Origin of the sequence: Pseudomonas putida, assembly GCF_003228315.1 — a bacterium.
Lineage (GTDB): Bacteria > Pseudomonadota > Gammaproteobacteria > Pseudomonadales > Pseudomonadaceae > Aquipseudomonas > Aquipseudomonas putida_S.
Window position 1 is genome coordinate 2,652,070 of sequence record NZ_CP029693.1, and the last position, 113,134, is coordinate 2,765,203.

At 60.6% G+C, this 113,134-nt stretch carries 113 protein-coding genes and 1 pseudogene (1 of these 114 cut by a window edge); 23 read left to right on the plus strand and 91 right to left on the minus strand.

Translation table 11 applies throughout. The annotated features are described in order from the left end of the window. Positions 1-163: 163 nt before the first annotated feature. The 3 genes from DKY63_RS12160 to DKY63_RS12175 form a co-directional block, all read right to left on the minus strand. Positions 164-1,822: a cation acetate symporter gene (locus DKY63_RS12160; protein WP_110964315.1), complete on the minus strand. Its 1,659-nt coding sequence runs from the start codon at positions 1,820-1,822 to the stop codon at positions 164-166. Next, positions 1,819-2,130, minus strand: a complete 312-nt coding sequence (locus tag DKY63_RS12165) for a DUF485 domain-containing protein (RefSeq protein WP_110964316.1) — start codon at positions 2,128-2,130, stop codon at positions 1,819-1,821. The genes DKY63_RS12160 and DKY63_RS12165 overlap by 4 nt, the downstream gene beginning before the upstream one ends. A 241-nt stretch (positions 2,131-2,371) precedes the next feature. After that, the gene (locus DKY63_RS12175) at positions 2,372-3,217 is read right to left on the minus strand and encodes a glycine betaine ABC transporter substrate-binding protein (protein ID WP_110964317.1); all 846 of its coding nucleotides are present in this window, start codon (positions 3,215-3,217) and stop codon (positions 2,372-2,374) included. A 301-nt stretch (positions 3,218-3,518) separates the two neighbouring features. Here DKY63_RS12175 and DKY63_RS12185 point away from each other — a divergent pair. After that, a pseudogene (locus DKY63_RS12185) lies at positions 3,519-5,114 on the plus strand (beta (1-6) glucans synthase). Positions 5,115-5,218: 104 nt separating this feature from the next. Here the strand turns inward: DKY63_RS12185 and DKY63_RS12190 are convergent. Further along, the gene (locus DKY63_RS12190; protein ID WP_110964318.1) at positions 5,219-5,587 is read right to left on the minus strand and encodes a hypothetical protein; all 369 of its coding nucleotides are present in this window, start codon (positions 5,585-5,587) and stop codon (positions 5,219-5,221) included. 222 nt (positions 5,588-5,809) lie between these two features. On the opposite strand from DKY63_RS12190, the gene DKY63_RS12195 reads away from it, so the two are divergent. Together DKY63_RS12195 and DKY63_RS12200 are read left to right on the plus strand one after the other, a co-directional pair. Next, complete coding sequence (locus tag DKY63_RS12195) at positions 5,810-7,108, plus strand: serine/threonine protein kinase (protein ID WP_110964319.1); 1,299 nt, start codon at positions 5,810-5,812, stop codon at positions 7,106-7,108. Then, the gene (locus tag DKY63_RS12200; protein ID WP_110964320.1) at positions 7,101-7,889 is read left to right on the plus strand and encodes an MlaA family lipoprotein; all 789 of its coding nucleotides are present in this window, start codon (positions 7,101-7,103) and stop codon (positions 7,887-7,889) included. The genes DKY63_RS12195 and DKY63_RS12200 overlap by 8 nt, the downstream gene beginning before the upstream one ends. A gap of 128 nt (positions 7,890-8,017) precedes the next feature. Here the strand turns inward: DKY63_RS12200 and DKY63_RS12205 are convergent, their stop codons facing one another. Next, positions 8,018-8,932 (minus strand): DUF808 domain-containing protein, encoded by a 915-nt coding sequence (locus DKY63_RS12205; protein ID WP_110964321.1) that lies wholly within the window; start codon positions 8,930-8,932, stop codon positions 8,018-8,020. Between the two features lie 134 nt (positions 8,933-9,066). Here DKY63_RS12205 and DKY63_RS12210 point away from each other — a divergent pair, with 134 nt between their 5' ends. Further along, positions 9,067-9,672, plus strand: a complete 606-nt coding sequence (locus DKY63_RS12210) for a TetR/AcrR family transcriptional regulator (RefSeq protein ID WP_110964322.1) — start codon at positions 9,067-9,069, stop codon at positions 9,670-9,672. Between the two features lie 101 nt (positions 9,673-9,773). Here DKY63_RS12210 and DKY63_RS12215 read toward each other — a convergent pair whose 3' ends face one another. Together DKY63_RS12215 and DKY63_RS12220 are read right to left on the minus strand one after the other, a co-directional pair. Then, entirely contained in the window at positions 9,774-10,232 is a 459-nt protein-coding gene (locus DKY63_RS12215) for an REP-associated tyrosine transposase (protein WP_110964323.1), read from the minus strand. Between the two features lie 208 nt (positions 10,233-10,440). Further along, positions 10,441-10,881 (minus strand): GlcG/HbpS family heme-binding protein, encoded by a 441-nt coding sequence (locus tag DKY63_RS12220; RefSeq protein WP_110964324.1) that lies wholly within the window; start codon positions 10,879-10,881, stop codon positions 10,441-10,443. Positions 10,882-11,149: 268 nt separating this feature from the next. Here DKY63_RS12220 and gcl point away from each other — a divergent pair, with 268 nt between their 5' ends. The 8 genes from gcl to DKY63_RS12260 all read left to right on the plus strand — a co-directional run bounded on the left by gcl (position 11,150) and on the right by DKY63_RS12260 (position 20,846). Then, the gene (gene gcl / locus DKY63_RS12225; RefSeq protein ID WP_110964325.1) at positions 11,150-12,925 is read left to right on the plus strand and encodes a glyoxylate carboligase; all 1,776 of its coding nucleotides are present in this window, start codon (positions 11,150-11,152) and stop codon (positions 12,923-12,925) included. 131 nt (positions 12,926-13,056) lie between these two features. After that, positions 13,057-13,839 (plus strand): hydroxypyruvate isomerase, encoded by a 783-nt coding sequence (gene hyi, locus DKY63_RS12230; protein WP_110964326.1) that lies wholly within the window; start codon positions 13,057-13,059, stop codon positions 13,837-13,839. 155 nt (positions 13,840-13,994) lie between these two features. Continuing rightward, positions 13,995-14,888 (plus strand): 2-hydroxy-3-oxopropionate reductase, encoded by an 894-nt coding sequence (locus DKY63_RS12235; protein WP_085648499.1) that lies wholly within the window; start codon positions 13,995-13,997, stop codon positions 14,886-14,888. A 161-nt stretch (positions 14,889-15,049) separates the two neighbouring features. Continuing rightward, positions 15,050-16,330, plus strand: a complete 1,281-nt coding sequence (locus tag DKY63_RS12240; RefSeq protein ID WP_110964327.1) for a glycerate kinase type-2 family protein — start codon at positions 15,050-15,052, stop codon at positions 16,328-16,330. Beyond that, the gene (pyk, locus tag DKY63_RS12245) at positions 16,320-17,735 is read left to right on the plus strand and encodes a pyruvate kinase (RefSeq protein WP_110964328.1); all 1,416 of its coding nucleotides are present in this window, start codon (positions 16,320-16,322) and stop codon (positions 17,733-17,735) included. Before DKY63_RS12240 ends, pyk begins: the two co-directional genes overlap by 11 nt. A gap of 146 nt (positions 17,736-17,881) precedes the next feature. Then, positions 17,882-18,796, plus strand: a complete 915-nt coding sequence (locus DKY63_RS12250; RefSeq protein WP_110964329.1) for an urea transporter — start codon at positions 17,882-17,884, stop codon at positions 18,794-18,796. 21 nt (positions 18,797-18,817) lie between these two features. After that, complete coding sequence (locus DKY63_RS12255; protein WP_110964330.1) at positions 18,818-19,642, plus strand: ion transporter; 825 nt, start codon at positions 18,818-18,820, stop codon at positions 19,640-19,642. A gap of 208 nt (positions 19,643-19,850) precedes the next feature. Beyond that, positions 19,851-20,846, plus strand: coding sequence for a sulfate ABC transporter substrate-binding protein (locus DKY63_RS12260; RefSeq protein WP_110964331.1), 996 nt, complete (start codon positions 19,851-19,853; stop codon positions 20,844-20,846). Between the two features lie 179 nt (positions 20,847-21,025). Here the strand turns inward: DKY63_RS12260 and DKY63_RS12270 are convergent, their stop codons facing one another. Together DKY63_RS12270 and DKY63_RS12275 are read right to left on the minus strand one after the other, a co-directional pair. After that, positions 21,026-21,469, minus strand: a complete 444-nt coding sequence (locus DKY63_RS12270) for a hypothetical protein (protein ID WP_110964332.1) — start codon at positions 21,467-21,469, stop codon at positions 21,026-21,028. Positions 21,470-21,677: 208 nt separating this feature from the next. After that, entirely contained in the window at positions 21,678-22,307 is a 630-nt protein-coding gene (locus DKY63_RS12275) for a hypothetical protein (RefSeq protein ID WP_204354326.1), read from the minus strand. 235 nt (positions 22,308-22,542) lie between these two features. On the opposite strand from DKY63_RS12275, the gene DKY63_RS12280 reads away from it, so the two are divergent. Continuing rightward, positions 22,543-23,748 carry an MFS transporter gene (locus DKY63_RS12280; protein WP_110964333.1) on the plus strand — a complete coding sequence of 402 codons (1,206 nt, stop codon included), beginning with the start codon at positions 22,543-22,545 and terminating at the stop codon, positions 23,746-23,748. A 181-nt stretch (positions 23,749-23,929) separates the two neighbouring features. Beyond that, on the plus strand, positions 23,930-24,877 hold the full coding sequence (locus DKY63_RS12285) for a LysR family transcriptional regulator (protein ID WP_110964334.1): 948 nt from the start codon (positions 23,930-23,932) through the stop codon (positions 24,875-24,877). Between the two features lie 12 nt (positions 24,878-24,889). On the opposite strand, the gene phnP is transcribed toward DKY63_RS12285, so the two are convergent. The 14 genes from phnP to DKY63_RS12360 all read right to left on the minus strand — a co-directional run bounded on the left by phnP (position 24,890) and on the right by DKY63_RS12360 (position 36,563). Beyond that, the gene (gene phnP / locus DKY63_RS12290) at positions 24,890-25,639 is read right to left on the minus strand and encodes a phosphonate metabolism protein PhnP (RefSeq protein WP_110964335.1); all 750 of its coding nucleotides are present in this window, start codon (positions 25,637-25,639) and stop codon (positions 24,890-24,892) included. After that, a complete protein-coding gene (gene phnN, locus DKY63_RS12295) occupies positions 25,630-26,196 on the minus strand; it encodes a phosphonate metabolism protein/1,5-bisphosphokinase (PRPP-forming) PhnN (RefSeq protein ID WP_110964336.1) in 567 nt (188 codons plus the stop codon). Before phnN ends, phnP begins: the two co-directional genes overlap by 10 nt. Next, complete coding sequence (locus DKY63_RS12300) at positions 26,196-27,341, minus strand: alpha-D-ribose 1-methylphosphonate 5-triphosphate diphosphatase (RefSeq protein ID WP_110964337.1); 1,146 nt, start codon at positions 27,339-27,341, stop codon at positions 26,196-26,198. The genes phnN and DKY63_RS12300 overlap by 1 nt, the downstream gene beginning before the upstream one ends. Beyond that, entirely contained in the window at positions 27,331-28,050 is a 720-nt protein-coding gene (gene phnL, locus DKY63_RS12305; protein WP_110967916.1) for a phosphonate C-P lyase system protein PhnL, read from the minus strand. The genes DKY63_RS12300 and phnL overlap by 11 nt, the downstream gene beginning before the upstream one ends. Beyond that, on the minus strand, positions 28,050-28,856 hold the full coding sequence (gene phnK / locus DKY63_RS12310; protein ID WP_110964338.1) for a phosphonate C-P lyase system protein PhnK: 807 nt from the start codon (positions 28,854-28,856) through the stop codon (positions 28,050-28,052). Before phnK ends, phnL begins: the two co-directional genes overlap by 1 nt. Beyond that, positions 28,853-29,725 (minus strand): alpha-D-ribose 1-methylphosphonate 5-phosphate C-P-lyase PhnJ, encoded by an 873-nt coding sequence (locus DKY63_RS12315; RefSeq protein WP_110964339.1) that lies wholly within the window; start codon positions 29,723-29,725, stop codon positions 28,853-28,855. The genes phnK and DKY63_RS12315 overlap by 4 nt, the downstream gene beginning before the upstream one ends. Further along, positions 29,718-30,794, minus strand: a complete 1,077-nt coding sequence (locus tag DKY63_RS12320) for a carbon-phosphorus lyase complex subunit PhnI (RefSeq protein WP_110964340.1) — start codon at positions 30,792-30,794, stop codon at positions 29,718-29,720. Before DKY63_RS12320 ends, DKY63_RS12315 begins: the two co-directional genes overlap by 8 nt. After that, positions 30,794-31,384 carry a phosphonate C-P lyase system protein PhnH gene (gene phnH, locus DKY63_RS12325; RefSeq protein ID WP_110964341.1) on the minus strand — a complete coding sequence of 197 codons (591 nt, stop codon included), beginning with the start codon at positions 31,382-31,384 and terminating at the stop codon, positions 30,794-30,796. The genes DKY63_RS12320 and phnH overlap by 1 nt, the downstream gene beginning before the upstream one ends. Continuing rightward, the gene (gene phnG, locus DKY63_RS12330; RefSeq protein ID WP_110964342.1) at positions 31,384-31,833 is read right to left on the minus strand and encodes a phosphonate C-P lyase system protein PhnG; all 450 of its coding nucleotides are present in this window, start codon (positions 31,831-31,833) and stop codon (positions 31,384-31,386) included. The genes phnH and phnG overlap by 1 nt, the downstream gene beginning before the upstream one ends. An 11-nt stretch (positions 31,834-31,844) precedes the next feature. Then, entirely contained in the window at positions 31,845-32,549 is a 705-nt protein-coding gene (gene phnF / locus DKY63_RS12335; RefSeq protein ID WP_110964343.1) for a phosphonate metabolism transcriptional regulator PhnF, read from the minus strand. Positions 32,550-32,587: 38 nt separating this feature from the next. Then, on the minus strand, positions 32,588-33,370 hold the full coding sequence (phnE, locus tag DKY63_RS12340) for a phosphonate ABC transporter, permease protein PhnE (RefSeq protein WP_110964344.1): 783 nt from the start codon (positions 33,368-33,370) through the stop codon (positions 32,588-32,590). Positions 33,371-33,506: 136 nt separating this feature from the next. Further along, positions 33,507-34,520, minus strand: a complete 1,014-nt coding sequence (gene phnD / locus DKY63_RS12345; RefSeq protein WP_110964345.1) for a phosphonate ABC transporter substrate-binding protein — start codon at positions 34,518-34,520, stop codon at positions 33,507-33,509. 43 nt (positions 34,521-34,563) lie between these two features. Next, positions 34,564-35,397: a phosphonate ABC transporter ATP-binding protein gene (phnC, locus tag DKY63_RS12350; protein WP_110964346.1), complete on the minus strand. Its 834-nt coding sequence runs from the start codon at positions 35,395-35,397 to the stop codon at positions 34,564-34,566. 269 nt (positions 35,398-35,666) lie between these two features. Continuing rightward, entirely contained in the window at positions 35,667-36,563 is an 897-nt protein-coding gene (locus tag DKY63_RS12360; protein ID WP_110964348.1) for a LysR family transcriptional regulator, read from the minus strand. A 142-nt stretch (positions 36,564-36,705) separates the two neighbouring features. On the opposite strand from DKY63_RS12360, the gene DKY63_RS12365 reads away from it, so the two are divergent. Next, positions 36,706-37,911, plus strand: a complete 1,206-nt coding sequence (locus DKY63_RS12365; RefSeq protein ID WP_204354328.1) for an MFS transporter — start codon at positions 36,706-36,708, stop codon at positions 37,909-37,911. Positions 37,912-38,080: 169 nt separating this feature from the next. Here the strand turns inward: DKY63_RS12365 and DKY63_RS12370 are convergent, their stop codons facing one another. The 10 genes from DKY63_RS12370 to ccmA form a co-directional block, all read right to left on the minus strand. Continuing rightward, positions 38,081-38,485: a hypothetical protein gene (locus tag DKY63_RS12370; protein WP_110964350.1), complete on the minus strand. Its 405-nt coding sequence runs from the start codon at positions 38,483-38,485 to the stop codon at positions 38,081-38,083. A gap of 30 nt (positions 38,486-38,515) precedes the next feature. Continuing rightward, positions 38,516-39,742, minus strand: a complete 1,227-nt coding sequence (gene ccmI / locus DKY63_RS12375; protein WP_110964351.1) for a c-type cytochrome biogenesis protein CcmI — start codon at positions 39,740-39,742, stop codon at positions 38,516-38,518. After that, entirely contained in the window at positions 39,739-40,209 is a 471-nt protein-coding gene (locus tag DKY63_RS12380) for a cytochrome c-type biogenesis protein (protein ID WP_110964352.1), read from the minus strand. Before DKY63_RS12380 ends, ccmI begins: the two co-directional genes overlap by 4 nt. Next, positions 40,206-40,742, minus strand: coding sequence for a DsbE family thiol:disulfide interchange protein (locus DKY63_RS12385; protein WP_110964353.1), 537 nt, complete (start codon positions 40,740-40,742; stop codon positions 40,206-40,208). Before DKY63_RS12385 ends, DKY63_RS12380 begins: the two co-directional genes overlap by 4 nt. Next, positions 40,739-42,727 carry a heme lyase CcmF/NrfE family subunit gene (locus DKY63_RS12390; RefSeq protein ID WP_110964354.1) on the minus strand — a complete coding sequence of 663 codons (1,989 nt, stop codon included), beginning with the start codon at positions 42,725-42,727 and terminating at the stop codon, positions 40,739-40,741. Before DKY63_RS12390 ends, DKY63_RS12385 begins: the two co-directional genes overlap by 4 nt. A 3-nt stretch (positions 42,728-42,730) precedes the next feature. After that, positions 42,731-43,186 carry a cytochrome c maturation protein CcmE gene (gene ccmE, locus DKY63_RS12395; RefSeq protein WP_110964355.1) on the minus strand — a complete coding sequence of 152 codons (456 nt, stop codon included), beginning with the start codon at positions 43,184-43,186 and terminating at the stop codon, positions 42,731-42,733. Then, positions 43,183-43,359 carry a heme exporter protein CcmD gene (gene ccmD, locus DKY63_RS12400; RefSeq protein ID WP_110964356.1) on the minus strand — a complete coding sequence of 59 codons (177 nt, stop codon included), beginning with the start codon at positions 43,357-43,359 and terminating at the stop codon, positions 43,183-43,185. Before ccmD ends, ccmE begins: the two co-directional genes overlap by 4 nt. Further along, complete coding sequence (locus tag DKY63_RS12405) at positions 43,356-44,111, minus strand: heme ABC transporter permease (RefSeq protein WP_110964357.1); 756 nt, start codon at positions 44,109-44,111, stop codon at positions 43,356-43,358. Before DKY63_RS12405 ends, ccmD begins: the two co-directional genes overlap by 4 nt. 73 nt (positions 44,112-44,184) lie before the next feature. Then, on the minus strand, positions 44,185-44,853 hold the full coding sequence (gene ccmB, locus DKY63_RS12410) for a heme exporter protein CcmB (RefSeq protein ID WP_007983326.1): 669 nt from the start codon (positions 44,851-44,853) through the stop codon (positions 44,185-44,187). Further along, positions 44,850-45,485 carry a cytochrome c biogenesis heme-transporting ATPase CcmA gene (gene ccmA, locus DKY63_RS12415; RefSeq protein WP_110964358.1) on the minus strand — a complete coding sequence of 212 codons (636 nt, stop codon included), beginning with the start codon at positions 45,483-45,485 and terminating at the stop codon, positions 44,850-44,852. Before ccmA ends, ccmB begins: the two co-directional genes overlap by 4 nt. Before the next feature lie 198 nt (positions 45,486-45,683). Between ccmA and DKY63_RS12420 the strand changes: the two genes are divergently transcribed. Continuing rightward, positions 45,684-47,258 carry a flagellar hook-length control protein FliK gene (locus DKY63_RS12420; protein ID WP_110964359.1) on the plus strand — a complete coding sequence of 525 codons (1,575 nt, stop codon included), beginning with the start codon at positions 45,684-45,686 and terminating at the stop codon, positions 47,256-47,258. Then, positions 47,255-47,584 (plus strand): EscU/YscU/HrcU family type III secretion system export apparatus switch protein, encoded by a 330-nt coding sequence (locus tag DKY63_RS12425; RefSeq protein ID WP_110964360.1) that lies wholly within the window; start codon positions 47,255-47,257, stop codon positions 47,582-47,584. Before DKY63_RS12420 ends, DKY63_RS12425 begins: the two co-directional genes overlap by 4 nt. Positions 47,585-47,844: 260 nt before the next feature. On the opposite strand, the gene DKY63_RS12435 is transcribed toward DKY63_RS12425, so the two are convergent. The 58 genes from DKY63_RS12435 to DKY63_RS12720 all read right to left on the minus strand — a co-directional run bounded on the left by DKY63_RS12435 (position 47,845) and on the right by DKY63_RS12720 (position 109,554). Continuing rightward, positions 47,845-48,237, minus strand: coding sequence for a DUF2802 domain-containing protein (locus tag DKY63_RS12435; RefSeq protein ID WP_110964362.1), 393 nt, complete (start codon positions 48,235-48,237; stop codon positions 47,845-47,847). Beyond that, positions 48,238-48,723, minus strand: a complete 486-nt coding sequence (locus DKY63_RS12440) for a chemotaxis protein CheW (protein WP_007980742.1) — start codon at positions 48,721-48,723, stop codon at positions 48,238-48,240. It lies immediately after the preceding gene. An 85-nt stretch (positions 48,724-48,808) separates the two neighbouring features. Beyond that, positions 48,809-49,750: a CheW domain-containing protein gene (locus tag DKY63_RS12445; protein ID WP_110964363.1), complete on the minus strand. Its 942-nt coding sequence runs from the start codon at positions 49,748-49,750 to the stop codon at positions 48,809-48,811. A gap of 132 nt (positions 49,751-49,882) precedes the next feature. Next, on the minus strand, positions 49,883-50,671 hold the full coding sequence (locus DKY63_RS12450; protein WP_110964364.1) for a ParA family protein: 789 nt from the start codon (positions 50,669-50,671) through the stop codon (positions 49,883-49,885). 39 nt (positions 50,672-50,710) lie between these two features. After that, positions 50,711-51,601 carry a flagellar motor protein MotD gene (motD, locus tag DKY63_RS12455; RefSeq protein ID WP_110964365.1) on the minus strand — a complete coding sequence of 297 codons (891 nt, stop codon included), beginning with the start codon at positions 51,599-51,601 and terminating at the stop codon, positions 50,711-50,713. A gap of 12 nt (positions 51,602-51,613) precedes the next feature. Continuing rightward, positions 51,614-52,354, minus strand: coding sequence for a flagellar motor protein (locus tag DKY63_RS12460; RefSeq protein WP_110964366.1), 741 nt, complete (start codon positions 52,352-52,354; stop codon positions 51,614-51,616). Beyond that, positions 52,354-53,490 carry a protein-glutamate methylesterase/protein-glutamine glutaminase gene (locus DKY63_RS12465; RefSeq protein ID WP_110964367.1) on the minus strand — a complete coding sequence of 379 codons (1,137 nt, stop codon included), beginning with the start codon at positions 53,488-53,490 and terminating at the stop codon, positions 52,354-52,356. The genes DKY63_RS12460 and DKY63_RS12465 overlap by 1 nt, the downstream gene beginning before the upstream one ends. A gap of 50 nt (positions 53,491-53,540) precedes the next feature. Beyond that, entirely contained in the window at positions 53,541-55,835 is a 2,295-nt protein-coding gene (locus DKY63_RS12470) for a chemotaxis protein CheA (protein WP_110964368.1), read from the minus strand. A gap of 66 nt (positions 55,836-55,901) precedes the next feature. Next, complete coding sequence (locus DKY63_RS12475) at positions 55,902-56,690, minus strand: protein phosphatase CheZ (protein ID WP_110964369.1); 789 nt, start codon at positions 56,688-56,690, stop codon at positions 55,902-55,904. Between the two features lie 19 nt (positions 56,691-56,709). Then, positions 56,710-57,081, minus strand: a complete 372-nt coding sequence (locus DKY63_RS12480) for a chemotaxis response regulator CheY (protein ID WP_003183998.1) — start codon at positions 57,079-57,081, stop codon at positions 56,710-56,712. Between the two features lie 165 nt (positions 57,082-57,246). Next, positions 57,247-57,987 (minus strand): RNA polymerase sigma factor FliA, encoded by a 741-nt coding sequence (gene fliA, locus DKY63_RS12485; protein WP_077045792.1) that lies wholly within the window; start codon positions 57,985-57,987, stop codon positions 57,247-57,249. Then, complete coding sequence (fleN, locus tag DKY63_RS12490) at positions 57,984-58,814, minus strand: flagellar synthesis regulator FleN (RefSeq protein WP_110964370.1); 831 nt, start codon at positions 58,812-58,814, stop codon at positions 57,984-57,986. The genes fliA and fleN overlap by 4 nt, the downstream gene beginning before the upstream one ends. A gap of 116 nt (positions 58,815-58,930) precedes the next feature. Further along, positions 58,931-60,256 carry a flagellar biosynthesis protein FlhF gene (flhF, locus tag DKY63_RS12495; protein ID WP_110964371.1) on the minus strand — a complete coding sequence of 442 codons (1,326 nt, stop codon included), beginning with the start codon at positions 60,254-60,256 and terminating at the stop codon, positions 58,931-58,933. A gap of 11 nt (positions 60,257-60,267) precedes the next feature. Further along, a complete protein-coding gene (gene flhA, locus DKY63_RS12500) occupies positions 60,268-62,358 on the minus strand; it encodes a flagellar biosynthesis protein FlhA (protein ID WP_430523146.1) in 2,091 nt (696 codons plus the stop codon). Between the two features lie 386 nt (positions 62,359-62,744). Continuing rightward, positions 62,745-66,266: a glycosyltransferase gene (locus DKY63_RS12505; RefSeq protein WP_110964373.1), complete on the minus strand. Its 3,522-nt coding sequence runs from the start codon at positions 66,264-66,266 to the stop codon at positions 62,745-62,747. 65 nt (positions 66,267-66,331) lie between these two features. Then, entirely contained in the window at positions 66,332-67,567 is a 1,236-nt protein-coding gene (locus tag DKY63_RS12510) for an FkbM family methyltransferase (RefSeq protein WP_110964374.1), read from the minus strand. 54 nt (positions 67,568-67,621) lie between these two features. After that, positions 67,622-68,242 carry an acetyltransferase gene (locus tag DKY63_RS12515; protein ID WP_110964375.1) on the minus strand — a complete coding sequence of 207 codons (621 nt, stop codon included), beginning with the start codon at positions 68,240-68,242 and terminating at the stop codon, positions 67,622-67,624. After that, positions 68,239-69,372 carry an aromatic ring-hydroxylating oxygenase subunit alpha gene (locus tag DKY63_RS12520; protein WP_110964376.1) on the minus strand — a complete coding sequence of 378 codons (1,134 nt, stop codon included), beginning with the start codon at positions 69,370-69,372 and terminating at the stop codon, positions 68,239-68,241. The genes DKY63_RS12515 and DKY63_RS12520 overlap by 4 nt, the downstream gene beginning before the upstream one ends. Before the next feature lie 52 nt (positions 69,373-69,424). Further along, the gene (locus tag DKY63_RS12525; protein ID WP_110964377.1) at positions 69,425-70,060 is read right to left on the minus strand and encodes an acetyltransferase; all 636 of its coding nucleotides are present in this window, start codon (positions 70,058-70,060) and stop codon (positions 69,425-69,427) included. Between the two features lie 19 nt (positions 70,061-70,079). Then, positions 70,080-70,844: an SDR family NAD(P)-dependent oxidoreductase gene (locus DKY63_RS12530; RefSeq protein ID WP_110967917.1), complete on the minus strand. Its 765-nt coding sequence runs from the start codon at positions 70,842-70,844 to the stop codon at positions 70,080-70,082. Positions 70,845-70,889: 45 nt separating this feature from the next. Continuing rightward, on the minus strand, positions 70,890-71,930 hold the full coding sequence (locus DKY63_RS12535; RefSeq protein ID WP_110964378.1) for a ketoacyl-ACP synthase III: 1,041 nt from the start codon (positions 71,928-71,930) through the stop codon (positions 70,890-70,892). Positions 71,931-71,935: 5 nt separating this feature from the next. After that, entirely contained in the window at positions 71,936-72,157 is a 222-nt protein-coding gene (locus DKY63_RS12540) for an acyl carrier protein (RefSeq protein WP_110964379.1), read from the minus strand. Positions 72,158-72,256: 99 nt separating this feature from the next. Further along, positions 72,257-73,369, minus strand: a complete 1,113-nt coding sequence (locus DKY63_RS12545; RefSeq protein WP_110964380.1) for a DegT/DnrJ/EryC1/StrS family aminotransferase — start codon at positions 73,367-73,369, stop codon at positions 72,257-72,259. A gap of 188 nt (positions 73,370-73,557) precedes the next feature. Then, a complete protein-coding gene (flhB, locus tag DKY63_RS12550; protein WP_110964381.1) occupies positions 73,558-74,694 on the minus strand; it encodes a flagellar biosynthesis protein FlhB in 1,137 nt (378 codons plus the stop codon). 3 nt (positions 74,695-74,697) lie between these two features. Beyond that, complete coding sequence (gene fliR / locus DKY63_RS12555) at positions 74,698-75,483, minus strand: flagellar biosynthetic protein FliR (protein WP_110964382.1); 786 nt, start codon at positions 75,481-75,483, stop codon at positions 74,698-74,700. A gap of 3 nt (positions 75,484-75,486) precedes the next feature. After that, positions 75,487-75,756: a flagellar biosynthesis protein FliQ gene (gene fliQ / locus DKY63_RS12560; RefSeq protein ID WP_110964383.1), complete on the minus strand. Its 270-nt coding sequence runs from the start codon at positions 75,754-75,756 to the stop codon at positions 75,487-75,489. Then, positions 75,753-76,511 carry a flagellar type III secretion system pore protein FliP gene (gene fliP / locus DKY63_RS12565; RefSeq protein WP_110964384.1) on the minus strand — a complete coding sequence of 253 codons (759 nt, stop codon included), beginning with the start codon at positions 76,509-76,511 and terminating at the stop codon, positions 75,753-75,755. The genes fliQ and fliP overlap by 4 nt, the downstream gene beginning before the upstream one ends. Beyond that, positions 76,511-76,978, minus strand: coding sequence for a flagellar biosynthetic protein FliO (fliO, locus tag DKY63_RS12570; RefSeq protein WP_110964385.1), 468 nt, complete (start codon positions 76,976-76,978; stop codon positions 76,511-76,513). The genes fliP and fliO overlap by 1 nt, the downstream gene beginning before the upstream one ends. Beyond that, positions 76,979-77,431 carry a flagellar motor switch protein FliN gene (gene fliN, locus DKY63_RS12575; protein ID WP_110964386.1) on the minus strand — a complete coding sequence of 151 codons (453 nt, stop codon included), beginning with the start codon at positions 77,429-77,431 and terminating at the stop codon, positions 76,979-76,981. 69 nt (positions 77,432-77,500) lie between these two features. Further along, complete coding sequence (gene fliM, locus DKY63_RS12580; RefSeq protein ID WP_110964387.1) at positions 77,501-78,469, minus strand: flagellar motor switch protein FliM; 969 nt, start codon at positions 78,467-78,469, stop codon at positions 77,501-77,503. 9 nt (positions 78,470-78,478) lie between these two features. Then, positions 78,479-78,979, minus strand: a complete 501-nt coding sequence (fliL, locus tag DKY63_RS12585; protein ID WP_110964388.1) for a flagellar basal body-associated protein FliL — start codon at positions 78,977-78,979, stop codon at positions 78,479-78,481. 212 nt (positions 78,980-79,191) lie between these two features. Then, entirely contained in the window at positions 79,192-80,547 is a 1,356-nt protein-coding gene (locus DKY63_RS12590; RefSeq protein ID WP_110964389.1) for a flagellar hook-length control protein FliK, read from the minus strand. An 83-nt stretch (positions 80,548-80,630) separates the two neighbouring features. Continuing rightward, positions 80,631-80,999: an Hpt domain-containing protein gene (locus tag DKY63_RS12595; protein WP_110964390.1), complete on the minus strand. Its 369-nt coding sequence runs from the start codon at positions 80,997-80,999 to the stop codon at positions 80,631-80,633. Positions 81,000-81,029: 30 nt separating this feature from the next. Continuing rightward, the gene (locus DKY63_RS12600; RefSeq protein WP_110967918.1) at positions 81,030-82,736 is read right to left on the minus strand and encodes an ATP-binding SpoIIE family protein phosphatase; all 1,707 of its coding nucleotides are present in this window, start codon (positions 82,734-82,736) and stop codon (positions 81,030-81,032) included. Positions 82,737-82,741: 5 nt separating this feature from the next. Further along, positions 82,742-83,041: an STAS domain-containing protein gene (locus tag DKY63_RS12605; RefSeq protein ID WP_110964391.1), complete on the minus strand. Its 300-nt coding sequence runs from the start codon at positions 83,039-83,041 to the stop codon at positions 82,742-82,744. A 182-nt stretch (positions 83,042-83,223) separates the two neighbouring features. Beyond that, positions 83,224-83,673 (minus strand): flagellar export protein FliJ, encoded by a 450-nt coding sequence (gene fliJ / locus DKY63_RS12610; RefSeq protein WP_110964392.1) that lies wholly within the window; start codon positions 83,671-83,673, stop codon positions 83,224-83,226. A 6-nt stretch (positions 83,674-83,679) separates the two neighbouring features. Then, complete coding sequence (gene fliI / locus DKY63_RS12615) at positions 83,680-85,038, minus strand: flagellar protein export ATPase FliI (RefSeq protein ID WP_110964393.1); 1,359 nt, start codon at positions 85,036-85,038, stop codon at positions 83,680-83,682. Then, positions 85,028-85,810, minus strand: a complete 783-nt coding sequence (gene fliH, locus DKY63_RS12620; protein ID WP_110964394.1) for a flagellar assembly protein FliH — start codon at positions 85,808-85,810, stop codon at positions 85,028-85,030. Before fliH ends, fliI begins: the two co-directional genes overlap by 11 nt. Before the next feature lie 4 nt (positions 85,811-85,814). Beyond that, complete coding sequence (fliG, locus tag DKY63_RS12625) at positions 85,815-86,834, minus strand: flagellar motor switch protein FliG (RefSeq protein WP_095195723.1); 1,020 nt, start codon at positions 86,832-86,834, stop codon at positions 85,815-85,817. Next, positions 86,827-88,614 carry a flagellar basal-body MS-ring/collar protein FliF gene (fliF, locus tag DKY63_RS12630; protein ID WP_110964395.1) on the minus strand — a complete coding sequence of 596 codons (1,788 nt, stop codon included), beginning with the start codon at positions 88,612-88,614 and terminating at the stop codon, positions 86,827-86,829. The genes fliG and fliF overlap by 8 nt, the downstream gene beginning before the upstream one ends. Before the next feature lie 15 nt (positions 88,615-88,629). Beyond that, entirely contained in the window at positions 88,630-88,959 is a 330-nt protein-coding gene (gene fliE / locus DKY63_RS12635) for a flagellar hook-basal body complex protein FliE (protein WP_110964396.1), read from the minus strand. A gap of 244 nt (positions 88,960-89,203) precedes the next feature. Further along, complete coding sequence (gene fleR, locus DKY63_RS12640) at positions 89,204-90,592, minus strand: sigma-54-dependent response regulator transcription factor FleR (protein ID WP_110964397.1); 1,389 nt, start codon at positions 90,590-90,592, stop codon at positions 89,204-89,206. Between the two features lie 5 nt (positions 90,593-90,597). After that, positions 90,598-91,821, minus strand: coding sequence for a sensor histidine kinase (locus tag DKY63_RS12645; RefSeq protein WP_110964398.1), 1,224 nt, complete (start codon positions 91,819-91,821; stop codon positions 90,598-90,600). Between the two features lie 110 nt (positions 91,822-91,931). Next, on the minus strand, positions 91,932-93,407 hold the full coding sequence (locus tag DKY63_RS12650; RefSeq protein ID WP_110964399.1) for a sigma-54 dependent transcriptional regulator: 1,476 nt from the start codon (positions 93,405-93,407) through the stop codon (positions 91,932-91,934). 171 nt (positions 93,408-93,578) lie between these two features. After that, positions 93,579-93,875 (minus strand): flagellar protein FliT, encoded by a 297-nt coding sequence (gene fliT / locus DKY63_RS12655; protein WP_110964400.1) that lies wholly within the window; start codon positions 93,873-93,875, stop codon positions 93,579-93,581. 17 nt (positions 93,876-93,892) lie between these two features. After that, the gene (fliS, locus tag DKY63_RS12660) at positions 93,893-94,294 is read right to left on the minus strand and encodes a flagellar export chaperone FliS (RefSeq protein ID WP_110964401.1); all 402 of its coding nucleotides are present in this window, start codon (positions 94,292-94,294) and stop codon (positions 93,893-93,895) included. Between the two features lie 155 nt (positions 94,295-94,449). Then, entirely contained in the window at positions 94,450-95,838 is a 1,389-nt protein-coding gene (fliD, locus tag DKY63_RS12665; protein ID WP_110964402.1) for a flagellar filament capping protein FliD, read from the minus strand. Positions 95,839-95,919: 81 nt separating this feature from the next. Beyond that, positions 95,920-96,270 (minus strand): flagellar protein FlaG, encoded by a 351-nt coding sequence (locus DKY63_RS12670; RefSeq protein WP_110964403.1) that lies wholly within the window; start codon positions 96,268-96,270, stop codon positions 95,920-95,922. Positions 96,271-96,345: 75 nt separating this feature from the next. After that, complete coding sequence (locus DKY63_RS12675) at positions 96,346-97,794, minus strand: flagellin (protein WP_110964404.1); 1,449 nt, start codon at positions 97,792-97,794, stop codon at positions 96,346-96,348. 249 nt (positions 97,795-98,043) lie between these two features. Next, complete coding sequence (locus DKY63_RS12680; RefSeq protein WP_110964405.1) at positions 98,044-98,973, minus strand: ketoacyl-ACP synthase III; 930 nt, start codon at positions 98,971-98,973, stop codon at positions 98,044-98,046. A gap of 314 nt (positions 98,974-99,287) precedes the next feature. Next, entirely contained in the window at positions 99,288-100,880 is a 1,593-nt protein-coding gene (locus DKY63_RS12685) for a flagellar hook-associated protein 3 (RefSeq protein ID WP_110964406.1), read from the minus strand. 13 nt (positions 100,881-100,893) lie between these two features. Continuing rightward, the gene (gene flgK / locus DKY63_RS12690) at positions 100,894-102,906 is read right to left on the minus strand and encodes a flagellar hook-associated protein FlgK (RefSeq protein WP_110964407.1); all 2,013 of its coding nucleotides are present in this window, start codon (positions 102,904-102,906) and stop codon (positions 100,894-100,896) included. Between the two features lie 23 nt (positions 102,907-102,929). Further along, positions 102,930-104,222, minus strand: a complete 1,293-nt coding sequence (flgJ, locus tag DKY63_RS12695; RefSeq protein WP_110964408.1) for a flagellar assembly peptidoglycan hydrolase FlgJ — start codon at positions 104,220-104,222, stop codon at positions 102,930-102,932. A gap of 11 nt (positions 104,223-104,233) precedes the next feature. Further along, the gene (locus DKY63_RS12700; RefSeq protein WP_110964409.1) at positions 104,234-105,343 is read right to left on the minus strand and encodes a flagellar basal body P-ring protein FlgI; all 1,110 of its coding nucleotides are present in this window, start codon (positions 105,341-105,343) and stop codon (positions 104,234-104,236) included. 18 nt (positions 105,344-105,361) lie between these two features. After that, positions 105,362-106,057, minus strand: a complete 696-nt coding sequence (gene flgH, locus DKY63_RS12705; protein WP_110964410.1) for a flagellar basal body L-ring protein FlgH — start codon at positions 106,055-106,057, stop codon at positions 105,362-105,364. A 55-nt stretch (positions 106,058-106,112) separates the two neighbouring features. Continuing rightward, positions 106,113-106,898: a flagellar basal-body rod protein FlgG gene (gene flgG, locus DKY63_RS12710; protein WP_110964411.1), complete on the minus strand. Its 786-nt coding sequence runs from the start codon at positions 106,896-106,898 to the stop codon at positions 106,113-106,115. A 45-nt stretch (positions 106,899-106,943) separates the two neighbouring features. Beyond that, the gene (locus DKY63_RS12715) at positions 106,944-107,684 is read right to left on the minus strand and encodes a flagellar basal body rod protein FlgF (protein WP_110964412.1); all 741 of its coding nucleotides are present in this window, start codon (positions 107,682-107,684) and stop codon (positions 106,944-106,946) included. A gap of 310 nt (positions 107,685-107,994) precedes the next feature. Then, the gene (locus tag DKY63_RS12720; protein ID WP_110964413.1) at positions 107,995-109,554 is read right to left on the minus strand and encodes a sigma-54-dependent transcriptional regulator; all 1,560 of its coding nucleotides are present in this window, start codon (positions 109,552-109,554) and stop codon (positions 107,995-107,997) included. Between the two features lie 371 nt (positions 109,555-109,925). Between DKY63_RS12720 and phhA the strand changes: the two genes are divergently transcribed. From phhA to DKY63_RS12750, 6 genes are all read left to right on the plus strand, one after another. Further along, on the plus strand, positions 109,926-110,717 hold the full coding sequence (phhA, locus tag DKY63_RS12725) for a phenylalanine 4-monooxygenase (RefSeq protein WP_110964414.1): 792 nt from the start codon (positions 109,926-109,928) through the stop codon (positions 110,715-110,717). Between the two features lie 104 nt (positions 110,718-110,821). Next, positions 110,822-111,178 carry a 4a-hydroxytetrahydrobiopterin dehydratase gene (locus DKY63_RS12730; RefSeq protein ID WP_110964415.1) on the plus strand — a complete coding sequence of 119 codons (357 nt, stop codon included), beginning with the start codon at positions 110,822-110,824 and terminating at the stop codon, positions 111,176-111,178. Beyond that, positions 111,178-112,371: an amino acid aminotransferase gene (locus tag DKY63_RS12735; protein WP_110964416.1), complete on the plus strand. Its 1,194-nt coding sequence runs from the start codon at positions 111,178-111,180 to the stop codon at positions 112,369-112,371. The genes DKY63_RS12730 and DKY63_RS12735 overlap by 1 nt, the downstream gene beginning before the upstream one ends. Positions 112,372-112,639: 268 nt before the next feature. Continuing rightward, positions 112,640-112,771, plus strand: coding sequence for a hypothetical protein (locus DKY63_RS32895; protein WP_275428116.1), 132 nt, complete (start codon positions 112,640-112,642; stop codon positions 112,769-112,771). Positions 112,772-112,842: 71 nt separating this feature from the next. Continuing rightward, the gene (locus tag DKY63_RS12745; RefSeq protein ID WP_110964418.1) at positions 112,843-113,025 is read left to right on the plus strand and encodes a hypothetical protein; all 183 of its coding nucleotides are present in this window, start codon (positions 112,843-112,845) and stop codon (positions 113,023-113,025) included. 103 nt (positions 113,026-113,128) lie between these two features. Then, positions 113,129-113,134 carry the start of an MFS transporter gene (locus tag DKY63_RS12750; RefSeq protein WP_110964419.1) on the plus strand. 1,194 nt of this gene lie beyond the right edge of the window, so 6 of the gene's 1,200 nt are visible here — the first part of the coding sequence; its start codon is at positions 113,129-113,131; its stop codon lies beyond the right edge, outside the window.

Sequence of the window (113,134 nt, forward strand, 5' to 3'; positions counted from 1 at the left end):
AACGATGACGCGTGTCGCCTGAACGTCCGTGTTGTCTGGATGTTTCTCGCGAGCAACGCTCGCCCCTACAGTTTCCGTCCGATAACCGCCCAATAAAAAATGCCCCGATCTCTCGACCGGGGCATCTTTTTGAACGCTGCTATTTATATAAAAGCATCAAGCCTTAGTGCGAAACCGCCCCACTCGCCCCCAGACCGGTCTGCGAACGAACGAATTGCGGGAAGAACAGCGCCCGCTCATTGTCAGCCGCAGTCGACTTGTCGGTGATCGAGAAGAACCAGATACCGATGAAGGCAATGATCATCGAGAACAGCGCCGGGTACTCATACGGGAAGATAGCCTTCTCGTGATGCAGGATCTGCACCCAGATGGTCGGGCCGAGGATCATCAACCCTACCGCACTGACCAGGCCCATCCAGCCACCAATCATCGCACCACGGGTGGTCAGCTTCTTCCAGTACATGGAAAGCAGCAGGACCGGGAAGTTGCAGCTTGCCGCGATGGAGAATGCCAGGCCCACCATGAACGCGATGTTCTGGCTTTCAAACAGAATGCCCAGGGCAATTGCCAGCACCGCCAATGCGATGGTGGTGATTTTCGAGACGCGGATCTCATCCTTCTCGTTGGCCTTGCCCTTCTTAACGACGCTGGCGTACAGGTCGTGGGACACCGCCGAGGCACCGGCCAAGGTCAGACCGGCAACCACTGCCAGAATGGTCGCGAACGCTACCGCGGAAATGAAGCCCAGGAAGATGCTGCCACCCACCGCGTTGGCCAGGTGCACCGCCGCCATGTTGTTACCACCGACCAATGCGCCAGCGGCATCCTTGAACGCCGGGTTGGTGCTGACCAGCAGAATCGCGCCGAAACCGATGATGAAGGTCAGGATATAGAAGTAGCCGATGAAGCCGGTTGCATACAGCACGCTCTTGCGGGCTTCCTTTGCGTCATTCACGGTGAAGAAGCGCATCAGAATGTGCGGAAGGCCAGCAGTACCGAACATCAGTGCCAGACCAAGGGAGAACGCGGAGATCGGGTCTTTCACCAGACCGCCAGGGCTCATGATCGCCTCACCTTTAGGGTGAACCTTGATCGCCTCGGAGAACAGCATATTGAAGTCGAAGTTGACGTGCTTCATCACCATCAGCGCCATGAAGGAAGCACCGGACAGCAACAGGACAGCCTTGATGATCTGCACCCAGGTGGTTGCCAGCATGCCGCCGAACAACACGTAAAGGCACATCAGGATCCCGACCAGGATCACCGCAACGTGATAGTCCAGACCGAACAGCAACTGGATCAGCTTGCCGGCACCGACCATTTGCGCGATCAGGTAGAACGCCACCACCACCAGCGAGCCGCAGGCGGACAGCGAACGGATCTGGGTTTGCCCCAGGCGATAGGACGCCACGTCAGCAAAGGTGTATTTGCCCAGGTTACGCAGGCGCTCGGCGATCAGGAACAGAATGATCGGCCAGCCCACCAGGAAGCCGATCGAATAGATCAGGCCGTCGTAGCCGGAGGTGAACACCAGCGCGGAAATCCCCAGGAAGGACGCCGCGGACATGTAGTCACCGGCGATTGCCAGACCGTTCTGGAAACCGGTGATCTTGCCGCCCGCCGCATAGTAGTCCGCTGCCGACTTGTTGCGCTTGGACGCCCAGTAGGTGATGCACAGGGTCGCGCCGACGAAGGCGACGAACATCAGGATCGCCGCGACGTTCAGAGGTTGTTTCTGCACCGCGCCGGTCAGGGCATCAGCGGCCCAGGCGCCAGGTGCAAAGGCTGCGATGCTCAAAAGAGCCATTAGACGCCGGATCATTGCTGAGCCTCCTTGAGAATCGCAGTGTTCAGGTCGTCGAATTCGCCGTTGGCGCGTCGCACGTAGATGCCGGTGAGGATGAAGGCCGAGACAATCAGCCCGACACCGATCGGGATGCCCCAGGTGATCGAGGATTCAGGGCCGATTTTCGCCCCCAAGACCTGCGGCCCGTAAGCAATCAGAAGGATGAATCCGGAGTAAAGCCCTAGCATGATCGCCGAAAGAATCCAGGCGAATCGCTCCCTCTTGCTGACCAGCTCCTTGAATCGCGGGCTGTTTTGAATCGAGAGGTAAATGCTGTCGTTCATTGTTTTTATCCTCGCAGCACAGATTATTGTTGGAACGGTATCCACTCTATGCGGCTGCGAGCCGGGTTCCAGACGACCTTAGTCTTAGAACGCCATGACGTATTTGCCAATTCCGAGCACACCACAAACAACTGTAGGAGCGAGCCTGCTCGCGATGGCGTCATGTCAGGCAACTTCTCAGTCAACTGACAGACTGCTATCGCGAGCAGGCTCGCTCCTACAGGGTCCAGCGAGGTGTCTGTTACTTGGTCCAGTCAGCCACGCGCTCAGGGTGCTTGGCTACCCAGTCTTTCGCGGCGGCTTCAGGCTTGGCGCCTTCCTGGATCGCCAGCATGACTTCACCGATCTCATCCTTCGACGCCCACTGGAAGTTCTTCAGGAACTTGGCCACTTCCGGCGCCTTGGTCGCCAACTCCTTGCTGCCGATGCTGTTCACGGTTTCAGCCGCGCCGTACACGCCTTTCGGGTCTTCGAGGAAGCGCAGTTTCCACTTGGCGAACATCCAGTGCGGCACCCAACCGGTCACGGCAATGGATTCGTTTTTCTTCTCGGCACGGGTCAGCTCGGCAATCATGCCGGCGCCGGAACTGGCCTTGTTCTGATAGCCGGTCAGGTCATAGTCCTTGATCGCCTGATCGGTCTTGATCATCACACCGGAACCGGCGTCGATGCCGACAATGCGCTTCTTGAAGCTGTCGTCGGTTTTCAGATCTTCGATGGACTTGGCCTTGACGTATTCCGGCACGATCAGGCCGATCTTCGCGTCCTTGAAGTTCGGGCCGTAGTCGACGACCTGGTCCTTGTTCTTGGCCCAGTAATCACCGTGGGTCACCGGCAGCCAGGCGGACAGCATGGCGTCGAGTTTGCCAGTGGCCACGCCCTGCCACATGATCCCGGTCGCAACGGCTTGCAGCTTCACGTCGTAATTGAGTTTCTGCTTGATCACTTCGGCGGCCACATGGGTGGTCGCGACACTGTCGGACCAGCCATCAACGTAACCGATGGTCACTTCCTTGGCCTGGGCGAATGTGGAGCCGATCGCAAGCGCCAGAGCGGCACCTGCGCCTAAAAGTCGTCGCATCTTCATCGTTACTTCCCCGAAAGTGCTGCGCCCGACGGGTGCCGAGCCGCGTCAACGTATTGTTATGGTGCACAGCGCCCCCATCACGCCCACCGCCAACTCTTTCGATCATCAGCGCGATTTATCAACGGGGGCACTGACGCCTTCGATCATCAACCCGACCGTCATTGCGACCTGATCTGCCAGCGACCTCAAGGCATCGAGAAACGACATCAGAACGCCATTAACCCAGCGTCATATAAATGCACCGGGCAATACGCCCGAACTTTGCATGTCAAAATCATGCGAGGGCCCAAGCACGCGGTAAATGCAGGTAACATGCGCCGCTTTGTTCCCCAGACGGCCTGATCATGCCCGTGACTTCCCGCTTTCCTTTTCTCCCCTATCTGTTTGCTTGCCTGCTGGGGCTTTTTGCCCTTTGCGGCTTCTGGTATGGCCTTGGCAAACCGGTGATTCTGCCGGATGCCGCCACCCCGACGCACAAGCTGCAATGCGCCTCCTACACGCCTTTCGACAAGGACCAGTCGCCGTTCGATGTACCGTTCAACTTGCGTCCGGAGCGCATGGACGCCGACCTCGCGCTGCTCGCTAAAAGCTTCCAGTGCATCCGTACCTATTCCATGACCGGCCTCGACGCCCTGCCCGATCTGGCGCGCAAACATGGGTTGAAATTGATGATCGGTGCCTGGGTCAACAGCAACCCGGTGGACACGGAAAAGGAGGTCGACCTGCTGATCGCTTCGGCCAATGCCAATCCGGACGTAGTAACTGCGGTCATCGTCGGCAACGAAACCCTGCTGCGCAAGGAAGTGACCGGGGCGCAATTGGCCAGGCTGATCAACAAGGTCAAAAGCCAGGTCAAGCAGCCTGTCACCTATGCCGATGTCTGGGAGTTCTGGCTCAAGCATCCGGAAATCGCCCCCGCCGTGGATTTCCTGACCATCCACCTGTTGCCGTACTGGGAAGATGATCCATCGAACATCGATGCCGCCCTGCAACATGTGGCGCAGGTACGCCAGGTGTTCGGCAACAAATTCGCCCCCAAGGACGTGATGATCGGCGAAACCGGCTGGCCGAGCGAAGGCCGCCAGCGTGAAACCGCCTTGCCGAGCCGGGTCAACGAAGCCAAATTCATTCGCGGTTTTGTCGCCATGGCCGAGCAGGAAGGTTGGCGCTACAACCTCATCGAGGCCTTCGACCAACCGTGGAAACGCGCCAGTGAAGGTGCGGTAGGCGGTTACTGGGGGCTGTTCGACGCAGACCGACAGGACAAAGGCGTGCTGGCCGGTCCGGTCACCAACGTGCCGTACTGGTCCCAGTGGCTGATGGTCGGTGGCTTGATTTTCCTCGGCACGCTGCTGCTTGGCGGTCGTGTGCGAGACACCCGCGCGGCCTTGGTATTGCCGCTGCTGGGTGCCCTGGCAGCCTGCTCGCTGGGGCATGGGGCGATCTGGCGCGAGTCACCACCAGGTTTACCAGTGAGTGGCTGTGGGTCGCGCTGCTGACGGCGTTGAATCTGCTGGTACTGGCCCACGCGGCGTTGACGTTGAGTCCCCGCACCGGTTGGCGCGGAAGGGCATTCAATGCGCTTGAGCGTCGCTCAGGCTTGCTGGTGGCTGTGGTTGGGTTTGCGGCGGCGATCATGATGCTGGAACTGGTGTTCGACCCACGCTATCGCAGCTTTCCGAGTGTCGCGTTCATCGTGCCGGCGCTGGTCTACCTGTGCCGCCCGGTGAACGTGCCGCGCCGGGAAATCGCCCTGCTGACCTTCATCATCGGTGCCGGCATTGCGCCGCAGCTGTTTCGTGAAGGATTGGAGAACCAGCAAGCCTGGGGTTGGGCACTGGTGAGTGTGTTGATGGTGGCGGCGTTGTGGCGCTGCTTGCGGGTTCGCAAGACTTAAGCCTTCATTGAGCCAAGGATAATCGCGAGCAGGCTCGCTCCTACAGTTGATCTCAGTGTTTACGAAATCCCTGTAGGAGCGAGCCTGCTCGCGATAGCCATCTATCAGGCGCTACGGGAGGCCCGGACCAACCGCAACCCCGCAATCACCACCGCAAACACCGCCAGCGTCGTGTTGTACAACGCCAACGCCGGAAACCCGAGCACCAGCGCAAGCAACGCCAGCCACCACCCTGCCCTCCCCGGCACCACGAAGCCGATCACCGCAGCGGCCAACGCGGCCCACCCCAGTACCGCGAAGTGAATCATCAACCCCAGGTTCGAACGCACCTGGCATTCCCAACGGCTCGCCTCATCGACGCAGATGCCCACCCACTGCGCATCTTCCATGAAGCCATAACGCGCGCCATAACTGGCGGCCAGCCATAACGGCAGCAAAACGAGCAGAAGAACAACGGGCAGGCGGCGGGACATGTAACGCTCCAATCGGAAAAATCGGCGGCCAGCTTAATCGCCGGCCAGCCGTAAGCAAGCACTAACAACAGTTAACTGGTCATTCATTCTCTGCAAAGTGTATCGTCCAGCTACTATTACTCCGAATTAAGCCTGTTTGGTGCCGATGCATGGCACTTTGGCGCAAATCCAGTGGTCATAGCCTGCGAACTTCATTCGGCACCTTTTCTAAGGGATTTAGTCATGCTCCGTTCCTTGCGCTTCGCCGCCCTGCTGGGTGGCCTTTTCCTGAGTGCGTCCGCACTGGCGGCTGATGTCGACGCCGCCGGTTATGGCTACCCCCTGACCAACCCGTTTGAAGCGACCATCGCCACGACGCCACCGGATTTGCGTCCGGACCTGCCGCTGGACGACGACATCGATCAATCCGATCACACCCTCACGTTACGCCCGGAGCGTCAGTTCGAGCTGCCGGACAACTTCTGGGCCGTGAAAAAGCTCACCTATCGCATCGCTACCCAGGACAAGCCCGCCCCACTGATCTTCCTGATCGCCGGCACCGGTGCGCGCTATGACAGCAGCCTGAACGAATACCTGAAAAAGCTTTACTACAAGGCTGGCTACCATGTGGTGCAACTGTCCTCGCCCACCAGCTTCGACTTCATGAGCGCTGCATCGCGCTTTGCCACGCCGGGTATCACCAAGGATGACGCCGAAGACATGTATCGGGTCATGCAGGCCGTGCGGGCGCAAAACCCGAAACTGCCGGTCACCGAGTACTACCTGACGGGTTATAGCCTCGGCGCCCTGGATGCGGCATTCGTCGCGCACCTGGACGAAACCCGCCGCAGTTTCAACTTCAAGAAAGTCCTGCTGCTCAACCCCCCGGTCAACCTCTACACCTCGATCACCAATCTCGACAAGCTGGTGCAGACCGAGGTCAAGGGCATCACCAACAGCACCACCTTCTATGAACTGGTGCTGAACAAGCTGACCCGCTACTTCCAGCAGAAGGGCTACATCGATCTCAACGATGCGCTGCTCTACGACTTCCAGCAGTCCAAGCAACACCTGACCAACGAGCAGATGGCCATGTTGATCGGCACCTCGTTCCGCTTCTCGGCGGCCGACATCGCCTTTACTTCGGACCTGATCAACCGTCGCGGACTGATCACACCACCGAAAACCCCGATCACCGAAGGCACCAGCCTCACGCCGTACCTCAAGCGCGCGCTGCAGTGTGACTTCGACTGCTACATCACCGAGCAGGTCATCCCCATGTGGCGCGCCCGTACCGACGGCGGCAGCCTGCTGCAACTGATCGATCAGGTGAGCCTGTATGCCCTTGAGGATTACCTGCACAAAAGCCCGAAAATCGCGGTCATGCACAACGCCGACGACGTGATCCTCGGCCCCGGTGACCTGGGTTTCCTGCGCAAGACCTTTGGCGATCGCCTGACCGTCTACCCGTTGGGCGGTCACTGCGGCAACCTCAACTACCGCGTCAACAGCGACGCCATGCTGGAGTTCTTCCGTGGCTAAATACCTCCTGCTTATCGCCGCCTTACTCTGCGCAACCGCTGCCAATGCCGACAACAGCAAGGCCAACGCCCCCGTGGTCGTCGACAGCGATGGTTTCAAGGAGCCCTTGAGCAAGCTGAAATTCAACCCCGGGCTGGATCAGCGCGAATTCGAGCGCTCGACCCTCAGTGCGCTGAACGTCTACGACCCGCTGGAGCAGTGGAACCGCCGCGTTTACCACTTCAACTACCGTTTCGACCAATGGGTGTTCCTGCCGGTGGTCAACGGCTATCGCTACGTCACACCAAGCTTCCTGCGCACCGGCGTCAGTAACTTCTTCAACAACCTGGGTGATGTGCCTAACCTGCTGAACAGCCTGTTGCAGTTCAAGGGCCAGCGTTCGATGGAAATCACCGGACGCCTGCTGCTCAACACCACCATCGGCATCGCCGGTTTGTGGGACCCGGCCACCGCCATGGGTCTGCCGCGCCAGAACGAAGACTTTGGCCAGACCCTGGGTTTCTATGGCGTACCGGGCGGCGCCTACTTCGTGTTGCCGATCCTCGGCCCGTCGAACCTGCGTGATACCGGCGGCCTTGTGGTGGATTTCAGCGCCGAGAACGCGATCAACTTCCTGAACGTCGCCGAAGTCAGCTCCAACCATCCGGAAGTGTGGGTGCTGCGCGGCATCGACAAGCGCTATCAGACCAGCTTCCGCTACGGCCAGCTGAACTCGCCGTTCGAGTACGAGAAGGTGCGGTACGTGTACACCGAGTCGCGCAAGTTGCAGATCGCCGAATAGTTACAGCAATCACAAAACACTGTAGGAGCGAGCCTGCTCGCGATAGGGCCGTGCCAGTCACCTTCAAGGTCGACTGATACGCCGCCATCGCGAGCAGGCTCGTTCCTACAGTTTGTATGTGTGGGCAGTTAGCCCTTCAGCGCCTTCCAGATCCTGCCAACAACCATCACCCCCGCCAATACCACCGCCCCCGCCACAATCCCCGCCACTGCATTGAGCAACGTCGGCACGATAAACCCTGCCCCGCCCGCCCCTGCGCTGACACTCTCGATCCAGTGATGCACCACTGGCACACCGTGGGTGAGGATCCCGCCACCCACCAGGAACATCGCCGCCGTGCCAATCACCGACAAGCTTTTCATCATGTACGGCGCCGCACGCAGTATCCCGCTGCCGATGCTCTTGGCCATCTGCCCCGGCTTTTGCGTCAGCCACAAACCCAGGTCGTCCAGTTTGACGATGCCCGCCACCAGGCCATAGACACCAATGGTCATGACAATGGCGATGCCCGACAGCACGACGACTTGCTGGGCCAGCGCCGATTCAGCCACGACACCCAGCGTGATCGCGATGATTTCCGCCGAGAGAATGAAATCGGTACGGATCGCGCCCTTGATCTTGTCCTTCTCGAACGCCACCAGATCCACTGCCGAGTCAGCCACAGCCTCGACCAATTCGGTATGCCCGGCCTGATCTTCAGCCTCGCTGTGCAGGAATTTGTGGGCCAGCTTCTCGACCCCTTCGAAACACAAGTAGGCGCCACCGAGCATCAGCAAGGGCGTGACCAGCCAGGGAACGAACGCGCTGATGGCCAAGGCCGACGGCACCAGGATCAGTTTGTTGATGAACGAACCCTTGGCCACCGCCCAGACCACGGGGATTTCCCGCTCGGCCCGCACGCCGCTGACCTGCTGGGCATTGAGCGCCAGATCATCACCCAATACGCCGGCGGTCTTCTTGGCGGCCATCTTGGTCATCAACGCGACGTCGTCCAGCACCGCCGCGATGTCGTCGATCAGCACCAGCAAACTGCTTCCTGCCATGAATCGGGTTTCCTTCTTTAATGAATGCCGTGCAGCATAGCGCGGCCGCGCACGGCACGGAGCATTCTTGAGCGCCGCCAAAGGCCGGTGCTACCATGCGCCACCGCCAGAACAGGCAAGGAACCACCTGGTTTATGAGCACAATCCGCGAGCGCAACAAACAACTGATCCTGCGTGCCGCCAGTGAAGAATTTGCCGACAAGGGCTTCGCTGCGACCAAAACCAGCGACATCGCAGCCAAGGCGGGATTGCCCAAGCCCAACGTCTACTACTACTTCAAATCCAAGGAAAACCTCTACCGCGAGGTCCTGGAGAGCATCATCGAGCCGATTCTGCAGGCCTCGACGCCGTTCAATCCGGACGGTGTGCCCAGTGAAGTGCTGAGCGGCTACATCCGCTCGAAAATCCGCATCTCCCGCGACCTGCCGTTTGCTTCCAAGGTATTCGCCAGCGAAATCATGCACGGCGCACCGCACCTGAGCACCGACCTGGTCGAACAGCTCAACAGCCAGGCCAAGCACAACATCGACTGCATCCAGACCTGGATCGACCGCGGCCAGATCGCCCCCATCGACCCCAACCACCTGATGTTCAGCATCTGGGCCGCGACCCAGACCTACGCCGACTTCGACTGGCAGATCACGGCCATCACCGGCAAAGAGAAGCTGGATGAGGCGGATTATGAAGCGGCGGCGCAGACCATTACTCGGTTGGTGCTCAAGGGGTGTGAGCCGGACTGATCGTCCGCGGCGTCCCCTTCGCGAGCAGGCTCGCTCCTACATATGATCGCTTTCCATTGTAGGAGCGAGCCTGCTCGCGATCGGGGCAACACGGTTCCGGCTCAAACCCAAATGGCATCCCACAGCGGATAGTCACCAAGCTTCTCCACCAATCCAGCCCTCAGTGGGTTGGCTACAACATATCGAGCCAGCTTTACCAGATCCTCCTCCCGCCGCAGTGCCCGGTCATGAAAGCCTCGTTGCCAGAGACTGGTATTTCGACCAGTGGATTGCCTCACTGCTTTGGTACTCATCGACTTGGTCCTTTGCATCAGGTCACTCAAAGATCCCTGCTGCAGCTCTATCAACCAATGAAAATGATCCGGCATGACCACCCAGGCCAATGAGGTCGCCAAGCCAGAGTTCTGCGCATTTCGAAATTCATTGACGACCAGTCTCCCCAAGGCGAAATCCTTGAAAAACGGTGTCCTGTGATGGGTATTGCTGGTTAACAGATAAATTCGATTGGCTTCGGTATGGCGCCCGATTCGCAATCGGTGTGCAGCAGGTAAATCCAGCATTCCTTTGCCTCTCAGATCAAGTCATGAGAAGGCTAGTTCTGTGGAATCAAGGGGACGGGACAAACTTCTGGCCGGATGTGTCTGGTAGATGGCTATCGCGAGCAGGCTCACTCCTACAGGGGTTTGGAGTGATCAGACATTTTGTGTCAGACCACGGATCCTGTAGGAGTGAGCCTGCTCGCGACAGCGGTGGATCAGGCAGCGAGAATCAAGCCACAACCCCAGCATCCGCCCTCAACCCCAACGCCTCGATCGCATTGATCGCACACTGCTCATCCACATCCGACAGATCCCCGCTGATCCCCACCGCCCCCAGCACAATCCCCGCCTGATCACGAATCAGCACACCGCCCGGTGCCGGCACGACGCTGCCCTGCCCCATGCTATTCAAGGCAGCGATGAACGCTGGTCGTTGCTGGGCGTCCAGCGCCAACAGGCGCGAACCCTTGCCCAAGGCGATGGCGCCCCACGCCTTACCGATGGCCACTTGCGGGCGCAGCAGGCTGGCGCCGTCTTCGCGTTGCAGGGTGACCAGATGCCCGCCGGCATCCAGTACCGCGATGGTCAGGGGTGCGGCCGAAATGGCCCGCCCTGCGTTGATGGCCTCATCGACCAGTTTGACTGCGACTTTCAAGGTTAAAGCGCTCATGGTGCCGTCCTCATTTTGTTTTTCGGAAAGCCGTCGGGCTGCTTCTTTGTGTCGCAGCCACATGCAACAAATAGAACACAATGAATTATTTTTTTGTATACAATAATTCTCGAAAAGCGCCACATGCGACGAAAAGCCACAGTGAATAGGGCTTCCGACGAATGAAACGGTCGCTTGAGAAAATGGATTGACCTGCGCCGTCCACCGTGAATACACTCAGCGCAAAGCCACTTGTATACAATTACAAAACGTAAAGAGGCACAAAACCATGAGCAAAATGAGAGCAATCGAAGCCGCCGTTCTGGTGATGCGCCGTGAAGGGGTCGATACCGCTTTTGGCATCCCCGGTGCCGCCATCAACCCGCTGTACTCTGCCTTGCAAAAAGTCGGCGGCATCGATCACGTCCTCGCTCGCCACGTTGAAGGCGCGTCGCACATGGCCGAGGGCTACACCCGCACCAAGGCCGGCAACATCGGCGTGTGCATCGGCACTTCCGGCCCTGCCGGCACCGACATGGTCACCGGGCTCTACAGCGCCTCGGCCGACTCGATTCCAATCCTCTGCATTACCGGCCAGGCACCCCGCGCCCGTATGCACAAGGAAGACTTCCAGGCTGTCGACATCACCAGCATCGTCAAGCCAGTGACTAAGTGGGCGACCACTGTTCTGGAACCGGGCCAGGTGCCTTACGCGTTCCAGAAAGCCTTCTATGAAATGCGCTCCGGCCGTCCGGGCCCGGTGCTGATCGACCTGCCGTTCGACGTGCAAATGGCGGAAATCGAATTCGATATCGACGCTTACCAGCCGCTGCCACTGGCCAAGCCGAGCGCGACCCGCGTTCAGGTGGAAAAGGCCCTGGCAATGCTCGATCAGGCCGAACGTCCATTGCTGGTGGCCGGTGGCGGCATCATCAATGCCGACGCCAGCGAGCTGCTGGTGGAGTTCGCCGAGCTGACCGGTTTCCCGGTCATCCCGACCCTGATGGGCTGGGGCACCATTCCTGACGATCACCCGCAGATGGTCGGCATGGTTGGCTTGCAGACGTCGCACCGCTACGGCAACGCCACCATGCTCAAATCCGACGTGGTCCTGGGCATCGGTAACCGTTGGGCCAACCGTCACACCGGTTCGGTCGACGTCTACACCGAAGGCCGCAAGTTCATTCACGTGGACATCGAGCCGACCCAGATCGGCCGCGTGTTCACCCCGGACCTGGGCATCGTTTCCGACGCCGCCTCCGCGCTGACCGTGTTCCTGGAAGTCGCTCGTGAATGGCAAGCCGCCGGCAAGCTGAAAAACCGCAGTGCCTGGCTACAAGACTGCCAGCAGCGCAAATCCAGCCTGCAGCGCAAGACTCACTTCGACAACGTGCCGGTCAAGCCGCAGCGCGTTTACGAAGAGATGAACCAGGTGTTCGGCAAGGACACCTGCTACGTCAGCACCATCGGTCTGTCGCAGATTGCCGGCGCGCAGTTCCTGCACGTCTACAAGCCACGCCACTGGATCAACTGCGGTCAGGCGGGCCCACTGGGCTGGACCATTCCGGCAGCGCTGGGCGTGGTCAAGGCTGATCCGAGCCGCAAGGTTGTCGCGCTGTCGGGCGACTACGACTTCCAGTTCATGATCGAAGAACTGGCAGTGGGCGCGCAGTTCAAACTGCCGTACATCCATGTCGTGGTGAACAACTCCTACCTGGGCCTGATCCGTCAGGCGCAGCGCGGTTTCGAGATGGACTACTGCGTGCAGCTGTCCTTCGACAACTTGAACGCGCCGGAACTCAACGGTTATGGCGTCGATCACGTCGCGGTGGCCGAGGGCCTGGGCTGCAAGGCGCTGCGTGTGTTCGAACCGTCTGAAATCGCCCCTGCCCTGCGCAAGGCCGAACAGATGATCGAAGAGTTCAAGGTTCCGGTGATCGTCGAGGTTATTCTGGAGCGCGTGACCAACATTTCCATGGGCACCGAGATCAACGCCGTCAACGAATTCGAAGACCTGGCGCTGGTCGGCAACGACGCACCGACTGCGATTTCGTTGCTCGATTAATCGCTGTCCCTGTAGGAGCGAGCCTGCTCGCGATGAGGCCGGCACATTCAACATCATTGTTGACTGACATGACGCCATCGCGAGCAGGCTCACTCCTACAGGAGACCTACACAAATTTTCAGGAGACCACCATGCCGCGTTTCGCCGCCAACCTGTCCATGCTGTTCACCGAACAGGACTTCCTCGCCCGTTTCGAAGCGGCCGCCAAGGCCGGCTTCAGTGGTGTCGAATACCTGTTCCCATACGACTTCAGCTCTGCCGAGATCAAGGCCAAGCTCGATGCCAACGGTCTGACCCAAGTGCTGTTCAACCTGCCGGCCGGTGACTGGGCAAAGGGCGAGCGCGGTATCGCTTGCCTGCCGGACCGCGTTGAAGAGTTCCGCGCCGGTGTCGATCTGGCCATCGCCTACGCACAAGTGCTGGGCAACACCCAGGTCAACTGCCTGGCCGGCATTCGTCCTCAGAACGTCGACGATGCCACCGTGGAAAAAACCTTCGTCGCCAACCTCAAGTACGCGGCCGACAAGCTGCAGGCGGCGGGCATCAAACTGGTGATGGAAGCGATCAACACCCGCGACATCCCAGGCTTCTACCTGAACAACACGGCGCAAGCCCTGTCGATTCGCGAGCAGGTCGGCAGCGCCAATCTGTTCCTGCAATACGACATCTATCACATGCAAATCATGGAGGGCGACCTGGCCCGCACCATGCAATCGCACCTGGGCGAGATCAACCACATCCAGTTGGCCGACAACCCGGGGCGCAACGAACCAGGCACCGGTGAAATCAACTACCGCTTCCTGTTCGAACACCTGGACCGCATCGGTTATCAGGGTTGGGTCGGCTGCGAATACAAGCCGCTGACCACCACCGAAGCAGGCCTGGGCTGGCTCAAGACCCATAACGCGATCTGAAGCAATTTCCCTTGTGGGAGCGAGCCTGCTCGCGAATGCGGTGGTTCAGTCAACACGGATATTGAATGTTCTACCGCATTCGCGAGCAGGCTCGCTCTCACAAAGAAACACCCCCTATTTGCTTGAAGCAGCAATAAAAACAAGAGGATTTTCTCATGGCTAAAATCGGATTCATCGGCACCGGCATCATGGGCCACCCAATGGCGGCGAACCTGCAGAAAGCCGGTCACAGCCTGTTCCTGTCCGCACACCACGACGCTGCCCCTGCCGATCTGGTCGCCGCTGGCGCCGTCGCCCTGGCCAACCCGAAGGAAGTGGCCCAGGAAGCTGAATTCATCATCGTCATGGTGCCGGATACCCCACAGGTCGATGACGTACTGTTCCGCGCCGACGGCGTTGCAGCCGGCATCGGCAAGGGCAAAGTCGTGATCGACATGAGCTCGATCTCGCCGACTGCCACCAAGGCCTTCGCCGCCAAGATCAACGAAAAAGGCGCGCAATACCTCGACGCGCCGGTGTCCGGCGGTGAAGTCGGCGCCAAGGCCGCGACCCTGAGCATCATGGTCGGTGGTGATGCCGATGCCTTCGAACGCGCCCTGCCGCTGTTCCAGGCCATGGGCAAGAACATCACCCTGGTCGGCGGCAACGGTGACGGTCAGACCGCGAAAGTGGCAAACCAGATCATCGTCGCGCTGAACATCCAGGCCGTGGCCGAAGCCCTGCTGTTCGCCTCGAAAAACGGTGCCGATCCGGCCAAGGTGCGTGAAGCGCTAATGGGCGGCTTCGCGTCCTCGAAGATCCTCGAAGTGCACGGCGAGCGCATGATCAAGGGCACCTTCGATCCGGGCTTCCGCATCAGCCTGCACCAGAAGGACCTGAACCTGGCCCTGCAAGGTGCCAAGGAACTGAACATCAACCTGCCCAACACCGCCAACGCCCAGCAAGTGTTCAGCACCTGTGCGGCCATCGGTGGCAGCAACTGGGACCACTCGGCACTGATCAAGGGTCTGGAGCACATGGCGAACTTCTCGATTCGCGACAAGAAGTAAGCCCTGCGCAACACCGCATCAAACCTGTAGGAGCGAGCCTGCTCGCGATGAGTCCCTGACTATCAACATCCATGTTGACTGACACACCGCTATCGCGAGCAGGCTCGCTCCTACAGGAACCCGAGTTGCCCTTCCAAAAACAAGAATTCCGGGAGCCCGCCATGTCGGTCGATCCGCAACAATTCCTGCGCGAGCTGTTCGCCACAGCCATCGACGCGGCCCATCCGCAGCAAGTCCTCGAAGCCCATCTGCCAGCCGATCGCACCGGCCGGGTCATCGTCATCGGCGCCGGCAAGGCCGCGGCCGCCATGGCCCAGGTGGTCGAGCGCTGCTGGCAGGGTGAAGTGTCCGGTCTGGTGGTGACGCGTTACGGTCACGGCGCGCCCTGCGAAAAAATCGAAGTGGTCGAAGCCGCGCATCCGGTACCGGACGCCGCCGGCCAGGCCGTCGCCAAGCGCGTATTCGAGCTGGTCAGCAACCTGACGGAAAGCGACCGCGTGATATTCCTGCTATCCGGTGGCGGCTCGGCGCTGCTGGCCCTTCCCGCAGCCGGCATCACCCTGGCCGACAAACAGTCGATCAACAAGGCCCTGCTCAAATCCGGCGCCACCATCGGCGAGATGAACTGCGTGCGCAAGCACCTCTCGGCGATCAAGGGCGGACGCCTGGGCAAAGCCTGCTGGCCTGCCACTGTTTATACCTATGCGATTTCCGATGTACCGGGCGACCTCGCCACGGTCATCGCCTCCGGCCCCACCGTGGCCGACCCGAGCACCTCGGCCGAAGCGCTGGCGATCCTCAAGCGCTACAACATCGACGTGCCGGCCTCCGTACGCACCTGGCTGCAAAGCCCGGAATCGGAAACCGTCAAACCCGGCGATCCGAGCCTGGCCCGCAGCCACTTCCAGCTGATCGCCCGTCCGCAGCAGTCACTGGAAGCGGCAGCGGTGAAATGCCGTCAGGCCGGTTTCAGCCCGCTGATCCTCGGCGATCTGGAAGGCGAATCCCGCGAAGTGGCGAAAGTCCACGCCGGTATCGCCCGTCAGGTGGTGCAGCACGGCCAGCCGTTGGCGGCGCCCTGCGTGATTCTTTCCGGCGGCGAAACCACCGTCACCGTGCGCGGCAATGGTCGTGGCGGACGCAACGCCGAATTCCTGCTGAGCCTGACCGACAGCCTCAAGGGTCTGCCCGGCGTCTATGCGCTGGCCGGTGACACCGATGGCATCGACGGCTCCGAAGACAACGCCGGCGCCATCATGACTCCGGACAGCTACGCCCGCGCCGCTGCCTTGGGCCTGAGCGCCAGCGACGAGCTGGATAACAACAACGGCTACGGCTACTTCCAGGCGCTGGACGCCTTGATCGTCACCGAGCCGACCCGCACCAACGTCAACGACTTCCGCGCCATCCTGATCCTCGAGAGCACTCACCATGACGCCTGATAAAAAAGTCAAAATCCTCGCCACCCTCGGCCCGGCCATTGACGGGATCGACGACATTCGTGAGCTGGTACAGGCCGGGGTCAACATCTTTCGCCTGAACTTCAGCCACGGCGATCACGCCGACCACGCCCAGCGCTACCAGTGGATTCGTGAAGTCGAGCGCCAGCTCAATTATCCGCTGGGCATCCTGATGGACCTGCAAGGCCCGAAACTGCGGGTCGGCAAGTTCGCCGAGGGCAAGGTGCAACTGGTGCGCGGCCAGGCTTTGCGCCTGGACCTCGATACCACGCCGGGCGATGAGCGCCGGGTCAACCTGCCGCACCCGGAAATCATCGCCGCGCTCGAGCCGGGCATGGACCTGCTGCTGGACGACGGCAAACTGCGCCTGCGCGTGGTCACCAAATACGCCGATGCCATCGACACCACGGTGCTCAACGGCGGCGAGCTGTCGGACCGCAAAGGCGTGAACGTGCCGCAAGCGGTGCTCGACCTCAGCCCGCTGACCGCCAAGGATCGCCGCGATCTGAGTTTCGGTCTGGAACTGGGTGTGGACTGGGTGGCGTTGTCGTTCGTGCAGCGTCCGGACGACATCCGCGAAGCCCGCGCGCTGATCGGTGACCGGGCCTTCCTGATGGCCAAGATCGAGAAGCCATCGGCGGTGACACAACTGCGGGAAATCGCCGAGTTGAGCGACGCGATCATGGTCGCCCGTGGCGATCTGGGCGTGGAAGTGCCGGCCGAAAGCGTGCCGCAGATTCAGAAAAACATCATCAGCACTTGCCGTCAGCTCGGCAAACCGGTGGTGGTGGCCACGCAGATGCTCGAATCGATGCGCTTCTCCCCGGCACCGACCCGCGCCGAGGTCACGGACGTGGCCAACGCCGTGGCCGAAGGCGCCGATGCGGTGATGCTGTCGGCGGAAACCGCCTCCGGTGAATACCCGCTGGAAGCCGTGCAGATGATGAGCAAGATCATCCGTCAGGTGGAAAACGGCCCGGACTATCAGGCCCAGCTCGACGTCAGCCGACCGAAAGCCGAAGCCACGGTGTCCGACGCGATCAGCTGCGCGATCCGCCGCATCAGCAACGTGCTGCCGGTGGCGGTGCTGGTGAACTACAGCGAATCAGGCGCCTCGAGTTTGCGCGCCGCGCGGGAACGGCCGACGGTGCCGATCCTCAACCTGACGCCGAACCTGCAGACCGCTCGCCGCCTGACCGTGGCCTGGGGCGTGCATTCGGTGGTCAATGATCGCCTGCGTCAGGTGGATGAGGTGTGTTCCACCGCGCTGGAAATCGCCCAGGCCCAGGGCATGGCCGAGCGTGGCGATACGTTATTGATCACCGCGGGTGTGCCCTTTGGGCAGCCGGGATCGACTAACTCTCTGCGTATCGAGACGTTGATCTAGAGCGCCCATACCGGCCTCTTCACGAGCAGGCTCGCTCCCACATTAGATTGTGTCGATCACACATCTAATATTGAACAAAGATTCATTGTGGGAGCGAGCCTGCTCGCGAAGGCGGCGACACGGTTTAACTGACTTTTAGAACTGCCATGCCTGCCAACCACTTCAACACCCACTGCCCCGACTGGGCCGAGGCCTTCCTCAACGGTTTCAGTCAAATATTCCTCCAGCGCCATCCGCTCTGCGGCCTGCTGTGCCTGTCCGCCATTTTGTTCACTGCGCCTGCACTGCTCGGCGGTGCCTTGCTCGGTGGCGTCGCCGGACTGCTCACCGCGCAACGGCGCAACTATGCCAAGGCCGATCGCCAGGCCGGATTGTTCAGCTACAACGGCGTGTTGCTGGGCCTGCTGCTGAGTCTGTATTTCCCCTGGTCGGCGATGATGCCGCCACTGATTCTGGCGGCCGGCGGCCTGAGTGCGATCATCACCCAGCAATGGCTCAAGCGCGCCCGCGTCAATCAGACCGTGCCCGCCTATACCGCGCCGTTCGTGGGCCTGAGCTGGTTGCTGCTGTGCTTTGCCGAACCCTCCACGGCCGCCCCGCTGATTGAATTGAACACCACGAACCTTTTGGCCGCGTTGCTCAAGGGCATCGGCCAGGTGATGTTCCTCGACCATCCGCTGGCCGGGGCGATGATTGCCACCGGTTTGCTGATCGCCGATCGCCGGGCCTTTTGCTGGGTGCTGCTGGCATCCGCCATCGGCCTGGCCTCCAGCCTGCTGCACCACGAGACCGGCTCCGCCCTGCAGGGCCTTGGCGGCTACAACGCGGTGCTGGCTGCCCTCGCCTTCAGCACGCAGCGCCAGCATCCCTGGCTGCCACTGCTCGGCATTGTCCTGGCACTGCTGCTGACGCCGCTGTTCGCCGCCGCCGGCCTGGCCACGTTGACCGCACCGTTCATTCTTGCCTGCTGGCTGATCCGCGCCGGCATCCAGATGCTCGGCACCACCACTGTCGATAACGCGCCTTGCGCTCACGGGGACAATCAACCTAGGCTGCGCTGATCTTCGAGTCAGGCGTTATCCATGGACAGCAGCAAAAACTGGCGTGAACAGCTCTACGTCATGATTTTCCAGACCGACACCAAGGCTGGCAGGCGATTCGACGGCATTTTGCTGTTGATCATCCTCGCCAGCCTGGTGATCGTGATGCTCGACAGCATCGACACCATCCACAAGAACTACGCCGACGTGCTGGCGTACATCGAGTGGGGCTTCACGGTGATCTTCCTTGGCGAATACATCCTGCGCCTGTATTGCTCGCCCAAGCCCTTGCGTTATGCCTTCAGTTTCTACGGGCTGGTGGATGTGCTGGCGATCGTGCCCGGCATCCTCGCGCTCTATTACGCCGATGCCCAGTACCTACTGATCATCCGGATCATCCGGATGCTGCGGATTTTCCGCGTGCTCAAGCTCAGCCCTTACCTCAAGCAAGCCCATTACCTGCTCGACGCCCTGCGCGGCAGCAAGCAGAAAATCCTCGTGTTCCTGCTCAGCGTCTGCACCCTGGTCACGGTGTTCGGCACGCTGATGTACGTGGTCGAAGGCCCGGAGCACGGGTTCACCAGCATTCCCAAGGGTATCTACTGGGCCATTGTGACGCTGACCACCGTCGGCTACGGCGACATCGTGCCCAGAACGGTGCTGGGCCAGGTGATCTCGTCGATGGTCATGATCACCGGTTATTCGATCATTGCCGTACCGACCGGGATCTTCACCGCCGAACTGGCCAACACCATGCGTGGCGAGCAGCTGCAACACGACTGCCCGGTGTGCAAGAAAAACAGCCACGAACATGGCGCCGCGTTCTGCTCCCGTTGCGGCAATGCATTGTTTAAAAAACTGGAATAAGCAAAGAGCTTTTTAGTCTTTAAACGGACTATGGGTGCCCAGTTATAGTCGCTGGCAAATTGGTATCGCCTCACACATAACCCAACTGTAGGAGCGAGCCTGCTCGCGATGGACGTCAACGATGACGCGGGCTGTCTGAACGCCCGCGTTGTATTGACGTTTTTCGCGAGCAGGCTCGCTCCTACAAAAACAGAACAAGGAATTCGCAGTGAAAAAACTCTTTGGCGCCTCACTCCTGGCCGCTGGCCTGGCCCTGACCAGCATGGCCCAGGCTGCACCGACCCTGCTCAACGTTTCCTACGACGTGATGCGCGATTTCTACAAGGACTACAACACTGCGTTCCAGAAACACTGGCAAGCCGAGCACAACGAAAACATCACCCTGCAGATGTCCTTCGGCGGCTCCAGCAAACAGGCGCGTTCGGTCATCGATGGCCTGCCGGCTGACGTGATCACCATGAACATGGCCACCGACATCAATGCCCTGGCGGACAACGGCAAGCTGGTCCCGGACAACTGGGTCACCCGCCTGCCGAACAACAGCGCGCCATTCACCTCGGCCACCGTGTTCATCGTGCGCAAGGGCAACCCCAAGGCCCTCAAGGACTGGCCGGACCTGCTCAAGGACGGCGTGCAAGTGGTCGTGCCCAACCCGAAAACCTCGGGTAACGGTCGCTACACCTACCTGTCCGCCTGGGGCTACGTGCTGAAAAACGGCGGCGACGAGAACAAGGCCAAGGAGTTCGTCGGCAAGCTGTTCAAGCAAGCGCCGGTGCTCGACACCGGTGGCCGCGCCGCCACCACCACCTTCATGACCAACCAGATCGGCGACGTGCTGGTGACCTTCGAGAACGAAGCGGAAATGATTGCCCGCGAGTTCGGTCGCGACCAGTTCGAAGTGATCTACCCAAGCGTCTCCGCCGAAGCCGAGCCGCCGGTGTCGGTGGTCGACAAATCGGTCGACAAGAAAGGCACCCGCGCCGCCGCCGAGGAGTACCTGAAGTACCTGTGGTCACCGGAAGGCCAGGAAATCGCCGCCGCCAACTACCTGCGTCCGCGTGATCCGGCGGTGCTGGCCAAGTACACCGACCGCTTCCCGAAAGTCGACTTCCTGTCGGTGGAGAAGACCTTCGGCGATTGGCGCACCGTGCAGAAAACCCACTTCAATGATGGCGGGGTTTTCGATCAGATCTACACCCAGTAAGCACTGGATGTGAAAAAGGCGACCTGAAGAGGTCGCCTTTTTTGTTGATAAAACGCCGAACTACTGTAGGAGCGAGCCTGCTCGCGATGGTCGTTAACGATAACGTGTGTTTTCTGAAAAAACGCGGCGTCCTCAAGTCCATCGCGAGCAGGCTCGCTCCTACAGCGTTGGTGTGTATTTCAGCTCAGGTTGCCGCAGAAGATTGCCTGGTGCCCATCGGCCGGACTTTCCCGCACCACCAACGCATAGCCGCCCGCTCGAAGCGTCTCGAAGGAGGCCGGTGCGCTCTTCCAGAAGTACTGGTACGACGCCCCGGAATAGAACCGCGCATTCGGGCCGTCGTTCATGTCATAAGCCGGTTTGGCTCCCAGGTTTGCGCAGCTTCCGGGGTAGATGTAGGCCTGCAGACGGCCTGGCAGTGCGCTGCCCATGGATTCGCCACTGACAGCGAACCAGAACACAGTCGCATGACCATCGGCCATCATGATGGGCCGGGCGATTTTCCCGGCATTGATGGGTGTAGCGTCAAGGGGAACGTTGGTGACCTGGCGATCAGGCACTGTAGAGCACCCGAGGATCGTCCCAACCGCTACCACCAACGCCAGCGAAGATACGATTTTCATCGTGATACTCCCGCTTTGTAAGGACGCGTTGAAGTGATCCCCCAGTAGATTTTAGTCGCCAGCAAAATGCTGGCATTTCTTCGGATGGCCGGTAGGTACCCTGTAGGAGCGAGCCTGCTCGCGATTGCGGTATATCAGTGAACATTAATTCCGACTGACACGCCGCAATCGCGAGCAGGCTCGCTCCTACAGGAATCTCGACACGCCATTACATCGGGGGCGTTACCCCGTCCTTGCCGGCGGAAATCGATTGAGCCGTGAGAGTACCGTCAGCACTGCGGGTCACGAACGTGACGATCTTCACCCCCACTTTCAGCAAGCTGCGATCCCCCGACACCAGATTGACGATCGGTACGTCTTCCGGCACCAGGATTTTCTGCTGGCCGCCCTTGTAGTTCACCGTCAGCACCCGGCCATTGCTGACCACCAGATCGCCGACACTGCCATTGGTCATGCTGCTGCCCTTGACCAGATCGAAGGGCCGATGGCCGTCGCCGCTGCCCGCCAGCTCCGGAGGGAACACATGCACCTCAAGCGCCTTGAGGGTGCCATCCTCCTGAGGAATGGCCGCCGAACCGATGTAGCTGCCGGGCTTGATGTCTTCGATATTGGCCAGGGTGACGGCGCGAACCTTGGTGTTCTGGGTCAGGTTGACCACCAGGTTCTCGCCGCTGTTGGCGTGGACTTTCAGCACATCGGGGCTCACCCCGGTAATTTCGCCGCGCACGCCCATACGCGTGCCCGGTGCATCTTCAGCCTGGGCCAGCCCGGCGCTGCACAAACCAACCAGCGTGACCAGCGAAACACCGCGAACAAGGAGACGAAACATCGCATTCATGGAAAATGCCTGCCTGTGATGAAACGGGAAAGAGAACATAAGCACGCTATCGAACAAGATGTAAGTGAATGTATCATCGACCGATGATTTTTCGACGCAACGCTCACCGGCAAACGGCACGCGCGTTCGTCACTCATTCCGCAATGGAATGACTGCTATCACCTCAATCCCTCTTCTGCCGCACCGGTCGGGCCTTTAGCCTGCACGCATTCTCTTCAGCTCAGCGAGACACGTTATGAATCCAGCGACCCAAGTGCCCCACGGCACCGCGACAATGACCCGAAGCATGGTGCTGCTGTTCGCCTTCTGCTGTGGCGCAATCGTGGGCAACCTCTATTACGCGCAGCCGATCATCGGCCTGATCGCGCCGGACGTGGGCCTGAGCAACAGCCTGGCCAGTTTCATCGTCTCCCTGACCCAGATCGGTTATGCCCTGGGCCTGTTCTTCCTGGTGCCGCTGGGCGACCTGCTGGAAAACCGTCGCTTGATGATCATCACCAACCTGGTGGCGATTGCCAGCCTGATGGGCGCGGCCTTCACGGATCAGCCGAATGTGTTTTTGCTGGTTTCGCTGCTGGTGGGTTTCAGCTCGGTGTCGGTGCAGATCCTGATTCCGTTGGCCGCACACCTGGCACCGGAAGAGTCTCGTGGCCGGGTGGTAGGTGGAATCATGGGCGGGCTGCTGTTGGGCATTCTGTTGGCGCGACCGGTGTCCAGCGTGATCGCCGATCACTTTGGCTGGCGGGCGATGTTCATCTTCGCGGCGCTGTTGATGGTGGCGATCAGCATTGTGGTAGCGGTGACCATTCCCAAGCACAAGCCTGATCACAGCGCGACCTATGGGCAGCTGCTCGGCTCGCTGTGGACGCTGCTGCGCAAGCAACCGGTGTTGCGTCAGCGCGCGTTTTACCAGGGTTGCATGTTCGCCACCTTCAGCCTGTTCTGGACCGCAGTGCCGCTGGAACTGGCGCGCAACCATGGCTTGTCGCAATCGCAGATCGCGATTTTCGCGCTGGTCGGGGCGATCGGGGCCATCGCCGCGCCCATCGCCGGTCGCCTGGCCGATGCCGGCCACACTCGCATCGCGTCCCTGCTGGCATTGCTGTTCGCCAGCCTGAGCTTCCTGCCGGCCTTCATTCATCCGGCCTACAGCGTCATCGGCCTGGCCGTGACCGGCGTGGTCCTGGATTTCTGCGTGCAGATGAACATGGTCCTGGGCCAGCGCGCGGTCTACGCCCTCGACGCCAAGAGCCGCAGCCGCCTGAATGCGCTGTACATGACCAGTATCTTCATCGGTGGCGCGTTCGGCTCTTCCGTGGCCAGTGCGGTATACGAGCAGGGCGGCTGGTTGTGGATCGTGGTGGTGGGCAGTGCGTTTCCGCTGGTGGCGCTGGTGCGGTTCTTGAGTGTTTCAGAGAAGCGTTCGCTGGCGACCGCGTAGTCCCCAAAAAGCATCGCGGGCAAGCCTTGCTCCCACAGGTTGTGCGCTAATCCTGTAGGAGCGAGCCTGCTCGCGATAGCGGCGTGTCAGGCACCATAGATGCTGGATGTGCCGGCCACATCGCGAGCAGGCTCGCTCCTACAATGGTTGGTGAAACTTTCAGACTTTAAAAGGCCCTTCGATGGATCGTCTCGCAGCAATGGAAACCTTTGTCTACGTGGTGGAAACCGGCTCGTTTTCCGCTGCTGCCAGACGCCTGAATATCGGCCAGCCCGCCGTGTCGAAAACCATTGCTCAATTGGAGGCGCGCCTGGCGGTTCGGCTGCTGTTGCGCTCGACCCGAGGCCTGACACCCACCGAAGCGGGTCTGGCGTTTTTCGAGCGGGCCAAGCGCGCCATCGAAGAGGCCGATGAGGCCGACAGCGCTGCTCGCGGCTCGGCCAGCGGCCTGAGCGGCAACCTGCGTGTCTGCGCCGCCGTGACATTTGGCCGGCAGCATATCGTCCCGCGCCTGGGACCGTTTCTGGAGCAGCATCCGCAACTCAACATCGACCTGATGCTCGATGATCGCCACGTCAATCTGGTGGAAGAAGGCATCGACGTTGCACTGCGCATGGGCACCTTGAGCGACTCCAGCCTCACCGCCCGCAAGATTGCCGAATGCCGGCGCGTGGTGCTGGGCACACCCACCTATTTCGACAAGCACGGCGAACCCGACTGCCCCAACGATTTGAGTCAACACCAGGCAATCGTTTACGCACTGGGTGGCGGGGCCACCTGGTCATTCAAGAAGACCGGCGAAGAACAATCGGTGAACGTCAGCGGCAGGATCCGCGTCAACGCCGCCGAAGGTTTGCGCGCGGCTGTGCTGGCGCATCAGGGGCTGACCATGGCGTCCGAATGGATGTTTGCGCCGGAACTGGCCAACGGTTCGGTCAGGGAAGTGATGGCCGATTGGACGCTGCCCAATCAAGACCTGTGGGCGGTGTTTCCCACGGGCCGGATGGTCAGCGCCAAGGCCCGGGCGTTTGTCGAGTATGTGCAGGCTTTGATGGCGGCCAATGCCAGCGAATACGCGATGACACTTCTCGCCGAACAGGCAATGGCGTTGAAGATGGGTTATGAATAAAACGCTCTGCGTTCAGATCGCCTGTCCATCAAACCCCACGCTGACATTCCCCGGCAGCTCCCCGCGATGCTCCATCAACCATGCATCCAACGTATGCCCCACATGGGTCAGCACCGCCGACCCGGGCTGCAATTGATCAATACACTGCAACGCCAGATTCAAATCATTGTGATTACGCGGCGCCTGCGGCTGCGGCGGCATTGAACAGTCGAGCACCAGCACATCCAGCGGCTGTCGTTGCAGAAACGCCGTGGTGTCCGCAGGCAGGCCGACAGTGTCAGTCAGGTAAGCGATGCGCCGTCCCTCACCCTCCAACAGATAGCCGAGGGTCGGCTTGGAGTGCAGCAGCGGTAACGCCGTAACGCTCAAACTGCCGAAAAGACGGGTCTCGAAAGCCTCGAACGGCCGGCTGAAATCCAGAATCCCCGGATGCTTGTAGAGGTCTGCCAAACCTTCCGGGTCCACCGGCCCGTGCACCGGAATCACCAGACCCTGGCCCCAGCGCAGATGCAGCAAACCCTGAGCATGGTCAGCGTGGTAGTGGGTCTGGAAGACGCCGTTGAAGCTGCGCGGCGGGAAACGTTCGGTGAGGTCCGGCAGGCCGCTGTCGATCAGCCAGCGCTGCTCGCCGCATTCGATCAGCGCACAGCAAGGCCGGCGCCGCCAGCGTTCGTCGATATGGGCGCGAACACAGGCCTGGCATTCGCACCCATAGACGGGAACCTGCCGGGCATCGCCGGTACCCAGCAGCGTCAGGCGCATAGGGGCGGCTCGTCGATGCAGCCCAGCAGGCGTTCTACGGTTCGCTCCAGCGAGCCTGAGTTATCGAGCAAATGCACGTTCGGGTCCTCCGCCAGCAAACGCTCGCCAAAGCGCTGATTGCGCGCCAGCCGCTGATCGATTTCCGCCACCGACTCACGCCCGCGCGCCAGCAGGCGCTGACGCAACACCGCCTCGTCCACGGTCAGCAGCACCACCAATACGTTCGGATAGCGCTCGCGGGTCTGCGGCAGATGTCCGCGCGAGCCATTGATCAGCACGTCGTCCCCCGCCGCCAGCCAATCGTCGATTTCCTTCGGGATGCCATATGCCAGTCCATTGGCCCGCCAGCTCAGGGCAAAGGCGCCCCGGGCCTGCATCTCGTCGAACTCTTGCATGCTGACACCCAGCGCCGCCTCGCCCACCGCTTCCGCCGAGCGGGTGATGACCCGCCGCACGATGCGGCAGCCACGTTCGGCCAACCGCGCGCGCGCGGCATCCAGCAGGCTGTCCTTGCCCGAACCTGAAGGCCCGATGAGATAGATCAACCTGCCTGACATCAAAACACCCTCTTCGCTTGTCGCCATACTTGCTGGACCACCGGCAAACCGTCCTGACTGCGCGCCTGAATCAAGTCGGCGCGCAAACCCCTGGCGATTTCGCCACGATCGGTCAGGCCTGCGGCCCGGGCCGGGGCCAGGCTGACCATGCGCATCGCTTCGGCCAGATCGATTCGATCACTCTGCGCCGCCAGTGCGAACGCCGCTTGCAGCAGGCTCGCCGGGTAGTAGTCACTGGACAGAATATCCAGCAATCCTTCTGCCGCCAGTTCGGCGGCCGCCACGTTACCCGAGTGCGAACCGCCACGCACGATGTTCGGTGCGCCCATCAACACTTTCATGTTGTGCTCCTTGCAACCGCGCGCCGCCTCGACGGTGGTCGGGAACTCGGCGATGGTCATGCCGTAGCGCGCCGACTCCTCGACGTGGGCCAGGGTCGCGTCATCATGGCTGGCCACCGACAGGCCCCGCGCCAGGCAATGCTCGACGATCGCCGCGCGATAGCGGTCGCTGTACTGGCGGGAGTTGGCCATCTGCAAGGTGATGAATTCATCCATTTGCGTGGTCGTCAGGTGGTACTTGCCCATGTAGTACTCACGGTACTTGGACTCCAGCACGAATTGGCGCTGACCCGGCGAATGGTCCATCACCGACACCAACTGCACCAGCGGGTTCTCCACCAGATCGCGGAACACACTGAGAGTATCCGGGTGGCACAGCTCGCAGCGCAGGTGCAGGCGGTGTTCGGCGCGGGTAAGGCCGGCGTCGGAGGCGCTTGAAATCGCTTCGAGCATCGCCGGCAGTTTCTGCATGCGATTGCCCTTGGGGTTCACGTCGCCGATGGACACCGCGTCGAACACCGTGGTGATGCCCGCCGCGACGATCTGCGCATCGTGGCTGAGCACCGCCGAACGCGACGGCCAGTCCACGCCGGGGCGCGGGGTCATGTGTTTTTCCAGGTTGTCGGTGTGCAGCTCAACCAGACCCGGCAGCAGGAAATCGCCGTTGAGGTCCTGGGCCTGGGGCAAACGGCTGTGGCCTTCGGCAATGTCGGCAATCACGCCGTCGCGCAGCAGCACGGTGCCTTGGAACACGCGGTCGGCGGTGACCAGTTGGGCATTGCTGAGGATCTGTTCAACGGGCATCGGCGTATTCCTTGTCGTTCACGGCGGAGGGAGTCATGTCGAGATGGCGATCGGCGACCGCCTCGCGGGCAACGCGGTCGTGGAAGATGCCGATCAGCGCGGCACCGGCTTGCTTGGCTTCGTTCATCAGTTCCAGCACCACCTGACGGTTGCTGTCGTCCAGCGAAGCCGTCGGTTCGTCGAGCAACATCACCGGCCAGGCCACCATGAACCCACGGGCGATGTTGACCCGCTGCTGCTCGCCACCGGAGAAGGTGTTGGGCGACAGTTGCCACAGGCGTTGCGGGATGTTCAGGCGGCTAAGCAGCAGTTCGGCGCGCGATTGCGCCAGTTGCCTGGACCAGCCACGGGCCAGCGCCGGCTCCATCACCACGTCCAGGCAGGCGACTCGCGGGATCACCCGCAGGAACTGGCTGACATAACCCAGGGTGCGCTGGCGTACTTGCAGAATGTCCCGGGGCTCGGCGCCCACCAGTTCCAGCCACTGGCCATCGTGCTGCACGCGGATGCTGCCGCCCGCCGGCAGGTAGTTGCCGTACAGGGTGCGCAGCAAGGTGCTCTTGCCGGCACCGGACTGGCCGTGCAACACCAGGCATTCGCCGCCCGCCACACTGAAATCCACCCCGCGCAACACATTGAGGACCACGCCGTTCTGCTGGTGCAGGGTGAAGGTTTTCGAGAGGTCACGGACCTCGATCAAAGGATTCATCATGGCTGCAGCACCGAAGACACCAACAGTTGAGAGTAAGGGTGCTGCGGATCGTCGAGGATCTGATCGGTCAGCCCGGTTTCCACCACCCGCGAGCGGCGCATCACCATCAGGCGATCCGCCAGCAGCCGCGCCACTGCCAGGTCGTGGGTGACGATCACCACCGCCAGATCCAGCTCCCGCACCAGCCCACGCAGCAAGTCGAGCAAGCGTGCCTGCACCGACACATCGAGGCCGCCGGTCGGTTCATCCATGAACACCAGGCGCGGACTCGACACCAGGTTGCGGGCGATTTGCAGGCGTTGCTGCATGCCGCCGGAAAAGGTCCGGGGCAAGTCATCGATGCGTTGCGGGTCGATTTCCACCTGGCTCAGCCAGTCCAGACCGGCGCCACGCAGCTGCTGGTAATTACGTACACCCTGAGCCATCAAGCGCTCGCCGATGTTGGCGCCAGCCGACACGCCCATGCGCAAACCGTCCCGGGGGTTCTGCTCGACGAAGCCCCATTCGGTGCGCAGCAAGGTGCGGCGCTCGGCTTCGCTGGCGCTGTACAAGTCCAGCCACTGGCCCTGTTTGTCGCGGTAGCCGATGGAGCCGCTCTGCGGCGGCAAACGTCCGCTGAGCAGCGACAGCAGGGTCGACTTGCCGGAACCGGACTCGCCGACAATCCCCAGCACTTCGCCGGGGTACAGGTCGAAGCTGACGTCCTGGCAGCCCTTTTCCGGGCCGTACAACAGCGACAGGCCCTGCACTTGCAGCAACGGCTCGGTGGACACGGACAGATCGTTTTTCAGCGCCTGATTCATTGGCCCTGCTCCTGCTGGCTGACGCGCTGGGCGCAGTAATAGGTGTCGGAACAGACGAAGCTCTGCGTACCGGCGTCGTCGAGAATCAGCTCATCGAGGAACGAATCGTGGCTGCCACAGATGGCGCAGTTCTGTTCCCATTGCTGCACTTCGAACGGGTGATCCTCGAAGTCCAGGCTGGTGACGCGGGTGTACGGCGGTACCGCGTACAGGCGCTTCTCGCGGCCGGCACCGAACAGCATCAGCGCCGGACTCATGTCGAGTTTCGGGTTATCGAATTTGGGGATGGGTGACGGGTCCATCACGTAGCGCTCGTCGACCATCACCGGGTAGGCGTAAGCCGTGGCAATGTGGCCGAAGGTGGCGATGTCCTCGTACAGCTTGACGTGCATCACCCCGTAATCGTTGAGCGCGTGCATGGTCCGGGTCTCGGTTTCCGACGGTTCGATAAAGCGCAGCGGCTCCGGGATCGGCACCTGATAGACCATGATCTGATCGGCATGCAGCGGGGTTTCCGGGATGCGGTGACGGGTCTGGATCACCGTCGCTTCCGGCGTTACCTCAGTGGTGGCGACGCCTGCGGTGCGGGCGAAGAACCGACGGATCGACACGGCGTTGGTGGTGTCGTCGGCACCCTGATCGATGACCTTGAGCACGTCATCGTCACCGAGAATCGCGGCGGTCAATTGCATGCCACCGGTGCCCCAGCCATACGGCAACGGCATCTCGCGACCACCGAACGGCACTTGATAGCCGGGGATCGCCACGGCCTTGAGCAAGGCGCGACGGATCATGCGCTTGGTCTGTTCATCGAGGTAGGCGAAGTTGTACGCCGCGTCGCGTACCGGCGTTTGAGTCTGGTCATTCATGGTTGCTGCCCTCGGCAGGCTTGCGCAGTTTGCGGATCAGCTCCAGTTCGGCCTGGAAGTCGACGTAGTGAGGCAACTTGAGGTGCGAGACGAAGCCGGACGCCTCGACGTTGTCGCAGTGCATCAGCACGAACTCTTCCTGCTGCGCCGGGGACTGGATTTCTTCGTTGTATTCCTTGGCGCGCAGCGCGCGGTCGACCAGCGCCATACCCATGGCCTTGCGCTCGGCATGCCCGAAGGCCAGGCCGTAACCACGGGTGAACTGCGCCAGCTCCGTGGCCGAACCGACGAACTGGTTGACCATCTCGCACTCGGTCACTTCGATGCTGCCCAGGCAGATCGGGAAACCCAGTTCTTCAGGGTCGATCCAGACCTCGACGTCGCCGATGCGGATTTCCCCGGCGAACGGGTGGTTGCGGCCATAACCGCGTTGGGTCGAATAACCCAGCGCCAGCAGAAAACCTTCATCGCCACGGGCCAGGGCTTGCAGGCGCTCGGCGCGGCTGGCGGGCAACTCCAGCGGGTCGCGGGTGATGTCGGCGACGCTTTCGTTGTTGTCCGATTCGTTCTTGATCAGGCCTTCCTGAGCCAGCAAGCCGAGTACGCGCGGGCAGTCTTCAACGGTGGCGTTGTCGGTGGCTTGCGGGCCCGGATACTCGCCCTCGGCCAGCAGCGCAAAGTCCAGCAGGCGATGGGTGTAATCGAAGGTTGGCCCCAGCAGTTGCCCGCCGGGCAGGTCCTTGAAGGTCGCCGAGATGCGTCGGCTGAGCTGCATTTTCGCGGTGTCGATCGGCAGGCTCGGGCTGAAACGCGGCAACGTGGTGCGGTAGGCACGCAGCAGGAAAATCGCTTCCACCAGATCCCCCGCCGCTTGCTTGATCGCCAGCGCCGCGAGTTCTTCGTCGAACAGCGAGCCTTCGCTCATCACCCGCGCCACCGCCAGCGGCAGCTGCTGACGGATCTGCTCGACGCTCAGTTCAGTGACCGCGGTATCGCCCCGGCGTTTTTTCGCCAGCAGGCGGTGGGCATTGTCGATGGCCTGTTCGCCACCCTTGACGGCTACGTACATCAGGCACGCTCCTGTGTGATGCGAGTGCTGCGCGGCAGGCCGATCAGGTCGTGGCCGGCGGTGAAAAACAGGTCCAGTCCACGGGGGAATTCGTTGCGCCGTTCACGTTCGCCCCAGAAGCCATCGGCCACCGGCAATGCGACGTCGTGTTGGGTTTCGATTCCCGGCCCGCGCCATGCCAGTCCTGCCCCGCCATCGAGGCTCGGCAGTTGAACCAGCAAGGTGCAGGACTGATCGGGGTAGCGGTCGTTGCCAAGGTCGAAGCCGCCGAGGTCGAGCAGATCGTCGGCGGCGAGCAAGGCAAAGCGTGCGTCTTCACGCTTGGCGGTCAGCGGGCAGCCACAGTGGAACGTCAGGTTGGCGCGGATCAGCGGCGTGTCGAACGACGGCGCCAGCCACAGCGGCGTTTCCACATCCAGTAGCGCCAGGCACAGGGCGTAAGTCGCGGGTGCCAGGCCTTCGAGGCTCGGGGTGGCGTACAAAGTCTGGATCACACCCGGACCGGCCAATGCCTTGAGGGCTGCGCGAAAGCCGCGCTGGGCATCCAGCACCGGGTCGGCGAACGCCGGTTGCAACAGCTGTGCGCTCATCAGTTTTCTCCTCGCACGAGGGTGAAGAATTCGACTTTGGTGGCGGCGGTGTCCGCCTCTTTTTGTGCCCGGCGTTCGGCCTGGGCCTCGGCCAGCGGCGTGATGATTTGCTCGAGCCAATGGCGCTGCTGGGTGCCTTGCAGATGGGCGTCGGCCAGCGCGGCCAGTTCGGCGTGGACCTTGTCGCGACCGGCCAGGTAGCTGTAGCCGGTGCGGCCATCGGCCAGGCGCACCACGCAGCGGGTCACGCTCATTTCGCCGACGTTGAACGGCGCACCGTTGCCACCCATGCGGCCACGGACCAGGGTCATGCCGATTTCCGGGGCGCGGATCAGTTGGTATTCGACGTCGCGCAACGCGTCTTCATGGGGCTGCAATTCGCTGCGACGGGCGCGGGCCAGCACGCCGATCCAGTGCTGCCTTTCAGCGTTGGGAACAAGGTTGGACATGGAGTTCTCCATCAGGTGACGACCTGGTACTGGAAGCGATCGGAACGGCTGGTGGACTGCGCAAGCTCCACCGCGCGGCCGTCGCGATCACGGGAAAGGGTGAATACACTCAGCGCCGGCAAATGCCGGGGCATCATCAACAGCGCGGCTTCTTCGCGGTTGGGCAAACGGGCGCCGATCAGGCTTTGAGTGCGGGTCAGCGGCAGGTCGCGCTCACTCAGGTACTGGCGCAGGGAGCCGCCGGTATAGTCCGCCAGCAACGGCGCATGGCTGGCGCAGTAGCGATGGCGGATCAGGCTGACCGGCTGCCCGTCGAGCTTGCGCAGGGTCTGCAGTTCGATCATCGGCGCCATTTCGGCAAGGCCCAGGTGCTCGGCCTCTTCACGGCTGGCGAAGCAGTAGCGACGCTTGAGCAGCACCGCCTCGACGCCCAGGCCCTGGGCCGACAACGACTGGCTGTAGGCGCTATCCGCTGCCATCGGGTAGATCAGCGGGCGTTCCAGCACTTGCGTGCCTTTGCCCTGACGGCGCAGCAGGCTGCCTTCGAACACCAACTCATCGATGGCGCGGCGCAGGGTGTGGCGGTTGACGCCGAAGCGTTCGGCCAGTTGCACCTCGGCCGGCAGGAAATCCCCGGCGCTGTAGTCCGAAAGCTCCCGACGCAGGATGTCGGCGAGTTCGCGGTACACCGGCTCATCTTGTCTAGACAACTGCATGCTTTAAAAAAAGCGCCCGCAGGCACCCCTCCGAATAATCAGATGTACTGCTTGCGCAGGCGTTGCGAAAAGATGTCGATCAGGCTGACGACGACGATGATCACCAGCAGCACGGCGCAGGTCTGGACGAACTGGAAGGCGCGGATGTTTTCCCAGAGGATCACGCCGATACCGCCAGCGCCGACCATCCCCACCACCGTCGCCGAGCGCACGTTCGCCTCGAAGCGGTACAGCGCGTAGGACACCCACAGCGGCATCACTTGCGGGATGACGCCCCAGATCACTTCCTGCAAGGCACTGGCGCCGGTGGCACGAACCCCTTCGACGGGGCCCGGATCAATCGCTTCCACGGCTTCGGCGAACAGCTTGGCCAGCACACCGGTGGTGCTGATCCATAGCGCCAGCACACCGGCGAATGGCCCCAGGCCGACCGCCACCACGAACAACATGGCGAAGACCATTTCGTTGATCGAACGGAAGGCATCCATCACCCGGCGCAGCGGCTGGTGAATCCACCAGGGGGTGATGTTTTCCGAGCAGAGGATGCCCAGCGGCACCGAGCAGACAATCGCCAGCACCGTGCCCCACAGGGCGATTTGCACGGTGACGATCATTTCCTTGAGGTACATGCGCCATTCATGGAAATCCGGCGGGAAAAAGTCGGCGGCGAAGGTCGCCATGTTTCCCGAGTCGCGGTACAGCGCCATCGGATTCATTTCGGCGCCGTGCCAGGCCCAGGCCAGCAGGACCAGGAACAGGCCCCAACCGGCGTACTGCGGCCAGGTGCGCTTGCCGACAGCTTCAGCGTGAAGAGTGGTCATGAGGTTTTCTCTGAATTGCGTCAATCAGAAACTGTAGGAGCGAGCCTGCTCGCGATGGTCGTCAACGATGACGCGGGAAACCGGGAGAAACGTGGTGTCCTTGCGTTCATCGCGAGCAGGCTCGCTCCTACAGGGGTTAGCCGTTGGCTGCGGATTTTTTGTCGGCGGTCTTCTCAAGCAAGCTGATGCGCTCTTGCAGCTTGGCCAGTTCGGCATCGATGTCAGCCAACTTCTTGGCCTTGTCTGCCGCTTCCAGCTTGGTGTCGGCATTGATGGTGGTGCGCTGCTTGAACAGCTCGAGCTGGCGGATCGGCAGCAGCTGGTCGTCGCTGGATTTCAGGAACTTGCCCAACTGCATGCCCGCCAGCACGGCTTTCTCGGAATCGGTGTCGCCGTAGCTGAAGATGAAATCGCGGATCTTCTGCTTCTCGCTGTCGCTCAAGGCCTTGCTCCATACCAGCGGGTCGGCCGGAATCAGCGGCGATTTCCAGATCACCTTGAGCATGGCGGCCTTGTCCGGCTGGGTGACTTCCAGGCGATCCCAGCTCTCAGTGTTGAAGGTCGCCACATCCAGTTGGCCCTTGGCCACGCTCAACGCGTTGACTTCATGGCTGGAGTTGAGGGTGCGCTTGAACGCGGTGGCCGGGTCGACGTTGTTCTTGGCGAACACGTAGTAGCCCGGTACCAGGTAGCCGGAGGTGGAGTTCGGATCACCGTTGCCGAAGGTCAGGGTCTTGGCGTTTTTCAGCATGTCGTCGACGGAGTTGATCGGGCTGTCCTTGCGCGCGATCAACACGCTCCAGTAGCCGGCAGCGCCACTGGCGGCGGCGGTCTGGGCGAAGATTTCACCGTTGGAGCGGTCCACCGCCTCGATGGCGGCCTTGTTGCCCAGCCAGGCGACGTCGACCTTGTTGAAGCGCATGCCCTGGATCAGGCCGGCATAGTCGGAGGCGAAGGTGGCGTTGACCTTCAGCCCGGTTTTCTTCTGCATGTCATCGAGAAACGGCTGCCAGATGCTCTTGAGGTTCTGCGACGACTCGGTGGACATGATGCCGAAGTTGATGGCTTTTTCTTCAGCCTGGGCGGTGCCCAGCACACAGCTGGCAGCGAGGGCTGCAACAGCAAAAACACGACCGATACGGTTCAACATGGAAGGGTTTCCTGAGGGTGAACGGTTGGGAATCGAAGGTTGTTCAGGCGCGTGCCATGACCAGCCGGGGTACGGCTTCGACGGGGCGAAGCTGGTCGGCGCACATCAGGCTGGTGTCGATGTCGGCACCGTACAAATCGTTGAGGAACTGGCTGCTCAGCTCGGCGGCGTGGCCGTCGAAATGAATGCGCCCGCCCTTGAGCGCCACGGCGCGCGGGCAGTAACGGGTGGCGTAGTCGACTTGATGCAGCGTCACTACGACGGTCTTGCCGTCGCGGCGATTGATGTCGGCAAGGATCTCCATGACCTTGCGCGCCGATTCCGGGTCGAGGGAGGCAATCGGTTCATCCGCCAGGATCACTTCGGCCCGCTGAGTCAAAGCACGGGCAATCGCCACGCGCTGCTGCTGGCCGCCGGACAGGGTCGAAGCGCGCTGCGCCGCCAGATCCGCCAGGCCGACGCGGTCAAGCGACTCCAGGGCGAACTGTTTTTCCTCGGCATTGAACAGGCTCAGGTTGCCGCGCCAGCGCGGCATGCGCCCCAGGCAACCGAGCAGCACGTTGTCGAGCACGCTCAGGCGATTGACCAGGTTGAACTGCTGGAAGATGTAGCCGATGTCGGCGCGCAGGCGTCGCACCTTGCCATTGAGCCGTCCGCTGGCCTGCACTTCGCGGCCCAGCACCTTGACGCTGCCGCCATTGTTGCGGTCGCAACAGGCCAGGCCCGCGAGGTGGCGCAACAGGGTGGATTTGCCGGAACCGGACGCGCCGATCAGCGCGACCATCTCACCGGCCGCGATGGTCAGTTCGAGGTCGACCAGTGCGGTCTTGCGCGCAAAGGTCTTGTTCAGATGATCGACATGGATAGCTGCGTTCATGGGCTTCTCTGTCTGGTTGAACGACCGTCCATGGCCGCATTTGATTTCAACCGACTTTAGGCACGGGCTGTGTCAGCCCTATGACTTGCACATGTCGCTGGGTGAACCATTTGATGAAGGTTTTGTGAAAGGTTGAGGCGGTCGCAGCCTACCGACCGGAAAATGCGTTCCCCCTGTAGGAGCGAGCATGCTCGCGATGGAGGTCCAGTCAACGTTGGCATTCAGACAGCCCGCGTTATCGTTAACGACCATCGCGAGCATGCTCGCTCCTACAGGGGAAGGCGGGCCCGTAATCGCGGTGCTACGAAGTCAAGAAAGGCGCGCAGCTTCAGCGGCAGCGGCGCCTGCCCCTTGTGCACGAGGCTGACCGGCAATGGCGACGACTCGAAAGGTTCAAGCACCACCTTCAGGGCGTTTTGACTCAGGGCGTGAGCGACCTGATAGGACAGCACCCGGATCACCCCGACCCCAAGTATCGCCGCGTCGATGGCCGCTTCCGCCGTGTTGACGGCAAAGCGTGAGTGAACCGGCACAGATACCCCGGACTTGCCCGTCTCGAATACCCATGCGCCGGTGGATTCAAGGGCTTCGAAGGTAATGCAGGCATGCCCGCTGAGGTCCTGCGGCGTGGCGGGTTCACCATGGGTCGCCAGATAATCGGGACTGGCACACACGACCCGGCGCACGGCTCCCACCTGCATGGCCTTGAGCGAGCTGTCGGGCAAATCGCCAATGCGCAGAGCGACGTCGATGTGCTCTTCCATCAGGTGCACCACGCGGTCGGTGAGCATCAGGCTGATCTCGATGTCGGGATAGTGCGCGAGAAACTCAGCCACCACCGGCACCAGGTGCAGGCGCCCGAACACCACTGGCGCCGTGACCACAAGCTGCCCCTTGGGCGATGCGTATTCGCCGGTCGCCGCACGCTCGGCCTCGCCAATCTCTTCAAGAATTTTCCTGCACGCCGCCACGTAAGAAGCCCCGGCTTCGGTCAGCGACAGTTGCCGGGTGGTGCGATGCAACAGGCGAGTCTTGAGGTGCGATTCCAGCTCCGCCACTTTGCGGCTGACGGTGGCCAGCGGCATCCCCAGGTAACGTGCGGCGGCGGACAGACTGCCGGCATCGACCACCGCGATCAGCACCGACATGGATTCAAGACGGTTCATGGCGCCCTATCAAATTTTGGAAGGATGATTCCCGATCCTAGGTGATTATCCAGATTCACGCGAGTGCGTAAGGTTGGACCCTCATCTCCCGCGCGCGATATCCCATCGCAACTGCCGGAAGCCAACCTTCAAGGAGAGTGCCGTGAGCGCCCTGCCCCTAACCTCAGAGACTGCGTCCACGCCAGCGGTAGCGTCACGCGGCAAGATCATCATGATGGCGGTCATTGCCGGCGCGGTGATCACCAACATCTACTGCACCCAGCCGATCCTGCCGTTGATTGCGACGGACCTGGGTCTCGACCTGACCACCGTGGATCTGGTGGCCGGTGCGGCGCTGCTGGGTTTCGCCACCGGGCTGGCGCTGCTGTTGCCCATGGGCGACCGTTTCGACCGGCGCAAACTGGTGCTCGGTCAGATCGCCCTGGCCTTCTGCTTCGCCATTGCCGCCGCCGTCTCGCCCAGCGTCGGTACCTTGATCGCCGCGTCCTTCGGCCTCGGCATCGTCAGTTGCGTGCCGCAGCAACTGGTGCCGTTCGCGGCAGTGATGTCCAGGCCCAGCGAACGGGGGCGCAATGTCGGCACGGTGGTCAGCGGGATCATGGTCGGCATCCTGCTGGGCCGTACCATCGCCGGGGTGGTAGGTGACACATGGGGCTGGCGTGCGGTGTATGGCGTGGAAGCGGCGTTCATGATTCCGGTGTGGATCGCGGCGGCTGCACTGCTGCCGCAAGGCGTGCCGAGCACTCAACTGTCCTACCCGCGCCTGCTCGCTTCGCTGTGGCCGCTGATGCGCGACAACGCGCCGATTCGCCAGTCAATGATGGTCCAGGCGCTGTTGTGGGCCTGCTTCAATGCCTTCTGGGTGAACCTGGCGGCGCTGCTGGCCCAGGGTCCTTTCCAGTTGGGCAGCGCCTGGGCTGGCGGCTTTGGCATCATCGGCGCGGCGGGTGCGCTGGCGGCGTCCCTCGGTGGTCGGGCCACTGACCGCCTGGGCTCACGCAGTGTGATTGGCGCCAGCATCGGCATCGTTACGCTGGCCTATCTGCTGCTGGCGGGTGCACAAAACTCATTGGCGCTGTTGGTGCTAGGGGTGATCGTGCTGGATATCGGCGTGCAATCGGGGTTGGTGTCCAACCAGACACGGGCGTTTGCGGTCGACCCCAAGGCGCAGGGGCGGATCAACAGCCTTTACATGACGGCGACGTTTTTTGGTGGGGCGGTGGGGGCGGTGGTCAGTGGGTGGTTGATGACGCGTTATGGCTGGTCCGGGATTGTGGTGTTTGGTGTGGTCCTGGGGCTCATTGCACTGGCCATCCACTGGATCGGCGCGCCACGCAAGACCACCTGACCCATACCCCTGTAGGAGCGAGCCTGCTCGCGATGGACGTCAACGATGACGCGCCCAGCCTGAATGACCGCGTTGCCTGAACGTTTTTCGCGAGCAGGCTCGCTCCTACAGGGATTCCATCGTTTTTACGCGATCACAAAAAAGGCGACCTCGATGGTCGCCTTTTGCCTTACTCCCCGAACTGCCGCCCCAGACCGCCCGGCACGCCGTGGATATCGGTGTCTTCCCACGGCCCTTTCGGACTGATCGAACGGCTCCAGCCGTTGTTCCAGCGGTAGTAGGTGCGCTGGCGGTAGAAGGTGTTGGGCTGGTCCTCAAGCACATAGACACCCAGCTTCGGGTCCCAATGGCTGTTGCCGCCCGGCGGTGGCGCGAAGCTCGCCGAGGTGCGCGGCAGCGGCTTGGCGGGCTTGGCCGGAGTGCTCGGCTTGCTCGGGCTCGGCGAGGTCGACGGCGTGGGCTTGGGCTGGGTCGGCGGGATCGGCGGCAGGTGCGTCGTTTCCGGTTGCTGGACCGCACAGGCGCTCAGCCCTAAAACGACACTGAGCAAGGCGATACGAGCGATGGCGGTCATGGTGCTGCTTCCTGTTAATTGTCCGGGCTGTCATTTGTCCGGACTGTCGATGGTGAGTGTCTGCGGCGCGGTGGTGCTGCTGGCCAGGGGCTGGCTGCGTCCGATCCACTCGCCTGCCGTCGGTTGGCCGGCGCGGGAGATGCGCGCAACCAGTTGGACTTCAGGAAAGTTCGACAGTTTCAACTGCGGCATCATTGCGTCGGCATCGCCCAGCTCGACGGTCGCCGGCAGGTCGGCCACGGTCAGGCGCTTGGCCGCCAGCGGCGCGGGGGGACCTGAGGTGGCGCGAGCGAAAATGAACACACTGTCACCTGGCTGGACCTTGGCCTTCAGATCCGCCGCCAGATTCACCTGAACCTTGAGCAACGCACCGGCCTTGGCCACCGCTGCCGGAGCCGCAGCCGGGGTTGCAGCAGGAACCACCTTGCCGCCACTGGCCTCCAGCTTCTCGGTGGCGCGGGTAATGCCGCCCTGCAAGGCAATGCGCGACTTGTCTTCCGGCGGCAGTTGCTCCATCAAGCGATTCCAGTAATCGATGGCGTCCTGATAACGCTGGGCTTCGAACGCGGCGATGCCCAGCAGGCCCAGGCTGGTCACTTCTTTCGGATCGGCCTTGAGCGCTTCATCGGTCAGCGCCTGGATCTGCTCCGACCATTTCTTGCCTTCGGCGAAATACAGGGCCTGGGCCCATTGCCCCAGCAACTCAGGCTGACGCCCGGCCAGGTTCACCGTGCGCTCGAAGATTTTCGCCGCGTCCGCCGGACGTTCCTCGGTCATGTAGGTACGCCCAAGGAAGTACAGCGCTTCGGCGGATTCCGGCTGTGCCGCGACCGCACGCTCGAGGCGCTGGGTCATTTCTTCCATGGATTTTGGCGCGTGGGAGAATTCCCGGGTCAGCTCGACCCTGTCGCTCGCACCGAAGTGCAAATACAAGCCAAGGCCCAGCACCGGCACCAAAATCGCGGCGATCAACGGCGCCGGCTTGCCCAGGCGCGAAACTCGTTGCACGGGAGCGCCTTCGGTGTCGGCGAGCAGTTCACGGGCGGCTTCGGCGCGACCGGCTTCCATCTGCGCGGCATCGAGCACGCCCTCTTCCTGCTGAGTCTGCAACTCAGCCACGCGCTCCTGATAGAGCGCCACGTTCAGAGCGGTACGATCCTCTTCGAGCTGGGCGCGACGATGACGCAGGACGGGGATCAACAGAAAACTCAGGGCCACCAGAAGCAGCAGACCTGCAGCGAGCCAGAAATCAATCATTCTTGGTTTTTATCCAACAGTTGGTCGAGGCGCTGGCGCTCCTCGGCGGAAAGCGAGCCCGGGATTTCGGCGCGTTGAGCGCGACGGCGGCGGACGATCACGGCGATGACCACCAGGCCACCCAGCAGCAGGCCGGCGGGGCCGAACCAGAGCAAGGCGGTCTTGGCGTTCAGCGCAGGCTTGTAGCGGACGAAATCACCGTAGCGATCGACCATGAAGTCGATAATCTGCTGGTTGTCCTTGCCTTCGCCGAGCATGCGGTAGATCTCTTTGCGCAGGTCGGCAGCGATCGGTGCGTTGGAGTCGGCGATGTCCTGGTTCTGGCACTTGGGGCAGCGCAGTTCCTTGGTCAGCTCGCGAAAACGTTCGCGATCCCCTTCCTTGGCGAACTCGTAGGTGTCGATGGCGGCGTGGGCCACGCCGGTCATGCTCAAGCCCAGGACGACAGCGGCGAGCCAGCGCTTCATGGCTTGGCCTCATCGACCAGCGCCTGATACTTGGCCGCCAGTTTTTCACGCCAGACTTGCTCGTCGATCACCCCGACGAACTTGTCGCGGATGGTGCCCTTGGCGTCGATGAAGAAGGTCTCCGGCGCACCGTACACACCGAGGTTCAGGCCCAGGGTGCCGGCGTCGTCGCGGATGTCCAGTTGATAGGGGTTGTGGAACTCGTTCAGCCACTTCAGGGCGTCGGCGTTGACGTCCTTGTAGTTGATGCCGTAGATCACCACGCCCTTCTCGGCCAGTTTGTTCAGCACCGGATGCTCGACCCGGCAGGAAATGCACCAGGTACCCCAGACGTTGACCAGTGCCGGTTTGCCGAGGATGTCGGCGCGGGTCAGGGTCTTGTCGCCCTGCACCGCCGGCAGGGAGAACTCGGGGAAAGGCTTGCCGATCATCGCCGAAGGCAACTCGGCCGGGTCCAGGTACAGACCACGATACAGGAAAACAGCGACCACCAGAAAAATCGCCAGTGGCAACAGCATCAACCAACGTTTCATGCAGTGGCTCCACTCATGCCCAGTGCTTCACGCACGCGGCTTTTTACCTTGACCCGATAACGTCGATCCAGCGCCGCCAACAGGCCGCCAAGGCCGGTGAGCAAACCGCCGAACCAGATCCAGCGCACGAACGGCTTGACGTGCACCCGCACCGCCCAGGCACCGTCGCCCAGTGGCTCACCCAGCGCGACATAGAGGTCACGGGTGAAACCGGCGTCGATCCCGGCTTCGGTCATCATCGAGTTCTGCACGGTGTAGAGGCGTTTCTCCGGATGCAGCACGGTGACTTCCTTGCCATCGCGGATCACCCGGATGGTGCCCTTGTCGGAGGTGAAGTTCGGGCCTTCGAAGTGCTTGGCGCCTTCGAACACGAAGTGATAACCGGCCAGGTCCATGGACTCGCCCGGCGCCAGGCGCAGGTCGCGCTCGGCACTGTTCTGGCTCGACAGCACCACGCCCAGGGCGCAGACCGCGATACCCAGGTGGGCCAGTTGCATGCCCCAGTAGCTGCGGGTCAGGGTCGGCAGGCCTTTGATCAGGCCTTTGTGGCGGGTCTTGTCGAAGATGTCGCGCACACCGGCCAGCAACACCCAGGCCGCGAGCAGGAAGGTGGCGAGCACCGCCCAGTTGAAATCGCCGTAGGCGACGCCGGCCACCACGGCCATGGCGACGCTGCCAAGCAATACCGGGGTCAGCATGCTCACCAGCCACTTCACCGGGGTGTCTTTCCAGCGCACGATCACGCCGACCGCCATCACCACCATCAACAAGGCCATCAACGGGATGAACAGCGCGTTGAAGTAAGGTGGGCCCACCGACAGCTTGGCGCCGGTCATCGCATCGAGAATCAGCGGATACAGGGTGCCCAGCAGAATCATCGAAGCCGCCACCACCAGCACCAGGTTGTTGCCCAGCAACAGGGTTTCCCGGGACCAGAGGTTGAAGCCGACCTGGCTCTTGACCACCGGCGCGCGCAGGGCGAAAAGGGTCAGCGAACCACCGACCACGAACAGCAGGAAAATCAGGATGAACACGCCGCGCTCAGGGTCGGAGGCGAAGGCGTGAACCGAGGTCAGCACGCCGGAACGCACAAGGAAGGTGCCCAGCAGGCTCAGCGAGAACGCGGCGATGGCCAGCAACACGGTCCAGCTCTTGAACACCCCGCGTTTTTCCGTGACCGCCAGCGAGTGGATCAGCGCGGTGCCCACCAGCCATGGCATGAAGGAGGCGTTTTCCACCGGGTCCCAGAACCACCAGCCGCCCCAGCCGAGTTCGTAGTAGGCCCACCAGGAGCCGAGGGTGATACCGATACCGAGGAAGGCCCAAGCGACGATGGTCCACGGACGCGACCAGCGCGCCCACGCCGCGTCCAGGCGACCACCCATCAAGGCGGCGATGGCAAAGGCGAAGGCCACGGAGAAACCGACATAGCCCATGTACAGCATCGGCGGATGGACGATCAGGCCGATGTCTTGCAGCAGCGGATTGAGGTCGGCGCCATCACTGGGCGATTGCGGCAGGATGCGCTTGAACGGGTTGGAGGTGAGGATCAGGAACAGCAGGAAGCCGGTGCTGATCATGCCCATGACCGCCAGCACCCGCGCCAGCATGACCTGTGGCAACTGCCGGGAGAACACCGACACGGCGAAGGTCCAGCCACCGAGGATCAACGCCCACAGCAGCAAGGAACCTTCGTGGGCGCCCCACACGGCGCTGAACTTGTAGTACCACGGCAAGGCGCTGTTGGAGTTGCTGGCCACATACGCGACTGAGAAATCGTCGGTCATGAACGCATACGTCAGCACACCGAACGCGAACAGCAGAAAGGCGAACTGGCCCCACGCCGCAGGCTGGGCCAGGCTCATCCACAAGCGGTCACCACGCCAGGCACCGAGCAGCGGCACCACGGCCTGAACCAGGGCGAAACACAGCGCCAGAATCATGGCCAGGTGGCCAAGCTCCGGAATGAAAATGCCGGAAGTCATGGATCAACCCTCCTTAGCGGGTGTTGGGGCGGATTGACCACTGTCTTTCAACGCCTTGGTCACTTCCGGGGGCATGTACTTCTCGTCGTGCTTGGCCAGCACTTCGTCGGCCACCACCACGCCATCGGCATTGAGCTTGCCCAGGGCGACGATGCCCTGCCCTTCGCGGAACAGGTCCGGGAGGATGCCGCGATAGGTGATGGTCACGGATTTGTTAAAGTCGGTGACGACGAATTTCACGTCCAGCGAATCGCTGGAGCGTTGCAGCGAACCCTTCTCGACCATGCCACCGGCGCGAATGCGCGTGTCATGGGGCGCTTCGCCGTTGGCGATCTGGGTCGGTGTGTAAAACAGGTTGATGTTTTGCTGCAGGGCGCTCAGGGCCAGGCCGACGGCAGCGCCGACCCCGACCAGGATCGCCAGAATGATGGTAAGACGCTTTTTACGCAGCGGATTCACTTGCCGTTCTCCCGGCGCAGACGACGCGCCTCTTGTTGCAGATACCGCTTGCGGGCCAGGATCGGCGCCGCCACGTTGAGGGCCAGTACCACCAGGCAAATGCCATAGGCCGACCAGACATACAGGCCATGATGGCCCATGGCGAGGAAGTCGCCGAATGACGCAAAACTCATCGAACGGCCTCCAGGCTGTTTTCCACTTCGGCCTTGACCCAACTGGCCCGCGCCTCGCGCTTGAGCACTTCAAGGCGCATGCGCAGCAACAGCACTGCGCCGAAGAAACAATAGAACCCCAGCGCCGTCAGCAGCAGTGGCAGCCACATCTCGGCGGGCATCGCCGGTTTTTCGGTGAGGGTGAAGGTCGCGCCCTGGTGCAGGGTGTTCCACCACTCCACCGAGTATTTGATGATCGGGATGTTGATCACCCCGACAATGGCCAGCACCGAGCAAGCCTTGGCCGCGCTGTCACGATTGCTGATGGCGTTGCCCAGCGCAATGACACCGAAGTACAGAAACAGCAGGATCAGCATGGACGTTAGTCGTGCATCCCAGACCCACCACGAGCCCCAGGTCGGCTTGCCCCAGATCGCGCCGGTGACCAGCGCCACGGCGGTCATCCAGGCACCGATGGGCGCCGCACATTGCAGGGCGACGTCGGCCAGTTTCATTTTCCACACCAGCCCGACGACGCCGCACACGGCCAGCATCACGTAGATGGACTGCGCCAGCATGGCGGCCGGAACGTGGATATAGATGATGCGAAAGCTGTTGCCCTGCTGATAGTCGGGCGGCGCAAAGGCCAGGCCCCAAACCACGCCAACGCCGATCAGCAGCAACGCTGCAATGCTCAGCCAAGGCAGCAGTTTGCCGCTGATGCCGTAGAACCACTTGGGAGAGCCGAGCTTGTGAAACCACGTCCAGTTCATACTGTTTCCATCACGGTTGCTCTTTACTGTGAAGAGCCAGGGTCTTTACTGATTAAAAATTAACCAGACCTCATTATTCGCCGACGCTGATCTTCAGGCCAGCGGCTATTGCAAAGGGTGTCAGGGTTATCGCCAGGGCCGTCAGGCTGCCAAGCCACAACAGATAACCGGTCGCCGGCATGCCCTGCAACGCCGCCTGCAAGGCGCCACTGCCAAGGATCAACACCGGGATGTACAACGGCAGAATCAGCAACGCCAGCAACAGGCCACCGCGCTTCAAACCGACGGTCAACGCCGCGCCCACCGCACCGAGCAGGCTCAGCACCGGTGTACCCAGCAATAGAGAAAGCAGCAACACCGGCAGACAGGCGGCAGGCAAACCGAGCATCAACGCCAGCAAGGGAGCGAGCAAAACCAGTGCCAGGCCGGAAAAAGCCCAGTGTGCCAGCACCTTGGCCAGTACCAACAGAGGCAGGGGGTGCGGCGAAAGGACCCACTGTTCCAGCGATCCGTCCTCGAAATCACTGCGGAAAAGCCCGTCCAGCGAGAGCAGGACCGATAAAAGCGCCGCTACCCAGACCAGCCCCGGGGACAAGGTTTGCAACAATTGAGACTCTGGACCTACCGCCAACGGGAACAGCGAAACGACGATGGCAAAGAACACCAGCGGATTGGCCAGCTCCGCCGGACGACGGAACAGCAAACGGGCCTCACGGGCGACCAACAGGCCGAACACACTCATACGGCCCATTTCCCCAAATCAATGTCGCGATAACCGGCCGGCATCCGGCTCAACGTGTGGTGAGTGGTCAAGACCACCATGCCGCCGCGCTCGCAATGGACGGCCAGGTGGTCTTCGAGCTGCGCCACGCCCTGCTTGTCGAGGGCCGTGAACGGCTCGTCGAGAATCCACAGCGGCGGGTTGTCCAGATACAGGCGCGCCAGCGCGACGCGACGCTGCTGACCCGCGGACAGGGTATGGCAGGGAACATCTTCGAAACCGCGCAATCCGACTGCCGCCAGGGCTTGCCAGATCGCCTCATGGGAGGCCGGTTGATGCAAGGCGCACAGCCAGCTGAGGTTCTCTTCCGGGGTCAGCAAATCCTTGATCCCGGCGGCGTGGCCGATCCACAACAGGTTGCGTGCCAGCTCCGTGCGTTGCTCGTGGAGTGGCTGGCCATTGAGCAGCACTTCACCGGCGGTCGGCTGCATCAGCCCCGACAGCAGGCGCAGCAGACTGGTCTTGCCACTGCCATTGGGGCCGCTGATTTGAATCATTTCGCCACTGGCCAGTCTCAAATCGAGATTTTCAAAAAGCAGCCGAAGGTCTCGCTCACAGGCAAGGGCAACGGTTTGCAGGACAGGACTGGTCAAGGGTTCACGGGCCTTATACGGTTCAAGTCGGCTCTGGCGCGGCCGTTAAAGAGATGCAGAATAGATGTATTGGCCACCCGAGCGAGAGACTTGCGTCAAATAATTGCAATGTATCGGGCAGCCTGTATACAACCGCGCGGCATTATACATGCCATTTCCTACTCCAAAGAGCGCATTTTCCCAAGGTTGTGACCGCGTATGACAGGCGAAATGAACATCCTCCCGCTGCCGCAAACGCCCACAGCGACCACCCGTCCGCTGGCAGTCAGTGGTGAGCTGCTCAAGCTGCTGACGCCGATCGAGGGCCTGATCAGCGCCGGTCAAACCGCGAAAGCCGAAGTGCTGTCACTCAAGCAGGCGGACCAGACTTTTCAGTTGCTGCTCAAGGTCACCCTGGACAGCGGACGCCAGACCACCGTGCAAGCCACCAGCATTCAGCCACTGGCCCAGGGCACCAGCGTCGCGGTCACCCAGCCTTCGGCGGGCAACCTGGCCATCACCGTGCAACAGGCCATCGCGTCCAGCGTCGCCACCCTCACCCGCCTCGACACCGCGCAACTGCCGGTCGGCACCCTGTTGCAGGGCAAAGTGCTGACTTCCCAGGTGCTGCCGCAAGTGCCGGGGCAACCGACGGTGTTTCGTTCGATGGTCAGCCTGCTCAATACCGCCTTGAGCGGCAGCACCTTGAGCATCGACAGCCCGCAGCCATTGCGCATTGGCACTTTGCTCAGCGCCCAGGTGCAGGACACCCAGACCCTGAAATTCGTGCCCTTGAGCAGCCGTCAGGAGCAACTGGCGGTGACCCAGCAACTGGTCAGCCAGACCAGCCGCCAGGGCTCGCTGGACGGTTTGCTCAAGCTCTTGCAAGACCTGCCGCCGTTGAACCAGACTTCCAGCGACCTGCGCGCCGCCGTGGATAAATTGCTGGCCGGCTTGCCGGACGTTCAGCAATTGAGCACCCCCAAGGGCCTGCTTCAGGCCCTGGCCGGCAGTGGCGCGTTCCTCGAAACCAAGCTGCTGGCCGGGCAGAACCCGACACTCGCCCCGGACATGAAGGCCGATCTGCTCAAGCTGATTGCGCAACTGACGCCGAACCTGCCAGCCAGCACCAATCTCAGCGCGATCATCGCCGCCAACACCCTGGCCCAGGCCATGCCGAGCTTCGTGCGTAATGCCTTGGGCATGCTCGGCCAAGTCAGCGCCAAACCCTCGCCCACCAGCTTCCCGCTGCCGGAGCGTCTGTTGCAGAGCGCCGAAGGCGAAGACGACCTCGAACACCTGCTGCGCCTGGCCGCCGCCGCCGTGTCGCGCCTGCAAAGCCATCAGTTGTCGAGCCTGGAGCAGACCGGCGTGACCAGCGACGGCCGCCTGGTGAGCACCTGGCAACTGGAGATCCCGATGCGCAACCTGCAGGACATCGTGCCCTTGCAGATCAAGTTCCAGCGCGAAGAAGTCCCCGACAGGGAACAACCCCAGGAACGGCGCGAAGAGCGCGAGCCCAAGCAGCAACTGTGGCGGGTTGACCTGGCCTTCGACATCGAGCCCTTGGGCCCGCTGCAGGTTCAGGCGCAATTGATCCGCGGCACGCTGTCCAGCCAGCTGTGGGCGGAACGGCCGTACACCGCCAGCCTGATCGAAAACAACCTGGCCGCCCTGCGCCAGCGCCTGCTGGCCTCGGGCCTGAACGTCAGCGACCTCGACTGCCATCAGGGCAAACCGCCCCAGGGCCCGCAAACCCGTCTCGAACAACGCTGGGTCGACGAAACCGCATGAACAACTCCAACGCCCCACGCCAGGCCATCGCCCTTAAATACGACGGCACCCACGCCCCGACCCTCACCGCCAAGGGCGACGAGGAATTGGCGGAAGAAATCCTGCGCATCGCACGCGACTACGAAGTGCCGATCTACGAAAACCCCGAGCTGGTGAGGCTGCTGGCGCGCATGGAGCTGGGGGACAGTATTCCGGAGGAGCTGTACCGCACGATCGCGGAGATCATTGCGTTTGCGTGGAATTTGAAGGGCAAGTACCCGGCGGGGCAGGATCCGGATGCGCCGGTGCTTGAGAAGGATGTGACGGATCGGGGGGATGATTACTGAGGTTTCAAGGACGCCATCGCGAGCAAGCTTTGCTCCTACGGGAAAGAGGTGTTCACGGATTGGGTGAACGCCGTCAATCCGTAGGAGCAAAGCTTGCTCGCGATGAAGCCAGTACATTCAACATCAACGGCGCCTGAAATACCGCTTTCGCGAGCAGGCTCGCTCCTACAGGGGATTGGTGGTGATCACAGAATTTGTGTCCACCTCGATCCTTTGTGGGAGCGAGCCTGCTCGCGAAGGCGATTGCAGCCAAACAACAATCAGTTCTTGTGCAACTTGCTCATCAACTCCGCCTCAGCCTGGGTCAAGCCGCAGGACTGGGTGAGTTCGTCGACGCTGGCGCCCATTCCGACCAGTCGTGCCGCCTGGGCGAACGACAGGCTGGTGGGGTCGCGTTGTTCCAGTTGGGCGAGTTTGTCCGGCAGGGGCGCGACGATGGCACGCAGTTCGTGCAGGTCTTCGCCCATGCGGACATTGCCGTTCTGGTAATCATCAACGCGCTTGCCCAGGTCCTTGATGCGCTGGTCACGCAGCGCATCGCCCTGGGCCTGTTGCGCGGCGATCTGCTTCTGGCTGCGGATATACGCCAGAAACATCGCCAGTGTGCCTGCCCAGAAAAGGAACAGGACAATGACCGCGACCTCAAGGATCAATCAGATACTCTCCAGTTCCGACCATTCTTCTTCGCTCATCATCTTGTCCAGTTCGACAAGGATCAGCAGTTCGTTGTTCTTGTTGCACACGCCCTGGATGAACTTGGCGGATTCTTCGTTACCGACGTTCGGCGCGGTCTCGATTTCCGACTGACGCAGGTAAACCACTTCGGCCACGCTGTCGACCATGATCCCGACGACCTGTTTGTCGGCTTCGATGATGACGATACGGGTGTTGTCGCTGATTTCGGCATTCATCAGGCCGAAGCGCTGGCGGGTGTCGATCACGGTGACCACGTTGCCACGCAGGTTGATGATGCCCAGCACGTAGCTTGGCGCACCCGGAACCGGAGCGATTTCGGTGTAGCGCAGGACTTCCTGAACGCGCATCACGTTGATGCCGTAGGTTTCATTGTCCAGCTTGAAGGTCACCCATTGCAGGATCGGATCTTCGGAACCCTTTGCCGCCGTCGCCTTGTCATTCATAGCCTGTCCCCTCGAAAAACCGCCCTGGCGGTGTGTGTTCGGTGCTGCGGCATTTGGATGCCGTCGCTTGTTTGTCGTGCAGATTTCACTTCAGTTTGTGGACCGGCTTGCCGCCGCCCATGTGCTTGGCTCCCCCGCTGGCGATCAACTCGGCCAACGCGGAGACATCCAGCAGCGCACACATGTGTTCGATCACTGTGCCCGCCAGCCACGGTCGTTGACCGCGGTGGCTGCGCCATTTGATTTCGTTCGGGTCCAGGCGCAAGGAGCGGCTGACCTGATGCACCGCCAGCCCCCATTCGTAACCCTGGACCGAAATGACGTATTGCAGGCCCTGCTTGAAGTCGTCGCGATATCGATCGGGCATGACCCAGCGCGCGGTGTCGAGGACCTTCAGGTTGCCGGCCTGGCTCGGCAGGATGCCCAGGAACCATTCCGGCTGGCCGAACAAAGGCGTCAACTCGTGACCGGCCAGCGGGTAAATCGAGCCCAGGCACACCAGCGGGACCGCCAGGGTCAGCCCGGCGACATCGAACAGCAGGCATTCAAACGGTTCGGCGGCCCAGCTCGGGCGCCCGTCGGATTCCACCGGCGGTGGTGTGTTGCTGGGCGGCAGGTGGACTTCGACCACCGGCGGCACTAGGGTTTGTTCCACTTCGACGACCGCAGGTTGCACCGGAGCGGCGGGTTCCTGCGGTGTCGGGACCTCGACGGGAGGTGGCACCAAGGCCTTGAGCAACGGGGCGATCGTGGACACAGGAGCCATGACGGGCGGTGCCGCTTCAATGACAGCGACGGGGCTCGTCTTCACCGGGGGTGTGAGTGCTGGCGCGGCTGTAACAGCCGCCGTGCGGGCATCGCGGGCCTGCTCTTCGAGCACCGCTGCCTGGAATTCATCCAGCACCGCTTCCTCGGCCACGGCCTCCAAGGGCAGCGTCAATTCCTCGGTCACTTCCTGCAGCAAGCTGTCCAGATAGGACTGCAGCGCCAGTTGCGGGCGGGATGTGGTCTTCAGCGTTCTGCTCATGAACGCGCCCCCGCTTCTGTAGGAGCGAGCATGCTCGCGATGAACCCGAGAGCGCCAAGGGGTGTCAGGTTTCCCGCGTCATCGCTGACGACCATCGCGAGCAGGCTCGCTCCTACAGGGATCGGGGTCATGTCAGGCCACCTGCGGAACGAGTTGTGCCGCCAGCAGGTGCTTGAGCAGCGCACGGTAGGCCAGCACCCCACGGCTCTTGCCGTCGAATTGCGAAGGCGTCACCCCGGCGCGGCTGGCATCGCGCAAGCGCGTGTCCACCGGGATGTAGCCTTGCCAGATTTCCTCGGGGAACTTGTCGCGCAGCACTCGCAACGTGCCCAGGGACGCTTGCGTGCGACGGTCGAACAGGGTCGGCACGATGGTGAACGGCAAGGACTGTTTGCGCGAACGATTGATCATCGTCAGCGTATTGACCATGCGTTCCAGGCCTTTGACGGCCAGGTGTTCGGTCTGCACCGGAATCACCAGTTGCTGGCTTGCCGCCAGGGCATTGACCATCAGCACGCCGAGCAACGGCGGGCTGTCGATGATCGCGTAATCGAAGTCCTGCCACAGCTGCGCTAGGCTCTTGGCGATCACCAGGCCCAGGCCGCTCTGGCCCGGTGACTGGCGCTCGAGGGTCGCCAACGCTGTACTCGATGGCAGCAGGGAAATGCGCTCGTCGCTGGTGGACAGCAGCAATTGCCCGGGCAAGCCCTGGGGCACACTGCCCTTGTGCAGGAACAGGTCGTAGTTGCTGTGTTCCAGGCTGTCGGGATCGTAACCGAAGTAACTGGTCATGGAGCCGTGGGGATCGAGGTCGACCACGACCACGCGCTTGCCCGCCTCGGCCAGCAAACCGGCTAAAGCGATGGAGGAAGTGGTTTTACCGACACCACCCTTTTGATTGGCAACTGCCCAGACTCTCATTCGGATTGTTCCTCCCGGCCTGATCGACCGGGAAATAGCTCAACGTGTTAATGCGGGTGACGGAGAATTGACGGAGCTCTCGCGTACCGGCGACTTGACCGGAGTCGGTGCAGTTTGTGTGCCAGCCCGCTTCAACGCCGCGTCCGGTGTGGCATGAGCGGTACCGGTGCCGGTCAGACTGCGTCGCACATCAAGATTGCGCGACACCACCAGCACCACGCGCCGGTTGCGCGCCCGTCCCTCGGCCGTGGCGTTATTGGCCACCGGCTGGAATTCGCCGTAACCCACCGACGCCAGGCGACCGGGGTTCACGCCCTGCATCGCCAACATGCGCACAATGCTTGCCGAACGGGCCGACGACAGCTCCCAGTTCGTCGGGTACTGCGAGGTGCGAATCGGCTGGTCGTCGGTAAAACCTTCGACGTGAATCGGGTTGTCGAACGGCTTCAGGATCGCCGCGACCTTGTCGATGATGTTGAAGGCGATGTCGCTGGGCATGGCATCGCCACTGCCGAACAACAGGCTGGAATTGAGTTCGATCTCGACCCACAACTCGTTGCCGCGCACGGTCATCTGGTTGGAGCTGATCAAATCGCCGAACGCCGCGCTGATGTCATCGGCGATGCTTTTCAGCGGATCGCTGGCACCGGCCACCCCGGCATCGACCTGATCGCTGTCCTTGACCAGCGGCTTGGCCGGGGTCACGGTCTTGGGCCGTTCATCGCCGATGGGGATGGGTTTGAGGGCGCGATCGGTATCGGTGAAGACGCCGATGAGCGCCTCGGAAATGATCTTGTACTTGCCTTCGTTGACCGAAGAAATCGAGTACATCACCACGAAAAACGCGAACAGCAAGGTGATGAAGTCCGCGTAGGACACCAGCCAGCGTTCGTGATTGACGTGTTCTTCATGCTGGCGACGGCGAGCCATGAGGTTATTCCCTTAATCCATGAAGCCCTGAAGCTTCAACTCAATGGAGCGAGGGTTTTCACCTTCGGCGATCGACAGAATGCCTTCCAGCAACATTTCGCGATAACGCGACTGACGCAATGCGATGGACTTGAGCTTGGCGGCAATCGGCAGCAGCACCAGGTTGGCGCTGGCCACACCGTAGATGGTGGCCACGAAGGCCACGGCAATGCCGTTACCCAGTTGCGATGGATCGCCGAGGTTGCCCATCACGTGAATCAGGCCCATCACCGCACCGATGATGCCGATGGTCGGCGCGTAGCCACCCATGCTTTCAAAGACTTTGGCCGCCTCGATATCCCGGCTTTCCTGGGTGTAGAAATCCACTTCCAGGATGCTGCGGATCGCTTCGGGTTCGGCGCCGTCCACCAGCAGTTGCAGGCCTTTGCGCGAGTAGCTGTCCGGTTCGGTGTCGGCGACGCCTTCCAGGCCGAGCAAGCCTTCCTTGCGCGCGGTCAGGCTCCAGTTGACGACACGGTCGATACCGCCGGCCAGGTCGACGCGTGGCGGAAACAGAATCCACGCCAGGATCTGCATGGCGCGCTTGAAGGCGCTCATCGGCGATTGCAGCAACGCCGCGCCAATGGTCCCGCCCAGTACGATCAGGGCTGCCGGGCCGTTGGCCAGGGCACCGAGGTGGCCGCCTTCGAGGTAGTTGCCGCCGATAATGGCGACAAAGGCCATGATGATGCCAATCAGGCTGAGAACGTCCATCAGATACAGGCCTCGACCAGGTGCTTGCCAATGTCGTCCAGGCTGTACACCGCGTCCGCGAGTTCGGCTTTGACGATGGCCATCGGCATGCCGTAGATCACGCAGCTGGCCTCATCCTGGGCCCAGATCGAACTGCCGCCCTGCTTGAGCAGGCGCGCGCCTTCGCGACCGTCGGCGCCCATGCCGGTCAACACGACAGCCAGAACTTTGTCGCCGTAGGATTTGGCCGCCGAACCGAAGGTGATGTCCACGCACGGCTTGTAGTTCAGACGCTCGTCGCCCGGCAGGATTTTCACCGCGCCACGGCCGTCGATCATCATTTGCTTGCCACCGGGTGCCAGCAACGCCAGGCCCGGACGCAGGATGTCGCCATCCTCGGCTTCCTTGACCGAAATGCGGCACAGCTTGTCCAGGCGTTCGGCGAAGGCCTTGGTGAAGGCTGCCGGCATGTGCTGGATCAGTACGATCGGTGCCGGGAAATTGGCCGGCAGCTGGGTCAGCACCCGTTGCAGGGCCACCGGACCGCCGGTGGAAGTACCGATGGCGACCAGTTTGTAGGCTTTGCGTTTCGGTGCGGGCGATGCGGCCGCGTGGGAATGTGCCGCTACAGGTGCCCGCGTCGGGACAGGCGACGGTCGCGCGGGTGCACTGCCACCGTAGCTGCCGATGCTCGAAGGCGCGGGCGACGGTGCCGGAGCAGCCACGGGTGCCGGTGCGCTGTAGGCACCGAGACGACGATTACTGCGCGAGATGCTGTGAATCTTCTCGCACAGCAGTTGCTTGACCTTCTCGGGGTTGCGCGAGATGTCTTCGAAATTCTTCGGCAGGAAGTCCACCGCGCCGGCGTCCAGCGCATCGAGGGTCACCCGGGCGCCTTCATGGGTCAGCGAGGAAAACATCAGGACCGGGGTCGGGCAGCGCTGCATGATGTGCCGCACGGCCGTGATGCCGTCCATCATCGGCATCTCGTAGTCCATGGTGATCACGTCGGGCTTGAGGGCCAGCGCCTGATCGATCGCCTCCTTTCCGTTGGTCGCCGTGCCGACGACCTGGATATTGGAATCCGCTGAAAGAATTTCCGAGACGCGGCGGCGGAAAAACCCCGAATCATCCACCACCAGGACTTTAACTGCCATAAACACTCCGTTAGACGCAGCGGGGCCAGAGGCGCCCCGCCGCGCCAGAATCAAATACGCCGCGTGGCGTAACGCTTGAGCATGCTCGGTACATCGAGAATCAGCGCAATGCGACCGTCACCGGTGATGGTGGCGCCCGACATGCCCGGGGTTCCCTGGAGCATTTTGCCCAATGGCTTGATGACCACTTCTTCCTGGCCCACCAGTTGATCGACGACGAAGCCGATCCGCTGGGTACCCACCGAAAGGATCACCACATGGCCTTCGCGCTGCTCTTCGTGAGCGGCGGAGCTGACCAGCCAGCGCTTGAGGTAGAACAATGGCAGTGCCTTGTCCCGCACGATCACCACTTCCTGGCCATCCACCACGTTGGTGGTCGACAGGTCGAGGTGGAAGATTTCGTTGACGTTCACCAGCGGGAACGCGAACGCCTGGTTGCCGAGCATGACCATCAGGGTCGGCATGATTGCCAGGGTCAACGGCACCTTGATGACGATCTTCGAGCCCTGGCCCTTGGCCGAGTAGATGTTGATCGAGCCGTTGAGCTGGGAAATCTTGGTTTTCACCACGTCCATGCCCACGCCACGGCCGGACACGTCGGAGATCTCGGTCTTGGTCGAGAAGCCCGGGGCGAAGATCAGGTTGTAGCACTCGGTATCGCTCAGGCGATCGGCCGCATCCTTGTCCATCACACCGCGTTTCACCGCGATGGAACGCAGGACGTTCGGGTCCATGCCCTTGCCGTCATCGGAGATCGACAACAGGATGTGGTCGCCTTCCTGTTCGGCCGCCAGGATTACCTTGCCGCCACGGGCTTTGCCCGAGGCTTCGCGCTCTTCCGGCGATTCGATGCCGTGGTCGACCGCGTTGCGCACCAAGTGCACCAGCGGGTCGGCCAGGGCCTCGACGAGGTTCTTATCGAGGTCGGTTTCTTCGCCGACCAGCTCCAGGTTGATCTCTTTCTTGAGCTGGCGGGCCAGGTCGCGAACCAGACGCGGGAAGCGCCCGAAGACCTTCTTGATCGGTTGCATCCGGGTCTTCATGACCGCGGTCTGCAGGTCGGCGGTGACCACGTCGAGGTTCGACACGGCCTTGGACATGGCTTCGTCGCCGCTGTTGAGGCCCAGGCGGACCAGGCGGTTACGCACCAGTACCAGTTCGCCGACCATGTTCATGATCTCGTCCAGACGCGCGGTATCGACCCGCACGGTGGTCTCGGCTTCGCTGGCCGGTTTTTCCGCCGGTGGCGCGGCCGGGGCACGGGCTGGAGCCGGTGCAGCAGCGGCGGCTGGTGCTGGCGCTGGCGTTTCGGTCTTTGGCTCGGATGCCTTGGCCGCCGGTGCAGGAGCAGGAGCAGCGGCTTTGGCTACCGGTGTTGCTGCAGGAGCACTGGTACCCGTAGCGGTACCGGCTTTCGCGGCGACGTCGGTGAACTTGCCCTTGCCGTGCAATTCGTCGAGCAGCGATTCGAATTCGTGGTCGGTGATCAGGTCGCTACCAGCCGCCGCGGCAGTTGGCGCAGCAGGTACCGGCACCGAAGCAATGGCCGACTCCAGCGCTTCGACGGCGAAGTTGCCCTTGCCGTGCAACTGGTCGAGCAGTGCTTCGAATTCGTCGTCGGTAATGTCGGAGCTATCAGCCTCAGGCTTGGTCTCCTGCGGTGCGGTCGGTGCCGGGGACAAAGAGTCGACAGCGAACTGGCCCTTGCCGTGCAGTTGATCGAGCAGGGACTCGAACTCGGCATCGGTGATTTCGTCGCTGGCCGCAGCATCACTGCCAGACTCAGCGCTATCAGCAACAGGAGCAGCAGCCGGCGCCTCGGCCTGAGCCTTGACGGCGTTGAGCGAGTCCAGCAGTTGTTCGAATTCACTGTCGGTGATGTCAGCCGATTCGCTTTCGGCGACAGGCTCCGGGGCCGCTTCGACCACGGGCGCCGCAGCAACCTCGTCAGCCGATTGCGGTTCAGCCAGGCGCGACAGGGCGGCGAGCAGTTCGGGCGTGGCAGCCGTGATCGGGCTGCGGTCACGGACTTCGCCGAACATGCTGTTCACCGCGTCCAGTGCTTCGAGAACCACGTCCATCAGTTCCGAGTCAACGCGACGCTCACCCTTGCGCAGAATGTCGAACACGTTCTCGGCGATGTGACAGCACTCCACCAGCTCGTTGAGCTGAAGGAAGCCGGCGCCCCCTTTTACAGTGTGAAAACCGCGAAAAATTGCATTGAGCAAGTCCGCATCGTCCGGACGGCTTTCCAGCTCGACCAGTTGCTCGGACAGTTGCTCTAGAATCTCGCCGGCCTCAACCAGGAAATCCTGAAGGATCTCTTCATCGGCGCCGAAGCTCATTAATGGTGTGCTCCTAAGAACAGGTCTAAAAACCTAAAAAGCCCAAAACTCTAAAATGCTGAAATTTTAGAAACCCAGGCTGGATAACAAGTCGTCCACATCATCCTGACCGGATACAACGTCTTCTCTTTTATCGGCATGAATCTGCGGACCTTCACCCTGAGAGAGATGTTTTTGTGGATCTTTTTCGGCAAGCATCGCCGCACGGTCATGCTCGATACCCGCAAAGCGGTCTACCTGGCTGGCCATGAGCACGAGCTTGAGCAGGTTGCTTTCAACTTCGGTGACCAGTTGGGTCACACGCTTGATTACCTGGCCGGTGAGGTCCTGGTAATCCTGGGCCAGCAGGATGTCGTTGAGGTTGCTCGACACCGCTCGACCGTCCTCGCTGCTGCGCGTCAGGAAAGCGTCGACGCGCCGGGCCAGCTCGCGGAACTCTTCAGCGCCGACTTCGCGACGCATGAACCGTCCCCAATCCGTGCTCAGCGCCTGGGCGTCTTCGCTCAGGCGGTTGACCACGGGCGTGGCGCTTTCCACCAGGTCCATGGTGCGGTTCGCCGCGGCCTCGGTCAGCTTGACAACATACCCCAGACGCTCGGTGGCATCGGTGATCTGTGACACTTCCTCGGCTTGCGGCATGTTCGGGTCAATCTGGAAATTGACGATCGCGCTATGCAGCTCGCGGGTGAGCTTGCCCACTTCCTGATACAGGCCGCGGTCACGGGTCTGATTGAGCTCATGGATCAATTGCACAGCATCGCCGAACTTGCCCTTTTCAAGGCTCGCGACCAGTTCGACGGCGTGTTTTTTCAGGGTCGATTCAAAATCGCCCTGCGAAGATTCGTTAAGTCCCATAGCTTCCCCGTGGCGCAGATCAACCAATGCGTTCGAAAATCTTCTCGATTTTTTCTTTCAACGCCTGGGCCGTGAAGGGTTTGACGACATAGCCGTTAACACCGGCCTGAGCCGCTTCGATGATCTGCTCGCGCTTGGCTTCGGCAGTCACCATCAGCACCGGCAGGTGCTTGAGTTTTTCATCGGCGCGCACGTGGCGCAGCAGATCGATACCGGTCATGCCAGGCATGTTCCAGTCCGTTACCAGAAAGTCGATACTCCCGCTGTTGAGGACCGGAATGGCGGTAGTGCCATCGTCGGCCTCGACCGTGTTGGTGAACCCAAGGTCACGCAACAGGTTTTTTATGATCCGCCGCATCGTTGAGAAGTCATCAACGATGAGGATTTTCATGTTCTTGTCCAATTCGACCTCCAAGCAGACTAAAACGCGCCCAGCACCTGGACGCGCCATTTCAATCAATCTGGCAAACACTCGATGACTGTCCGGGATACAACGGATCGAGACCGGCGCGGTTCATCACCCCGCCAGCCACGTCGCAGTGCCCCCACACTGCCTTCAGCGCGCTCGCCACTCTCCCAAACGCCCCCGCAAACGGGCCGCGCACTGGCTGTGTAACTGGCTGACCCGAGATTCGCTGACCCCCAGGACCTCACCGATTTCCTTGAGATTCAACTCTTCGTCGTAGTACAGCGCCAACACCAGTCGCTCACGCTCCGGCAAATTGGCAATCGCATCCGCCAGCGCCGCCTGGAAGCGTTCATCTTCCAGATCGCGTGACGGCTCGAGATGAGCACTGGCGCCATCCTCGTGCAGCCCTTCGTGTTCGCCGTCCTGCAACAGGTCGTCGAAACTGAATAAACGGCTACCCAGGGTGTCGTTCAAAATTGCGTAGTAATCGTCGAGGCTCAATTGGAGTTCGGCCGCAACCTCGTGATCTTTAGCGTCACGGCCGGTTTTAGCTTCAATCGCCCGAATCGCGTCACTGACCATGCGGGTATTGCGGTGGACCGAACGTGGCGCCCAGTCTCCCTTGCGCACCTCATCGAGCATGGCGCCGCGGATGCGGATGCCCGCGTAGGTCTCGAAACTCGCGCCCTTGCTGGCATCGTATTTGGTCGAGACTTCCAGCAGGCCGATCATCCCGGCCTGGATCAGGTCTTCGACCTGGACACTGGCCGGCAGACGCGCCAGCAAGTGATAGGCAATGCGTTTGACCAGCGGCGCGTAACGCTCGATCAGCTCGTACTGCGCGTCACGCGCCGACTTCTTGTAGAGGTTGTAACCGCTGGCTGTCATAGCACGGGTCCTGCCGTTTGTTGCACAAGGCGCTCGACGAAAAACTCCAGGTGCCCGCGCGGGTTGGCAGGCAACGGCCAGGTATCGACCTTCTGTGCGATGGCCTTGAACGCCAGCGAGCACTTGGAACGCGGGAAGGCTTCGTAAACGGCACGCTGCTTCTGCACGGCCTTGCGCACGCTTTCGTCATACGGCACGGCGCCGACGTATTGCAGGGCGACGTCGAGGACACGGTCGGTGACCTTGGTCAGCTTGGCGAACAGGTTGCGACCTTCCTGCGGGCTCTGGGCCATGTTGGCCAGGACGCGGAAGCGGTTCATGCCGTAATCGCGGTTCAGCAGCTTGATCAAGGCGTAGGCGTCGGTGATCGAGGTCGGCTCGTCGCAGACCACCAGCAACACTTCCTGCGCGGCGCGTACGAAACTGACTACCGAGTCACCAATACCCGCAGCGGTGTCGATCACCAGCACATCGAGGTTGTCGCCGATGTCGCTGAACGCCTGGATCAGGCCGGCGTGCTGCGCCGGGCTCAAATGAACCATGCTTTGGGTGCCGGACGCGGCCGGAACGATGCGGATGCCGCCCGGGCCCTGCAACAGCACGTCGCGCAGCTCGCAGCGGCCTTCGATCACGTCGGCCAGGGTCCGTTTGGGGGTCAGGCCCAGCAGAACGTCGACGTTCGCCAGTCCCAGGTCGGCGTCCAGCAGCATGACGCGACGGCCAAGCTCGGCTAAAGCCAGGGACAAGTTCACTGACACGTTAGTTTTCCCGACGCCACCTTTGCCGCCGGTCACCGCGATCACCTGTACGGGATGCATGCTGCCCATGTTATTTCTTTACCTTGTCTTGCATAGACGGAGGCCACATTACTGGCTGCGCGTTCACAACCGGAACAATGCGTGGCAGACCATCGATGTAGGTACAAAAACTATTCATTTTTACCTCAGCCTACCTGCTTGGTGGGGCTGTGGTAGATATCAGCGAACATGTCGGCCATGGCTTCTTCGCTGGGCTCTTCCTGCATTTGCACGCTGACGGCGCGACTGACCAGTTGATGACGGCGCGGCAGATGCAAATCATCCGGAATCCGCGGGCCATCGGTCAGGTAGGCCACCGGTAACTCATGACTGATGGCCAGGCTCAATACCTCGCCCAGGCTGGCAGTTTCATCCAGTTTAGTCAGGATGCAGCCCGCGAGCCCGCAGCGCTTGTAGCTATGGTAGGCAGCCGTTAGAACCTGCTTCTGGCTGGTGGTTGCCAGGACCAGATAATTTTTCGACCGAATGCCTCGTCCGGCCAGGCTTTCGAGCTGCATGCGCAGCGCTGGATCGCTGGCCTGAAGGCCTGCGGTGTCGATCAGCACCACGCGTTTGCGCAGCAGTGGATCCAGTGCCTGGACTAGCGATTGCCCCGGATCGACGTGCGTGACCGACACGTTGAGAATCCGACCGAGGGTCTTGAGTTGTTCCTGGGCACCGATGCGATAGCTGTCCATGCTCACCAGCGCGATGTTCTGCGCGCCGTACTTGAGCACGTAGCGGGCAGCCAGCTTGGCCAGGGTGGTGGTCTTGCCCATGCCGGCAGGACCGACCATGGCAATCACCCCGCCCTCTTCCAGCGGTTCGATCTCAGGCGTAACAATCATGCGTGCCAGGTGCGCCAGCAGCATGCGCCAGGCCTGACGAGGCTCTTCGATATCGGTAATCATCGCCAGCAGGTCCCGCGACAGCGGACCGGACAGGCCGATGCGTTGCAGGCGACGCCACAGGTTGGCCTGATCGGGACGACGGCCTTGCAATTGATTCCACGCCAAAGAACCCAGCTGAACTTCGAGCAATTCGCGCAGGCCGTTGAGTTCGGAGCGCATCGAGTCGAATACGCGCTGGTCGATCGCCGGTGCAGCGGCGGGCGCGGGCACAGGGCGACGCGGCTCGGCGTAGGTCGGCTCGATCAGTGGCTCGGCAGCGGTCAGCGGCAGGCCGGCAAACAATTGGCGATTGACCGCGTTGTCGCTCTCACCTTCGCTGCGCAGGCTCAATTCGGCCTGGGCGGTGACGATCCGCGACTGGGTCTTGCGCAGCTCGTCTTCGAGTTCCATGTTCGGAACCCGCGGCGCCAGCGCCGACAGCTTGTAATCCAGGGCAGCCGTCAGCTCGACACCACCGGCGATCCGGCGGTTGCCAATGATGGCGGCCTCAGCGCCCAGCTCATCACGAACCAGCTTCATGGCCTGACGCATATCGGCGGCGAAAAAACGCTTAACTTGCATAAACCACTACCTCAGCCGTTGGGCCCTACTGTCGCAACGATGGTCACTTGCTTGTTGTCCGGAATTTCCTGGTAAGCCAACACATGGATTCCGGGAACCGCCAGTCGGCCAAAACGCGAAAGCATCGCGCGAACCGGACCGGCCACCAGCAGAATCACCGGTTGACCTTGCATCTCCTGACGCTGCGCCGCTTCGATCAACGAGCGTTGCAGCTTCTCGGCCATGCTTGGCTCCAGCAGAACGCCCTCTTCCGAGCCTTGTCCTGCCTTCTGCAGACTATTGAGCAATATTTGTTCCAACCTTGGCTCCAGCGTGATCACTGGCAGCTCGGAGTCAGTCCCTACAATGCTTTGCACGATGGCGCGGGATACGCCGACGCGCACCGCGGCCACCAAGGCGGCGGTATCTTGACTCTTGGAAGCGTTGTTCGCGATGGCCTCGGCAATGCTACGAATGTCCCGCACCGGCACCTGTTCGGCCAGCAGCGCCTGCAGCACCTTGAGCAGTTGCGACAGCGACAGCACGCCCGGCACCAGCTCTTCGGCCAGCTTCGGCGAGTTCTTCGCCAGCAATTGCATCAACTGCTGGACTTCTTCGTGGCCGATCAGCTCGCTGGAGTGCTTGTACAGAATCTGGTTCAAGTGGGTCGCAACCACGGTGCTGGCATCGACCACGGTGTAGCCGAGCGATTGCGCCTGGGCACGCTGGCTGATTTCGATCCACACCGCTTCCAGCCCGAAAGCCGGATCTTTGGCGGTAATGCCATTGAGCGTGCCGTAGACCTGGCCCGGGTTGATCGCCAGCTCACGGTCCGGATAAATCTCCGCCTCGGCCAGGATCACCCCCATCAGGGTCAGGCGATAGGCACTCGGCGCCAGATCGAGGTTGTCGCGGATGTGCACGGTCGGCATCAGAAAGCCCAGGTCCTGAGACAGCTTCTTGCGCACGCCCTTGATCCGCGCCAGCAGCTGACCACCCTGATTGCGGTCCACCAGCGGAATCAGGCGATAGCCCACTTCCAGGCCGATCATGTCGATCGGCGTCACGTCATCCCAGCCCAGCTCCTTGGTTTCCTGGGCGCGGGCCGGCGATGGCAGCAGTTCCTGCTGGCGCTTGACCTCTTCCAGCGCCTGCACCTTGACCATGTTCTGCTTGCGCCAGAACAGATAGGCGCCACCAGCCGCCAGGGCCGCCATGCTCAGGAAGGAAATGTGCGGCATGCCCGGCACCAGCCCCATCACCGCCATCAGGCCAGCGGAGACGGCCAAAGCCTTGGGCGAGGCGAACATCTGGCGATTGATCTGCTTGCCCATGTCTTCCGAACCGGAAGCACGGGTCACCATGATCGCTGCAGCTGTCGATAACAACAGTGATGGCAATTGCGCCACCAAACCGTCACCGATGGTCAACAGCGCGTACACCTTGCCGGCGTCGGCGAAGGTCATGTTGTGTTGGAAGATACCGACCGCCATGCCGCCGATCAGGTTGATGAACAGAATCAGCAGGCCGGCGATGGCGTCACCACGGACGAACTTGCTGGCACCGTCCATGGAACCGTAGAACTCGGCTTCCTGGGCCACTTCCGAACGACGGGCCTTGGCCTGGTTCTGATCGATCAGGCCGGCATTGAGGTCGGCGTCGATCGCCATCTGCTTGCCGGGCATCGCATCGAGGGTGAAACGCGCGCTCACCTCGGAAATACGCCCGGCGCCCTTGGTCACCACGACGAAGTTGATGATCATCAGGATCGCGAACACCACGATACCGACCACGTAGTTACCGCCGATCACCACCTCACCGAAAGCCTGGATCACCTTGCCGGCGGCGGCGTGACCGTCCTGGCCGTGGAGCATCACCACCCGCGTGGAGGCCACGTTCAGCGCCAGTCGCAACAGGGTCGCCACCAGCAGGATGGTCGGGAACACTGCGAAGTCCAGCGGCCGCAAGGCGTACACGCAGACCAGCAGCACCACGATCGACAGTGCGATGTTGAAGGTGAAGAACACGTCCAGCAGGAACGGCGGGACCGGCAACATCATCATCGCCAGCATGACCAGCAGCAACAGCGGCACGCCCAGATTGCCTCGGCTGAGGTCCGCCATGTGCGTGCGTGTCGTGTTGAGTAACTGAGAGCGATCCACCGGTAATCCCCGTGCCTTTAAAGCAAACTTTTGACGCCAGAAGCGGGCGCACGGGGGCTACTGCAAAAAGCTTTCCAACTTTTGTGGAAGATTGAAATAGAGGGGGTTGCAGATGGATCTGTACTGTCCGGGCCGGCCTCATCGCGGGCAAGCCCGGCTCCCACAATGATCGGGGCTGCCCGCTGAAATTGTGATCGACACAAAACCTGTGGGAGCCGGGCTTGCCCGCGATGAGGCCGGATCTGCCAACCCAAAAATCAGGAGCATCGGCACATGGAAGGCACGGTGTTATCGCTCCGCGCGCGGCAGTAAAACCCAGCGGCGCGCGTGATCCCTCCTCTGCTTCCTCAGTCGGGCAGCCAGACCTTACGCCACGACAATACCGCGTCGTCGTCCAGCATCCAGTCGCGACGCACCGCCTCACGCAAGGCATCACCCGCACGGGCCGTTGCATCCAGGTCAGCAAGATGCATACGAATGGCCTTGACCCAGTCCTTGAAGCGGTTTCTCACTCGAGTGACCGGCAGGTCGCCCTGGTAGCAAACCAGATCACTGCACACCACCGGATAACCACACGCCCCGTACTCCAACAAGCGCAGATTGCTTTTGCATTCGTTGAACAGATTCTGCTCCACCGGTGCCACCGCCAAATCCAGATTCAGGCTGGCCAGTGCGGCCGGGTAGAGGCTGATCTCGACTCCGCTATGGAACTCCTTCACATAGGGCCGCAGATTGTCCGGGCACATGCCAAAGAAGACCCAGTCCACTTCATTCGCCAAAGCCTTGACCACATCGCCAATCAGTTCCAGATCGCCTGTGTGGCTATTTCCTCCCGCCCAGCCCACTCGCGGTTTGGCACTGACTCGACGCTGACTGACCGGCAACGCCCCCCACCAGCGTGGATCGAGCCGGTTTTCCATCACCCTGATATCCGGATGGAAATCGCCTAATGCCTCGGCCAGTGTCCCGGTCGATACGACAAAGCGATCCACATACGACAAGGCGCGACGCAAGGTGCGCACGATGTCCTTGGGCATTTGCCCTTGATGAATGCTTTTTAGCGGCAGGTTGGGCAGATAATCATCCAGTTCAAGAACCTTGAAGGCTTTGGAGAAGGTCTGCACGCGGCGCATGTTGTTGAGCTGCGCTTCGCTGATTTGCCGTTGAAAGATGATTGCATCAGTCGCAAGTCGCTCCAGCTCAGTCAGCGGCAAAAACACATCCGACTGAACGCCGTCGATCAAACCGGCGTTCTTCTGCGCATTGAACGGTTGGATCACCCGATATTGACCACAGCCACCCCGATCGGCCGGGTGTACCAACACTGTCGGCACGGGCCGCCAGACCAGCGGACGCCAGCACAGCTGAGGGTCGGCCAACTGGAAGCCATCACTGCCCTGCATCAATGAAAAATTGAGATTGTAAGCCGGGTCGCGGGCCAACACGGGGATCCAACGCTCATACAAGGCCTCTTCAACCGCTTCTCCTCTCGGCTCGGCCGGCACGCTGTGCATGACTAGCGCGCGAGGCGTCCAGACGGTCAGATAGCCTTGCTCAGCGACTCGAAGACACAAATCGATGTCCGCTCCCGACTCTGGGAAATGCTCCGCATCCAGGCCGCCGACACCTTCGAACAGCGCCTTGCGCACCATCAGGCAGGCATCGGAAACCGCACTGCACCCTTGATCGACCAGCAAACGGTTCATGTATCCGGCTGCATCGATGTGCTCACCCGCAAACGCCGAAGCGGCTGCGCCCTGCAGGCCAAGGATCAACCCGGCATGGGTAATCCGGCTGTCGCTGGAGAGGGTTTTCGCCCCGACAATCCCTACTTCCGGACGCTGCGAATGGTTGAGCAACTCACCCAGCCACTGCCCCTGGAGAATGGCGGCATAGGAACGCAAGAACAGCAGGTACTCGCCTTCGGCATGTTGCGCACCGATGTTGTTCGCCGTTGATCGATCCACGGCGTGCGTCAGACCCAGTACACGGATGCGATTGCCGGAGATCTCTTCGATCGCTTGCAGCCACTGCCGAGCCTCGTCTGACTGGCTGGCATTGTCGACGATCAGTACTTCGTAATAGGGGTGAAGCGTATGTTCCAGAATGCTGAAAATACAGCGCTGCACCGCTGCCAATTCATCGTTCATCACCAGGACAATCGAGACCAACGGCTGCAACTCATGACCGTAATCAATCTGGTATTGGCCTGGCCGGGAGCTATTGATCCGTGACCGCTCGTAGCCTCGCAACTTGAGATGCTCGGCAATCGCACGCCGCTCATCCTCGTTTTCGCGAAACACTTGAGGCTGACTGATCAACAGCGGTTCGGACACATGCCCAAAACCCGCGATCCCACCCTGATTGATCAAGCGTAAAATCAGCTCGAACTCCAGCGCCTGCGGGAAAGTCGCGTCGAAACCACCGGCCTCCAGAACCACCCCACGCCTGAATATCCAGTTGTGAGCCATGGCCGCCGGGAAACTGAGCAAATAATCCAGATTGAAATCAGGTCGCAAAGTGACGCCAAAGTCGCCATCGTTGTGACGCAGGACGCCATCACAAAACACCGCGCGGCAATCGGAATCGGGTAACAGTTCCAACCCGGCAATCAGCAAACCGCTGCGAGTGAATTCATCTCCCGCCTTGGCCAACAGGCACCACTCGAACGCCTCTTGCCGCAACAATTGATTGATTTGTGCGACGTAGTCCGACTGCAAGGGGATGAAATGCAGTTTCTCGTCCGTGGACGCCTGCGCAGACGCATCAGGCGTCAACACCAGCACCTTCAGCGCGCCGTAAAAATTGTGCTCCGCTGTCAGGCTCTGCAAGGTGCGCATCAACGCCTGAGTTTCACCCAGCAGATCCAGGACGATGACTCCAATCAACGGGCCGCCACCGCTCGCTTGCAGGTAGCGTTCGATCATCTGGTGTTGAACTGGGCTTGGCACCCGTGCAGCAATCCAGTGCCGCTGCTGTTGTGCCGAAAGCTCCCGGGCATAGCTGACCTGCAGCTGCTGCAGGATGTCGACTTGTTCGATGACCCCTTCGCCATTCAACAGAGAAACCGATACCAGGCGATTGTCCGGACCTGCCCGGCTCCAGCCGAGCTCTCGAAGCGTGCGCTTGAAGTCGGCATGCCCCTGATTACCAATACCGGGCTGGTCGCGACCCAGTTGACTACCTTGCTCGGGAGAGACGCGAAAATCCGTCAAAGGCTGCTTGAGCAAGGCCAGGTTGCCCTTTTGCAAGAGCTTCACATACATCGCCAAATCGCCGACCCAGTAGATCAAACAACCATTGAGCGACATCAAGTCGTCACCTAAGGCCAATAGATCTTCGCGTCGACAAAGTACGCAACTCGGTTCACCGATGAAGTTGAGTGTATGTTCACCAAGGAAAGAGGTCAGCTGCGGGCCATTGATCACGACGTCGGTCGTAAAGGGGAACGCCGTAGCAATGTTATCCGGCAGCTGTGCCCCATCAGGGCCCACTATCCGGCGGCGCGACGAAGCGAGAGAAATAGAGGGATCGCCATCCATGGCAGCTGCAAGCTCAGCCACGCAGTCTGGATGCAGAACATCATCGTCATGGAGAAATTTTACGTACTTGCCGCTGGCAACTTTTATGCACTCAATCGCATTGAAAAGCTCGCCACGCTGGTGTTCGTTAAACACATAACGAATAGAAACATCCGTAGTCTCTTGGTAATGGCGCACCAATGCACCGATTACATCGGTGCGTGAGTCATCACAGACGACAATTTCCAAAGGCCTATAGGTCTGCCGACAAGCACTGGCCAGCGCCGCGTCGAAATACTGCGTTTTGTAGGCAGGAATAACCACACTAACCAGTGGCTTGTCGTTCATAAAACCCTTCTTGTTTGCTAACGCTAACGCGCACTCAATAACAGCCGCCGACCTACCCAAGTAGCTCAATAAAAATAGAGGCAGGTATCCCAGCGTTCTTCCGTATGGTGACGAATGCCTATTTTGTAATCGCCGCGCAGACCTTCGATGAATTTGGAAATATCCAACAAGTCAGAAGCCCTGTGATAGGCCGAGATCGCCATTTTTGGGCGTCCATGAAGAATATGTCCCTGCGCGCCTTTCAAGGTATCGAGCTCTGCGCCCTCAATATCCATCTTGATCAGCGTCGGGGAATCATCAAGCAGACTGTCCAGGCGTCGAACCGCAACATTCCTGCAAATGGCCTGATCCGTAGGGGCTGTCAAAAGATGACCACCATGCCCCCCCTCATGCAGGAATGGCATTTCTCCATCCAGACTGCCCAACGCGCAGCCCAACAACTCAATCACACCCTTTTCGCCCCTGTCAGAGCGGCCTGGATAATCCTTGATAAAAGAGGCGATTGTCTCCCGATTGACCTCATCGGGTTCGATCATCCATATCTTCTTGAAGACACCATCCGTCGCATCGATAAAGGCTTTGGTGGATTCTGCAATCGAGGCACCGCAATCAGCAAAGCGCTCACTTTGATTGGGCAGCCACAGGCCCGATCGGAAATAGAGTGTCAGATACGGTTTGGCCGCATTCAGAATCCACTCGGGATTACAGGTCAGGTGGCTGAGCAAAACGCTAAACAACGTAAAACGAGAGTAGTCGTCACCCAAACGATGGCTGAGCGCGATAAATTCGGCCGCATGCGAGGCGATATAACCGCCCCAGTCATCAATGCGATGATCGGTACAAGGGCTTATTGAAAGCAGACGCAGAGCCTGCTCGAAGTTCAACATCGGAATGACGTGCTGCAACGTCAGATTCTTGAAATAACGGCGTGCGTAGTCATAGCGGCAGCCATTGACAGTAATGACTCGCTGGCCGCTCGACAACTTCAATAAAGCTTGCGAAGTGATAATGGGAACGCCATGAAAAGCAGCGCCGTCTTTTGCCTTGAAATCGTCGACCACCCCAACGATCTTTACTCGCCCAGCGGCCTCATTAATAAAGAGCTGGGAGAATTGGGTTGTACCGAGCAACACAACTTGCGTCGATGCCCCTTCGGACTCGTAAACATGGCAGGCCTCAGCTGGTAGGCAGAACCAGGGGCTCACTTGATATGAAGACACCGCTTGCAGGAAGGTGGCCATGAGATTTTCATAACTACCAGACACTTCCAGACTCACCGATCCGTTAGAACCGCTCTGCATGTTGCCTCCCGAAAAATAGAATGTGACGCCGATGCACCAGAGTTAAAAAGAAAATTATATTTTTAAGATCCTGGCGCCATCGGGCATTAAGCGATCATAAAAAGATTGATCCGGAATTAACGCTGGCAGTTGCCCGCCCAACAACCATTCGCAATGGTGGCCGACTTTTGTTCCCTCAAGCGCCAAACTTCCGGTGGAAAGCGTAGAGCCTTTGCCAATTACCACTTCCCGCCCCAAAGTCACCCCGGGAAACAGCGTCACGCATGAACCCAAACGCACCGAGCGGTCCATTGTGACCTGGCGATCCAACCAGCAACCCAGCCCCACGACGCTTTTATCGGCAAGGTTGCATCCTGCTCCAATGAAGACATTCCCCATGAGCTGGACACCCTCATCGACAATCGCCTTGGGTGAGACCAGATTGAATAGTCGATAGCCTGCCAAACGAACTTGCGCAATCAACTTGTGCCTTGAGTAATTGACTGCACGTTCATCCAGCGCTACAAAAACCTCGGTATCGCTCGACACGTAACTTGCAAAAAAATCATCGAGCTTAAAGCTATAACGATCTGCCGAAGACAGCGCCCACCCTACAAAGGTCATTCCCAGATCGTTCGCTACACGGCAGGCGGACTCAAGTGCATCGCCCTCGCCCAAAACAACGTAGTTCGTCATACGGTTTCCCCCAGTACATGGTTTTTATACCAGAGGTGCTGCTGAACGATATGGGCCTCGTATTCTCCGTGCATAAACCGACGCGAATGAGCTCCCAGGCCATCCTGCAAGCGCTCAAGGACAACAGTATCCTCCGCGATAACCGTCCGTTCCCCACGAATGAGCGTCGATAGCAACGCTGTGAAGTCTGTACGTTCATCCTTTCGCGTTGCCGTCATCATCCACAGGTGGTAATCGGTGACGCCTGGCGATACCGGGTCGTATTGCTGCAGTAGAAAGTGCTCACCCTTCACACTACAAAAGTTCACATTAGGGTATATAAACCAGTTGTAGTAGGCATGGTCATTACCGTACTTATCACACAACGAGGCAAACCAGTTCTCATAAGGCTTGATCGAAGCTTTCGTATTATAACTTAGAGACTCGAGCCCAGGAGCCACGCCTGCGTCTATTAGCTGTAGCACCTTGGAAGGTTCTAGAGACTCCACAACAGGAAGCTCTTTCACCATCTGGCTCATTGCAGGCATAAAAGTTTTAGAGTGAACGAAAGGCACATGGTTATAGTCTTTGACGTTCTCCATATTCAACTTCCAGTTATATCTGACTCGATGACAACTGTAAATTATCTGGGAGTCCAAAAAAGACGACACTTCTTGCAATTGCTCGAGAAAATTCTCGGAAAACTGTTCCGTCAACGCGATCGGATTTTCCGAAAAATTAATAAAAAGCAACTGCCCTACTTCTTCCACTTGCAGCTTCTTCAGGCAAATTTTCTCTCGCTCTGCCGCACTGAACTGATAAAGCCCATCATTTGGCATACCACGAAGCTCGCCCTCAGCCCCGAAAGACCACGCGTGATAAGGGCAGACCAATGGGCGCTTGCCAGCGTTGCTGGTCTGAATGGGCGATAGCCGATGCGGGCATTCATTGACGAAGGCACGAATACCGGCCTCGGTCCGCTGAACAAGAATCGGTGTACCTGCAACCTTTCGAGTAAAGAACTGGTTACGCTCGCGCACCATCGAGCTGAAACCGACAAAGCTCCACAACTTGCCAAAAAGCTTCGCGCGTTCCAGCGTGAGCGTTTCTTCACTGATGTAGTGCTTTCCATCCAAAGCATGACGCGGCATAAAACTTACCCGTAAAGATTCTTGACCAGCCACCGCGGACCCGAGGCTTTTATCACTTCTTGTTGAATATCACTCGTGCCGGGTTACCGACCACCGTCGCTCCCGCCGGGACATCATTGAAAACCACTGCCCCCATACCAATCACGGCGTCTTCACCTACGCTGACGCCACGGGCGATCATGGCCCCGGAGTTGATGACTACCCTGTTTCCGACCTTTACATAGCCTGCCAACAGACACCTGGGCGCGATATGAACGTAATCGCCAATAACGACGTCATGACCGATCATGGTTTCCTGATCGATAAACCCGTAATCGCCCATCTTGCTGTCAACGCCGCAAGTAACGTCATAACCAAAAAAAGTCGGCCCCCAACTGCTACGGGCACCTAATTGGCAGCGCGTTCGGATATCAACAAACTTTGCACCTTTGTCGAGCAGGAGCTTCACCTGCTTTTGACGGCTCGATGGATCGCCAATGGCGACAACGAACAAGTGAGCTGGCTCGGGCTCAAAGTGCTCGGGATAGCCTAACCAGGGGTAATACAGAGACTCAGAAACTACTTCGGGGCCTCTTTCGTCAACAAAACCGCCAATCACCCAATCGATACCGTGGGAGTAGTCAACCTGTAGTTGGGCCAATACCTGACGCCCAAGCCCGCCGGCGCCCAAAATAATTAACTTCTTCATGCCCAAGCTCCTTCGGCCCCTAACTGATCGTTAGTCCACCGTCCATCACCAGTGTTGTACCTGTTACCCAACGGCTGGCACTTGAGAGCATGAAGATCGCGGCGTTGGCGATATCCTCAGGTTTGCCAAAGCCCAAAGGATGATCTTCAAGTTTCTGCTCCATGGAGACCATTTTGGCTGCAGCGTCAAATAGCGGTGTTTCGACCAATGAAGGCGACAAGCAGTTGACGCGAATGCGCCGCTTGACGACCTCCATTGCCAGACACCGTGACATGGCAATCAAGGCCGCTTTTGTTCCGGAGTAAGCGCCGACTCCGGGCACGCCGATGTGGGCAGCGATAGAGGCAATAAACAAAATTGATCCATCAACAGCCATCAGGTTGCGCTTCAATATGCCCTGACTAAGCAACATGGGAGCCTCGACGTTGATAGCTTGAACCTCTCTTAAATGGGTCTCGCTCATCATACGGGTCGGACAAAGCCGGGAAATGCCTGCGCTATGGACCAGACCATGGATCTCTGAATCAAGTGCCTTCACTACCGCTTCGCGCTCGGCAGCAACAACCAAGTCAGCCTCAATCATTCGATGAGGCAAATCCGAAATGCTCAGCAGCCCTTCAAACGTTTTTGCCAAACGATCCTGGTCACGGCCCGTGATGATTAGTTCTGCGCCCATGCGGGCGCAACTCAACGCAATGGCTTGCCCCAAACCGGAACTTGCGCCGGTTACCAACACGCGCTTGCCCGCCAAGCTAAACGGATTAAAACCGGTATCGGCACTCACCACCGCATTCTCCAACTAGTGTTAACAGGTACTTTTAAGGAAACTTCAGGATTCGATCAGATCAGGAAACTTCGCCCCGTCGATATCGATCAAGCAGGTGCCCCATGACAAGCCGATACCGAACCCCGACATCAAGACGCGCTTGGGCCCATCTTCAAGCTGCTTGTTGATTCGAGCGGTCATGGTTACGGGCAAAGAAGCGCCACTTGTATTACCGAAATCACGCAAGGTGGAGGGAACTTTTTCTGCCGGAAGTGCCAGTTTCTTGCGGATGGTTTCATTAATCATCCGATTGGCCTGGTGGAAAATGAAATAGTCCACTTCTTCTTTCGAAGCATTTGCGTATTCGAGCAGTTTCTCTACCGCAGGAGGAACTCGCTGAGTCGAGAAACTCAAGACGGCTGTGCCATCGAGCTGAAGATCGACACTGCGCCGCCAGTGATCGTTTTCGTTCTCGCGGTATGGCATCAGGTGTTGAATACCAACGGGTTCGCGATGGCCGCCTACGGGCAATATGATTGCCTTGTGGCCGCTGCCGTCGCTGTTCAAATCAAAGTACATCGGCGGCGCGTCAGCACAGAACTCCATAGCCGTCGCGGTGCCTGCATCGGAGAAAATCGGGTCGTTCATACTGGCACCGCGATCTCCGACCAGAACGAGCCCTTTCTTCACCCCGCCAGCCGCAATCATTGACCCGAGCAGATGCAAGGCGAATGGGTAACCCGAGCACCCCAGGTTGACATCAAAGGCCAGGGTCGTATGCGCCAGGCCCAAACGATCCTGAAGAATGATTGCAGTGGCAGGCGCGAGGTAGTCCGGCGACTGGGTCACAACAATCAGCGCATCAACTTCCTCGCGCTTCCATTCCAGACTTTCCAACAATTTTTCCGCGGCATCAAAAGCCAAATCGGAAAAACACTGCCACTCCTGTGCTAGCCGCCGAAATTCGATACCGATATTACGGACCAGCCTCTCGCGCTCTGGGCGAAGTTGTGGTTTGCAATCAGTCAGGTTGGAAATAACGCGTGTGGGGACGCAGGTTGCCATTCCAGCGAAACGCACGGATTTCAACGTAGCAAGTGGCATATCGACTAACCTAGCAAGTTATAAAGATCACCGACAGTGACAGCCTTTTCCAGGTCATCCCCAGTGATTACTTTCTGGTATTCCATGTCAAACATGACGATAACACCCAATGCCGCCAGAGAGTCCCACTCAGGCAGATTGCGCAGTTCGGATTCCATCGTCACTTCAACCGGTGTTTGAAAATCGGTGGCAGACAGGAAGTTTTCAATAAATTGTTCTTGGCTCATCTTACAGCTCCATCAAATAATAAACTGCAGCAAAACATTCTTTTATCTCCCAGGAAACAGCACGTTCAAATGCCTAACCCACTCGAACAAAATGAACAATCAGCCACCACCCGTGCGAATGATTGACACGATCTTCTTGACATCCGCCAACTCAAGACCAGGATAAATCGGCAGACAAATAATTTTCCCTGCCACTTCCTCAGCATTGCTTAACGGATGTCGACGCAACTCCGCCATTTCTTTATACACTGACAACTCGGTAATCAGCGGATAGAAATAGCGACGCGCAAATATATTGTGTTTTTGTAGCAAGTGATAAAGCTGATCACGTGTAAGCCCGTACTCTTCCCCTACCAAAATGGGGAAATAGGCGTAGTTCGAAACTTGCGATGGCACAGGCGATTTCAATTCGATCCCGGGTATTGACCCCAGTTGCTCGCGATAGGAGTGATCGATTTCCTTGCGCTGCTGCAGGGCGTGATCAATATGCTGTAACTGCAAGAGCCCAAACGCGGAGTTAAGCTCACTCATTTTCCCGTTGATACCGCAGGTCACTACCGTGACCTCATCAACGAAACCGAAATTTCTCAACTGATCCACGTACAACTTGGTTTCTGCATCAGGACTGATAATGGCCCCGCCCTCAAACGTATTAAATACCTTGGTGGCATGCAGGCTTAAAACACTGAGGTCGCCATGGCGCAGAATACTGCCGCCCTTATCCTGCACGCCAAAGGCATGCGCTGCATCGTAAATAACCCGCAAGCCATGCTTATCGGCAATACGCTGGATCGCCTCGACATCACAGGCGTTACCATAACAATGCACCGGCATAATGGCGGTCGTGTGCTCAGTGATGGCGCGTTCTATTTGATCTGGATCAATATTAAAGGTTTGCGGATTGATATCGACAAACACTGGAGTCAGTCGATTCCAGACTAATGCATGGGCCGTGGCGGCAAAGGAATAAGGGGTGGTGATAACCTCCCCGGTCACCTGCAAGGCTTGCAGCGCCGTAATCAACGCCAGCGTACCGTTGGTGAATAACGACAGATGCCCTACACCCAAGTAACGAGCCAATGCCTGCTCTAATTCCTGGTGAAAGGGGCCGTTATTGGTCAGCCGCTTGCTATGCCATATCTGCTCGAGATAGGGAATAAACTCTTCCAATGGCGGCAAGAGCGGACTGGTAACCGAGATTATTTTTTCCATGCAGTATTATTTCTTGTCGGACCACGCATCCCACAGAGGAATTGAATTCCCCACCGCAACTCCAGGCCATATCTGGCAGAGGCTGCGAAGTCAAAAAAATAGCTATTTCCCGGACCCCACTCACTAGCAAAGCAATAATCCGGCCAAAATCTGAAGATATTGGGTAGCCACCCCAAAAGGTTTCCACCTCAAGCATCACGCCTAAGGTCTGGCGGAATCGGCAGATCATCCTTGAGCGGCTCCGGCCGCTTGCCCTTGCCCGCCTTGTACTGACGAATCTGATAGACATACGCCAGCACCTGAGCAACGGCGAGGTACAGGCCGCCCGGAATTTCCTGCTCCAGCTCGGTGGAGTAATAAATCGACCGCGCCAGCGCCGGGGACTCCAGCAGCAGGATCTCGTTGGCTGCCGCAATCTCACGAATCTTCAACGCCAAAAAGTCGCTGCCCTTGGCGATCAGCATCGGCGCGCCGCCCTTGTCCGGGTCGTACTTGAGCGCCACGGCATAGTGGGTCGGGTTGGTGATGACCACGTCGGCCTCGGGTACCGCCGCCATCATCCGGCGCTGGGAGATCTCGCGCTGTACCTGACGAATCCGTTGCTTGACCTCAGGCCGACCTTCCTGGTCCTTGTGCTCGTCTTTGATTTCCTGCTTGGTCATCTTCAGCTTCTTGATGCTTTCCCACAGCTGGATCGGTACGTCCACGGCGGCGATGATGATCAGACCGCAGGCCATCCACAGCGTGCTCCAGCCAACCACCTGCAGACTGTGAGTGATCGCCCGGTCCAGCGGCTCGTGGGCGATGCGCAGCAGGTCGTCAATGTCCGACGACAGCACCACAAGAGCCACGAACAGGACGATGAAAAATTTCGCCAGGGCCTTCAACAACTCAGCCACGGACTTGGTCGAGAACATGCGCTTGAGACCGGCGCCGGGGTTCATCCGGCTGAACTTGGGCGCCATGGTGCCGGCGGAGAACAGCCAGCCACCCAGGGAAATCGGGCCGATCAGCGCGGCCAGCAGCAAGGTGATCATCACCGGCTGAATCGCCAGCAAGGCGATTTTCCCGGAATGCAGCAGGAAGATGCCCATCGAGCGCTGGTCCAGCACCACGTCCCGGGACAGGGAGAAGTTCAGGCGCATCAGGTCCATCATTTCCTGCGCAAGGGCACCGCCGAAAATCAGCAGCGCACTGGCACCGGCGAGCATGATCGCCAGGGTATTGAGTTCCTTGGAACGGGCGATCTCACCCTTCTCACGGGCGTCCTTTTTCTTTTTCTCCGTGGGGTCTTCTGTTTTGTCTTCGCTATCACTCTCAGACATGGCTCAGCTCGCCCTCGCCAGTTCGCGTAAAAACTGCAGGGCCTCGGTGGCCAGCGGTTGATACTGATTGAGAATGTCCGCCAGACCGACCCACATGATGAACATGCCGAGCACCAGGGTCAGCGGGAAGCCGATGGAGAAAATGTTCAATTGCGGCGCCGCCCGGGTCATCACGCCAAACGCGATGTTGACCACCAGCAGCGCGGTGATCGCCGGCAGCACCAGTACCAGCGCCGCACCCAGCACCCAACCCAGCTTGCCGGCCAGCTCCCAGTAGTGGTTGGTCATCAGCCCACTGCCCACCGGCAGCGTGGTGAAGCTCTCGGTGAGCACCTCGAACACCACCAGATGGCCATTCATCGCCAGGAACATCAGGGTCACCAGCATGGTGAAGAACTGCCCGATCACCGCCACCGACACCCCGTTGGTCGGGTCGACCATCGAGGCGAAACCCATGCCCATCTGGATCGCGAGGATCTGCCCCGCCACCACGAAGGCCTGGAAGAACAGTTGCAGGGAGAAACCGAGGATCGCGCCAATCAGAATCTGCTCGCCAATCAGCATCCACCCGCTCAGCGCCAGGGCATTGACCGGCGGCATGGGCGGCAGGCTGGGAGCGAGCACCACGGTGATGGCCAGGGCGAAGTAAAGACGAATGCGCTTGGGCACCAGCGAGGTGCCGAACACCGGCATGACCATCAACAAGGCGCCGATGCGAAACAGCGGCAACATGAAGGCCGCGACCCAGGTACTGATCTGGGTATCTGTCAGTTGCAGCAGCGACGGCATGGTTTAGCCGATGACCTGCGGAATGCTGTGATACAGCTGCAGGATGTACTCCATGAAAGTCTGTACCAGCCACGGGCCGGCCACGATCAGGGTCACCAGCATCACCAAAAGACGCGGCAGGAAGCTCAGGGTCTGTTCGTTGATCTGCGTGGCGGCCTGGAACATCGCCACGATCAGGCCCACCAGCAGGCTCGGGATCACCAGTACCGCGACCATCAGGGTGGTCAGCCACAAGGCTTCGCGGAAGATGTCGACGGCGACTTCCGGCGTCATGGCGAGACACCTCCGAAACTGCTGGCCAGGGTGCCGATGATCAGCGCCCAGCCGTCCACCAGCACGAACAGCATGATTTTGAATGGCAGGGAAATGATCAACGGTGACAACATCATCATACCCATCGCCATGAGGATACTGGCCACCACCAGGTCGATGATCAGGAACGGAATGAAGATCATGAAACCGATCTGGAACGCGGTTTTAAGCTCCGAGGTCACGAACGCCGGTACCAGAATGGTCAGCGGCGCCTGATCGGGGGTCGCGATGTCGGTGCGCTTGGACAGGCGCATGAACAGCTCCAGATCGCTGGTGCGGGTCTGGGCGAGCATGAAGTCCTTGATCGGCACCTGGGCCTTGGCCACCGCATCCTGGGCGCTCATCTTTTCCGCCAGGTACGGCTGCAAGGCATCCTGGTTCACCCGGTCGAACACCGGAGCCATGATGAACAGGGTCAGGAACAGCGCCATGCCCGTGAGGATCTGGTTCGACGGTGTCTGCTGCAGGCCCAGGGCCTGACGCAGGATCGAGAAGACGATGATGATCCGGGTAAAGCTGGTCATCAGCATGACGAACGCCGGGATGAAACTCAGCGCGGTCATGATCAGCAGGATTTGCAGGCTGACCGAATATTCCTGCGCGCCCTGAGCGTTGGTGCCCAGGGTGATGGCCGGAATCGACAACGGATCGGCGGCGAACGCCAGCGGCGCAGCCAGCATCAGGGCCAGCGTCAAGACGATGCGTAACGCACCCATCACTTCTTATCCTTCTGATCCTTGCCCAACAGCTCCATCAGGCGCTGGGCAAACTCGGGGGTGGCTTTCTCGGTGTTGCCCGGCACCTGCACCGGCTCCTTGAGCACATGCAGCGCGGTGATGGTACCAGGGCTCAGGCCGAGCAGAATCTGCTCATTGCCCACTTGCACCAGCACCAGACGGTCGCGCGGGCCGAGCGCACGGGAGCCGACCAGTTCGATCACCTGCCCTTTGCCCGCAGGTCCCGCCTGCTGGACCCGACGCAACAGCCAGGCGAGGAAGAAGATCAGCCCCACCACCAGCAACAAACCCAGCACCAGCTGGGTCAATTGCCCGGCCACGCCACTGCTGGCCATAGGCGCGGCAGCGGTCACGGCTGTCGTTGCGGCCGTCGTTGCAGCAGGTTCGGCAGCCAGCACGCTGAGCGGCAATACCAGCGCCGACAGAACACCCAGGAGCTTTTTCACTCAGCGCAGCTTCTTGATGCGTTCGCTTGGGCTGATCACGTCCGTCAGGCGGATACCAAACTTCTCGTTGACCACCACCACTTCGCCGTGGGCGATGAGGGTGCCGTTGACCAGCACGTCCAGCGGCTCGCCGGCCAGGCGATCAAGCTCGATCACCGAACCCTGGTTGAGTTGCAGCAGGTTGCGGATGTTGATGTCGGTGCTGCCCACTTCCATGGAGATCGACACCGGAATGTCGAGGATCACGTCCAGGTTCGGACCGTCCATGCTCACCGGTTCGTTGCTTTTCGGCGCGCTGCCGAACTCTTCCATGGGCACGCGGTTACCGCTGGAAATGCCTGCATCGGCCGCCAGCAGTGCGTCGATGTCGGCCTGGCCGCCATCACCGGATTCTTCCAGGGCCGCAGCCCACTCGTCAGCCAGCGCCTGGTCGTTGTTCATATCGTCAGTCATCAATGGGTCCTCGGCAGGCCACCTTTGGAGGGGAAGCCGTCAGTTAAATACGAATGTGTGAGGCGCCGTTCAACGGCGCTCGATCGGCTCGATCACTTGCAACGCGAGGTTGCCCTTGTGCGAGCCCATCTTGACCTTGAAGGCCGGCACGCCGTTGGCGCGCATGATCATGTCTTCGGGCATTTCCACCGGGATGATGTCGCCGGGCTGCATATGCAGGATGTCGCGCAGTTTCAACTGGCGACGTGCGACGGTGGCGCCAATCGGCACGTCGACATCCATGACGTCCTGGCGCAGGGCGTTGACCCAGCGCTCGTCCTGGTCGTCGAGGTCGGACTGGAAACCGGCGTCGAGCATTTCGCGCACCGGCTCGATCATCGAATACGGCATGGTCACGTGCAGGTCGCCGCCACCGCCATCGAGTTCGATGTGGAAGGTCGACACCACGATGGCTTCGCTCGGGCCGACGATGTTGGCCATGGCCGGGTTCACTTCCGAGTTGATGTACTCGAAGTTCACTTCCATGATCGCTTGCCAGGCTTCCTTCAAGTCGATGAAGGCCTGCTCCAGCACCATGCGCACCACGCGCAACTCGGTCGGGGTGAATTCACGACCTTCGATCTTCGCGTGACGGCCGTCACCGCCGAAGAAGTTGTCCACCAGCTTGAACACCAGCTTGGCGTCGAGGATGAACAGCGCGGTGCCGCGCAGCGGTTTGATCTTGACCAGGTTGAGGCTGGTTGGCACGTACAGCGAGTGCACGTATTCGCCGAACTTCATCACCTGCACGCCGCCGACCGCCACGTCCGCCGAGCGCCGCAGCATGTTGAACATGCTGATACGCGTGTAGCGGGCGAAACGTTCGTTGATCATCTCCAGGGTCGGCATGCGTCCGCGGACGATGCGGTCCTGGCTGGTCAGGTCGTAGCTTTTGACGCTGCCGGGCTCGGCAACGGTATCGGTCTGGACCAGGCCATCGTCCACGCCATGCAACAGCGCGTCGATCTCGTCCTGGGACAGGAGGTCCTGCACGGCCATGTCGTGTACCTACTGCAATACGAAATTAGTGAAGAGCAACTGTTCGACAACCACTTTGCCGAGTTCTTTCTGCGCCACTTCCTGGACGCTGGCCGTGGCTTTCTGGCGCAGCATTTCCTGACCTACCGGGGATGCGAGCGTGGCGAAATCCTGACCGGAGAACAGCATCACCAGGTTATTGCGAATCACCGGCATATGAACCTTGAGCGCATCCAGATCGGCCTGGTTGCGACCAAGCATGGTGATGCTCACCTGCATGTAGCGCTGGCGGCCGTTCTGGTTGTAGTTGGCGACAAACGCCGGTGCCATCGACTCGAAAATCGCCGGCTGCTTGCCCACCGGCGCCACGTCGGCGGCCGGGGCCGGCTTGCTCTGAGCGCCGTGCATGAAGTACCAGGTCGCCCCCACGGACAAACCGATCGCCAGCAGCAGGGCCACTACGATCAGGATAATCAGCTTGAGTTTGCCTTTGGTTGCGGGGTCTTTAACTGCTGCGTCGCTCTTCGCCATGCCAATAATCCGTCACTATTCGGGGTTTCACAGTCGCACGGATAGGGAAGAGCAAGTGTTATGCCAGAACGATCGGGAGGAGAGAACGCCACAAAACCACTGTAGGAGCGAGCCTGCTCGCGATGCGATCCGTCAGGCACTGATGAGGTGTCTGATATACCGCTATCGCGAGCAGGCTCGCTCCTACAGAGTGGCTGAGTGTTTGAGTTGGATCAGGCGTAGTAGTCGACGGCGCTGGTGCCGATCACGCTGGTCACCGGGGCGGCGACTTCGGCAATGGCCGGGGTGAGTTCGTCGTCCATGGCGTCGAGGCGACCACCACTGGCATTGGTTCGGCCGCTCTGGCTCTGTTGCGCCTGTTCTTGCCCTTGCTGCGAACCCCGGGACTGGTCGGACACGTTGACATCCACCTGCCCCATGCCCTGCTGCGCGAACATGTCACGCAGGCGATGCATCTGCCCGTCGAGGGCTTCGCGAACGCCGGGATGAGCGCTCATGAAGGTCACCTGAGTCTGCTGGTCCGGCACCATGTTCACCCGGATATCCAGGCGCCCCAGCTCAGCCGGTTGCAGCTGGATGTCCGCCGCCTTGAGATTGGCGCTGGACAGGTACATGACCCGGTTCACCACTTCTTCGGTCCAGCCGCTCTGATGCATGGCGATGGGCTGGTTGACCGGTATGGCGTTGGCGGTTTTCGGCGTGGCCGCTTGCGTGAGCGCCGCCAGACGGTTGGCGAAGTCATCGACACGGGTATCGCTGCTGGCAGACTTCAAATCCTTGAGACCGTCGTCGATCAGGCCGCTGAAGGCCTTGTCACCGCCTTGGCTGGTGCTGTCCTTGCTGGTCTGCACATCGAGCATGCTGGCCATGCCGGCGGCAAAGTTCTGCGCCGAGGTCTGCTCGCCGTCGGCCTGTGCCTGGGCGGGTGTCGGTGCGGCCTTGGGCTGCGCCTGACTGGACGCCGATACATGGCCGCTCTGCTCCATCGCCATACGGACGGCGGGCAGTGCGTCGAGTGGATCGGCTTCGGGATCGAAATCGGTGTCGGCGGCGGCAACCGCCTGCGCTGGTACCGCGGTGGCAGCGGCGACCTGAATCGGTGGCTGTTGCGGTTCGACTACCGGCTGTACAACCGGCGCGGGCACAGTGACCGTCGGCTGCACGGCCTGCAGCAGCGCAGGGTCGAGCGTCGGGTCAACCGGCGTGGTATCGGCTACGGGTGGCTGTGCTGCGTCGGCCGTCTCATCGCTGGCGGTCTGGTCATCAGACTGCGCCGGCTTTTCGGCGGGCAAGGATTTGCCGCTATCGGCAACCACCGGCTCGTCGGCGGCAGGCTTGTCATTGACAGCATCCTTCTTGCCGGCGCTGTCCGCCACCTTGTCACGCGCTGGTTTGGCCGAACCGTCTGCCGCAGGAGCAGGCTTGTTCGACGCCTGTTTGGCGTACACCTGAGCGAAGCTGGAACCCTTGTCCCCGGGCTCGGCGGCCTGTGCCACAGAATTGGCACTTGCGGCTTGAGTCTTGGCCTGCGCGGCGGCCTGAAGAAGAATATTGGGGGTAACGGGCATTTAACGGTCTCCGCTGCACTGGGATCGTAGGTACAGTTGGGAGACTTGACTGCAAAGGTCGCGCCAGTTTTGCCTTATCGCATTCAATAAGGCCGAACGGTCGCAATGGCAGAGGGCGAACGCTGTTGCTCCTGCTCATACAGAGGACGGATAAACGCGAACTCCCGGGCGATTTCGGCAACCAGCGACTCCACGCCTGACAGGTTGCGTTCTTTTGCCCTGTGCTCAAGGTCATGGCACAGCCCGGCGAGGCGAATCGCCCCCATGTTGCTGCTGCTGCCCTTGAAGCTGTGGGCGGCTTCAAACAATTGCGTGGCGTCGACAGCCACAGTCAATTGCCGCAACCGTTGTTCGGAGTCCGCGAGGAAGGTATCGATCAATGTCGAGAACTCATCCTCCATGACGTCACGCAACGCGCTTAGCACGTCCGGATCTAAATGTATGTCAGCCACTTGCTCACTCCTTGATCAAGAATGCGCGGATTATGCCAGAGCCTCCCAGAAAAACTCCACGCGGGCACTGCGACCATCGTCGGACCAACCGGCATTACGCCCCAACTGACGGATCAGACTGACGCCACGTCCCGACAAACGGACAGGGTCCACCGGACGTTGCATCACTCGTTCGACATCAAAACCCTTGCCGCTGTCCTCGACGCGAATCACCAGGCAACCACCCTCGCCCCGGGGCGAGACCTGCAGATGGACCCGCACGTAACCATCTTCAAGTGCTTCCAGGCGCGCATTGCGCTCCTGGTAATAACGGGCAAACCCGCTGACATCGCGCTTGAGGCTTGAGTCCAGCCCCAACACGCCGTGCTCCAGGGCGTTGGAATACAACTCGGCAAGCACGCTGTACAGCGCCCCGCTCTGCGCCCGCAGGCCGTGCACCTCAAGCAACAGTTGCAACAGGTACGGCAGTGGATTGAAGCGTTTGAGCGTCGCGGCGCGAAATTCGAAACTCACCGACCAGTCCAGCGGACAGGACTGGCCGCTGTCGGAATAGATCGGGGCCGGCGGGCTGAGCAGGGCCGGATCCAGCAGGCTGATTTCAACCATGCTGACATCGTCCCGGGTTTCGCCGCGAAAATCCCGCAGCGCCTGCTCGATCTCCTCGAACAGTGCATCGGGTTGGCGATTGGCCGCAAACACCTGCTGCAAGCGCTCCACGCCAAACAACTGATCGTTGGCGTCGCAGGTATCGATCACCCCGTCGGACAACAGGAATACCCGGTCATCGAGCGCCATCGGGAAGACTTCGGTGCGGTCATCGAAGGTTTGCGGGCTCAACACACCCAGCGGCAAATGCCGGGCTTTCAACGGCGTGCGCTCACCCGTGGCAATGCTGTGCAGGTAACCATCGGGCATGCCGCCATTCCAGACCTCCACCGAACGTCGTTGAAAACTCAGGTTCAACAGCGTGGCACAACAGAACATGTCCACCGGCAGGATGCGTTTGAGCTTGGCATTCATCTCGCGCAGGGTTTCCGGCAAGCCGTAGCCCTTGGCGGTCATGCCATAAAACACTTCGGCCAGCGGCATCGCGCCGACCGCCGCCGGCAAGCCGTGGCCGGTGAAATCGCCCAGCAGCACATGCATGTCGCCAGAGGGAGTGAACGCCGCCAGCAACAAATCACCGTTGAACAGCGCGTAAGGGGATTGCAGATAGCGGATGTTGGGAGCATTCAGGCAGCCGGAATGGGCCACCTTGTCGAACACCGCCTTGGCCACCCGCTGCTCGTTGAGCAGATAGTCGTGATGCCGGGCAATCTGGTCGCGCTGCTGCAATACCGTCGCCTGCAGCCGTCGCAGGCGATCCATCGCCTTGATCTTGGCGGCGAGGATCACCTGGTTGTAGGGTTTCGCCAGAAAATCGTCACCCCCGACCTCCAGGCAGCGGGCCAGGGCTTCGCTTTCGGACAACGAGGTGAGGAAGATGATTGGCACCAGGGTTTCACCGGCCAGTTCCTTGATCTGCCGGGCCGCTTCGAAGCCATCCATCACTGGCATCATCGCGTCCATCAGCACCAGCTGCGGACGCTGCTGGCGAAAGGCTTCGACCGCTTCGGCACCGTTGGCCGCCGTCAGCACTTGATGGCCCTGACGCCGGACGATGCTCGACAGCAGCATGCGATCGGCCGCGCTGTCTTCGGCGATCAGTATCGTCAGCGATTCGTGTGCAGGCTGCACGGCGTTCAACTGATGTCGAACAGTTTGTCGAAATTGGAGATCGCGAGAATTTTTCGCACGTCTGAGCTGCTGTTGACCACGCGAATATTGGAATCGTCGCCACCGGCATGGTCACGCAACAGCAGCAACATGCCCAGCGCGGAGCTGTCCAGGTAGGTCGCCTCTTTCAAGTCGATCACGACGGCGGCCAGATCCCGGCTCTCGTAGGATTCGCGAAATTCCTGATGTTTGGCGAAATCGAATCGTCCCTTGACCGAGATCGTCAGTTTTTGGCCATCGGGGGAAACTTCGGTAATGACTGACATTTCATGGCTTCCTTGTCATTGGTGAACCTTCTTGTACAAGGTGTAGCATTTGGTAAAGGTTGCGGCAAGGCTGGACATTGCGGCGTCTGGCGAATCGCTATCGCGGGCAAGCCTTGCTCCTACAGAGGCTCGACGCGAACCTGTAGGAGCAAGGCTTGCCCGCGATGAACGATTACGCGGATTCAATATTGTTCCTGCCGAGGCAACCGCTGGGACAACTCATCCAGCAACTTCTGCTCCCGCTTGTCCTCAATCGCCCGCGCCTCATCCGCGTAACGCTGCACCAGCTTGCGCAAACCCTCGACCCGGGCGAACGCCTGTTGCCAGGTTTCCCGCGCCTTGTTCAGGTTGTTCTGGTGCCAGGCCAGGCTCTGACGCTGTTGATCGATGGCGGTGCCCAGTTGCGCCAGAAAGCCTTGATAACCCAGCAGCCACTGCCCCGACACACCACCGCTGCCGCGCACGATCCACTGTTCCTGATAATCGAGGCGAAAGGCTTCAAGGTCAGCCAGCTTGCTCTCGGCCAGCCGCACCTGCCCCTGAAAATGCCCCAGGCGCTGGACCGCGGTTTTCTCGGCCTTTTCGGCCATTTCCACCACGGGAGCCAGGCGCCCTGCGCGAGTCTGGGCCATGAGCGGTTAACCGCCCGCCGCCGGCGCGAAGATCGACGCCAGATAGGCTTCGCTTTCGCCCAGGCTGATGCTGTCATTGAGCCCCTGGCGCAGGTATTTGACCAGTTGCGGTTGCAGGGAAATCGCCAGGTCGGTTTCGCGATCGCCGCCGGCCACGTAGGCACCGACGCTGATCAGGTCCCGGCTCTGTTGATAGCGCGACCACAGTTGCTTGAAGTACTGCGCCCGGGTCATGTGCTCCGGCGACACCACCGCCGGCATGACCCGGCTGATGGACGCCTCGATATCGATGGCCGGGTAGTGGCCTTCCTCGGCCAGCCGCCGCGACAGCACGATGTGCCCGTCGAGCACGCCTCGCGCGGAGTCGGCAATCGGGTCCTGTTGGTCATCGCCTTCAGACAGCACCGTATAGAACGCGGTGATCGAACCGCCGCCCTTCTCGGCGTTACCGGCCCGCTCCACCAGTTTCGGCAATTTGGCGAACACCGACGGCGGATAACCCTTGGTCGCTGGCGGTTCGCCGATGGCCAGGGCGATTTCCCGCTGGGCCTGGGCGAAACGGGTCAGGGAATCCATCAGCAACAGGACATTCTTGCCCTTGTCGCGGAAATATTCGGCGATGCGCGTGCAATACATGGCCGCACGCAGGCGCATCAGCGGCGCATCGTCCGCTGGCGACGCCACCACCACCGAACGCTTGAGCCCTTCTTCACCGAGGATGTGCTCGATGAATTCTTTAACCTCACGACCCCGCTCGCCGATCAGCCCGACGACGATGATGTCGGCCTCGGTGAAGCGGGTCATCATGCCCAGCAACACGGATTTACCCACACCGGTACCGGCGAACAGGCCGAGTCGCTGGCCGCGACCGACCGTCAACATGCCGTTGATACTGCGGATCCCCACGTCCAGCGGCTCGCTGATCGGCTCGCGCTTGAGCGGGTTGATGGTCGGGCCGTCCATCGGCACCCAGTCCTCGGCCTTCATCCCGCCCTTGCCATCGAGCGCGCGACCGGCGCCATCGAGCACCCGCCCGAGCATGCTCATGCCCATCGGCAGGCGCCCGCTTTCCATCAGCGGCACCACGCGAGCGCCGGGGGCGATACCGGCCACGCTGCCGACCGGCATCAGGAACACTTTGCTGCCGGAGAAGCCCATGACTTCGGCTTCGACCTGCACCGGGTGATAACTGTCGTCGTTGATGACCATGCAGCGGCTGCCCATGGCGGCGCGCAAGCCTTCGGCTTCGAGGGTCAGGCCGACCATGCGCAGCAGGCGGCCTTCGAGGATCGGCGCGCCTGCCAGTTGCGTGGCCTCGGCATAGCTGCCCAGGCGCTTGGCGAAACTGGTGCGTTCAAGGCGCATCGGGAATGTCCGCCGCCGCAGGCTTGCTGTCGATCGGCAGGTCCAGGGTCACGTCGGCCTCGGCAGGGTGCAGGGCCTGTTCGTGGAGTTGGTCGAACAACTTGTCCATCACCCGCACGACCCGGGTTTCCACGGTGGCATCGATCCGGCTGTGCTCGGTCTCGACCCGGCAACCGCCGGGCAATAGCGACTCGTCCTCGACGATGCGCCAGGTTTCTTCATGGCGCTCGCGCAGGGCTTTGACCTGGGCGAAATCCTGCGGATTGATGTACAGCCGCACGTTGTCCACGCCCAGCGGCAGGAGCTTGAGGGCTTCGCGCATGACGTGCTCGATCTGGCTCGAATCGATGGCCAGTTCGCGCTGGATCACCTGGCGGGTGATGTGCTGCACCAGGTCGACCAGGGATTTTTCAATCAGGGTGTCCTGTTCGGCGATGGGCTCGAACAGGTGCGCCATCAGTTGCTCCAGCCCGGCGAGCTTGGGTGCCAGCGCGGCTTCCGCTTCCTGACGGACCTTGAGCGTGGTGCTGTGGAAACCTTCACGCTCGCCGACCGCGAAGCCTTCGTTGTAGGCCTCCTGACGAATGCTTTCGAGTTCTTCGAGGGTCAGCGGCTGGACTTCTTCCAGCGGCACTTCCTCGATTTCCGGCGGTTCGGGCTCAGGTTCCGGCTCGGGTTCCGGCGGGTCGAAGCTGGGCAGCGCCCAGGTATCGAAACCACTGACATCCCTGGCCCGGATCAGGTCAGTGGGTGAATCGTCATGCTTGGCCATGGTGTTAGATCATTTCCTCGCCGCCTTTGCCACCGAGCACGATTTCTCCGGCTTCGGCCATACGACGGGCGATGGTGAGGATTTCCTTCTGCGCGGTCTCCACGTCGCTGACGCGCACCGGGCCCTTGGCTTCGAGGTCGTCGCGCAGCAGTTCGGCGGCACGCTTGGACATGTTCTTGAAGATCTTCTCCTTGACGTTCTCGTCCGACCCCTTGAGGGCCAGCACCAGCACGTCGGAGGACACTTCGCGCAGCAACGCCTGGATCCCGCGGTCGTCGACATCGGCCAGGTTGTTGAACACGAACATGAGGTCTTCGATCTGACCGGACAGGTCTTCGTCGACTTCGCGGATCGAGTCCATGAGCTGGCCTTCGATCGAGCTGTCGAGGAAGTTCATGATGTCGGCCGCACGCTTGATGCCACCCAGGGTGGTGCGCGAGGCATTCGAGTTGCCGGAGAACTGCTTCTCGAGAATCTGGTTGAGTTCCTTCAGGGCCGCCGGCTGCACGGTGTTGAGCGAGGACACCCGCAGGATGATGTCCAGGCGCACCTTATGGTCAAAGTTGCCGAGCACTTCACCGGCCTGATCCGGATCGAGATACGCCACCACGATCGCCTGGATCTGCGGGTGCTCGTAACGGATCACGTCGGCGACGGCGCGCGGTTCCATCCATTTCAGGCTGTCCAGGCCGCTGGTGTTGCCACCGAGCAGGATGCGATCGATCAGGCCGTTGGCCTTGTCCTCGCCCAGGGCCTGGGTGAGCATCTTGCGCACGTAGTCGTCGGAGCCGACGCCCAGGCTGGTCTGATCGCCGACGATGTCGACGAACTCGCTCATGACCTGCTCGACCTGCTCGCGGTGTACGTTGCCCATCTGGGCCATGGCCACACCCACACGCTGGACCTCTTTGGGCCCCATGTGGCGCAGCACCTGGGCGGCGTCGGTAGAACCCAGGGACAGCAGCAGGATCGCGGCTTTGTCGACCTTGGTCAGTTTGGCGGCAACGGCTCGGTTATCACTCATCTGCGTTAATCCACTCTTTCACGACCTGAGCCACACGACCCGGGTCTTCTGCCACCAGACTCTTGATTGCGTTCAGTTGGGCATCATAGCCCTCACTCGGGCTCGGCAGCAGGATGCTGGTCGGACCGCCGAGGCTGACACGATCGTTGGCCAGTTCGCCATCCAGACCGCCCATGCCACCCAGCTCGACGTCGCTGCCGATGCCGGCCAGTTGCTTGCCTTTGCCGCCGCCGGTGATGTTGTTGAGCACCGGACGCAGCACACCGAACACCAGTACCAGAATGAACAGGACACCCAGCACTTGCTTGACGATGTCCCAGAACCACGGCTGGGAATAGAACGGAATGTCGGCAATCACTTCGCCGCGATCGGCCGAGAACGGCATGTTGATCACGCTCACGCTGTCGCCACGGCTGGCGTCGAAACCGACCGCGTCCTGCACCAGACGGGTAAAGCGTGCCAATTCATCGGCGCTCCATGGCGCACGAGTGGTCTCGCCGTTGGCCGGGTTGACCTTGACCTGATCGTCCACCACTACCGACACCGACAGGCGATTCAGGCGACCCTGCTGCTGCTTGGTGTGGCTGATGGAACGGTCGAGTTCGAAGTTCTTGGTCGATTGCTGACGCTTGTCCGCCGGGTACGGCGCCAACATCGGCTGGCCGGTGGCCGGGTCCATGATTTGCTGGCCGTTGGCATCGACCAGCGGCTGGCCTGGCTGCACCATGCCCGCCGCTCCAGGCGTACCGCCGGTGGTTTGCGGCGCGGAAGCCGGCGACGGTGGCTGGTTGCTGAGGGCACCCGGTACACCTTGCGGACCATTACTCGCGGTCCGTTGTTCGTTGACCGACTGCTCGCTGCGCAGGGCCGGCTGATCCGGGTTGAACTGCTCGGAGGTCGACTCGACGGCGCTGAAGTCCACATCGGCCGAGACCTCAGCCTTGTAGCGATCATTGCCCAGCACCGGCTCGAGGATGTTGTGCACACGCTGGGTGAGCATGCTTTCCATGCGGCGGCTGTAATCGAATTGCTTGCCGGCCATGGTCAGTTCGGAGTTTTCCGCCTGGTCGGACAGCAGGTTGCCCTTCTGGTCGACCACGGTGATTTGCGACTTGCTCAGCTCGGGAACGCTGGTCGCCACCAGGTTAATGATGGCCACGACCTGGCCCGGCTCCAGCGAGCGACCGGAATACAGTTCAACCAATACCGAAGCACTCGGCTTGCGCTCGTCGCGCACGAACACCGAACTCTTCGGAATCGCCAGGTGCACGCGGGCACCCTTGACGTTGTTCAGGCTGGAGATGGTGCGCGCCAGTTCGCCTTCCAGGCCGCGACGATAACGGGTCGCTTCCATGAACTGGCTGGTGCCCAGGCCCTGCTCCTTATCGAGGATCTCGAAACCGACGTTGCCGTCGCTGGGAGTGACACCAGCGGCCGCCAGTTTCAGGCGCGCACGGGACAGGTCATCGGCCTTGACCAGCAAGGCACCGGAATTGGGTTCGACGTTGTAGGGAATATCGGCGGCGGCCAGGGTGTCCATGACCTGCTTGGTGTCCATGCCGGCAAGGCTGCCGTACAGCGGACGGTAATCCGGCTGCTGGGACCACAACACCACGGCAAAACCAATCGCCACGCTCGCGGCCAGGCCAACCAGCAGGCCGACCTGACGCAGCATGGTCATTTCGGAAAGGTTTTCCAGGAAAGACAACCCGAACAGCGGCGGTTTGCCCTCTGTCGGCGCGGCCTTGGCCGGAACGTTATCGGCGACTGCTTCTGCCATGACTCAATCTCGTCCTTAAACCGGCATCTGCATGATGTCTTGGTAGGCCTGAACCAGCTTGTTGCGCACCTGGGTCAATGCCTGGAACGACACGCTGGCCTTCTGCGAGGAAATCATCACGTCCGTCAGGTCGACGCCGCTCTTGCCGATCTCGAAGGCATTGGCCAGCTGAGTGGACGCCTGCTGGGTATCGTTCACTTTATTGACGGCCTGACCGAGCATGTCGGAAAAGCTGCTGCCACTCAGTTCAGGGACGGCGGCAGTCGATTTCGGCGCGGACATGGCATCCATTTGCATGGCACGCATGTCCAGCATCAACCGATTGAATTCAATACCTTGGCTCATGATCTACTCTCATTGGCGGCCCGCAATTTTTTGACGCTCACTCGGCGGGTACTGAGGTGTTAGCAACAAGGGTGCCAGCTCGCGGACACCTTTCAGAAAAGCCTTACAAACGTTTGGACTATCTCGCTCCCTGTATGAGCGAGCCTGCTCGCGATGGACTCAAGGACACCGCGTAAACCCTGTTTTCCCGCGTCATCGTTGACGACCATCGCGAGCAGGGCTCGCTCCTACAGGGGGATCGGGATCAGGTGGCGAACAGGTAGGCTTCCACGTCCATGCCGGCGTCGCGCATCTGCGCCAGCTTGTAGCGCAGGGTGCGCGGGCTGATGCCCAGGCGCTCGGCGGCTTCCTTGCGGCGGCCGCGCTCGGTGCGCAGGGTGTCGATGATCATCTGGAATTCGCGGCGACGCAGGTCGTCACCCAGCGCTCCGGCCGATTCGGCTTCGACCTCCACCGGGCGTACAGGCGCGGTAGCGGGTGCGGATACCGGCAATGGCGCACAGGCAACCGGGCCGGCGAGGCAGAAATCCTGGGGTTGAATCAGGCCACCCTGCTGCAGGATCAACGCGCGCTGAATCGCGTTGTCCAGCTCGCGCACATTGCCCGGCCACGGATAAGCGACCAGACAGGCCTGCGCTTGCGGCGACAATCGGGCGGCGGCGTGCTTCATTTTATTGACGTGCTTGGCCAGCAGGCGCTCGGCCAGCGGCAGGATATCGGCGGTGCGCTCGCGCAGCGGTCGCCACGCCAGTGGAAATACCGACAAACGATAGTAAAGGTCTTCACGAAAACGCCCCGCCGCCACTTCGCCGGCAAGGTCACGGTTGGTGGTCGCCACCACACGAATGTCCAGGGTGATCGGCTTGCGTGCCCCTACCCGCTCGACCTCGCGCTCCTGCAGAACCCGAAGCAATTTGGCTTGCAGGCTCAGGGGCATTTCGGAAATTTCGTCGAGCAGGATAGTGCCGCCGTCGGCCTGCTCGAACTTGCCGGCTTGCGCGGCGATAGCGCCGGTGAACGAGCCCTTTTCATGGCCGAACAGGGTGGCTTCGAGCATGTTGTCCGGGATCGCCGCACAGTTGATTGCAATGAACGGCTGGCTGGCGCGATGGGAGTGCTGGTGAATGTAGCGCGCCAGCACCTCCTTGCCGGTCCCGGACTCGCCGGAAATCAGCACCGTGGAATCACTGCGGGCCACCCGTGCGGCCAGCTCCAGCAATTGAGCACTGGCGGGCTCGAAAGCCACCGGCCCCTCGCTGTCGGCGCCGAGGCTTCCCAGGGCATGGCGTGCGACCAGATCGAGCAAGGCCTTGGGCTCGAACGGCTTGACCAGATAGTCCGCCGCGCCCTGACGCATCGCATCCACCGCCCGCTCCACCGCACCGTGGGCCGTCATCAGCAACACCGGCAGTTGCGGCTGGCGCGCTCGCAGCAAACCAAGCAGCTGATGTCCGTCCATGCCCGGCATGTTGACGTCGCTCACCACCAGATTGAAGGCTTCAGCCTCGACCGCGATCAGCGCGTCCTCCGCCGACCCGACAGCCTTGTAATCGTGGCCGGCGAGCAGCAGCGTGTCAGCCAATGCTTCGCGTAAGGCGCGGTCATCCTCGACCAGTAAAACCTTGATGCCCATGACGTTCACTCCGCTCCCTGAGCGCTGCGTGCTTCATCGAAAAAAAGCGGCAGGATCACCTGCGCGCAGGTCCCGCGACCGAGCCGCGAGCGCAATTGCAGCTCGCCCTGATGAGCCCGGGCAACGGCCTGGACTACCGTCAGGCCGAGCCCGGTTCCGGTGGCCTTGGTGGTGAAAAACGGCTCGCCGAGACGCGCCAGCACAGCGCTGTCGATACCACTGCCGCTGTCGCTGACACACACGCGCAGCTGGTTGTCGCGGGTATACAGATGGACCTTCAGGCGCACGTCGCCGGCACTGGCCTGGATGGCGTTTTCGATGAGATTGAGCAAGGCGCCGACCAGCGTGTCGCGGTTGCACAGCAACTCACCGGCATGGCTGTCGCACTGCCAGCGGATGGACAGGTCCAGCACATGGGGCAAGGCCGCTGCCTGCAAGGATTGCAGGAGTTGCCCGGGAGTGACGCGGTCGGTCAGTGGCAGTTCGCCACGGGCGAACACCAGCATGTCGCGCACCTGATGCTCCAGCTCGTGCAGGCGCTCCTTGAGGCGCCCGGCAAAACGCTGCTGGGTTTCGACCGGCAGTGCCTGTTCAGTCAAATGACTGGCGTAGAGCAAGGCCGCGGACAACGGCGTGCGAATCTGATGCGCCAACGAGGCGACCATGCGCCCCAGGGACGACAGGCGTTCATGACGAGCCAGTTGATCCTGCAGGTGACGGGTTTCAGTCAGGTCATTCAACAGCACCAGTTGGCCCGGTTCGGCATCCAGCGAGCGGGTGGCAATCGACAGGCGTCGACCGTCCTTGAGGGAAATTTCATGGCCATCGTCTTCACGCGGCGCAAAGCAACGGGCAATGACATGCCGCCACAATTCACCCTCGAGCGGCAGACCGAGCAGCTCACAGGCCGCCGGGTTGGCTTCGCGCACGATGCCTTGGGCGTCGATGACGATGACGCCGCCGGGCAACAGGTCGAGGAGATTTTGCAGGCGGTTGGCCAGGCGTTCCTTTTCCGCCAGTTCCTGCATGCGCTGGGCGCTGACCACGGCCAGTTCGCCCTTGAGCTCGGTGACCCGGGCTTCGAGCATGCTGTAGGAACTGGTCAGTTGGCTGGACATCTGGTTGAACAGGGCGAACGCCTGCTCGAGGCCAAGCCGGCTCGCCTGCTCTACGGACGACGGGTGCCCCAGGGCATCAGGAGCAGGAGAGATCTGGGCGGCTTGGGGCATCGTACTTTCTCGCTTGGCTGACCGTCAGTGAAACGGAACGTTGCGAGGGGCTTAGCAATACCCGTGCCTAAAAAAAACCGCTTATAAATGAGTGACTTGAAAAACAGGCGTCAATCATCCGCCTGTTCATCTCCATCACGACGGCTCATGCCGTACTTGCGCATCTTCTCCACCAGGGTGGTACGGCGTATACGCAGGCGTTCGGCGGCGCGCGCCACGATACCGTTGGCATCGTCCAGCGCCTGCTGGATCAGACCCTGTTCCAGACCACCGAGGTAGTCCTTCAGGTCCAGGCCTTCCGGCGGCAACAGCGCGCTGGCAGTGTAGTCCTGGTTGTGGCCATTGATGGCGACGCGCTCTTCGAGATCACTGCGCAGGCTGTCGACCATCTGCTCGTCTTCATCGTCGACGTAGCGGAATTTCTTCGGCAGTTCGACCACGCCGATCACCCCGTACGGGTGCATGATCGCCATGCGCTCCACCAGGTTGGCCAGCTCGCGAACGTTGCCCGGCCAGCCGTGACGGCACAGGGACATGATCGCCGCCGAGTTGAAGCGGATCGAGCCGCGCTTCTCGTGCTCCATGCGCGAGATCAGCTCATTCATCAGCAGCGGAATATCTTCGACGCGCTCACGCAGCGGCGCCATCTCGATCGGGAACACGTTCAGGCGGTAGTAGAGGTCTTCGCGGAAAGTACCGATCTCGATCATGCTTTCGAGATTCTTGTGGGTCGCCGCAATGATGCGCACGTCGACGCTCTGGGTCTTGTTGCTGCCCACGCGCTCGAAGGTGCGTTCCTGCAGCACGCGCAGCAACTTGACCTGCATGGGCAGCGGCATATCGCCGATTTCGTCGAGGAACAGGGTGCCGCCGTTGGCCAGTTCGAAACGCCCGGCACGGCTGGTGATCGCACCGGTGAAGGCGCCCTTCTCGTGGCCGAACAATTCGCTTTCCAGCAGCTCGGCCGGAATCGCCCCGCAGTTCACTGGAACGAAAGGCGCTTCGCGGCGCTTGGAGTGATAGTGCAGGTTACGGGCAACCACTTCCTTGCCGGTGCCGGACTCGCCGAGGATCAATACGCTGGCGTCGGTATCGGCGACCTGCTGCATCATCTGGCGCACGTGCTGAATCGCCCGGCTGGTGCCGACGAGGCTGCGGAACAGATTGGGTTCGCGATGGCGACCGCGCTCGCGGGCCTGATCGTACATCTCGCGATAGACCTGGGCACGGTGCAGGGAATCGAGCAATTTGCTGTAGCTGGGCGGCATTTCCAGGGTCGAAAGCACGCGACGACGCTGGTCTTCCGGCAGGTCGATGGAAGAATTATCGCCCATCAGCAAAACGGGAAGGAACTCATCCCATGTCGAGAGTGTCTTTAACAAGCCCAACAGTGCGCCAGGAGCATTGACCGTCCCGATCAGGACACAGATTACTTCACGACTGGATGACAAAGAGCCGACAGCCTGCTGCCAATCATGGCTACCGCAGGGCAAATTTTCTTCGCCGAGAAAATTTAAAATCACCGCCAGGTCGCGGCGGCGGACGCTATCGTCATCTATCAGCAGAATTTTGGTTTCACGCCACATGCAATAGCAACTTCCCTAGTCAACTCAATGCCCAAAATGCTGGGGCAAGCTAAACGCTTGCAGGCGAACTATGCCTGAAGACGACTGAAATCTGGAACAGCCACTAGTTAAGTCAAAAAACCGTGCACAGTCAAATTTATGGCGCACTACATTTGGATTAACCGGCGTCAATTAACCAAACAGATGGTAAACCTTTGACGCCTTTTGTGCTTGGTTGATCTGCGACATCTCATCGACGATCGCCTGGCGCTCGCCAATTGTCGCCGTCAGCAATTCTTTGTAAACGGCCAACAACCCTTCCAGATTACTGCGCACCGCCTCTTCGTCGATCGGTGCTTCGCTGAGCACCTCGTCGACGCACTCACGGCACGTCGTGTCCAGCTCGCCAATCGCATCCCAATTGCGCGCCGCCAGGGCGTCGAGAAGGGCTTCACGGGTTTCTTCAATGCGTCGCAATGCTTGGCTCATGACGTCTTCCTCGGCCATCAGGCCTGTGGGGGGGTGCCGGCGATGGCATCCCAGCCGCTTTTCAGGGTTTCCAGCAGGCCCGAGACTTCGTCGATGATTTCGGCCTTGTTATCGCGATTGGCCTCCATCAGACGCGTCATCATGTAGGCATACAGATTGTCGAGCTGCTGCAGCGAAGCCGGATCATCGGTCTTTTCCGGATTCAAGCCATCGCGCAGGCCAATGATGATGTCCACGGCCTTGCCCAGCATCAACCCCTTGAGTGCGATATCACCCCGCTCCAGCGCGCCCTTGGCCTGGGCCATGCGATCCAGCCCGCCCTCCATCAGCATCTGCACCAGGCGATGGGGGTTGGCTTCAGAGACCTGAGCATGGGAATTGACCTTCTGGTATTGGCGAAGGGCTCTCATGGGGTTCATGTTTCTACCTCGTGACAGACAACTGCTTGAATTGGGTGGGCTCTGATCTTTATGTCGACTGACCGACACATAACTTTAACGCGCAACCATTACCAACGAAAAAACCCAGGTGCTGTCATGACAGTCTTCCTGGGTTTTTTTGCGCCTGATGCGGATCAGTTCGACTTCGGATTGTTCAGCGCATTGAGCGTGGTCATGATGCTGTCGCTCTGGGCACGCAGCCTGGCGACCAGGGAGTCCATCGCCGTGTATTTGGCGGTCAGACTGGTTTGCAGGCTGGCCATCCGCGCATCCAGGGCGTCCTGCTGCTTTTTCAAGTCAGTCAGGCTGTCACTCAGGCTTGCCGAGCGCGCCGCAAAAACACCGGTGGTTTTCTGCGCATAACTGTCGGTAGCCGACTTCATGCGCGCCAGCAAGCCGGTATCCCCGGAGAAGATGCCATTGATGTCGGCGGCATTGGTGAGCGCCGCGGCATCGAAAACCTTATCGTCAATCGACAGCAAGCCGGTCTTCTGGTCGGTCTCGACACCAAACTGTGCCAGAGACTTCATCTGGCCAGTGCCGGCCATTGCGTTCAGCTCGGTGCGAACCGATGACAGCAGGGAGCGCAGCGAGGCGTCACCCGTAAGAGCGCCCGAGGTGATCGAGCCATCGGCATTGGTCGTGACCTGGGTCTCGGCGTTGGCGGCCTTGATCAGGGCGTTGTAGGTATCGACGAAGCCCTTGACCGACGACTTCAGCGTCGCGCTGTTGGCAGACACGGTGATGGTTGCCGGAGTGGCCGCACCGCCGCCAGTCGGAATCGGGGAAACACCGGTCAACTTCAGCGAAATCCCGCTCACTGCATCGGTAATGGTATTGCTCTTTGACTCCATCCCCGTCACGCCGTCGATCGAATACTTGGCGTTTTGCGGGGTAGCGAGAACCGAAGTCCCGGTTTCAAGGCCGGAGTTACCCGACAGGGTCAGGTCCGAACCGACACCGGTCTTGCTCGACGTCAGTACCATCCTGGATCCATTGGCATCGGTCAGGATGTTGGCGCTCAAGCCCTGGTTCGCATACTGGGAGTTAATCGAGTCACGGACCTGCTGCAACGTCGCGTTGGCAGGAATACTGACATCGAAGGAGTCGCTACCCTGCTTGATGGTCAACGTCGTCGGTACAGTGCCGGCATTGATGATCGAAGAAGCACCATCGGTGTAGACCTTGGAGGAGATTTTCGATGCGGTCGCCAACTGGGTGACCAGCAGCGAGAAGTTGCCCGCCGCCGCACCGTTGCCAGCGGTCACGGTAGCCACTTTTTCATCCGAGGACGTAGCGCTCAGACCGCTGAAAGTGGAGGCGGTTTTCATGTTGTCCAGTGCGCCACGGAACGCATCCAGCGCCGCCTGGATTTTGCCGATAGACGACAGCGAGGTGGTCGCTTTCAGCGTCTGGTTGTTGATCTGCGTCTGCTTCGGCGCTCTTTCGGAGTCAACCAAAGACTTCACGATCGCCTGGGTATCGATGTTCGAACCGATACCGCTAACCGTTGTACCCGCCATCATCTATCTCCTTGTGCTGTGGCTGCTGCTTTCTTGACGAATCGCGCCTCAAGCGCAGTCAGCAACAAAATTCATGCCAGATCAGACTTTGTCGTCAAACAGCAAGCTGCTTGCGTCCGAAAGACTCTGGGCCAGTTTCAGTGCAGCTTCCGACGGGATCTGACGGATCACGTCACCGGTTTCGGTGGCGATGACCTTGACCACGACCCGGCCGGTGGAATCATCAATGGAAAAATCCAGATTGCGCTGGGCGGCCTGGACAAATTCCTGAATATCGGTCACAGCCTTTTGCAGTTCGTCGCGCTTGGGCTCGGAGCCCGACGCCTCGACAGCTTCAGTCTTTGGCTGATCTTTTTTGTCAGTTACAGCAGGCGTTGCGCTTTGTGGGGCAACGGCGGGATAAGACAGGTTCAACTTGACGCTCATGTCCATGCTAGATCTCCTCGTCGCTCAAAAGACAAAAGGGCACGTAAACGCGCCCTTCCGTCACTCACCAAATTGCCGGAATTAACCCAGCAGTTTCAGCACAGCCGATGGCAGCTGGTTAGCCTGGGACAGGATCGCGGTGGAAGCCTGTTGCAGGGTTTGCTGCTTGGTCAGCTGAGCGGTTTCTGCCGCGAAGTCAACGTCCTGGATCACGCCACGAGCTGCAGTGGAGTTGTCCGAGATGGAGCGCAGGTTGGCCACGGTGCTGTCGAAACGGTTTTGTACCGCACCGAGGTCAGCACGCTGGGAGTCGATAGCCGAGATCGCCTGGGTGATCACATCAATGGCGTTCTGAGCGTTGGCAGCAGTGGTCACGTCAGTGTTGGCAACCGAAGTCTTGGCCGAGCTGGCGGTAGTACCGGTAGCTGCGAACAGGCCAGTCACACCAGCACCGCTCATCGAGTAACTGTTGGCGGAGTTCAGGGACACAGCACCAGTCACTTTGATAGCGGTTGCAGCGGCGGAAACCGCAGTACCGTAGCTACCGGAACCGTCTTTGGCGGCAACCTGGATACCGGCGACCGCACCAGCGTCACCACTGTTCAGGGTGATGTTCTCGCCAGTGTCGGATTTGATCGACAGGGTATTTGCCTTGGCATCGTAGTTAACGCTGATGCCCAGCTTGGCGGCGTTGGACTTCAGTTGGTCAGCCAGTTCAGCGGTGGTGGTCACACCAACCATGTTCACTGCGCTGCCGGTGCCCACTTGAATCGAGAAGTTGGCGCTGCCGGTGGCCGAGCCGGAAATGGCGGTGGTGTTGACGGTGAATTGTGCTTCGGTGCTGGCAGATGCAGTCACGCCACCAACAGCGGCTTTGTTGATCTGGGCAGCGGTAGTCTTGGCCGAATCGCCTGCTGCAACGGTGAAAGTCGAGGTCTGACCACCACCCACCAGAGTGACGGAACCACCGGCTACACCGGTTGCACTCGGCGGGATTGCCACGCTTTTCACTTGCTGCGAGCCGATGTTGTTAGCCGAAACGTCGCCCAGAGTCATGTTGATGGTCTGGTTCGAGTTGGCGCCAACCTGGAACTGGGTAGTACCGAAGGAACCGTCCAGCAGGTTACGACCACCGAAAGTGGTGGTGGTGGAAATACGGGTCAGTTCTGCAGTCAGAGCAGCGTATTCAGCGTTGTTCGACTTACGGTCGTCATCGCTTGGCGAGCCGTTGGCGGAAGCCAGGGCCAGGGTACGCATTTTTTGCAGGATGTTGGTGGACTCTTGCATCGCGCCTTCAGCAGTTTGCGCGATGGAGATACCGTCGCCGGCGTTCTTGATGGCAGTGCCCAGGCCGTTGATCTGGCTGGTCAGACGGTTGGAGATCTGCAGGCCAGCGGCGTCGTCTTTAGCGCTGTTGATACGCAGGCCGGAGGACAGGCGCTGCATCGAAGTCTGCAGGTTGCCGGAAGCTTTGTTCAGGTTGTTCTGAACGGTCAAGGAAGCAAGGTTGGTGTTTACTGTTAAAGCCATGACGAATTCCTCGTTGGATGGATACTTCGGCTTCCGGCCCTGACATCCGTCGGGTTTGGCCTAGAGAACCTACGTAATAGTTATCGTCGTGGTACCGGTTTGCTTGAGGGGTTTTTTCGAATTTTTTAATGGCAGGGTGCCAGCCCTTTGTTTTCAAGGGTTTAGAGCCAGAAAATCGGCGTCAAAAAAAGCAAAACGCCCGGAAATCGAAATTTCCGGGCGTTCTTTTTGCCGCTGCGATCGAGTGGATCAGCCGCGATAGAGAATCGCCGAACCCCACGAAAGGCCCACGCCAAAGCCGCTGATGGCGACGCGGGTCCAGGTGGAATCGAACACATGTTTCTGCAACAGCAGCGGAATGCTCGACGACACGGTGTTACCGGTTTCGAGCATGTCCTTGACGAATTTCTCCGGCTCGCCTTCTTCGAAGCGACGGGCAACGGCATCGACAATCGCCGCACTGCCCTGGTGAATGCAGAAGGCATTGATGTCGCTGGCCTGCAGATTCGACTCGGCCAGCAGCTCATGCAAATGCGCCGGGACCTTGAGCAAGGCGAAGTTGAAGACCTGGCGACCGTTCATGAAGAACACACCGTCAGTGACTTTCAGGTGCGGCGCACCGGAACCGTCAGTGCCGAACTTCGATTTGCCCAGTTGCCAGACGGCGTTTTCGCCCATCCAGGTGGCGGTGGCGGCATCGCCGAACAGCATGGTGGTGTTGCGATCTTCCGGATCGACGATCTTGGAATAAGGATCGGCGGTGATCAGCAGGCCGTTCTTCAGTCCGGCCGCTTCCATGAAACCTTTGATCGCGTAGAGGCCGTAGACGTAACCGGAACAGCCCAGGGAAATATCGAAAGCGGCGACATGGGTCGACAGGCCCAGTTTGTCCTGAACGATCGCAGCGGTATGCGGCAAACCTTCTTCGTCACCGTTCTGGGTGACGACGATCAGGCAGTCGATGGATTCACGCTTGAGTTCAGGATTGGCGGCGAACAGCGCATTGGCTGCTTCGACACACAGATCGGAGGTTTCCTGATCAGCACCCATGCGTGGCAAAAACGCGGAGCCGATCTTGCCAAGGATGAAGGTTTCGTCCTTGTCGAACTTTGCACCCTGGGCATAGTTATCAATCCCGGCTGCCGGCACGTAACTCGCAATATTTTTTATGCCAATCATTTATGGCTTCCCAATAATAAACAGCTGAACATCGCCGCTCGCTGAATCGAGGGCGTCTACAGTCGGGGCAAGGCCCCAGAAGAGCAACGTCGGGGCTCAGGAACAGGCCCTGAACACCCCTCACACCTTCACCGCCCGCAGACAGGATACAGTGAAGATGCGCGTTTTGACTGACGGGTCACTCGCCGATGCGGGCTTTATTTGATTTTGTGGTCGGGATCGCGCCCTGCCCCGCGCGGTTTGAGCCCCAAAAAAAACCCAAAAAAAAGCCAGCCCCCTGCAACAGGGGCCGGCCGCGAGCGGTCAGGACCGACTCAAAGCTTGTTGAACAGGCTCAACTGGGAAACCCTGGCAAAGGCCAATTGCGCGGCCTGCAGCATGGTCTGTTGCAGCGTCAGGCGAGTCAGCACTTCCGCCGGATCGGTGTTCTTGATCGAGTTGGTGGTCGATTCGTTGATCAGGCCGGTGCTGGTGTTCTGCTCGGTCTGCATATCCATCACGTTGCCCCGTGCACCGATCGCCCCCCGCGCCAGGTCGACCTGGTTCTTGGAGTTGTTCAGGTTGGCAAGGGACGAAGCGATCGTATCTTCCAGAAAACGCTGTTGGGCCGGCTTGCCCTGAGTCGGGGTATCGAGCGCCGCGCGCAGTTGGCTGATGGTGTCGAGCACGTTCTGAGTCTGGTGCGTGTTGACCGCGATGTCGAACTGATCACCGGCAACCGGATTTGGCGGCGTGCCACCCAGGGTGAAACTGACACCGGCCGCCGTGGCCACGCCGGCGGTCACGGCACCGGTCGTGACCGGGGTGCTGCTGCTGGTCAAAGGGCGAGCGTACAGTTCAAAGGTGCCTGGACCGGTGAACTTCAGGACCGCTCCGCCTTCCGGGAAAAAGTTCTTGTAGTCGGCGGCATTGGTCACCGTCGTCTGGCTGATGATGGCGGTCGACGTATTACCCGGTGCCCGGTTGGCCACAAAGCTGTCCGGCTTGGCTGCCAGCTGGAAACTGTGGCCGGCGATCACCGCGTCGGAAGCCGCGGTGTCGGAAGGATTGTCGCCAGCCTGGTAGGTGATATCCAACTTGAAGGTCACGCCACGGAAGTCGATGTCGGACCCGCCTTTGACATTCGGATCGAACTTGCCGCCGCCGGTCGATTCAGCGGTCACGTCATTACCCGCCGCATCGGTGATCACATATTGCGTGCTGCTGGTAAACGACAGCGTGTAAGGCTGGCCACTGCGGAAATTGGAGTCGAACGCCGGACCGGAATTCACCAGCCCCGGTGACAGCGACACTCGCCCGTCGTCGACGGCCGGTGCCGTCATGGTGGTGGAACTGCGGGCCGCGTTGATCGCCTGCTGGAAGACTTCCCAGCCGGTATCGTTCAAGCCCAGGGACATCGAGTCACCGATTTTCAGCTCCAACTGGGTCTGGTCGCCCTGATAGCTGTAGGTACCGTCGCTGTTTTTCACAAATGGCTGGGTGTTGTTGCTGGCGCCGGAGAAGATGTACTTGCCGTTGGCGTCCTTGCTGTTCATCAGGGTCAGCAGTTGTTCTTCGGACTGCTTGAGCTCGGCCGAGATGGACTTGCGGTCGTCGTCGTTCAACGAACCGCCACCGGCGCGCACCGTCAGCTCACTGACCTTCTGCATCACGTTGTTGATGCTGTCCAGCACGCTTTCTTCCTGCGCCTGAGCGGTGTTCAACGCGTTGATGTTGGTGGTGTACTGACCCAGCAGAGCTTTTTGCTGCTCAAGCTGCAACAACCGCGCGGCGCCAACCGGATCGTCCGCCGCAGTATTGAGTTTGACCCCGCTGCTGGCCTGATCGGCAGTCTTCACGACGTTGTTCATGTTGCGGGAATAGTTGGCAGCCGTAGCGGCGTAATACTGTGCGGTAGAAATGCGCATGTTCTACGGCTCCTTAAAGGGCATTGATCAGGGTGCTGAAGATTTCCTGCGCAGTCTTGATGATCTGCGAAGACGCCGTGTAGTACTGCTGATACTTGGTCAGGTTGCCCGCCTCTTCGTCGAGGTCGACCCCCGACAGCGAATCACGGGCGTCGCGCGCACCGGTCATGATGGTGTCGGTGGCGGTGGCATCCAGCTGGCCTTGCTTGGTCAGGGAGCCCACGGTCGTCACCAGGCCGCCATAGGCATCGGTGAAGCTGACACCCGGGCTGGTGGCGGTCGCACCGACAGTGGCTTTCGACTGCAGGCCGAGCAAAGCCTGGGCGTTGCGGTTGTCGGTGCTGTCCGCCGCCGTCATGCCGATGTTGAAGCTGTCGCCCGACGCCGGGCTGCCGCTGATGGTCATCGCCACGCTGAAGGATTTGGCGTTGCCACCGGCATCGGTGTAAGGCACGGCGATGTTCAGGTCGTTGTTCTGGCCAGGCACGATGCTGCCAGTGCCGATGCTGGTGCCCTTGGAGTCGAACACTTCGTAGGCATTGGCGCTGGTCATCACCAGGCGTACCGGCATCGAAGCCTTGACCGCGCCCTGCACTTCCAGGCGCTGCACCGGGTCATAAATATCCAGGGCCGTGCTCAGGCTCGGCTGGCTGACCGCACCGGTACCGTCATTGCCGGACGCCTTGGTGGACGTCAGCGGAGCGGATGTGGCCAGGGTCTTGGTGTCGGTCATGACCGTGGTCATGTCCGCGGCGGAACTGCGGGTCGGGGTGATCTTGAAGCTGTCGCCGGCAGCGACGGTGCCGGAGTTGATGCTCAGGCTGAAACCATCGATGACCGGTTGCGCGGCAGGCGGCGTGGCAAAGGCGAAGTTACCCATGTCGGTGTTGTCCGACAGGCGACGCACGTTGTAGCCGGTGGCCGTGATGGTCACCTGATAGTCGCTGGCCTGCACCTTGCTGGTGTCATTGATCGTGACGTTCAGGTTGCCGGAAGCCGGGTTGTTGTTGCCGTTGGCGATGCTGCGCTGGCTGATGGCCGCCGCACTGTTGATGTTGTTGAACAGTGCCGCGCCGAAGTTACCGTTCTGATCCAGGCCCTGGCCCAACTGCTTGTTGACCTGATCGGCCACGACCATGGCGATACGCCCCAGGCCATTGACCGCAGGGGTCAGCACTTCGTTGCGATAACGCACCAGGCCGCCCATTTCGCCGCCGGTCATCACGTTGGTGATGTCGATCGACGAGCCGTTGCGATCCATGATGATCGAGGAACGGGTCGGGTCGGCCGGGTCCGGCGCCACACGCAGTTTATTGACGGTATCGCCGACCACCAGTGGCTGGCCGCTGCCCAGGTAAATGTCGAGGCGACCTTCGGTGTCAGTGACCTGAACACCCACCAGCTCGCTGAGCTGGCGAACAGTTTCGTTGCGCTGATCCAGCAGCTCGTTGGGTGTGCCACCCGAACCGCTGACTTCGGCGATTTTCTTGTTGTAGGCCGCGACGGTCGACGCCAGTTTGTTGACCTGGTCGGCCATCGAACCCAATTGATCGTTGATGTAGGTGTTCTGCTGGGTCAGCTGCTTGGAGATCGCATTGAAGCGGCTGCTCAAGCCCTGGGCATTGGTCAGCAACGCCTGGCGCGCGGCGTTGTCGTTGGAGTTGGCGGCCAGGGTTTGCAGGGACGAGAAAAACGCCTGCAGGGATTTGGTCACACCGGTACCGCTGTCGGACAGCAACTTGTCCACCTGGGTGGCCTGCCCCAGATACGCCTGGGCGTCACTGTTGAGCGAAGTGGTGGTCTGCAATTGCGAATCGAGGTAGCTGTTGTACACCCGGCGCACATCGGCCAGCGTGGTGCCGGTGCCGATGAAGACGTTGCCGTACTGAATCGAGTTCTTGCTGTTCTGTACGGTTTGTTGGCGGGAGTACCCGACAGTGTCGACGTTGGAAATGTTATTACCGGTAGTCACCAACGAGGCGTGACTGGCGGACAAACCCGACATTCCGATGTTGAGCAAACTCATGATTCAGACCTTATACCTTGTGTCTATAGAGGCGTCGTGGTGGCGCCCGCCGCGGCGTAGTTTTGGTAACTCGTCATCTGCCTGGCTATCTGCGAAATCTTGCTCGCGTAGTTCGGGTCGGTCGCATAACCGGCCTTTTGCAACTCGCGTACAAACTGTTCCGGGTTATCGGCCGACTTCACGACATCTTGATAGCGATTGTTGCTTTGCAGCAGCGTCACAAGGTCATGGAAGCTGTCCTTGTAAGAATCGTAGGAGCGGAACTCCGCCGTCTCCTTGACCATCTGGCCATTCCTGAATTCGCTGGTGATCGCGCGCGCCGAATCACCCTTCCAGCTGTTGCCGGCCTTGATGCCGAACAGGTTGTGACTGCTGCTGCCGTCCTGGGCGCGCATCACCGATTTGCCCCAGCCGGTTTCCAGTGCGGCCTGAGCCACCAGGTAACGCGGATCGACGCCAATGCGGTCGGCGGCTTCCTTGGCCATCGGCAGCATGGTGTTGACGAACTCGTCGGCCGAGCTGAAGGCTTTCTTCGGCGGCGCCAGCGGAATTTGTGCAATGGCGCGGCCCTGGATCTGCAGGGGGCCATTGGTCGCCGCTTGCGCGTTCGCCAGCCAGTCGCCGTTATACAGGGCGCCGGAACCGTTGGTAGCGAAGCGCTCCGGCAACGGGGTCTTGTTGACCGCTGCAACCGTGGTATTGGCGTTTGTCGTTGCCGAAGGCACCAGCCCCGCGAGCAGTCGATCCGCCAACTTCGGCGGCAAGGCCAGCCGACGCTGATTGATCAGCTCCATGTCATTGCGGTGCGTGCCCTCGCCACTCGGCGCGTGGACCGAACGCGAAGCCCACAACGGACGCTCGCCATTGACCCGCGACAGCGGACCGTTGGTGGCCACCGTGCCCGCCGCCACCGGCGTTTGCGCGGCAGCCCTGGCGACTTCCTGCTTGGCCGCGGAATTGGCCGCGGCCTCGCCCGGCGCCAGCGGTTTGTTCTTCGACATCTGGCGCATCAGCACGTCCGCCAGACCGATACCGCCGCCCTCGCGGGACATGGAAACGGCCAGTTGCTGGTCGTACATTTCCTGGTACTGCTTGGCCTCCGGCGTGTTCATCGGGTTGTCCTTGCCCAGCGCTTCGGTGGCCGAACGCATGGACTTGAGCATCTCGCCGAGAAACAGCGACTCGAACTCCTGCGCCACCTTGCGCATGTTCGCGTCGCTGTTCTTGTCGCCGACCTTGAGCTGGTTCAACCGGTTCAAGTCGGAATACGAACCCGAATCGCTGCTGCTGACCCGACCGCTCTTGTACATATCCATACTGGCCGTCCTCAGATCACGATCAGGTCGGCCTGCAGCGCGCCGGCCTGTTTCAGTGCTTCGAGGATCGCCATCAAGTCACCTGGCGCCGCGCCGACCTGGTTCACCGCACGCACGATTTCGTCGAGGGTGGTCCCGGGGCCGAACTTGAACATCGGCTTGGCTTCCTGCTGGGCGTTGACCCGCGAACGCGGTACGACCGCCGTCTGCCCGTTGGACAGCGGGCCTGGCTGGCTGACAATCGGGTCTTCGGTAATGGTCACGGTCAGGCTGCCGTGGGTCACGGCGGCCGGCGAAACCTTGACGTTCTGGCCGATCACGATGGTGCCGGTACGGGAGTTGATGATGACTTTCGCCACCGCCTGGCCCGGATCGATTTCGAGGTTTTCCAGCACCGACAGGTAGTCGACACGCTGGCTCGGGTCCAGCGGCGCGGTCACGCGAATCGAACCGCCATCGATGGCCTGGGCCACGCCCGGGCCGAGCATGTCGTTGATCTTGTCGACGATGCGCTTGGCCGTGGTGAAGTCGGAACGGTTGAGGTTCAGGGTCAGGCTGTTGCCCTGGTTGAAACCGCTCGGCACCGACCGCTCGACCGACGCACCGCCAGGGATACGACCGGCCGATGGCACGTTGACCGTGATCTTCGAACCGTCGCGACCTTCAGCGTCGAAGCCGCCGACCACCAGGTTGCCCTGGGCCACGGCGTAGACGTTGCCGTCGATACCCTTGAGCGGCGTCAGCAGCAACGTACCGCCGCGCAGGCTCTTGGAGTTGCCGATGGAGGAAACGGTGATGTCGATCTGCTGACCGGGCTTGGCGAACGCCGGCAAATCGGCACTGACCGACACCGCCGCGACGTTTTTCAACTGCACGTTGCCCGAACCCGGCGGCACCTTGATGCCGAACTGCGAGAGCATGTTGTTGAAGGTCTGCAGGGTGAACGGCGTCTGGGTCGTCTGGTCACCGGTACCGTTAAGCCCGACCACCAGGCCATAACCGATCAACTGGTTGGAACGCACGCCGGAAATGCTGGCGATGTCCTTCAGCCGTTCGGCGTGTGCGTTGAAGGCCGCCGACAACATAACGGCGGCCATCATGAGGCTTTTGAAATTCAACATGCTCAACTTGAAAGCCACCTAGAAAGGGAACAGCGGGCTGAGGAAGAAACGGTCGAACCAGCCTGGCTGACTCGCATCGGCAAACGAGCCGGTACCCGAGTAGGTGATGCGTGCGTCGGCGACACGGGTCGACGACACGGTGTTGTCGGTCGAGATGTCATCGGCGCGAACCAGGCCCGCAATGCGCACCAGTTCGTCACCGGTGTTGAGGGTCATCCACTTCTCGCCACGCACCGCGATGATGCCGTTGGGCAATACATCGGCGACGGTCACGGTGATCGAGCCGGTCAGGGTGTTGCCCTGTGCCGCCTTGCTGTCGCCCTTGGTCGCGCGATCGCCTTGATAGCTGGCCTCCAGGCTCAGATCACCACTGCCAAACGGGTTGTTGGTGTTGGGCGTGGAACCGAACAACGACGTCAGACCGATGCCGGTCTTGCTGTTCTTGGCCACCTGCGAGTTGGCGTTCTTGCTGGCCTGGGTCTTCTCGTTCAGGGTGATGGTGATGATGTCACCGACCCGGAACGCCTTGCGGTCGCCGTAGAGGTTCTGTTCGAAACCGGCCTGGTAGATCGAGCCGTTGTTCGCGGCAGCCGGCAGCGGCGTTCGCGGCAGTACCGGCGCGTAGTAAGGGTCATTGGGCTTGGGCGTCGCCGGTACGCAACCTGCGAGCGCGGTGATCCCACTCAATGCCAGAACAGAGACGAAGCGTTTCATGACCCTTACCTCACGGTGTAGCAGGCGGCCCGATGACCGCCCCTTGTAGACTTGATTACAGATTCTGCGTAACGAACGAGAGCATCTGGTCGGCGGTGGAGATCACTTTGGAGTTCATCTCGTAGGCGCGCTGGGTGGTGATCATGTTGACCATCTCCTCAACGGTGCTGACGTTGGACGTTTCCAGGGTGTTCTGCAGCGTGGTACCGAAACCGGCCAGGCCCGGGGTGCCGATTTCCGGCGCGCCACTGGCGCCGGTTTCCAGGAACAGGTTGCCACCCACGGCCTGCAGGCCGGCCGGGTTGATGAAGTCGGCGGTTTGCAGGTTGCCGATCACCTGGGAAGCCGGGTTGCCGGCCACGGTGATGGACACGGTGCCGTCCTTGCCGACGGTGAAGGTCTGGGCATCGTTCGGAATGACGATCGCTGGCTGCAGGGCGAAGCCGCTGGCGTTGACGATCTGGCCGTTGGAGTCCAGGTGGAAGGTGCCGTCACGGGTGTAGGCCGTGGTGCCGTCCGGTTGCAGGATCTGGAAGAAACCGCGACCGTCGATGGCCATGTCCAGCGGCTGCTCGGTGGTTTGCAGGCTGCCGGCGGTGAAGTTTTTCTGGGTGCCGACGATGCGCACACCGGTACCCACTTGCAGACCCGACGGCAGTTCGCTGTCCTGGGTCGACTGGGCGCCTGGCTGACGCTTGATCTGGTAGAGCAGGTCCTGGAACTCGGCGCGGTCACGTTTGAAACCCGTGGTCGACACGTTGGCCAGGTTGTTGGAAATGGTGGTCAGGTTGGTGTCCTGGGCGGACAGACCGGTTTTGGCAACCCATAGAGCCGGAAGCATTCGATTCTCCTCGTGCGCCTGTTTTACGGCGCGACGTTCTGGTAATTAGCTGATCTGCAAGACCCGAGCCATGGCCTGGTCGTCTTCTTTGGCGGTGTTCATCATCTTGACGTGCAGTTCGAACTGCTTGGACAGGGCCAGCACCGAGGTCATCTCGTCCACGGCGTTGACGTTGCTCGACTCGAGGAATCCCGACACCAGCTTGACGTTGGCATCGGCTTGCGCAGGCTGGCCGTCCTTGGTGTGGATCGAACCGTCCAGGCCCTTGGTCATGTTCTTGAAGTCCGGGTTGACCAGCTTGATGCGGTCGACTTCCGCCATCACACGAGGATCTTCGCCCATCGAGCGAATGCTGATGGTGCCGTCTTCGCCGACTTCGATCTGTTGCTGGGGCGGCACGGCGATCGGGCCGCTATTGCCGATCACCGGCATGCCATTGCCGGCACGCAGCACACCCAGCGCATCGACCACCAGGCTGCCGGTGCGCACATAGCTCTCACCGCCATCAGGGTTCTGCACCGCCATCCAACCGTTGCCTTGAACGGCAACATCGAGGTCACGGCCGGTTTCCACCAGGGAGCCCGGGGTGAAGTCGGTGGCCGGGCGCTCGGACATGGCAAACGCACGCGCCGGAAAGCTGTCGCCGAACACCGGCATCGAACGGGCCTGCTCCAGGTCTTTCTGGAAACCGTTGGTAGAGATGTTCGCCAGGTTGTTGGCATGAGCCTTTTGCGCCAGTGCATTCTGGCTGGCGCCGGTCATTGCCACATAAAGGTACTTGTCCACAATCTATCCTCTGCCTGCCGGACGTTTGCCGCCCACTGCTGTACTGATGAGCCATAAGCAATTTGCAGACCAACTTGTTTTTGGCGGCGCGAGGGCCGGTAAACAAAGGACTTGAGGGCGTTGAAGGGGATTGGGGGAATTGTGTCAGAGACGAAAAACCGGCGGTGTCATGCCGGTGGGTGGCAAGGCTTGACCTGGGTAATGGCCGCCGCCCCCATCGCGAGCAGGCTCGCTCCTACAGTTGATCGCGTATTCCCTGTAGGAGCGAGCCTGCTCGCGATGAGGCCGGTATTAACACAGCAAGCCTTCGCTAAGACTCGGTCTTGCCCACCTCATACTCACGCAACTTGTTGGCAATGGTGGTATGGGAAACCCCCAGCCGCTTGCCCAGTTGCCGGCTGCTCGGATGCTCGGAATACAAGCTTTCCAGCACCGCCTTTTCGAACCGGCCGACAATCTCGTCCAGGCTACCTTCCAGGGAAAAATCCCCCAGGGGCTGGCGCACGCCGTAGTCCGGCAAACGAATGTGCTCGGCCTTGACCGTCCCGCCATCGCACAGCGAAACCGCCTGGAACAACACGTTTTCCAGTTGCCGCACGTTGCCCGGCCAGTGGTAATGGCTCAGGCGATCCATGGCCGCCGGGGCCAGCTTGGGCAGCGGGCAACCGATTTGCCGGCTGGCCTGATCGAGGAAGTGCTCCACCAGCGGCGGCAAACCGTCGAGGCATTCACGCAGCGGCGGGATGTGCAACGACAACACATTCAAGCGGTGATACAGGTCCTGACGGAACTCGCCGCGAGCGCACAACTCGGACAGATCGACCTGGGTCGCGCAGATCACCCGCACATCGAGGTAGACCTCTTCATCACTGCCGACACGACGAAAGCAGCCGTCCTGCAGGAAGCGCAGCAATTTCACCTGCAGGCGCGGACTCATCTCTCCCACGCCATCAAGAAACAGCGTACCGCCCGCCGTCAGTTCCAGTAGCCCGAGCTTGCCCTCGGCTCGCGCCCCTTCAAAAGCGCCGGGGCCATAGCCGAACAGCTCGGTTTCGGCCATGGACTCCGGCAAGCCGGCGCAGTTGAGCGCCATCAGCGGTGATTGCCCGCGCGGGCTGGCCAGATGACAGGCCCGCGCCAACAGTTCTTTGCCGGTTCCGGTTTCGCCTTCTATTAATAGCGGCGCATCCAGCGGCGCCATGCGCCGGGCCTCGCGCACCACCGCAGCCATCACCTTCGAGCTCTGGAAGATGCTGTCGAAGCCGCGCAGTTCCTGCTTGCGCACGTTATAGATGCGCTCCCCTACCCGGTCGGCGCGATGCAGCGTCAGTACCGCGCCGGCCATGGCTTCGCTGTCGTCATGCTCCGATTGCAGCGGGGCGATATCGGCCAGGAACACATCGCCCTTGACCTTGACCCGCATCCCGTTGATTCGCGACTTGTTGGCGCGCACCAGTTCCGGCAGGTCGAAATCTTCGGCATAGCGCGACAGGGGAATACCCGGCACTTCGTCGACACGCACCCCGAGCAGTTGCGCCGCCGCACGGTTGGCCGCGACGATGGACCCGCCCATGTCGATCGACAGCACCGGAAACTCCAGGGCGCCCAGCAAGGCGTTGAGTTCCATGTGCCGACGCTCGCTGGGCATCAGCCCTACGCGCTTGACGCCAAACACCCCGGCAATCGCTTCGAATTTCGGCCGCAGTGCCTGGAACTGGATGTTGATCAGGTTCGGACAGTGCAGGTAGATGGCATTGCCGTGCTCACCGCCCACCTCACCGCGAGCGACGTTGATGCCGTACTCCACCAGCAGGTTGAGGATGTCGCGCAGGATGCCGATGCGGTTCTGGCAGTGGACTTTGATACGCATGAAAAGGCCCGAAAAAGCGGTGAGTGAAGTGCACCACCTGTGGGAACGAGCCTGCTCGCGAAAGCGATTTGTCTGACAGATCAATGCTGAATGTGCCGACGCTTTCGCGAGCAGGCTCGCTCCCACAGAGATAATTTTCTACTGAGGTGCTCAGATAGTCGTCAAGATTATGTGACAGCTGAACGGCTTTTCCTACCTGACAATCTCAACATCTACGCGACCATCACCCATACGTAACGAAAACTTTACGATTACTCAGCGATTTTCCTGTAAGCGAGACCGGACCTCGGCTGCAAACCCGAGATCCATGGGGTATTTCTAAGTCCATGGCCGTACATAACAAGAACGTTCCCCCTCCGCAGGAGAGCAGTATGAAGCAGACGCAATACGTGGCTCGCGAGCCCGATGCGCATGGTTTTATCGACTACACCGCAGAAGAACATGCGGTATGGAACACGCTGATCACTCGCCAGTTGAAAGTGATCGAAGGGCGTGCGTGCCAGGAGTATCTGGACGGTATCGAAAAACTCGGTCTGCCCCACGACCGCATTCCGCAACTGGGCGAGATCAACAAAGTGCTCGGTGAAACCACCGGCTGGCAGGTTGCCCGTGTTCCGGCACTGATCCCTTTCCAGACCTTTTTTGAATTGCTCGCCAGCAAGCAGTTTCCGGTCGCGACCTTTATTCGTACCCGCGAAGAGCTGGATTATCTGCAAGAGCCGGACATTTTCCATGAGATCTTCGGCCACTGCCCGCTGCTGACCAACCCCTGGTTCGCCGAATTCACCCACACCTACGGCAAACTCGGCCTCAAGGCTTCCAAGGAAGAACGCGTGTACCTGGCGCGCCTGTACTGGATGACCATCGAGTTCGGCCTGCTCGACACGCCACAAGGCCAGCGCATCTACGGTGGCGGCATCCTGTCTTCGCCGAAGGAAACCGTGTACTGCCTGTCGGACGAACCCGAGCATCAGGCGTTCGATCCACTGGAATGCATGCGCACCCCTTACCGCATCGACATCCTGCAGCCGCTGTATTTCGTCCTGCCGGATCTCAAGCGCCTGTTCGACCTGGCCCACGAAGACATCATGGGCATGGTCAAGCAAGCCATGCAGATGGGCTTGCACGCGCCTAAATTTCCGCCAAAACCCAAAGCCGCCTGAACCGGCGCTTTTACGATCAAGTGAGCCTGTCAGAAAGCTACGCTTTGCTTTAGCGTGGTCGCACTGACAGCTGATTTCCAACTCTTAGATTTCAGGAATCCATCATGTCCACATTGAACCAAGCCCATTGCGAAGCCTGCCGTGCCGATGCTCCACAGGTCAGCGACGAAGAACTGCCGGTGCTGATCAAGCAGATCCCGGACTGGAACATCGAAGTACGCGACAGCATCATGCAGCTGGAAAAAGTCTTCCTGTTCAAGAATTTCAAGCACGCCTTGGCGTTCACCAACGCCGTCGGCGAGATCTCCGAGGCCGAAGGTCATCACCCAGGCCTTTTGACCGAGTGGGGCAAAGTCACCGTGACCTGGTGGAGCCACTCGATCAAGGGCCTGCACCGCAACGACTTCATCATGGCCGCACGCACTGATGACGTGGCCAAGACCGCAGAAGGACGCAAGTAATGCACTTCGACGCCATTGGCCGGGTGCCCGGCGATCCGATCCTCGGCCTGATGGAGGCCTATGCGCAGGATCCGAACCCGCGCAAGTTCGACCTTGGCGTCGGTGTCTACAAGGATGCCCAGGGCCTGACGCCGATTCCTCAATCGGTGAAGCTGGCCGAGGCGCGACTGGTTGACCGCCAGACCACCAAGATCTACATCGGCGGGCATGGCGATCCGGCCTTCGGCAAGGTCATCAATGAGCTGGTGCTGGGCGCCGACTCGCCGCTGATCCGCGACAACCGCGCCGGCGCCACCCAGACGCCGGGTGGCACCGGTGCGTTGCGCCTGAGCGCGGACTTCATCGCCCAATGCCTGCCGGGCCGTGGCGTGTGGTTGAGCAATCCGACCTGGCCGATCCACGAAACCATTTTTGCGGCAGCCGGGGTCAAGGTCAGCCACTACCCCTACGTGGGCAACGATAACCGTCTGGATGTCGAGGCGATGCTCGCGGCACTCGACCAGGCGCCCAAGGGCGATGTGGTCCTGCTGCACGCCTGCTGCCACAACCCGACCGGTTTCGACCTGTCCCATGACGACTGGAAGCGGGTGTTGGAGGTGGTGCGTCGCCGCGAACTGCTGCCGCTGATCGACTTTGCCTACCAGGGCTTTGGCGATGGACTGGAGCAGGACGCGTGGTCGACCCGGTTGTTCGCCGCCCAGTTGCCGGAAGTGCTGGTCACCAGCTCCTGCTCGAAGAACTTCGGCCTGTACCGCGATCGCACCGGCGCGCTGATTGTCTGCGCCAAAACCGCCGACAAACTGGTGGATATTCGCAGCCAGCTGGCCAACATCGCCCGCAACCTGTGGTCGACGCCGCCGGATCATGGCGCCGCTGTGGTGGCGACCATCCTTGGCGATCCGGAGCTGAAAAACCTCTGGACCGATGAAGTGGAAAGCATGCGCCTGCGCATCGCCCAACTGCGCGGCGGTCTGGTGGAAGCGCTGGAACCCCATGGTTTGCGCGAACGCTTTGCGCATATTGGCGTGCAACGCGGGATGTTTTCCTACACCGGTTTGACGCCGGAGCAGGTCAAGCAACTGCGTGAGCATCACAGTGTGTACATGGTCGGTACGGGGCGGGCGAACGTGGCGGGGATTGATGCCACGCGTCTGGATCTGCTGGCCGAGGCGATTGCCAAGGTCTGCCAGTAATCTAAAGCACTCTGTAGATCCCCTGTGGGAGCGAGCTTGCTCGCGATGGTGTGTCAGTCAAAACATCTTTGTCTGATACACCATCGCGAGCAGGCTCGCTCCTACAGTTGTTTCTGCGCGGCTATTACTGACCTGTCTATACAATCCCGTCTGTCGAAACAAATGGATATAAAAGTCTGTTTGTCATTTCCCGTGCTGTATCCTTGCCAGGCTTTTTGAAAGCGCGGATCTACCAGATCTATCAACAGACTTAGCGAGGAGCGCAACCATGCACGAGATTCCTAATCTCCCCTTCCCAAGCCTGCACGTACCTGAGCAGACGACCACGCAGCAAGCCGGCGCCCAACAGCCCGAGCCGAAAGAAGCATCTGACAGTCGCAAGGCTGACAGCGAAGACTGAAACACCCGCCGTACAGACCGTGTGGAAAGCGCTAACATGCGCTTTCCACACTGCCTGAATCGTTACCTGCCATGACTGATGAATTCAACGAAGAGCAAGCCAGCGTCCTGATCGGCACCGCCGAGAAGATGATCGAGATCTGGAATCGCCTCTCTCCCGAAAAACAGGCCGCGCTGCTCGCCCGCTTCGGCAGCGAAGAAAATGCCCTGGCCGCCCTGGTCACCACGCAGCTGGTGGCACCTGAAAAGCCCTGAGCAATCCGCCTGGCAAATAGTTTTACTTTTTCACCATCCACGGGCGTCTGCGCCGTTATCATAAGCAGCCTATCTAATCCTGCTTTATCGTGGACCTTTCCCCATGTCT

Excerpts from the sequence above, each read along its gene's own strand:
- DKY63_RS12515 (WP_110964375.1), bottom strand. The coding sequence starts at position 68,242 with ATGACGAACTACGTTGTTTTGGGCGAGGGCGATGCACTTGAGTCCGCC.
- ccmB (WP_007983326.1), bottom strand. The coding sequence starts at position 44,853 with ATGAGTGTGTTCGGCCTGTTGGTCGCCCGTGAGGCCCGTTTGCTGTTC.
- DKY63_RS12160 (WP_110964315.1), bottom strand. The coding sequence starts at position 1,822 with ATGATCCGGCGTCTAATGGCTCTTTTGAGCATCGCAGCCTTTGCACCT.
- phnD (WP_110964345.1), bottom strand. The coding sequence starts at position 34,520 with ATGTTGAACCGTATCGGTCGTGTTTTTGCTGTTGCAGCCCTCGCTGCC.
- phnG (WP_110964342.1), bottom strand. The coding sequence starts at position 31,833 with ATGTCCAACCTTGTTCCCAACGCTGAAAGGCAGCACTGGATCGGCGTG.
- fliS (WP_110964401.1), bottom strand. The coding sequence starts at position 94,294 with ATGAACCCCATGAGAGCCCTTCGCCAATACCAGAAGGTCAATTCCCAT.
- phnH (WP_110964341.1), bottom strand. The coding sequence starts at position 31,384 with ATGAGCGCACAGCTGTTGCAACCGGCGTTCGCCGACCCGGTGCTGGAT.
- DKY63_RS12315 (WP_110964339.1), bottom strand. The coding sequence starts at position 29,725 with ATGAATGACCAGACTCAAACGCCGGTACGCGACGCGGCGTACAACTTC.
- DKY63_RS12520 (WP_110964376.1), bottom strand. The coding sequence starts at position 69,372 with ATGCCGCGTCATGCTTTGGATGGAAAGCACTACATCAGTGAAGAAACG.
- DKY63_RS12215 (WP_110964323.1), bottom strand. The coding sequence starts at position 10,232 with ATGCTGGATTTACCTGCTGCACACCGATTGCGAATCGGGCGCCATACC.
- fliL (WP_110964388.1), bottom strand. The coding sequence starts at position 78,979 with ATGGCGAAGAGCGACGCAGCAGTTAAAGACCCCGCAACCAAAGGCAAA.
- DKY63_RS12250 (WP_110964329.1), top strand. The coding sequence starts at position 17,882 with ATGCCTGCCAACCACTTCAACACCCACTGCCCCGACTGGGCCGAGGCC.
- DKY63_RS12300 (WP_110964337.1), bottom strand. The coding sequence starts at position 27,341 with ATGCCCGTTGAACAGATCCTCAGCAATGCCCAACTGGTCACCGCCGAC.
- fliN (WP_110964386.1), bottom strand. The coding sequence starts at position 77,431 with ATGACTGACGATATGAACAACGACCAGGCGCTGGCTGACGAGTGGGCT.
- DKY63_RS12645 (WP_110964398.1), bottom strand. The coding sequence starts at position 91,821 with ATGCCCCAAGCCGCCCAGATCTCTCCTGCTCCTGATGCCCTGGGGCAC.
- hyi (WP_110964326.1), top strand. The coding sequence starts at position 13,057 with ATGCCGCGTTTCGCCGCCAACCTGTCCATGCTGTTCACCGAACAGGAC.
- DKY63_RS12720 (WP_110964413.1), bottom strand. The coding sequence starts at position 109,554 with ATGCGTATCAAAGTCCACTGCCAGAACCGCATCGGCATCCTGCGCGAC.
- flhF (WP_110964371.1), bottom strand. The coding sequence starts at position 60,256 with ATGCAAGTTAAGCGTTTTTTCGCCGCCGATATGCGTCAGGCCATGAAG.
- DKY63_RS12175 (WP_110964317.1), bottom strand. The coding sequence starts at position 3,217 with ATGAAGATGCGACGACTTTTAGGCGCAGGTGCCGCTCTGGCGCTTGCG.
- DKY63_RS12675 (WP_110964404.1), bottom strand. The coding sequence starts at position 97,794 with ATGGCTTTAACAGTAAACACCAACCTTGCTTCCTTGACCGTTCAGAAC.
- DKY63_RS12680 (WP_110964405.1), bottom strand. The coding sequence starts at position 98,973 with ATGATTGGCATAAAAAATATTGCGAGTTACGTGCCGGCAGCCGGGATT.
- DKY63_RS12650 (WP_110964399.1), bottom strand. The coding sequence starts at position 93,407 with ATGTGGCGTGAAACCAAAATTCTGCTGATAGATGACGATAGCGTCCGC.
- fliJ (WP_110964392.1), bottom strand. The coding sequence starts at position 83,673 with ATGGCCCAGACTCGCGCAGGGCGCCTGGCTCCCGTGGTGGAAATGGCC.
- DKY63_RS12475 (WP_110964369.1), bottom strand. The coding sequence starts at position 56,690 with ATGGGACTTAACGAATCTTCGCAGGGCGATTTTGAATCGACCCTGAAA.
- DKY63_RS12280 (WP_110964333.1), top strand. The coding sequence starts at position 22,543 with ATGAATCCAGCGACCCAAGTGCCCCACGGCACCGCGACAATGACCCGA.
- flgJ (WP_110964408.1), bottom strand. The coding sequence starts at position 104,222 with ATGGATATGTACAAGAGCGGTCGGGTCAGCAGCAGCGATTCGGGTTCG.
- DKY63_RS12545 (WP_110964380.1), bottom strand. The coding sequence starts at position 73,369 with ATGGAAAAAATAATCTCGGTTACCAGTCCGCTCTTGCCGCCATTGGAA.
- DKY63_RS12670 (WP_110964403.1), bottom strand. The coding sequence starts at position 96,270 with ATGGACATGAGCGTCAAGTTGAACCTGTCTTATCCCGCCGTTGCCCCA.
- fleR (WP_110964397.1), bottom strand. The coding sequence starts at position 90,592 with ATGGGCATCAAGGTTTTACTGGTCGAGGATGACCGCGCCTTACGCGAA.
- fliQ (WP_110964383.1), bottom strand. The coding sequence starts at position 75,756 with ATGACGCCGGAAGTCGCCGTCGACATCTTCCGCGAAGCCTTGTGGCTG.
- fleN (WP_110964370.1), bottom strand. The coding sequence starts at position 58,814 with ATGGGCAGCATGCATCCCGTACAGGTGATCGCGGTGACCGGCGGCAAA.
- fliD (WP_110964402.1), bottom strand. The coding sequence starts at position 95,838 with ATGGCGGGTACAACGGTTAGCGGTATCGGTTCGAACATCGATACCCAG.
- flgK (WP_110964407.1), bottom strand. The coding sequence starts at position 102,906 with ATGAGTTTGCTCAACATCGGAATGTCGGGTTTGTCCGCCAGTCACGCC.
- phnN (WP_110964336.1), bottom strand. The coding sequence starts at position 26,196 with ATGTCAGGCAGGTTGATCTATCTCATCGGGCCTTCAGGTTCGGGCAAG.
- DKY63_RS12240 (WP_110964327.1), top strand. The coding sequence starts at position 15,050 with ATGTCGGTCGATCCGCAACAATTCCTGCGCGAGCTGTTCGCCACAGCC.
- DKY63_RS12370 (WP_110964350.1), bottom strand. The coding sequence starts at position 38,485 with ATGACCGCCATCGCTCGTATCGCCTTGCTCAGTGTCGTTTTAGGGCTG.
- DKY63_RS12505 (WP_110964373.1), bottom strand. The coding sequence starts at position 66,266 with ATGAACGACAAGCCACTGGTTAGTGTGGTTATTCCTGCCTACAAAACG.
- DKY63_RS12470 (WP_110964368.1), bottom strand. The coding sequence starts at position 55,835 with ATGAGCTTCGGCGCCGATGAAGAGATCCTTCAGGATTTCCTGGTTGAG.
- DKY63_RS12320 (WP_110964340.1), bottom strand. The coding sequence starts at position 30,794 with ATGTACGTAGCCGTCAAGGGTGGCGAACAGGCCATCGACAATGCCCAC.
- DKY63_RS12270 (WP_110964332.1), bottom strand. The coding sequence starts at position 21,469 with ATGAAAATCGTATCTTCGCTGGCGTTGGTGGTAGCGGTTGGGACGATC.
- phnF (WP_110964343.1), bottom strand. The coding sequence starts at position 32,549 with ATGCAGTTGTCTAGACAAGATGAGCCGGTGTACCGCGAACTCGCCGAC.
- DKY63_RS12480 (WP_003183998.1), bottom strand. The coding sequence starts at position 57,081 with ATGAAAATCCTCATCGTTGATGACTTCTCAACGATGCGGCGGATCATA.
- flgH (WP_110964410.1), bottom strand. The coding sequence starts at position 106,057 with ATGAAACGCTTCGTCTCTGTTCTGGCATTGAGTGGGATCACCGCGCTC.
- phnK (WP_110964338.1), bottom strand. The coding sequence starts at position 28,856 with ATGAATCAGGCGCTGAAAAACGATCTGTCCGTGTCCACCGAGCCGTTG.
- DKY63_RS12235 (WP_085648499.1), top strand. The coding sequence starts at position 13,995 with ATGGCTAAAATCGGATTCATCGGCACCGGCATCATGGGCCACCCAATG.
- fliA (WP_077045792.1), bottom strand. The coding sequence starts at position 57,987 with ATGACAGCCAGCGGTTACAACCTCTACAAGAAGTCGGCGCGTGACGCG.
- phhA (WP_110964414.1), top strand. The coding sequence starts at position 109,926 with ATGAAGCAGACGCAATACGTGGCTCGCGAGCCCGATGCGCATGGTTTT.
- DKY63_RS12525 (WP_110964377.1), bottom strand. The coding sequence starts at position 70,060 with ATGAAGAAGTTAATTATTTTGGGCGCCGGCGGGCTTGGGCGTCAGGTA.
- DKY63_RS12195 (WP_110964319.1), top strand. The coding sequence starts at position 5,810 with ATGCTCCGTTCCTTGCGCTTCGCCGCCCTGCTGGGTGGCCTTTTCCTG.
- DKY63_RS12210 (WP_110964322.1), top strand. The coding sequence starts at position 9,067 with ATGAGCACAATCCGCGAGCGCAACAAACAACTGATCCTGCGTGCCGCC.
- fliG (WP_095195723.1), bottom strand. The coding sequence starts at position 86,834 with ATGAGTGATAACCGAGCCGTTGCCGCCAAACTGACCAAGGTCGACAAA.
- phnL (WP_110967916.1), bottom strand. The coding sequence starts at position 28,050 with ATGAATCCTTTGATCGAGGTCCGTGACCTCTCGAAAACCTTCACCCTG.
- DKY63_RS12380 (WP_110964352.1), bottom strand. The coding sequence starts at position 40,209 with ATGAAGCGCTGGCTCGCCGCTGTCGTCCTGGGCTTGAGCATGACCGGC.
- DKY63_RS12700 (WP_110964409.1), bottom strand. The coding sequence starts at position 105,343 with ATGTTGAATTTCAAAAGCCTCATGATGGCCGCCGTTATGTTGTCGGCG.
- DKY63_RS12450 (WP_110964364.1), bottom strand. The coding sequence starts at position 50,671 with ATGAGAGTCTGGGCAGTTGCCAATCAAAAGGGTGGTGTCGGTAAAACC.
- DKY63_RS12165 (WP_110964316.1), bottom strand. The coding sequence starts at position 2,130 with ATGAACGACAGCATTTACCTCTCGATTCAAAACAGCCCGCGATTCAAG.
- DKY63_RS12390 (WP_110964354.1), bottom strand. The coding sequence starts at position 42,727 with ATGACTTCCGGCATTTTCATTCCGGAGCTTGGCCACCTGGCCATGATT.
- DKY63_RS12360 (WP_110964348.1), bottom strand. The coding sequence starts at position 36,563 with ATGAACCGTCTTGAATCCATGTCGGTGCTGATCGCGGTGGTCGATGCC.
- fliM (WP_110964387.1), bottom strand. The coding sequence starts at position 78,469 with ATGGCCGTGCAGGACCTCCTGTCCCAGGACGAGATCGACGCGCTGTTG.
- DKY63_RS12590 (WP_110964389.1), bottom strand. The coding sequence starts at position 80,547 with ATGCCCGTTACCCCCAATATTCTTCTTCAGGCCGCCGCGCAGGCCAAG.
- DKY63_RS12440 (WP_007980742.1), bottom strand. The coding sequence starts at position 48,723 with ATGAATGACAAGGCGACGGCGGCAAAGGGTTCCGAAGATCCGATCCTG.
- DKY63_RS12730 (WP_110964415.1), top strand. The coding sequence starts at position 110,822 with ATGTCCACATTGAACCAAGCCCATTGCGAAGCCTGCCGTGCCGATGCT.
- fliI (WP_110964393.1), bottom strand. The coding sequence starts at position 85,038 with ATGCGCCTTGAACGCACCAGTTTCGCCAAGCGCCTGGGCAGCTATGCC.
- DKY63_RS12205 (WP_110964321.1), bottom strand. The coding sequence starts at position 8,932 with ATGGCAGGAAGCAGTTTGCTGGTGCTGATCGACGACATCGCGGCGGTG.
- fliH (WP_110964394.1), bottom strand. The coding sequence starts at position 85,810 with ATGGCCAAGCATGACGATTCACCCACTGACCTGATCCGGGCCAGGGAT.
- DKY63_RS12285 (WP_110964334.1), top strand. The coding sequence starts at position 23,930 with ATGGATCGTCTCGCAGCAATGGAAACCTTTGTCTACGTGGTGGAAACC.
- DKY63_RS12605 (WP_110964391.1), bottom strand. The coding sequence starts at position 83,041 with ATGTCAGTCATTACCGAAGTTTCCCCCGATGGCCAAAAACTGACGATC.
- DKY63_RS12405 (WP_110964357.1), bottom strand. The coding sequence starts at position 44,111 with ATGAACTGGACGTGGTTTCACAAGCTCGGCTCTCCCAAGTGGTTCTAC.
- DKY63_RS12510 (WP_110964374.1), bottom strand. The coding sequence starts at position 67,567 with ATGCAGAGCGGTTCTAACGGATCGGTGAGTCTGGAAGTGTCTGGTAGT.
- flhA (WP_430523146.1), bottom strand. The coding sequence starts at position 62,358 with ATGGCGGACCTCAGCCGAGGCAATCTGGGCGTGCCGCTGTTGCTGCTG.
- flhB (WP_110964381.1), bottom strand. The coding sequence starts at position 74,694 with ATGTCTGAGAGTGATAGCGAAGACAAAACAGAAGACCCCACGGAGAAA.
- phnE (WP_110964344.1), bottom strand. The coding sequence starts at position 33,370 with ATGACCACTCTTCACGCTGAAGCTGTCGGCAAGCGCACCTGGCCGCAG.
- fliT (WP_110964400.1), bottom strand. The coding sequence starts at position 93,875 with ATGAGCCAAGCATTGCGACGCATTGAAGAAACCCGTGAAGCCCTTCTC.
- DKY63_RS12385 (WP_110964353.1), bottom strand. The coding sequence starts at position 40,742 with ATGAAACGTTGGTTGATGCTGTTGCCACTGGCGATTTTTCTGGTGGTC.
- DKY63_RS12540 (WP_110964379.1), bottom strand. The coding sequence starts at position 72,157 with ATGAGCCAAGAACAATTTATTGAAAACTTCCTGTCTGCCACCGATTTT.
- ccmI (WP_110964351.1), bottom strand. The coding sequence starts at position 39,742 with ATGATTGATTTCTGGCTCGCTGCAGGTCTGCTGCTTCTGGTGGCCCTG.
- DKY63_RS12745 (WP_110964418.1), top strand. The coding sequence starts at position 112,843 with ATGACTGATGAATTCAACGAAGAGCAAGCCAGCGTCCTGATCGGCACC.
- DKY63_RS12275 (WP_204354326.1), bottom strand. The coding sequence starts at position 22,307 with ATGAATGCGATGTTTCGTCTCCTTGTTCGCGGTGTTTCGCTGGTCACG.
- flgG (WP_110964411.1), bottom strand. The coding sequence starts at position 106,898 with ATGCTTCCGGCTCTATGGGTTGCCAAAACCGGTCTGTCCGCCCAGGAC.
- fliP (WP_110964384.1), bottom strand. The coding sequence starts at position 76,511 with ATGGGTGCGTTACGCATCGTCTTGACGCTGGCCCTGATGCTGGCTGCG.
- fliR (WP_110964382.1), bottom strand. The coding sequence starts at position 75,483 with ATGCCGTCGCTGCTGCAACTGACAGATACCCAGATCAGTACCTGGGTC.
- fliF (WP_110964395.1), bottom strand. The coding sequence starts at position 88,614 with ATGGCAGAAGCAGTCGCCGATAACGTTCCGGCCAAGGCCGCGCCGACA.
- motD (WP_110964365.1), bottom strand. The coding sequence starts at position 51,601 with ATGGCTCGCCGTCGCCAGCATGAAGAACACGTCAATCACGAACGCTGG.
- gcl (WP_110964325.1), top strand. The coding sequence starts at position 11,150 with ATGAGCAAAATGAGAGCAATCGAAGCCGCCGTTCTGGTGATGCGCCGT.
- DKY63_RS12190 (WP_110964318.1), bottom strand. The coding sequence starts at position 5,587 with ATGTCCCGCCGCCTGCCCGTTGTTCTTCTGCTCGTTTTGCTGCCGTTA.
- DKY63_RS12425 (WP_110964360.1), top strand. The coding sequence starts at position 47,255 with ATGAACAACTCCAACGCCCCACGCCAGGCCATCGCCCTTAAATACGAC.
- DKY63_RS12465 (WP_110964367.1), bottom strand. The coding sequence starts at position 53,490 with ATGGCAGTTAAAGTCCTGGTGGTGGATGATTCGGGGTTTTTCCGCCGC.
- DKY63_RS12735 (WP_110964416.1), top strand. The coding sequence starts at position 111,178 with ATGCACTTCGACGCCATTGGCCGGGTGCCCGGCGATCCGATCCTCGGC.
- DKY63_RS12535 (WP_110964378.1), bottom strand. The coding sequence starts at position 71,930 with ATGCCACTTGCTACGTTGAAATCCGTGCGTTTCGCTGGAATGGCAACC.
- DKY63_RS32895 (WP_275428116.1), top strand. The coding sequence starts at position 112,640 with ATGCACGAGATTCCTAATCTCCCCTTCCCAAGCCTGCACGTACCTGAG.
- DKY63_RS12420 (WP_110964359.1), top strand. The coding sequence starts at position 45,684 with ATGACAGGCGAAATGAACATCCTCCCGCTGCCGCAAACGCCCACAGCG.
- phnC (WP_110964346.1), bottom strand. The coding sequence starts at position 35,397 with ATGAACGCAGCTATCCATGTCGATCATCTGAACAAGACCTTTGCGCGC.
- DKY63_RS12685 (WP_110964406.1), bottom strand. The coding sequence starts at position 100,880 with ATGCGCATTTCTACCGCACAGTATTACGCCGCTACGGCTGCCAACTAT.
- DKY63_RS12255 (WP_110964330.1), top strand. The coding sequence starts at position 18,818 with ATGGACAGCAGCAAAAACTGGCGTGAACAGCTCTACGTCATGATTTTC.
- DKY63_RS12460 (WP_110964366.1), bottom strand. The coding sequence starts at position 52,354 with ATGGACGTTCTCAGCCTGATTGGCATCATCATGGCCTTTGTCGCCATT.
- fliE (WP_110964396.1), bottom strand. The coding sequence starts at position 88,959 with ATGAGCCAAGGTATTGAATTCAATCGGTTGATGCTGGACATGCGTGCC.
- ccmD (WP_110964356.1), bottom strand. The coding sequence starts at position 43,359 with ATGAGTTTTGCGTCATTCGGCGACTTCCTCGCCATGGGCCATCATGGC.
- DKY63_RS12220 (WP_110964324.1), bottom strand. The coding sequence starts at position 10,881 with ATGAGCGCTTTAACCTTGAAAGTCGCAGTCAAACTGGTCGATGAGGCC.
- DKY63_RS12445 (WP_110964363.1), bottom strand. The coding sequence starts at position 49,750 with ATGAGCAGAACGCTGAAGACCACATCCCGCCCGCAACTGGCGCTGCAG.
- phnP (WP_110964335.1), bottom strand. The coding sequence starts at position 25,639 with ATGCGCCTGACGCTGCTGGGTACCGGCGATGCCCGGCAGGTTCCCGTC.
- pyk (WP_110964328.1), top strand. The coding sequence starts at position 16,320 with ATGACGCCTGATAAAAAAGTCAAAATCCTCGCCACCCTCGGCCCGGCC.